This is a genomic window from Agromyces terreus, assembly GCF_009749465.1.
GTDB classification, from domain to species: Bacteria; Actinomycetota; Actinomycetes; order Actinomycetales; family Microbacteriaceae; genus Agromyces; species Agromyces terreus.
The window spans coordinates 113,853-225,017 of sequence record NZ_WBIS01000002.1 but is presented as its reverse complement, the minus strand read 5'-3'; the positions used below and the strand labels follow the sequence as shown (position 1 = coordinate 225,017).

The window sequence follows — 111,165 nt, the reverse complement described above, 5'->3', positions numbered from 1 at the left end:
TCGACCTGACCGAACGGGGCGGGCGAGCGGTCGACGCGAGCGGATGCCGCGTGCCCGCCGCGCCTGTGGACCCGGCGTGCCCGCTGGTGCCATGCTGATCCCGAATCGCCGCGCACCGGACCGCGCGGCCGCGAGAGTGGAGCAGCTGTGACTCGAACCATGGAGACACCGGAGGAATCGGCGTCGATCCGGAGGGTGGTGCAACGACCCGCGGCGAACGTCTCGTCGCTCGAGTCCGCCGCGCTGCTCGTCGGCGGCGCGTTCTTCGTGATCGGTGCCCTCATCGGACTGATCGCGTTCTGGGGGCAGGACCTGCCGATCTCGGGCCGCGGCTCGCTCGGTGCGTTCGCCGGCATCGGCGGCGCGGTCGCCGCGCTCCTCGGGTTCCTGCTGGGGCGCTATCTCGCCGTTCGCACGCCGAATCCCGTGCTCCGCCGTGAGATCGGCCAGGGGCTGTCGGTCGAGGGCGCGCGCCTGCACTGGTTCGACGTGGCGTTCCTCTCGATCGCGCACGGGATCATCGCGCTGCTCGGCTGGCTCGCGCTTTCGACCGTGCTCGAGCAGAGCTTCCAGGACGCCGTCGTCTTCGCCCTGCCCGCTGCGGCGCTCGCCGGCGTGGCGCTCGCACTCTCCGCCTACGTCAGCTTCCTCTCGGCCGCGCGGATGACGCCCATGCTGCTGTCGCTCGTGCTCGCCGTCTTCCTCGTCGTCGGCGCACTGGCGAGCATGCTCTCGGCGAGCGACCCGCACTGGTGGCAGGAGAACCTCTCGGCCCTCGGCATGACCGACGACATCTCGGCGCGGGCGTTCAACCTCACGCTGATCATCGCCGGGGCGATCGTCACGATCGTGGCGCGGTACGCGACGGCCACCCTGCCCTCCTCGACGCCGCCCGACCGTCGCGGACGCAACTTCGTGCGCGTCGGACTGATCCTGATCGGCATCTTCCTGGCCTGCGTCGGCATCTTCCCGGTCGACGAGTTCTTCCTCGTGCACAACTCGGTCGCGACCGGCATGGCCGTCTGCTACGCGGTGATCGTGATCGGCCTGCCGAAGTTCATCCGCACCGTTCCGAAGGTGTTCGTCGGGCTCGGCTACGTCTACGTCGTCGTCATCATCGTGGTGGCCGTGTTCTTCGCGACGGGGTACTACAACCTCACCGCGGTGGAGCTCGTGGCCGGTTGCCTCATCTTCAGCTGGATCATCGTGTTCCTGCGCACGGCGGGCGCCTCGGGTGCAGCCGCGTCCGACGAGGTCGAGGCGACGGGAACGGATGCCGCCGCCGCTCCCGCGGTGATCGCGGAGCCGACGACGACGGACTGATCCCGAGGCCCGGCGCCGGCGTCAGCGGGCCTCCCGTCGTCCCGCGCGTTGCGCGAACCGGTCGATGGCGGCGAGGACTTCGTCGCTGCGCCAGAACGGACCGCGTCGGTGCTCGGCTTTCGACTTCAGAATGCCGGCGTCGACGAGCGCGGTGAGCGGTGGATAGATGTTCGGTTGTTGAACCCCGAGCTCGGCCGCAGCCGCTGCAGACGTCAGAACCGGGCGCCGGATGAGCACGTCCAACAGTTTCCAAGCGTTGCTCGATCGGCGGACCGTGAGCCGCCGGTCCCAGTCCGTGCGGATCTCATCCAGTTCGCCGACGAGTTCGCGGGTGTTTCCGATCGCGCGCGCCGCAGCATCCGCGAATGCCGACACGATGGGCGAGACGTCGCCGTCGCGATACGCGGTGAGCGCGCGATGGTATCCCTCGACATCGGCGAGCAGGCCGGCCGACACGGGCACGGCGACGTTCAGCGTCACCCCGCGGTACCGCAGGAGCGACTGCGCCAGAGCACGGCCGGTGCGGCCGTTGCCGTCGGTGAACGGGTGGATCGTCTCGAACTGGGCGTGCGCGACCGCCACTTGGGTCAGCGGGGCGATGTCCGCGCGTCGCGCGAACGCGGTCACGTCCTCGATGAGCGCTTCGATCCGCGAGTGGTGCGGTGCTACGAACTCGGCGCCGATCGGGCTGTCGCTGCGTGTGCCGATCCACACCGCTTCGTCACGCCAGCGGCCCGGCGTGTGGTGTGGCTGCCCGGCCATCAGGACTTCGTGCATCCGAGCGATCGTCTCGGGAGTGACGTCATCGGCGAGTTCGATCGCCGCGGTCATCGCGCGGGTATTGGCGGCGATCATCTCCGCGTTGCGGCTCGTCTTGGCTCCGAGTTCGGCGCTGAAGATCGCGCGAGCGGATGCGGTGATGTTCTCGATCTGCGACGACGACGCGGCCTCCGACCGCAGCAGCACAGGCGCGAATGCCGCGACGCGCCCGCCCAACTCCGCGTCGAGCCGGCTGAGCTCCCGAGCGGCGACATCTGCCGCGGCAGCCGCTTCGACAGAGGGAGCGGGCGTGAGTTGCGCGATCTCCGAGGGGACGGCCGACCGGTAGGTCGTCCCCCGAGCGGCTCGTTCGGCATCCGCTCCCCAGATCGTGCTCGGCACCCAAGTCTGCGGTTCCCAGCCCAGCGGGGGCCAATTGGCCGCACTCGAGGGCGTCGTCATCATCGCCCTCCCAGATCTTATGAACAACATCCTTACTCATAATTCCATGATCAAGCGTTCTGAGCAACGACGGCGGCGTGCGGACCGGAAGCGGGGCCGGGCCCGGAGACGGCAAGAGGGCCGGATGCGATGCATCCGGCCCTCTCGTGTGTCGCGAAGCGATTAAGCGCCCTGCAGCGCCTTCGCCTTGAGGCCGTCGAACTCGGCCTGCGTGATGGCCCCCGAGTCGAGCAGGCCCTTGGCCTTGGCGATCTCGTCGGACGCGCTCGGCGCGCTGCCGGCGGTCTGGCGGATGTAGTCGTCGGTCGCCGCCTGCATCTGGCGAGCCTCGCGCTGCGAGCGCTCGGCCATGCCGTTGCCGCGGGCGATGAGGTAGACCAGCGCGGTGAGGAACGGCACGAAGATCAGGAAGATGATCCAGACGGCCTTCCACCACCCGTTGAGCTTCGTGTCGCGGAAGAGGTCGCCGATGATCGAGAAGAGCATCATCAGGTAGGCGATGAAGACGAATGCCCACAGGAACCACCAGATGATGCTCCAGAAGTTTGACCAGAAGTCCATGTGCGTAGTTTCCGTTTCTCGAGTTTTCGCGCCCCCGTTGCGGGCGTTCACCAGCGAATCTATCCGTCGCACCCCCGCGAGTCCACTTTGCACGCGCCGTTTCGGGCGCAATCGGCCGAGAGCCGCTCGCTAGGGTGGCAGCGGAAGGGATGCACATGTCGATCGGAACCCGGCGCCTGATCGCCATCGCCGCCGCCGTGATCGCGCTCGTCGGCGTGTGGCTCGCGCGCGACGTGCTCGGTCCGATCGCCGTCGCGGCGGTCGTCGTGATCATCGCGCATCCCGTGCGGTTCCCGCTCGAACGGCGCGGCTGGCCGCGATGGCTCGCCACCTCCGTCGTCGTGGCGCTCGCCTGGGCGATCCTCGCGGTGCTCGCCGTGCTCCTCGTCGTGGCATCCGCCCAGTTCGTGTCGATGGTGCCCGACTACGCCGACGAGCTCGAGCAGACGGCGGCGAACCTCATCGCCCTCGCCCAGTCCTACGGCGCGACGCCCGACGCGGCGGCGAACGCGGCCGGGCTGCTCGACCCCGCCCAGCTCGTCGCGATCGCGGGCGACGTGGCGAGCTTCGTGCTCGGACTCGCGACCGCCTTCTTCTTCGTGCTCGCCTACGTCATCTTCATGGCCGCGGATGCCTCGCGCTTCGCGCACGCGCGCCCCGTGTTCGGCACCGCGGCCGGCGACGTGATCGGCGGACGCTACTTCTCGGGGGTCCGCCGCTACTACGTGGTGAACGCGACCTTCGGCCTCATCGTCGCGGTGCTCGACGGGCTCATCCTCTGGGGGCTCGGCATCCCGATCCCGCTCGTCTGGGCGATCCTCGCCTTCGTCACGAACTTCATCCCGAACATCGGCTTCGTGATCGGCCTCATCCCGCCCGCGGTGCTCGCCCTCGTCGTCGGCGGATGGCCGCTCGCGCTCGTGGTCGTGCTCGCGTACTGCGTGGTCAACGTGACGCTCCAGGTGCTCGTGCAGCCGAAGTTCGTGAGCGACGCCGTGTCGCTCAGCCTCACGCTCTCGTTCGTGTCGGTCGTGTTCTGGACGATGGTCATCGGGCCGATCGGCGCGATCCTCTCGATCCCGTTGACGCTGCTCGTGCGCGCCCTGTTCATCGAGCCCGATGAACGCCTGGCGACCCTCAGGAGACTGTCGGGTGATTCTGCGCCGGAGCAGGTGACAACCCCCGGAACGCGGGGATAGTCTGCAGGAACACTCATAGAGGGGGAACAATGGCGGACTTCGAGTACGGCCCGGTAGAGCTGTATGTCATCGGGTTCGAGGGGGCGCGACCCGACGGTCGCACGCTCGAGGCCATCGCCGACCTGGTCGAGGGCGGTGAGATCCGACTGCTCGACTTCCTGCTCGTCATGCGCGGCGAAGACGAGGTGACCGTCGTCGAGTTCGAGGACTTCGGCGACGAGGTCGAGGTCGACATCGACGTGCTCGAGTCCGGGCTCGTCGGCGATGAAGACATCGAGGAGCTCGTCGAGCTCATTCCCGTCGGCGGCGCGGCGGCCGTCGTCGCCATCGAACTCCTGTGGGCGAAGAAGCTCGCTTCGCGGTTCGCGGAGTCGGGCGCCGAGGTGCTGCAGGTCGAGCGCATCCCCGCGCCGATCGTCAACGCGGTCCTCGCCGAAGCAGAAGGAGCAGCATCATGATGGGACGCAGGATGGGCCGGCCCGGACTCATCGGCATGGCCGCGCGCACGGCCGTCGTCGCGGGCACCGCCACCGCGGTCAGCGGCAACGTGCAGCGCCGCCAGATGGGCCGGGCGCAGCAGCAGGCCGACGCCCAGGCCTACGAGCAGCAGCAGCAGCAGGCGCAGCTCGATGCCGCGGCGCAGCAGGCGGCCCAGCAGGCGTACGCCCAGCAGCAGGCGGCCGCCGCGCCGGCGGCCCCGGCCGCTCCCGCGGGCGGCGTCGACGTCGTCGCCGAGCTCCAGAAGCTCGCCGCCCTCAAGGACGCCGGCGTGCTCGACGACGCCGAGTTCGCGGCCGCGAAGGCCAAGCTGCTCGGCTGACGAGAGTTCACGAGAACGCCGGGGCCCGTCGAACGGGCGCCCGGCGTTCTCGCGTCGGGGCCGCCGCATCCGACCCGCATGTGAGTCCGCCGTGTGCTCGGGGCAACCCCTGTCGCGACATCCGCTCGCGTGCCTATGGTGAGGCATGGCCGTCACGCTGAGGGGTGTCTCGACCGTGGTTCCGTCCACGGTGCTCGTGCAAGACGAGGTGCGCGACGTGTTCGCGGCGCAACCCGGGCTGAACCGCCTCGGGCAGCGCATCGTCTCCACCTCGTTCAACGTGTCGGGCATCGAGCGGCGCCACAGCGTGCTCGAGGAGCTCACGCTCCGGCCGCGCGAGCAGACGCCCGTGTTCTTCGACCAGGCGAGCGGCGAACTCCTCCTGCCGGGCACGAAGGCGCGCAACGAGATCTACGCGCGGGAGGCGACCCGCCTCTACGTCGAGGCGGGGCGCGCGGCCATCGAGGCGACGCCCGGCATCGAGGCATCCGACGTCACCCACGTGATCACCGTGTCGTGCACCGGGTTCTACGCGCCCGGCCCCGACTTCATGGTCGCGCGCGACCTCGGCCTCGACGCGGGCGTCGAGCGCTACCACCTCGGGTTCATGGGCTGCTACGCGTCGATCCCCGCGCTGCGCGTCGCGCGCCAGCTGTGCTTGGCCGACGCTTCGGCCGTCGTGCTCGTCGTGAGCGTCGAGCTCTGCACGCTGCACCTGCGCTCCTCGAACGACCCGGACACGATCGTCGCGTCGTCGCTCTTCGCCGACGGCGCGGGCGCCGGCATCGTCACCGCGCGGGCGCCCGAGCCCGGCGAGCGGGCGTTCGAGCTCGACCGGTTCGCGACCCGCATCACGCCCGTCGGCGAGGGCGACATGGCGTGGAAGATCGGCGACCACGGCTTCGAGATGGTGCTCTCCAACGCGGTGCCCGCGATCATCGACGAGCACATCACGGGCGCCCTCGAGCCGCTCTTCGCGCACGACGACGCGCTCGCCGCGGCGCTCGCGGACGACACCTCGTCGGACGCGATCGAGCACTGGGCGATCCACCCCGGCGGGCGCAGCATCCTCGACAAGGTCGAGGCGCGGCTCGTGCTCACCGAGGAGCAGCTCGTGCCCGCCCGCGAGACGCTGCGCGACTTCGGCAACATGTCGAGCGCGACGGTGCTGTTCGTGCTGCGCAACATCCTCGATTCGGATGCCGCCGACGGCGAGCGGGTCGCGGCCATGGCCTTCGGGCCGGGCCTCACGGTCGAGTCGGCGCTCATGACGGTGCGCGGCTGACATGTCCCGCGTGGTGCTGGGGTCCGCGTGAGATCCCTCGGCCGGCGCGACGACACCGCGCAGGAGCTCATGGACTCGCCCGACTGCGATCCGGCGATGCTCGAGCGCACGTACGAGCAGTTCGGGCGCGTGAACGCCGTGGTGTCGAACGGGCGGGCCGTCTACCGCCGCTGGATCCGGCCGAGGCTGTCGGCGACCGAGACCCGGCGCGTGCTCGACGTCGGCACGGGCGGCGCCGACGTGCCCCTGGCGCTGCTGCGGTGGGCGCGTGCCGACGGGCTGCGGCTCGAGGTCACCGCCATCGACCCCGACCCGCGGTCGTACGAGTTCGCGTCACGGCGGCCGCCCCAGCCCGGCCTCGTGCTGCGGCGCGCGTCGAGCGCCGAGCTCGCGGACGCGGGCGAGCGCTTCGCGGTCGTGATGTCCAACCACGTGCTGCACCACCTCGACGGGCGGCAGCTCGGCGGGCTGCTCGCCGATTCCGAGCGGCTCGCGGCCGGCGGCGGCATCGCCGTGCACGGCGACATCGAGCGCAGCCGGTGGGGGTACGCCGGGTTCGCGCTCGGCACGCTGCCGTTCACCGGGAACCTGCTCGCGGGGTCGTACATCCGGGCCGACGGGCTCACCTCGATCCGCCGCAGCCACACCGCCGCCGAGCTCGCCGCGTCGCTGCCGCCCGGATGGCGCGTGCGCCGCGGCATCCCCTCGCGGCTCGAGGCCGTGTGGGGGCCCGACACGAGGGGGCCGGATGCCTGAGGCGGATGCCGCGGGCGAACCGCGGCACGACGTGGTCGTCGTCGGCGCGGGCGCGGTCGGCCTGCTGCTCGGCTGCCTCCTCGCCCAGCGGGGCCTCGACGTGGTCGTGCTCGAGCGCCGCGCGGCCCGCACGGGTCGGTCGCGGGCCATCGGCATCCACCCGCCCGGGCTCCGGGCGCTCGCCAGGGCCGGCATCGAGGCCGAGGTGCTCGCCGCGGCCGCGCCCATCCGCGACGGTCGGGCGACGTGCGCGGGCCGCACGCTCGGGACCATGTCGTTCGAGCGGGGCGGGCCCGTGCTCTCGCTGCCGCAGCTCGAGGTCGAGGCGATGCTCGAACGCCGTCTCGAGGCGCTGCGTCCCGGAGCCGTGCGCCGCGGCATCGAGGTGGTCGAGGTCGACGATCGCGGCGTCGACGTGCGTCTCGTCGGCGTGCCGGTCGCGGCGGGGGCGGGAGCTGCGGGGGAAGGGCCGGCGGAGGCTGGGTGGCCCGAGCTGCGCCGGGTCGAGACGACCACGAGGTACGCGGTCGGAGCCGACGGGGTGCGCAGCGGCATCCGCGAGTCCCTCGGCCTCGGATGGCGGGGGCGGTCCGGCCGTGCCCACTACGTGATGTGCGACACGAGCGACGAGACGGGCGAGCCGTCGACGGCGCTGCTGCACTTCGAGCCGGCGGGCGTCGTGGAGTCCTTCCCGATGCCGGGGAGAACGCGCAGGTGGGTGGCCAGGGTGCGCCGTCCGCCGGCGCGGCTCACGGCCGAGACGGTCGCGGCCATCGTGCGCTCGCGCGTGGACGGCGGCAGGTTCGACGTCGCCGCCGCGGGCGAGCCGAGCGCGTTCGAGGCACGGCAGCACCTCGCCGAGCGGATGTCGGTCGGACGGATCGCCCTCGCGGGCGACGCCGCCCACGAGATCAGCCCGATCGGCGGTCAGGGCATGAACCTCGGCTGGCTCGACGCCGTGCGGCTCGATCACGAGCTCGCCGCCGCGCTCGCGGTGGGGGCGCCGTTCGAGGCGTTCGAGGTCTACGACCGGGTGCGCCGGGCCGCCGCGCGTCGCGCGGTGCGTCGGGCGACGTTCAACATGTCGGTCGGGGCACCCGCCTCGGGCCTGCGGTTGCGACTGCGCAACACCGGGGTGCGGATGCTCGACGTGCCGCCCCTGCGCGCCGTGCTCGCGCGGGCGTTCACGATGCGGGGGCTCTGAGCCCGGGCCCGACCGGGCCGGGCCTCCGACGCGCGCGGGCGTCCGACCGGGCCGGGCCTCCGACCGGCGAACCGGTCGGGCTACAGCACGACGCGCGTGAGCAGGAACACCGGGATGACCCGCTCGGTCTTCGTCTGGTAGGAGGCGTAGTCGGGCCACGCCTCGACGGCACGGGCCCACCATTGCTCGCGCTCCTCGCCCTCGAGTTCGCGGGCGACGTAGTCGTGCTTCTCGGCGCCGTCCTGCAGCTCGGCGTTCGGGTGCGCGAGCAGGTTCCAGTACCAGACCGGATGCTTCGGAGCGCCGCCGAGCGACGCGACCACGGCGTACTCGCCGTCGTGCTCGACGCGCATGAGGGCGGTCTTGCGGAGCTTGCCGCTCTTCGCGCCGATCGTGGTGAGCACGATGACCGGCTTGCCGCGGAGCAGGTTCGCCTCCTGTCCGTCGCTGGCCTCGTAGGCCTCGGCCTGCTTGCGCGCCCAGTCGGCCGTGCTCGGTGCGTATTCGCCCTCGAGAGGCATCCGCTCTCCTTCGTCTCGTGCGGGTTCGTGCGGGTTCGTGCGGGTTCGCCCGTCGTGCGGGCTGTTCCGAGGCTACGCGCGCTCGAGCTCGAGCGACAGTTCGACGAACCCGTCGGGCTCGACCGAGACGAAGCCGAGGTTCGGGGCCTCGACGCCGAAGTCGGCGAACGTGATCGGGATGCTGCCGGCCACCTGCCCGGTGTCGCCGTTCAGCACGGCCTGGAGGTCGACCGTGACGCTCTGCGTGACCCCGGCGAGCGTGAGGTCCCCGGTCGCCTGCACGGTCTGCACCTCGCCCACGGCGGGGGCCTCGTCGACCGTGACCGGCTCGGTCAGCACGAAGTTCGCGGTCGGGTGCTCGGCGGCGTTCATCGCCGAGGTGCGGAAGTAGTCGTCGCGGTTGGCCGAGTCGGTGGCGATCGATGCCACGTCGACCTCGAAGGCCGCATCGGTGAGGGTGAGGCCGTCGACGGTGATCTCGCCGGTGACCTGGTCGGTGCGGCCGACGACGGTGACGTCGGTGCCGTTCAGCACCTCGTCGACGCGGTAGCCGGCGAACGAGCCGTCGGCCACGGTCCATTCGCCGGTCGGGTCGGATGCCTCGGCATCGCCCGTGCCGGCCTCGGGGTTCGGCGTGACCGTGACGGTCGGCGCGTCGGCGGCGGGGCCGACGATGAGGTCGCGGTAGATGATGGGCCCGGCGATCGCGGCCGTCGCGCCGAGCACGAGCACTCCGGCGACGATCGAGGCGGTGATGATCTTCGTGCGCTTCTGCATGGCGGGCCCCCGGGGGTACGTCGTGGTGGAGTTCCAGCCTCTCGCACGATCGTATGAGATTGCATTGAATCCGCCGTGAGTGCGTGCGCATGGTCGCGTGGGCGGGGCTGTCGCTCGGGCGACGGATGCCGCAGAATGGCGGCATGTCCGATGCATCCGCCCCACTCGGCGACGCCGCCCGCGACCCGCACGTGCTCGGACCCGGCCTGCTGCCGACGCCGTTCACGGCCGACGAGATCCGTGCGGCGACGGGGGAGGGCAAGACGATCGTGCTCCTCGTGGAGGCGCCGGACGGCAGCCGGTTCGAGCGCGTCAACCGCTTCGGCGACTGCGACGCCGAGGGTGCGACGCTCGAGCAGTGGCGGCTCGACGCCGCGGGCGGGATCGACGGCGAGGCGACGAGCGAACGGGTCGCGTGGCGCGAACTGCAGGAGCACGCCTCGTTCCCGGCGGAGTCGACGCGGCGCACGACGGTCACGATCGAGACGCCGCTCGGCCGCATCGAGTGCCTGCGCTACGAGGTCGGCGCCGCCGCCGGCGAGTCGGATGCCGACGAACCCGTGGCGACGTTCTGGTTCTCGCCCGAGCACCCGGGCATGCCCGTGCGCTACGAGATCCCGACCCCGGCCGGGACAATGCGCACCACGGCCATCGCGATCGAGCGCTGAGCGCTACGCCGCCGGCCCGTCCTCGCTCGGGTCGGGGCCGGCGTTCGCGGGGATCCACCCGAGGCTCGGCGCCACGTGCTCGGCGAACGCCGTGACCAGCCGCAGGTTGAACGCGACGCCCAGCTGGCTCGGGATGGTCAGCATGAGCGTGTCGGCCTCGCGGATCGCGGCGTCGCGCTGCAACTGCGAGACGAGCTGCTCGGGCGTGCCCGCATACGTCTTGCCGAACGTCGAGCGGATGCCGTCGATCACGCCGACCTGATCGCCATCGTCGCGGCCGCCGAAGTACAGCTCGTCTTCAGCCGTCGTGATCGGGAAGATCGAGCGGCTCACCGAGGTGCGCGGCTCGCCGGGGTGCCCCGCATCGCGCCACGCGGCCCGGAACGCACGGATCTGCTCGGCCTGCAGCTCATCGAACGGGAGGCCGCGGTCTTCGGTGAGCAGCGTCGACGACATCAGGTTGACGCCCTCGCGGCCCGCCCACTCGGCCGAGTCGCGGTTGCCGGCGCCCCACCAGATGCGCGAGCGGAGTCCGGGCGAGTACGGCTCGATGCGCTGCATGCCGCTGCCGCCGCCGAACGGCGAGCTCGCGTCGCGCTCGGCCAGGCCCTCGCCCTCGACGGCGCGCAGGAACCGGGCGAAGTGCTCGCGCGCGACATCCGCCCCTCTGGGGTCCGTCGAGCCGGTGTAGCCGAACGCCTCGTAGCCGCGCACGACCGACTCGGGTGACCCGCGGCTCACGCCGAGCGCGAGTCGCCCGCCCGAGATGAGGTCGACGGCGGCGGCCTCCTCGGCGAGGTGCAGCGGGTTCTCGTAGCGCATGTCGATGACGCCCGTGCCGACCTCGATGTGCCGGGTGCGCGCCGCGATCGCCGCGAGCAGCGGCATGGGCGACGCCTGCTGGCGGGCGAAGTGGTGCACGCGGAAGTAGGCGCCGTTGACGCCGAGCTCGTCCATGCCCTGCGCGAGGTCGATGGCCTGGAGCATCGAGTCCGCGGCCGAGAGCGTGCGCCCGCCGCCGAGCGGTCCGTAGTGGCCGAATGAGAGGGTTCCGAATCGTTGCACGTGTGCGGCAACCGTGGGGGCACGGCGGCTATTCCGGAATACCCGCTCGCATCCTGAAGTTGAGTTGAGTACACTCAAGTTTGTGGACCGAAGGGAGTACTGAGTGGCGAACATGCAGGGCGCGCCCAGCTCGCAGGAGGAGCAGAAGTCGGCGCTCGAACAGTACGGCGTCAACCTCACCGAGATCGCGAAGGCCGGCAAGCTCGACCCGGTCATCGGCCGTGACGCCGAGATCCGGCGCGTCAGCCAGGTGCTCACGCGCCGCACCAAGAACAACCCCGTGCTCATCGGCGAGCCCGGCGTCGGCAAGACCGCCGTCGTCGAGGGCCTCGCGCAGCGCATCGTCGCGGGCGACGTGGCCGAATCGCTGAAGGACAAGCAGCTCATCGCGCTCGACATCTCGGCGCTCGTCGCCGGCGCGATGTACCGCGGCCAGTTCGAGGAGCGGCTCAAGGCCGTGCTGAAAGAGATCGACGAGGCCGAGGGCGAGGTCATCACCTTCGTCGACGAACTGCACCTGCTCATGGGCGCCGGCGGCGGCGAGGGCTCCGTCGCGGCATCCAACATGCTGAAGCCCATGCTCGCGCGCGGCGAACTGCGCCTCATCGGCGCCACCACGCTCGACGAGTACCGCGAGTACATCGAGAAGGACGCCGCGCTCGAACGCCGCTTCCAGCAGGTGTACGTCGGCGAGCCGAGCGTCGAGGACACCGTCGCCATCCTGCGCGGGCTCAAGGGCCGCTACGAGGCCCACCACGGGGTCACCATCACCGACGCCGCGCTCGTCGCCGCGGCATCCCTCAGCAACCGCTACATCTCGTCGCGCCAACTCCCCGACAAGGCGATCGACCTCGTCGACGAGGCCATGTCGCGCCTCAAGATGGAGATCGACTCGAGCCCAATGGAGATCGACCAGGTCAAGCGCGAGGTCGACCGCATGCGGCTCGAGGAGCTCGCGCTCAAGAAGGAGAAGGACGACGCGTCGAAGGAGCGGCTCGCGAAACTGCGCGAGACGCTCGTCGGCAAGGAACGCGACCTCGCCGCGCTGGAGGAACGATGGGCGCGCGAGCGGATGTCGCTGAACCGCGTCGGCGACCTGAAGAAGCAGCTCGACGAGGCCGCCACCGCCCGCGACCGCGCCATGCGCGAGGCCGACTACGCCACCGCGTCGCGGCTCGAGTACGAGACCATCGCCCGGCTCCAGCGCGACCTCGCCGAGGCCGAGCGGGCGGATGCCGCCGGCGCCGCCGCCGACGAACCCCGCATGGTCAACGAGCAGGTCACCGACGAAGACATCGCCGCCGTGATCGCCGCGTGGACGGGCATCCCCGTCGGGCGGCTGCTGCAGGGCGAGACCGAGAAGCTGCTGCACCTCGAAGCCGAGCTCGGCAAGCGGCTCATCGGCCAGAAGCGCGCCGTCGCGGCCGTCGCCGACGCGGTGCGCCGCTCGCGCGCCGGCATCAGCGACCCGAACCGGCCCACCGGCTCGTTCCTGTTCCTCGGGCCGACGGGCGTCGGCAAGACCGAGCTCGCCCGCGCGCTCGCCGAGTTCCTCTTCGATGACGAGCGCGCCATGGTGCGCATCGACATGTCGGAGTACGGCGAGAAGTTCTCGGTCTCGCGCCTCGTGGGCGCCCCGCCCGGATACGTCGGCTACGACCAGGGCGGCCAGCTCACCGAGGCCGTGCGCCGCCGCCCCTACTCGGTCGTGCTGTTCGACGAGGTCGAGAAGGCGCACCCCGAGGTCTTCGACGTGCTGCTCCAGGTGCTCGACGACGGCCGGCTGACCGACGGGCAGGGTCGCACGGTCGACTTCCGCAACACGATCCTGATCCTCACCTCGAACCTCGGGTCGCAGTACCTCATCGACCCGACCCTCTCGTGGGACGACAAGGAGCAGGCCGTCATGCAGACCGTGCGGCAGTCGTTCAAGCCCGAGTTCGTGAACCGGCTCGACGACCTCGTGGTGTTCTCGGCGCTGTCCGAGAGCGAGCTCGCCGAGATCGTGAACCTCTACGTCGACCGGCTCTCGGTGCGCCTGCACGAGCGCCGGCTCGAGCTCGGCGTCACGCCCGACGCCCGCGCCTGGCTCGCCGAGCGCGGCTACGACCCGCTGTACGGCGCCCGGCCGCTGCGCCGCCTCATGCAGCGCGAGATCGACGACCGGCTCGCGCGGGCGTTGCTCGCCGGCGACATCCGCGACGGCGACGCCGTGGTGGTGGGGCTCGACGCCGGCGGCGAGGGGTTGTCGGTCGGGCGCGCCGCGCGCGAGTAGCGCCCGGGTTCGCAGGAAGAATCGGCGACGCACCGGCATCCGCCAATGGTCACATCGGCGTGTCGACCCGAAGTTCCTGCAATCGCGGCACGATGGAGAGGAATTCCGCCGGCGATGTCGATCGGGCCGATCCCCGTTCGACGCATGAGTGAGGCGGGCACTCCGGCCCCCTTCCGAACAAGGAGAACACCGTGAAGTACATGCTGATCATGCGCTCGGACGATGCGGCCGTCGAGGCCTACGAGCAGCTCGATTTCAACGAGGTCATCGCCGCGATGGGCGCCTACAACGAGTCGCTCATCAAGGCGGGCGTGCTGCTCGGCGGCGAGGGCCTGACCGACGCGAAGGAGGGATTCGTCGTCGACTTCGACAGCACGCCGCCGGTCGTGACCGACGGCCCCTACGGTGAGACGAAGGAGCTCTTCAACGGCTTCTGGATCATCCAGGCATCCGGCCCCGAGGAGGCCGCCGAGTGGGCCAAGCGCTGCCCGCTCGGGCCCGGCTCGAAGCTCGAGGTTCGGCGCGTGACCGAGCTCGAGGACTTCCCGCAGGACAACGAGTGGATCCAGAAGGAGGCCGGCTGGCGCGAGGAACTCGAGGGCAAGGCGCGCTGAGATGCCCGAGGCGGATGCCGCGGGGCCGGCCGTGACCGCGGCATCCGGGCCGCCCGACGAGGCCGCGGCGGAGCGCGCCCGCCGAGCCGTCGCCGCCGTCTGGCGCATCGAGTCGGCCCGCGTCGTCGCGGCCCTCACCCGGTTCGTGGGCGACGTGGGCCAGGCGGAGGACCTCGCGCAGGAGGCCGTCGTCGAGGCGCTGCGGCAGTGGCCCGCCGAGGGGGTGCCCGCGAATCCGGGGGCATGGCTCACCACGGTCGCGAAGCGCCGCGCGATCGACGGATGGCGGCGACGCGACCGGCTCGACGAGCGCTACGCCGCCATGGCCCGCGACCTCGAGGAGCGCGGCGGCGCGGCATCCGACGGCCTTCCCGACCCCGACGCCGTCGACGACGACGTGCTGCGCCTCATCTTCGTCGCGTGCCACCCCGTGCTCTCGCGCGAGGCGCAGATCGCGCTGACGCTGCGCGTCGTCGGCGGCCTCGGCTCCGACGAGATCGCGCGGGCGTTCCTCGTGCCCACGGCGACGGTGCAGCAGCGCATCGTGCGTGCGAAGAAGACGCTCGCCGCCGCGAAGGTGCCCTTCGAGGTGCCCGAGCCGAACGAGTACGCCGCGCGGCTCGCCGCCGTGCTGCAGGTGCTCTACCTCGTGTTCAACGAGGGTCACCTGCCCGCGTCGGGCGCCGAATGGGTGCGAGCGGATGTCTCGAACGAGGCGTTGCGGCTCGCGCGAATGGTCGCCGGGCTCATGCCCCGCGAACCCGAGGCATTGTCGCTCGTCGCACTCATGGAGCTCACGGCCGCGCGCTTCCCGGCGCGCACCGCGCCTGACGGGACGGCGATCCCCCTCGACGCGCAGGATCGCACCCGATGGGATCGCGCGCAGATCGGCCGGGGCCGGGCGGCCCTGCTCAAGGCCGACGGCTTGGGCCGCGGCCGCGGCGCCTACGGCCTGCAGGCCGGCATCGCGGAGTGCCACGCGACCGCACCAACCGTCGATGAAACCGATTGGGCCCAGATCGTGCTGCTCTACGAGGCGCTCGGGCGCATCGCGCCGTCGCCCGTCGTCGAGCTGAACCGCGCCGCCGCGATCTCGATGGCGACCGGACCCGCCTCAGCGCTCGCCGTGGTCGACGGCCTCGTCGCCGGCGGCGCCCTCGCGCGGTACCCCGCGTTGCCCGCCGTGCGCGGGGAGCTGCTCGCCCGGCTCGGCCGCACCGACGAGGCGCGCGCCGAGCTCGAGGCCGCCGCCCGCCTCACGGGCAACGATCGGGAACGGGAGAGCCTGCTCGCCAAGGCCGCGAAGCTGTAGCGCGCGCCAGCCCGGCTAGTGCGGTTGCCGTTGCCGTTGCCGACTCAGCCGTGCCCCGACCCCTTCCCGACCCTTTCCCCGCCTCACACCGTCCCGTCCCCTTGCCAATTCAGGCTGGCGCTCGGCGTGTCGTCCCCGCCATCCGCGACGGAGCCCCCGACACGCGGTGCGAGCCTGAATTGCGAAAGGGGGGTGAGGGGGTGAGGGGCGCGAAGAGGTGAGAAGGGTGTGCGCTGGGTGCAGGGGGCGTGCGGGGTAGGCGGGTGCGCGCGGGGCGCACCGGGCGGGCGGCGTCAGTCGGCTGCGGGCTGGGGCTCGGGCACGCCGTTGGCGGTGGCCGGGATGCGCTTCTCGAGCGCGAGCGCCATGACGCCGATGCCGAGGCAGCAGACCACCATGAGCCCGATGAACACGCCGCCGAGGCCGTTGCCGAGCAGCACGCCCGCGGCGATCGGGCCCGCGATCGCGCCGCCCTGGAACGCGGCCGAGTTGACGGCGTTGTACCGGCCGCGGTTGTGGTCGGACGCGAGGTCGTTGTAGACGGCGGGCACCGTGGGCTGCAGCAGCGTCTCTCCGAATGCGAAGACGCCCATGAACGAGATGACGCCGATCGCCGCGGCGAGGGTGTCCGGCAGCAGCCCGGTGGCCCCGAGCAGCAGCCACGAGGCAGCCCAGACGACGGCCATGACGCCCATGACGCGCGTGCGCCGGTGCCCCTTGATCCAGCGCAGGGTCGCGAACTGGAAGAGCACGATGACGAGCGTGTTCACCGCGAACGCGAAGCCGACCGTGCGCGTGGAGACCTCGGCGACCTGCCGCGCGAACGCGGGGAAGCCCGCCTCCATCTGGCCGTAGCCGACGAACATCGCCACGAAGGTGAGCAAGGAGACCCAGATGACCGCGGGACGGCGGAGGATCTGGCGGTAGCTGCCGCCGGTCGCGTCGTCGGTCGTGGGCTCGGACTGCGTGCGCACGTGACGGAGCGGGCCGAGCAGGAGCGCGACCGGGATCAGGCAGCTCGCCGCGTCGACGAGGAAGATCACCGTGAACGTCGCGGGCTCGGCGACGTTCACGTAGAACCCGCCGATGACGCCGCCCACGCCGATGCCGAGGTTCAGCAGGGCGAAGTTCACGCCGAAGTACTGCTGGCGCAGCTCGCCCGTGACGACGCTCGCGACGAGCGCGTTGAACCCCGGCCAGGAGACGCCGAAGTTGACGCCGATGAGCACGAGCCCGAGGGCGGCGACCGCGGGGTGCGTCGCGAACGCGAGCAGCGTGCAGCCGGCGATCATGGCCGCGAGGCCGACGATCAGCACCCGACGGGCGCCGTACCGGTCGATGAGGGTGCCGCCGGGGCCGGTGACCACGAGCCCCACGACGGCGATGAGTCCCATGAGGGTGCCCGAGAGCGCGAGGTCGAACCCTCGCACCTCGTGCAGGTAGATGATCGTGAACGGCAGGGTGAGCCCGCGCCCGAGCGTCTGGATGGCGACCGTCGACAGCAGCCATCGCCCCTCGGTGGGCAGCGCTCGCCAGAAGCCGCGGATTCCGTTCACCAGAGCATCATTCCGCATGCCGCCGACATCCCGATCACTTTTCAGGAAGGGGTGTGGGCAGCGCGGGGCAGCGCGACGCATTTCGCGCCCGAACGCTCCTCCGCGCCCATACCCCTTCCTGAAAAGTGATCGAACGACGAGGGTGCCCCGAGCGTTCACCGTCGGCGGGTAGGCTCCCCGCATGCTCGTGGGAGGCGTCCGCGCCGACGGACTGATCGTCGAGACCGACGGCGGCGCGGTGCGCGGCGTGCGCGAGCGCGGCATCCGGGCCTGGCGCGGCATCCCGTACGCGGCGGCGCCGGTCGGCCCGCTGCGGTTCCTGGCCCCGACGGCGGCGCCGGGGTGGGACGGGGTCCGCGATGCCGCCCGCTTCGGTCCGGTCGCCCCGCAGAACCGCCACGGCCAGTTCGTCGGCGCGGCATCCCACCTCCCCCGCAGCGAGGACTGCCTGAGCGTGAACGTCATCACCCCCGATCGAGCGGATGCCGCGACCGCGTCGAACGCCGACGGTCCGCGTCGCCCGGGCGTCGGGGGGCTGCCCGTCATGGTCTTCATCCACGGCGGCGCGTACAGCGTCGGTTCCGCCCGGGAGTACCCGCGGCAGGGCGAGCGCCTCGTGCGGCGCCACGGGGTGGTGTACGTGAGCCTCAACTATCGGCTCGGCGCGCTCGGCTGGCTCGACTTCCGGGCGTACGCGGGGCCGCGGCATCCGTTCGACGTGAACGTCGGCCTCCGCGACCAGGTCGCCGCGCTCGAGTGGGTTCGGCGCAACATCGCGGCGTTCGGCGGGGACCCCGACCGGGTCACCCTGTTCGGCGAGTCGGCCGGGGGCAACTCGGTGACGACGCTCATGGCGGTGCCGAGCGCCGGGGGGCTGTTCTCGCGCGCGATCGCGCAGAGCTCTCCCGCGAACGCGGTCTACCTGCCCGAGACCGCCGCGACCTGGGCGGGCGAGTACGTGTCGATCCTCAGCCGCCTGGTCGACGACCACGACCTCGAGAGCGAGGGGCGAGAGGATGCCGCGGCCATGCTCCGTTCGGCGGATCCGGCCGTGATGGCGAGGGCGACCACCGAGCTCACCGTGCGCACGCCCGACGAGAAGCCGGGCACGATCAGCCTCGCGCCCGTGATCGACGGGGAGTTCCTGCCGCGTCGGCCGCTCGACGCGTTCCGCGACGGCGAGGCGCACCGGGTGCCGCTCATCATCGGCACGAACGACCGGGAGGGGTCGCTGTTCGAGGGGCGCATCGACATCCTGCCCACGACGAAGCCGCGGATCCGGGCGATCTTCGCGAACACGCGCAAGAAGGCGCGCAAGGCGATCAAGCGGCAGTATCCGGGCCTGCCCGAGCGGCGGCCGGCGGCCGACTTCGCCGGCGACTTCACGTTCTGGTACCCGAGCGTCAAGGCGGGCGAACGCCATTCCCGCCACGCGCCGACGTGGTTCTACCGGTTCGACGCCGCCCCTCGCACCGCCCGCCTGCTCGGGCTCGACGCCACGCACGGGCTCGAGCTGTTCGCCCTGTTCGAGAAGTTCGACACGCCGGTGGGCGCGGCGCTCACCCTGCTGGGCGGCCGCCGCATGTTCCGTGCGGCCGGGCGGCGGATGCAGGAGCACTGGGCCGCGCTCGCGGCATCCGGAGCCCCGCTCGAACACTGGCCGCCGTACGAGGAACGGATGCGGCGGACCCTCGTCTTCGACGACGTCGACCGGGTCGAACCCGACCCGCGCCGTGACCGGCGATTGGCCTGGCAGGAGTTCGTGCCGCACGTGTGAGGTCTCGCCCGTGCCCGCGTGGCGCCCTTGCCGCGGCTCGCCGGCCGTCACTACGCTCGGAGCAACGAACGCGAGGGGGAGCGTCATGTCGGAACCGGTCGTCGAAGGGGTCGTGCTCACACGGGGTCAGGATCGGGGGCTGAGGCTCATCGGACTCGCCGGCATCCTCGGGGGCGCGCTGCTGATCATCGTCGCCGTGATCGCGTGGATGGGGGTCTCGGCGCAGTTGAGGGCCGAGAACATCATCATCTCCGACGACGCGCCGATCCTCGCGGGCCAGCAGGTCGACGGGCCGATCGACGCGTACGTGCAGGCGAGCGTCATCAACATGCACGCGCTCGAGATGGCCGACGGCAAGACGTACGCCGAGCTCGACATGGACGACCCCGTGCGTGCGACCGTCATGGACGCGTCGTTCCTGCGGGCCTCGCTCTTCACCTCGGTCGTGTCGTTCGGCGTCGCGCTGTTCGCCGCCGGCGTCGGGGTGCTCTTCATCCTGTTCGGGTGGGCGATCCGCATCATGGTGCCGGCGCTCGGCAAGGCGCAGACGGCCGGCGGGCACGGGCACGTCGGGCACGGGCACGCAGGGCCTGCGGCCCCCGCCGGGCAGTAGTCCGCGGGCGGGCGTAGGCTCGGCTGCATGCTCGCCACCGTGATCCATGCAGCCCGCGACATCCGCGTCGAGACCGTGCCCGACCCCGTGCTCTCGACCGGCGGCGACGCCATCGTGCGGGTCGTCGCCGCGTGCGTCTGCGGCTCCGACCTCTGGCCGTATCGCGGCATCACGCCGACCGACCAGCCGCATCGCATCGGGCACGAGTTCGTCGGGGTCGTCGAGGCCGTGGGCGACGACGTCGAGTCGATCGAGGTCGGCGACTTCGTCATCGCCCCCTTCTACGTGTGCGACGGCACGTGCGTGAACTGCCGCAACGGGGTGAGCACGTCGTGCCTGAACGGCGGATGGTGGGGCGGCGACGACCGGCTCGGCGGCTTCGCCGACGGCGGTCAGGGCGAGCGCGTGCGGGTGCCCCTCGCCGACGGCACGCTCGTGCCGGTGCCCGTCGAGGTCGAACCCGACATGGTGCCGGGCCTGCTCACCCTGAGCGATGTGATGGGCACGGGCCACCACGCGGCCGTGTCGGCCGGGGTGCAGCCGGGCGAGTCGGTCGTGGTCGTGGGCGACGGCGCCGTCGGCCTGTGCGCGGTCATCGCCGCCAAGCGGCTCGGCGCCACCACGATCATCGCGATGTCGCGGCACGCCGACCGGCAGGCGCTCGCACGTCGGTTCGGGGCGACGCACGTCGTCGCCGAGCGCGGAGATGAGGGCGTCGCGGCCGTGCGCGAGCTCACCGGCGGCATCGGCGCCGACCGCGTGCTCGAGTGCGTGGGCACGAAGGAGTCGATGGACCAGGCGATCCGCTCGGCGCGCCCCGGCGGCATGGTCGGCTACGTCGGCGTGCCCAACGGGGGGCCCGAGCTGCCCGTGCGTCCGCTGTTCAACCGCAACGTCGGCGTGAACGGCGGGGTCGCGCCCGTGCGCGGCTACATCGAGGAACTGCTGCCCGACGTGCTCTCGGGCGAGATCGAGCCCGGCCTCGTGTTCGACCTGACGCTGCCCCTCGCCGAGGCGGCCGAGGCCTACGCGGCCATGGACGAGCGCCGCGCGATCAAGGTGATGCTGCAGCCGTAGCCCGCGGCCGAGCCGCGGCCTCAGTAGCCCGAGATCTCGGTGACCGCCTGGACCGAGGCGAAGATCACCCACACGGACCAGATCATCGCGATGACCACCACGGCGACGTTGATCCCGATCGCGGTCCACATCGGCGCGAGCCCGCGGCCCGCCTGCCGTCGCACGACGACCGATCGGCCGATCACGTAGACGAACGAACTGAGGAACGCCCACGCCCAGTGGAACCGCGAGGCGTAGCCGAGGCGCGCGAGTTCGGCGTGATCGCGCGAGGCCGACCAGACGGTGACCCCGTAGAGCACGAACGACAGCGCGATCGTGGCGAGGTACCACGGGTCGAAGAAGATCGCGTACGGGGCGAGCGGATCGACGAGGTCGGTCGCTGCGGTGACGTATCTCGTGGGGTCGAAGGTCGCCAGCGAGACGAGGCCGAGCAGCGGCAGCAGCACGACGGCCCAGATCCACGGGGTCGAGGTGGGCGTCCCGTCGGGCACGCGCTCGGCCGGCATCCGCTCGGCGGGCGCGGGGCCGGCTGCGTACGGCGCGGGAGCGGGCGCGGGCGCGGGCGCGGGCGCGACGTGCGTCGTCCAGGTCGCGCCGTTCCACCACCGCTGCGACGGCGCCCCGGTCGGATCGGGGTACCAGCCGGCGGGCGTGGGGCGGGCGGGATCGTTCGTCATCGGGCCTCCTGATCGGTCCCGGGCCATGCTAGCCGCGGGCGTCGGCCGGGGCGGACTCCGTGACTGCGGGGTTCGTGTCGGCGGGGGCCTCCGTGGCGGCGGACGAGACAGGGGCGGATGCTGCGGGGTCGGATGCCGCGGGGTCGGATGCTTCGGGACCGGATGCTTCGGGGTCGGATGCCGCGAGCCGCCGCCCGGCCACGGCGGCGACCACCGCGGCCGCGACGCCCACGATGAGCCCGACCGCCGCGCCGAACAGGGCGGAGACCGCGATGTTCGCGGCGGTCGTGCCGAGGTACGTGCCGAAGTCCATGTGCACCGCGAACGAGCTGAAGACGCCCCGCACGAGGTTGCCCGCGATGACGGCGAGCACGGTGACGCCGACGCCGCGACCGAACGCGCGGAGGATCGAGGGGTTCGGGCGGCGTCGATCGCCGGCGCGGAGCAGCACGAACGCGGCGGCGAGCATGACGAGCACGCCCGCGACATCCGCCGCCCAGAAGCCCCAGGTCGAGCCGCCGAGCGGGGTGAGCCGAAGCGGGGGGATGAGCGCGGGCAGCCCGGCCGCGGCGGGCACCGCGAGCACGGGGGCGTACGCCGTGAGGGGGGAGATCAGGGGCTCGAGGCCGACGAGGATCGAGCACACGAGCAGCGCGACGACGACCGCCCACGAGACGCGCGAGAAATGTGGGTCAACTGTCCTAGTCGGCATGCGAACGATGCTATCGTCGCGGTCACGCCAGTCAAGCGGCGGTTCGCGGAAGTCGAGGAGGACGCGTGAGGTTCGGTGCACGAACGGTGTTGGCGGCCGGTCTGGCGGCGGTGCTCGCGGTCGGCGGCATCGCGGCGGCCCTGCGCACTCCGGGGCCCGCGCATGCCGCGAGCACGATGACGGATGCCTCGGGGCGGGCCCTCGTCGGGCACGGGTTCAACACCGCGAGCAGCTCGAAGAGCGCCCCCGACGGCATGCCCGACTTCACCGAGGCGGACCTCGAGGCCGAGCAGGCCGACACCGGCACCGATTTCGTGCGGTTCCTCATCTCGTGGCGCAAGGTCGAGCCCGAGCCGGGCGTGTACGACCAGGGCTACCTCGACGACGTCGCCGAACGCGTCGGCTGGTACTCCGAGCGTGGCTACCACGTGATGCTCGACATGCATCAGGACCTCTGGGGCTCGGGCATCACCCCGAGCGGCGAGAACGGCAACGGGGCCCCGGTCTGGGCGACGTACATGGACGGCTACCCGGTCGCCGACCAGGACATGTGGGAGCTGTACTACCTCCAGCCCGGCGTGATCCGGGCGTTCGACAACTTCTGGAACACGACCGGCGAGCATCCCGAGCTCATGGAGCACTACGCGAACGCCTGGCGTGCCGTCGCCGAGCGGTTCGCGGGCGACGATGCGGTCGTCGCCTACGACCTCATGAACGAGCCGTACGGCGGCAGCCTCCAGGGCCCCGCATTCGAGGCCGGCCCGCTCACCGCGCTGTACCAGCGCAGTGCCGACGCGATCCGCGAGGTCGACTCCGACAGCTGGATCTGCCTCGAGCCGCAGGCGCTCGGCTTCAACTGGGGGCTCCCGTCGGGTCTCGGCCGCGTCGACGACGCCCGCGACGGCGACGCGCGCATCGCGTTCTGCCCGCACCTGTACCCGCTGCCCATGGACCTCGGCGACGGCTTCACGGGCACCTCGCGCGACCTCGTCGAGACGACGGTCGCCGCGTGGCGCTCGAACACGATGCGCACGGCGCAGGCGCTCGGCGACGTGCCCGTGATCCTCGGCGAGTTCGGGCTCGACACCACGTTGCCCGGAGCGCTCGACTACGTCGACCTCGTCTACGACATGGCGGATGCCTCGGCCATGGGCGTGACCTACTGGTCGCGCGACCCGGGCAGCTGGGGCCCGTACGACGCCGACGGCGAGCCGCGCAACCTCGTCGGCGCGCTCGACCGGCCGTATCCGCGGGCTGTGGCGGGCGCCGTCTCGTCCTGGAGCGCCGAGCCCGACGAGCTGACCCTCGCCTTCGTGCCCGACGCCTCGGCGACGGCGCCGACCGAGGTGTACCTTCCCGCGAGCGGGTTCCCCGACGGCGGCGTCGTCGAAGGCGGCGACATCGTCTCGTGGAACAGCCACACACGAGTGCTCGCCTTCACGGTCGAGGCTCAGGATGCCGCGGATGCCGCGGATGCCGCGGATGCCGCGGATGCCGCGGATGCTCCGGATGCCGCCGGCGCCGAGGTCGAGGTGCGCATCACGCCGAACTGAGGCCGGGCGCCGGGCGCTGAGCGGTCGGGCTACGCGTCGATGTCGTCGAGGCGGGCGATGACCACTTCGAGCAGGCGGGCGAGCTCGCCGCGCTCGTCGTCGCCGAGGTCCTGCAGCACGTCGGTCTCGACGACGTCGGAGCCGCGGATCGCCAGGCTGAACAGCTCCCATCCCTCGTGCGTGAGGCTGATGTAGGTGCGCGTGCGGTTCTCGGCGTCGGGCGTGCGCTCGATGAGGCCGCGATCGGCGAGCTTGTCGAGGCGGTGCGTCATCGACGACGGCGCGACGTTGGTGAGATCGGCGAGCTGGCTCGGCGTGAGCGCCTCGGCGGCCTTGGCGAGCGAGGTCACGACGGCCCATTCGCCCGCCGTCACGTCGAGGTCGGCGAGCTGCCTGGCGTACCACTGGTCGAGCTTCTTGGTGAGGCTCTGCACGGCGGTGATCACCCGCTGCACCGACTCCTCGCCGCCCGCCGCGACGTAGGTCGCGACCGCTCGACGGTGCAGTTCTGCGGCGCTCGGGGTTCGTCTGGGCATGCGGGAATTCTCGCACGCCTCGTTCGGTTGCTAATATTTCGATATCGAAATCTTCTGTCTCGAAGACTTCGAGGCGAAAGCACCGGATGCCGCGACCCCGCCGCGCACGTTCGAGGCGCCCGAGCGCGCGCCCCGAGGCATCCGCCCCCGAGACATCCGCCCCCCAACGCACCAGCCTCAGAACACCGAGCCCCAGAACACGGAGGACCACCCATGCGCGCGAAACTGCTCGTGCTCGCATCGTCGATCGGCATGCTCGGCTGGGGCGCCGTGCTGCCCTACCAGTACGCCTACGCCGCCGACACGCGCGGATGGGGTCCGCTCGTCGCCGCCGCGGCATCCTCCCTGTTCTCGGTCGGCGCCCTCGTGGCCGCCCCGCTCGCCGGACGCCTCGCCGACCGGTTCAACCCGGTGACCGTCGCGGTCCTCGCGCAGCTCTTCGCCGCCGCCGGGGTCGCGTCGCTCGTCTTCGCCGACGTGCCCGGAGTCTTCCTCGCGGGCATGCTCGTGTTCGGCCTCGGCCTGACCGCCGCGATGCCCGCCAAGCAGGTGCTCGCCCTCAACTGGTCGTCGGGCGACGACCGGCGCAAGGTGTTCGCCTACAAGTTCACGGGCGAATCGCTCGGCATGGCCCTCGGCTCGTTCCTCGCCGGGCAGATCATCGACCTCGACCGGGCCGACGGCCTCGACATCGGATTCGTGCTCGCCGCGGGCGGGTTCGCCCTGTCGTCGGCGATCATCGCGATCGCCGGCCGCGGCGCGCTGCGGCCCGCGGCGATCAGCGTCACGGCGGCCACCGGGGCCGTCGGCACGATCGGCGGCGTCGGCGGTGCGGCCGGATCCGGTGCGGCCGGGCCCGGTGCCGACGCCTCGGCCGCCGCGCACCGGGGCGGCGTGCTGCGCGCCATCGCGACCACGCCCGCCCTGCGCTGGACCGCCGTCGTCACCGTCGCCCTCGCGCTCGGCTTCTACGCCCAGTTCGAGTCGGGGCTGCCGGCCTACGGCATCACGGTCCTCGACATCGACCCCGCCTCGATCGGCATCGCCGCGGCCGTCAACTGCATCGTCATCGTCGCGCTGCAGGTGGTCATGGTGCGCGCGACCGCGAAGCGCGGAGCCCCCGCCCTGCTCATGGCCGTCGGCGGCATCTGGGTGCTCGCCTGGCTCGTGCTCTCGAGCGCGCTGCTCGCGCCCGGCATCGCATCGGCCCTGTTCGTCATGACCTACGGCATCTTCGCCGTCGGCGAGACGATGTACAGCCCCGTGCTGAACCCGCTCACCGCGCAGCTCGCGCCCGCCGGCATGGTCGGGCAGACCCTCGGCACCATCGCCGCGCTGCAGACGGCGTTCTCCGCGGCGGGCCCGCTCATCGCCGGCGTGCTGCTCGGCGCCGGGCTCACCGACGTGTTCCTCGGCATGCACCTCGCCGTCAGCCTGCTCGCCGTCTTCGCGGCGTGGCGCATCAAGCGCGCGATGGCCGCGCCACCCGTCGATCGCGTCGCCGAGCCGCGCGTGCGCGAGGAGCCGCGCGTGCGCGAGGAGCCGCCCGTGCGTGAGGAGCCGCCCGTGCGCGAGGAGCCGCCGACGACCCCGATCGACCTCGTCCGGGCCTGAGCGTCGTCAGGTCGTGAGCGTCGTCACGTGGTGAGCGTCGGGCCCTGAGCGTCGGGGTCCGGCGTCGGGGACGAGCCTTCCGGCGCTGAGCCGGATCGCGAGCCCGGAACGACGAGGGCGGATGCCGCAGCGCTGTGCCGCGGCATCCGCCCTCGTCGTGCCATCGGGTCGAGCCCGACCCGACCGACTACTCGCCCGCGAGGACGAGCTCGTCGAGCGGCTTGCGCTGACGGGGAGCGACCTCGCGCTCGCGCAGCACGTCGGGCAGGGCGTCGACGTCGCCGAGCACGCCGATCGTGGTGATCGAGACGATCTCGAGGTTGTCGGCCAGCGCGAACGCGGTGTGCAGTGCGGCGGCGTCGAACCCGCCCATCTGGTGCGTGTGCAGGCCCTCGTGCTGCGCCTGCACCGTGAGGTGGGCGACCGCCTGGCCGAGGTCGTAGTGCGCCCACGGACGGGGCCTGCCCTCGGCGTCGGCGACCTCGGCGATGTTGATGACGAGCGCGGCGGCGGACTCGGCCCAGACCTGGTTGAAGCCGGCCATCGCGTCGTGCGCGGCGGTGAAGGCGGCGGTTCCACGGCGCGCGACGATGAACCGCCACGGCTGGGAGTTGTTGGCCGACGGCGCCCAGCGGGCGGCTTCGAGCACGGTGCGCAGCGCCTCGTCGTCGACGACGGCGTTCGGGTCGAACGCGCGCGGGCTCCAGCGGTCGACGAGCGGGTCGATGAGCTGAGCGGTGGTGTCGGCGCGGCGGGAGGTGAGTTCGGTGACGAGCGTCATGATGCGGCTTTCACGGGAGGGGACGGTTGCCGGGGCGCCGTTGTCCCAGTCCATTGCAACGCATGAATCTGTGAAACATTCCCGAGTGCCGAGGTTCGGCGGGGCGGGGCGGGGCGGGGCGGGGCGCCCGAGTCGCCCATGTTTGTACAGAGTTGGGCGACTCGGGGGTCTGCCGCGCGCGAGCAGCGTCGAGTCGCCCATGTTTGTGCAGAGGTGGGCAACTCGGGGGTCTGCCGCGCGCGAGCTCGCGTCGAGTCGCCCATGTTTGGACGGAGTTGGGCAACTCGGGTCGGTCCCGCGCGAGCAGCGTCGGTCGCGAGCGCGCGCGCGAGCGACCCGCGGATCAGCCGCGCGCGAGCTCCTCGCGGATGCCCGCGACGAACGCGTCGATGTCGGCCTCGGTCGTGTCGAACGAGCACATCCAGCGCACCTCGCCCTTGGCGGCATCCCAGTCGTAGAACTTGAAGCCGCGGTCGCGGAGGCGGTCGGCGACGCCGAGGGGCAGCACGGCGAACACGCCGTTGGACTCGGTCGGCTGGCTGAAGCCGAGGCCGGGCAGTTCGCCCGCGGCGATGCCGGCGTCGAGCGCGTCGCGCAGGCGTCGGGCCATGGCGTTCGCGTGCGACGCGCTCTCGAGCCAGAGATCGCCCTCGAGCAGGGCGATGAGCTGCGCCGAGACGAAGCGCATCTTCGACGCGAGCTGCATGTTGAGCTTGCGCAGGTACTTCAGGCCGTCGGATGCCGCGGGGTTCAGCACCACGATCGCCTCGGCGCCGAGCGCGCCGTTCTTCGTGCCGCCGAAGCTGAGCACGTCGACGCCGGCGTCGCGCGTGAAGGCGCGAAGCGGCAGTTCGAGCGAGGCGGCCGCGTTGGAGATGCGGGCGCCGTCCATATGCAGCAGCATGCCGTGGTCGTGCGCGTGGTCGGCGATCGCGCGCACCTCGTCGGGCGTGTAGAGGGTGCCGAGCTCGGTGGTCTGCGTGATCGAGACGACGAGCGGCTGGGCGCGGTGCTCGTCGCCCCACCCCCAGGCCTCCTGGTCGATGAGCTCGGGGGTGAGCTTGCCGTCGGGCGCGACGACGGTGAGCAGCTTCATGCCGCCGACGCGCTCGGGCGCGCCGCCCTCGTCGGAGTTGATGTGCGCGGTCTTCGCGGAGATCACGGCTCCCCAGCGGGGCAGCATCGACTGGAGCCCGGTCACGTTCGCGCCGGTGCCGTTGAACACGGGGAACGCCTCGACGCCCTCGCCGAAGTGCGACGCGAACACGCGCTGCAGGCGGTCGGTGTAGGCGTCCTCGCCGTAGGCGACCTGGTGGCCGCCGTTGGCCGCCGCGATCGCGGCGAGCACTTCGGGGTGCACGCCGGAGTAGTTGTCGGACGCGAAACCACGGACGGTGGCGTCGTGGAGGGGGGAGGGCTCGTGGGTCACCGAACCATCCTCCCATTCCGAGTCTGACGGGATCTTGAGCGCGGGCGCACGGAACCTGCGTCGACCGCCGCCACGCGCACGGATGCCGCGGGGCCGGCCCCGCGGCATCCGCTCGTCGGCACGTCCGCCCGTCCGCTCGTGGGCACGTCCGACCCGCGCAGACTCAGCCGCGCAGCGCCTCGCCGAGCTTCACGCGCGCGCCCGTCTTCAGGAGCGAGTTGCGGTACATGCGCTCGCCGACGAAGACGGCGGCGGCGGCGGTCGCCAGCAGGATCGCGAGCGACACGAACGGCTCCCACCACTCGGTCGTGCCGAGGAAGACCCGCATCGGCATGCCGACGGGCGCCGAGAACGGGATGTAGCTCATGATCGCGAGCACGGTCGGGTTGTCGTTGAAGACGATGATGAGCACGTACGGGATCATCACGAGCATCGTCACGGGCGTGGTCACCGATCCGACGTCCTCGGCGCGGGAGACGAGTGCCGACGAGGCCGCGAAGAGGGCGGCGAGCATCACGAAGCCGATCGCGAAGAACACCACGAACCAGATGACGGATGCCCCGAGCCCGCCGAGCAGCACCCGTTGGCCGGTCAGCATGAGGCCGAGCAGGGCGAGCACCGCGATCGCGAGGATCTGGCCGAACGCGAGCACGCTGTTGCCGATGACCTTGCCCGTGAGCAGGGCGCGGGCCGAGACCGTCGAGAGCAGGATCTCGACGACGCGGGTCTGCTTCTCCTCGACGACGGACTGCGAGATCGTCGAGCCGAACGTGATCGCCGACATGAAGAACACGATGCCGAAGCCGAAGGCGACGAGGTACGCGAGGGTCGGGTCCACGGCCGCGGGTTCGAGCAGCTCGACGCTCGGGGTGACCGCGAGGGCCCGTGCGACGCCGTTCGGCGGTTCGTCGAGCCCGATCACGACCACGCCGAGCGGGTCGGATGCCGCGGGTGCGACGACCGCGTCGACCTCGCCGTCGCGCAGCAGCTGCTCGCCCGCGGCGCGGTCGTCGACCGGCACGCCCTCGAGCTCGGCGTTGCCCTCGACGGCCGACGCGGCGCTGCCGACCACCGCGACCTTCGTCGCCTCGGACTGCCCGCCGAGCAGCGACCCGAGCACGACCGACGCGAGCACGGCGAGCATGAGGATGCCCGTCGAGATGAGGAACGCCTTGCTGCGCAGCCGCATGGTGATCTCGCGGCCGGCGATGAGGCTCACGCTCTCGACGAACCGGGGGGCGGCGGGGCGTGTCTCCGTCGCCGGCCGAGGCGGCGCTCCGGCGCCGTTTCGAGTTCCGGTGTGCTGCGTGCTCATCGCACGACCTCCTTGAAGATCTGGGCGAGCGAGGTGCGCTCGCGGGCGAAGCTGGTGAGGCCGCCACGGGCGACGGCGGCGGCGAGGGCGGCCTCGCGCGCGGCATCCGACTCGGCCTCGAAGACGGCCCAACCGCCGTCGAACTCGATGACGCGGATGCCCGGCTGCTGCCGCAGCCACCCGGCGTCGCCGCTCGCGAGCAGCTCCCAGCGGTCGGTGCCGTACTCGGCGCGCAGGGTCTCGCCGGTGCCCGAGGCGACGATGCGCCCGCCCGAGATGATGACGAGGTCGTCGCAGAGCCGCTCGACGATGTCGAGCTGGTGCGACGAGAAGAGCACGGGCGTGCCCGTCGCCGCGACATCCGCCAGCACGCCCTGCACGGTCTCGACCGCCATCGGGTCGAGGCCCGAGAACGGCTCGTCGAGCACGAGCAGCTCGGGCTGGTGCACGAGGGCCGCCGCGATCTGCGCGCGCTGCTGGTTGCCGAGCGAGAGCGACTCGATGGTGTCGTTCGTGCGCTCCCCGAGGCCGAGCCGCTCGAGCAGGTCGAGCGCGTTGCGCCGGGCGCCCTCGGCCGACCAGCCGTGCAGGCGGGCGAGGTAGACGATCTGCTCGAGCACCTTCATCTTGGGGTAGAGCCCGCGCTCCTCGGGCATGTAGCCGAACCGCCGTCGGTCGGCCGCGGTGAGCGGCGTGCCGTCGATCGTGACGGATCCGCCGTCTGAGGAGAGCACGCCCAGGATGATGCGCATCGTCGTGGTCTTGCCGGCGCCGTTGCCGCCGACGAACCCGGTGAGGCGGCCGTCGCCGACCGCGAAGCCCACGTGGTCGAGGGCGAGGCGCTCGCCGTAGCGTTTGGTGACATCGTCGAGTTCGAGCATGCCTCCAAGCTACGGATGCCGCGTGGCCGGGGCATCCCCCGTGCGGATGGATGTACGGGCTCCGGGCTCGCCCCGCGCTCCGCCCTGAGGGGGAGGGCTACCGGATGTCGCAGGCTCTGGTTACCCTCGCAGGGTGAGCGAGGCGGGGCGGGTCGAGCCGGCGCAGGTCGAGCCGGCGGGGGCCGAGCCGGCGGAGGGCGAGGCGCAGGTCGTGCCCCCGCCCGGCGGCATGCGCACGTTCCTGCAGGTGCTCGTGAACACGGCGTTCGCGAACGTGACCACGAGCTTCCTCTGGTTCGCCCTCACGTTCTGGGTGTACCTCGAGACGCGGTCGGTGCTCGCGACGGGCATCGTCGGCGGCGCGTACATGCTGCTCATCGCGTTCTTCGCGATGCTCTTCGGCTCGATCGTCGACCGGCACCGCAAGCTGCAGGTCATGATCTTCTCGAGCCTCGTCACGCTCGGGGCGTTCGCCGTCGCCGGTGTGCTCTACCTGCTGCAGCCCGAGTCCGCGCTCGTCGATCTCGGCGGCCCGTGGTTCTGGGCGTTCTCGGGCGTCATCCTGTTCGGCGCGGTCATCGAGCACATGCGCAACATCGCGCTGTCGACGACGGTCACCCTGCTCGTGCCCGTCGAACGGCACGCCAACGCCAACGGCCTCGTCGGCACGGTCCAGGGCCTCGCCTTCATCGTCACGAGCGTGTTCAGCGGGCTCTCGATCGGGCTGCTCGGCATGGGATGGACCCTCGTCATCGCGATCGCGATGACCCTCGTGGCGCTCGTGCACCTGCTGTTCCTGCGGGTGCCCGAGGCCAGGCCGGTGCCCGCCGAGGGCGAGCGGGCCTCGACGATCGACATCCGCGGCAGCATCACCGCCATCCGCTCGGCGCCCGGACTGTTCGCCCTCATCATCTTCTCGACGTTCAACAACCTCATCGGCGGCGTCTACATGGCGCTCATGGACCCGTACGGCCTCACCCTGTTCCCCGTCGAGGCGTGGGGCATCGTGCTCGGCGTCACGGCCACCGGATTCGTCATCGGCGGGCTCGTGATCGCGAAGTTCGGACTCGGCCGGAACCCCATCCGCACGATGCTGCTCGTCGTCGTGGGCATGGGCGTGCTCGGGGCGCTCTTCACCATTCGCGAGTCGTGGGTGCTCTACGGCGTCGGCATCTGGGTGTACATGGCGCTCATCCCGGTGGTCGAGGCCGCCGAGCAGACCGTGATCCAGAAGGTCGTGACCTTCCGGCGCCAGGGGCGCGTCTTCGGATTCGCCGCCGCGGTGGAGTCGGCCGCCGCCCCGATCACGGCGTTCCTCATCGCGCCCATCGCCGAATTCGCGATCATCCCCTACATGAACGGCGAAGCCGGGCAGCAGACGTGGGGCTGGCTCCTCGGCGAGGGCGAGGCCCGCGGCATCGCCCTCGTGTTCCTCGTCTCGGGCCTCGCCATGGTCGTGCTCGCGCTGCTCGCGTTCACGACCCGCTCGTACCGTCTGCTCTCGGCCGAGTACGAGGGCGGCGCGGGCTCGGTGCCGGCGGCGGATGCCGGTGCGGCGGGCGCCGGCGCGGCGGGTGCGGCCTCGGGGGCAGCCGCGCCCGAGCCGCCCGAGCGGTAGTCGGGGCGGGCGGCGCTCACGCCGAGGGGCGCACCACCCCGTGCTCGTAGGCGTAGACCACGGCGTGCACGCGGTCGCGCAGGCCGAGCTTCATGAGCACCTTCGACACGTGCGACTTCACGGTCGCCTCGCCGACCCACATGCGCCGGGCGATCTCGGCGTTCGAGATGCCCTCGGCCAGGAGTTCGAGCACCTCGCGCTCGCGCTCGGTGAGGGTGGCGAGCTCGGGTGCGGCCGGCTCCTGTGCGGCGGAATCCGGCGCGGCGAGGCCGGATGCGGCGGAATCCGGCCTGGCGAGCTCCGGTGCGGCGAGCTCGGGCGCGGAGGTTGCAGGAAGAATCGGCTCGGTGCCGGTGTGTCGGCCGCTCTGGGACGGCGTTTCGTCGATTCTTCCTGCATTCGGGGCGTTCGGGGTGTTCGGGTCGTGCGGAGCCGCCGAGGCGGCCGGAGCGTTCAGTGCCGCCGGGTGGCGGCCGGCCACAGCCTCGATCACGCGCCGGGTCACGTCGGGCGAGAGCAGCGCATCGCCGCGGGCGACGACCTGCACCGCCTCGATCAACTGCTCGGGACTGGAGTTCTTCAGCAGGAACCCGCTCGCGCCGGCGGCGAGCGCCTCGAAGAGGTAGTCCTCGCGGTTGAAGGTCGTGAGCACGAGCACGGCGGCCGTCGATGCCGGGTCGCCGGTGATGCGGCGGGTCGCCTCGAGTCCGTCGACGCCGGGCATCTGCACGTCCATGCAGACGACGTCGGGTGCGAGCGCCGCCGCCTGCGCGACGGCCGCCGCGCCGTCGGCGGCCTCGCCGACCACCTCGATGCCGTCCTCGGAGTCGAGGATGGTGCGGAATCCGGCCCGCACGAGTCCCTGGTCGTCGACGACGAGCACCCGGATGCTCACGGGCGCACCGCCTCGCGGCGCAGCGGGAACCGGGCGCGCACGAGGTATCCGCCCCGTGCGCGGGGTCCGGTCTCGAGCGTGCCCCCAGCGGCCGCGACGCGCTCGCGCATGCCGCGCAGCCCGAGGCCGTCGCCCGCCCGCTCGCCCCCGCTGCCGCGGCCGCCGGCGCGCACACCGCCGCCAACACCTCCGCCGGCGCCGACACCGCCGACACCGCCGACACCGCCGCCAGCGCCCACCCCGCCGACACCGCCGCCAGCGCCCACACCTCCGACATCCCCGGCACCCCCGACGCCCGAACCCCCGCCGACGCCCCCGCGCCCCGCCGCCGACCTCGTCGCGGTGCCCGTGTTCGTGACCTCGACCTCGACGGCGTCCTCGTCCCACCGCACGCGCACCTCGGCGGTCGCCGACGACCCGGCGTGCTTGCGCACGTTCGTGAGGGCCTCCTGCACGATGCGGTAGGCGCTGAGGTCGACGACCGAGGAGACGGTCCGCGGCTCGCCGATGACCGCGAGGGACACGGGCAGCCCGGTCGACGCGCTCTCGGCGACGAGGTCTTCGATCCTGGCGATGGTGCACGTCGACGTGCTGGTGGCCGCACCGCTGCCTCCGAGCGCGGGCGAGAGGTCGATGGAGCCCGTGTCGGCGTCGCCGCGCAGCGTGCCGAGCAGCCCGTGGAGTTCGTCGACGGCGTCGCGCGCGCTCGCTTCGATCGACGAGAGGGCGGATGCCGCGGCATCCGGATCCTTCGCGAGCACGCGCCGCGCGGCTCCGGCCTGGACGCCGATGACCGAGACGTGGTGGGCGACGACGTCGTGCAGTTCGCGCGCGATGCGCAGCCGCTCGAGGGCGACCGCCTGCACGCGGGTGCGCTCCCGCTCGGCCGCGAGTTCGGCCGTGCGCTGCTCGAGCTCGGCCTTGGCCCGCGCCGATCGGTAGGCGGCGTCGCCGAAGTACCAGGCGCCGCCGAAGTAGAGCAGGTTCGTCAGCACGTTGATGAGGCCGAAGGCCACGTAGGGCGAGAGCAGGCCCTCGCGGTCGAGTTCGGGCAGGTAGTCCTGCATCGCCGAGGAGGTCACGAGGCCCCAGAACAGCCAACCGAACATGCCGATGACGATGGCGCCGCGCACGAGGTTCGCGCGTCGACGGCTGCGGCCCCACGCGCCGACCGTGTAGATCGCGATGAACAGCGCGATGTTCGAGAAGAGCAGCTCGATGGTCTCGGTCAGCGAGCCGACCACGAAGGCGGCGGATGCCACGACGGCGACGATCTCGGGCCACCGGCGTCGGGCGGCGAGCGGCAGGGTCATGGCGAGCGCCCAGAGCGCCGAGGCCCACCACGGGGTGTCCTCGCCGAGCCCGGTGACCCGGTACAGGACGATGCTCGCCGAGGTCGCCGCCGCGAGCACGACGGCGAGCACGGCGTCGCGGCGCAGCGCCCGGGGGCCGGGCCGCGGCCGGACCCACTCGACGCCGTCGATGACGGGTGGCGCGACGCTGGTCATCCCTCCACGCTAGCGAGCGGATGCCTCGCGCGGATCCGCCGTGCGACGGAGTTCGCCGTACGGCGGAGATCGCGGGGCGTCGGGGCGCTCACCCGCCGAGGCGCGCCTCGAGCTCCTCGAACGCTTCCGACCAGCCGTCGTAGACGCCGGCATCGCCGGGCTGCCCGGCGATGCCGGCGAGGTGGAACGTCATGAGCGTCTGCTCGCCCGCCTCGCCGTGCTCGTCGAGATCGATGGTGAGCACGGGCACGTCGCCTTCGGCGTCGCCGGGTTTGCCCCAGGTCATCACGAGTCGCGACGGCGGGACGACCTCGCGGTAGACGCCGACCGTCGGGTACTCGGTGCCGTCGGACGAGATCATCGTGTAGCGGTAGGCGCCCCCGGGTCGCACGTCGTAGTCGACGTGCTCGCGCGGGGTCGAGACCCGGTGCGGGTGCAGCCAGTGCGGGGCCTCGTCGGGGTCGGTCCACGCGCGCCAGACGGTCTCGCGCGGCGCGTCGAGGACGCGGGTGATCGTGAACTGCTTCGTTTCGGTCGCGGTGCGCTCAGGCATCGGTCGTTCCCTTCAGGTCGCGGAGTCGTCGGTCGAGCAGGTCGAATCGCTCGTTCCACTCGTCGCGGTGGCGTTCGACCCAGTCGGATGCCGCGTCGAGCGGTTCGGTGCGCAGGGTGCAGGTGCGCCATTGCGCGGTGGCGGTGCGTTCGATGAGGCCCGCCCGCTCGAGCACCTTCAGGTGCTGCGAGATCGCGGGTCGGCTGATCTCGAACGGCTCGGCCAGTTCTCCGACCGTCGCCGCGCCGTCGCGCAGGTGCGAGAGCATCGCACGCCGCGTGGGGTCGGCGAGGGCCTGGAACACGAGGCTGAGCTCGTCCCTCGCATCCACTATGTTAGCAACTCCTTAATTAATGATTTGCTTACCTTACGTCGATCGCTCGACAGCGTCAAGGGCTCACCCGATTCCCGTCGGATGTCGCGGCGGGCGCAGAATGGACGGTGCCGTCGAACGAGGAGCACGCCGTGAGCGCAGAACCAGCCGAGACCGAGGGCGCCTTCGCGCACCGCGCGGAGGTGGTCGCCCGTCTCCGGGCGCTGCTGCCTCCCGACCAGGTGCTCACGGATGCCCCGACGCTCGCCGAGTACGCCCACGACGACGCGGAGTGGGCGCCGTTCGAGACCCCCATCGCCGTGGTGCTCGCCGAACACGAGCGCGACGTGGTCGCCGTGGTGCGGCTCGCCGCGGCATCCGGAGTGCACGTCGTCCCGCGCGGCGCCGGCACGGGCCTCTCGGGCGGCGCGAACGCCGTCGCGAACAGCATCGTGCTCTCCCTCGAGCGCATGACGCGCATCGTCGAGATCGACGCGGCGGAGCGGTACGCGGTGGCCGAGGCGGGCGTCATCAACGACACCCTGCGCGCGGCGGTCGCCGAGCACGGGCTCTGGTATCCGCCCGACCCGGCGAGCTATCGCATCTCGACGATCGGCGGCAACGCGGCCACGAACGCCGGCGGCATCTGCTGCGTGAAGTACGGGGTGACCCGTGACTACGTGCTCGGCCTGCGCGTCGTGCTCGCCGACGGCGAGATCGTCGATCTCGGGCGCCGCACCGCCAAGGGCGTCACCGGGTACGACCTCACGGGCCTGATGGTCGGCTCCGAGGGCACGCTGGGCGTCATCACACGGGTCACCGTCAAGCTGCTGCCGCTCGCCGGACGCGAGGAGCGGGCGATCGTGGGCGCCTTCGGTTCGCTGCGCGCGGCCGGCGACGCCGTCGCGGCGATCGGCGCGTCGGGCATCGTGCCGGCCGCGCTCGAGATCCTCGACCGCACCTGCATCGAGGCCGTCGACGCCTGGCAGGCGCTCGGCCTCCCGCACGGGGTCGACACGTTGCTGCTCGCCAAGGTCGACGAGGTCGGTGCGCTCGGCGAGCGGCACGCGGCATCCGTCGCATCCCTCATGTCGGCGGCCGGTGCGCTCGGCGTCGAGCAGGCCTTCGAGGCCGACGAGGTCGATCGACTGTTCCTCGCGCGCCGTCTCGCCTACCCCGCGCTCGAGCGGCTCGGACCGGTGCTGACCGAGGACATCTGCGTGCCGCGCGGTGCGGTGCCCGAGATGCTCACGCGCATCCAGGCGGCGGCCGCCGAGCACGACGTCGTGATCGCGAACATCGCGCACGCCGGCGACGGCAATCTGCACCCGCTGATCATCGCGCCCGAGGGCGACGAGGCCGCGAAGGGCAGGGCGAAGCTCGCATTCGACCGCATCGTCGACGAGTGCCGGGAACTCGGCGGCACGGTCACCGGCGAGCACGGCGTCGGACTGCTGAAGATACCCGGCGCCGAGCTCGAGCTCGGACCCCGTGTCATCGCGATGCACGCCGCCGTCAAGCAGGCGCTGGACCCGCACGGCACCCTGAATCCCGGCAAGGCGTTCCCGGGCTGAGTCCCGGCGCATCGGTTCGCGGTCAGCGTGCGAGGAACGCCAGCAGCTCCTCGTTGAACCGCGCGGGCTGCTCGATGTTCGTCGCGTGGCCGTCGCGTTCGATGACCGTCGAGCTCGCGAGCGGGTTCAGGGCCGCGGATGCCGCAGCGTGGGCCGAGGGCCAGAACTCGCTCTCGGCGCCGGCGATGAAGAACGTCGGGATGTCGGCGGCGGCGATCGCGGGACGCCAATCGCGTTTCGCGTGGTCGTTCAGGAGGGCGAGCTCGGCCGCGGTGAAGCTCGGCCTGCCGCCCTTCGGCAGGTCCATGGCCGTCAGCACGCGGGCGATGCGCACGAGACCCTTCGACTTCGCCGGGAACCGCCCGGGGTCGGGGATGCCGGTCGCGAACATGGTGTCCGCGTTCGACGCGTCGTAGTCGTAGAAGCCGAAGGCCCAGTCGTCGGTGTTCAGCATCTTCGGCGTCTGGTCGACGATGACGACGTCGCGGATGTCTCGGACGCCGGCCCTCCCGGCGGACGCGGTCGCCGCGGCCGCCGCCTGCGAACCCTGCGAGCCCTGCGACTCGCCCGACCCGCCCGCCCCGCCGCGACCCGCGGTGCTCGCGGCATCCGCGCTGAGGTGGGCCCAGATCGCGTTGCCGCCCATCGACTGGCCGACGAGCGTGGCGTCGCGCAGCCCGAGGTGCGCGACGAGGTCGCCGATGTCGGCGCCGTGCCGGTCCATCGTGGCGCTCGAGGCCGCGTCGGGCCCCACCTCGGAGGCGCCGTGTCCGCGGCGGTCGAACGCGATGACGCGGTACCCGGCCCGGGTGAGGGGCTTGACCTGGTAGCGCCAGCTCGACGCCGACGCCTTGAACCCGGCGATGAGCACGATCGGTCGCGCCCCGGCGTCGCCGGACTCGACGTAGTGCAGGCGCGTGCCGTCGGAGGCCGTGAAACGGGGCACGCGATCAGAGCCTGACGGGGTAGGTCAGGAGGATGACGAGGCCGGCGACGGTGGCGACGATCGCGAGCCCGAGCAGGGTGCGCACGACCCACGGCTGCAGCTCGCGCTGCGACATCGCGGTGAGGAAGAGCACGAGGGCGAAGAGCACCGTCAGGATCGAGTAGTTGTCGCCGCGCTGGTTGTTGTCGAGCGCGGCCTGGAACTTCGCGTCGGCGCGGGCGTTGTAGTCGGCCGCCTCCTCGGTGCCGGGCGGCACGTAGGACTCGAGCACGAACGGGCCCTGCGCCTCGCGGCCGCCGGCGTCCCACTCGTCGAAGGCCACGCGGAACTCGGGCGAGAAGCGCTCCTCGATGTACGACGCGAGCTCCGCGTCGCTCTGCGCGGTGGCGAGCACCCACTGCACCCAGATCGACTGGTCGCTGCCCCGGGCGTCGCGCGCCTCGCTGGCGAAGTTCGTCGCCTGCACGCGCGCGCTCGACGCCTGGCTGAAGGCGATCGACATCTCGCCGCCCCACTTCGAGGACTGGAACCCGCACCACGCCGTGAGCACGGCGACCGTGGAGAGGAGGAACACGGCGACCGCGTCGACCACGCGCTTCTTGATCACCTCGCGGCGTTCGGCGCTCTGCTCGGCGCTCTGCGCGGCGCGCTCCTCGGCGTCGAGGTCGGTGCCGCGCGCGGCGCTCGGGTCGGCGTGCTCGCCGCTGGACGTGTCGGTCATCTGCTGATTCTGCACCGAGCGACGGCCATCAGTCGAGCGGCTCGGCGGTGAGGTCTCGCACATGGTAGAACTCGTGGTCCCAGAGCAGGTAGATGAGCCACGTCGGCAGGACGTACGACTCGGGCATGAAGTTCGCCTGCGACGCGTGGATGGTCCATCCCTCGTGCTTCTTGCCGGTCTCGGCGGGCATGGCGTACTCGGGGTCGGGCTGGTTGGCGACGACGAACGTGCCGACCTCGCCGCCGAACATCGACAGGGCCTTGGTGGGGCTGATCGTGTACACGAGGTACTCCGGTCCGGCGTAGGAGCCGCCCTCGGCCTCGAGCTGCGCGACGGCCTTCTCGGTGACCTCGCCCATGCGCATGTGGTCGGCGTGGCCGGTCGCGCCGCTCGCGGGCCAGAACCCGACGACGACGTCGGGGCGCACGCGCTTCATCTCGGCGACGACCCGGTCGACGAGCTCGTCCTCGTCGACGTCGGGGACGCCGCCGTCGGGGTAGTCCCACACGACGTGACGGTCGACGCCGAGGTTGAAGCTGTTCTTCAGCGCCTCGGCCCTGCGGATGTCTCCCAGATCCTCCTGGCGGGCGACGACGGGGGTCTGGTGCCCGGCCTCGCCCTCGGTCGCCGTGATCATCGCGGTGTACGCGCCGTCGACCTCCTTCGCGCGGAAGAACAGGCCGTTGACGGTCTGCTCGTCGTCGGGGTGCGCGAACACGCCGAGCACGCGGGTGCCGCCGAGCTCGCCGACGATCGAGTCGACGCCCTTCGCGGTGGGTTCGTGGAACAGGTCGCGTCCGGCCCAGAAGAGCCCGCCGACGAGGGCGAGGACGACGGCCGAGACGGTGATGAGCGCGACGGTGCGCTTGCGCATGGCGGTGCTTTCGGGTCGAGCGGATGCCTCGCGGCGGCGTGGGTGGCGCCGGGTGCCGCGGGCCTGGGGGTGGCAGCATGCTACCCCGCGGCATCCGCCTTCCCGAATCGTGCTCGGGATCGGTGGCGGCGCGCTCGCCGCGGGCGCATGATGGGCGGGTGAGCGGTGCGACGACGCCCGAGACGACGCCGACCTCCACGCCGGGGCGCGTGCAGGCGGTCTACTTCACCCTGCTCGTCGGCAACACGCTCGCGGCATCCTTCATCTGGGGCATCAACACGCTGTTCCTGCTCGATGCGGGGCTCACGAACCTCGAGGCGTTCGCCGCGAACGCGTTCTTCTCGATCGGGATGGTCGTGTTCGAGGTGCCGACGGGCGTGATCGCCGACACGCTCGGGCGCCGGGTGTCGTACCTGCTCGGCACGGTCACCCTCGCGACGACGACGGCGCTCTACTACCTGCTGTGGGTGTGGCATTCGCCGTTCTGGGCGTGGGCGCTCGTCTCGGTGCTGCTCGGCCTCGGGTTCACGTTCTTCTCGGGAGCCGTCGAGGCGTGGCTCGTCGACGCGCTCACCGCCACCGGGTACCGGGGCAGCCTCGAGCAGGTCTTCGGCCGCGGGGTCTCGATCGCGGGCATCGCGATGCTGCTCGGCTCGACGCTCGGCGGCGTCGTCGCCCAGGCCACGGACCTCGGGGTGCCGTTCCTCATGCGGGCGGGCGTGCTCGTGCTCATGTTCGTGCTCGCGGCGCTGCTCATGCGCGACCTCGGGTTCACCCCGGCGGGTCGGACGAACCCGATCGCGGCGACGAGGCAGGTGCTCGTGGCATCCGTGAAGTACGGGCTCGGACGGCCGGGGGTGCGCTACATGATGCTCTCCGCGATGTTCACCACCGGCGTCGGCTTCTACGTGTTCTACGCCCTGCAGCCCTACCTGCTCGAGCTCTGGGGCGATGACGGCGCGTACTCGGTCGCGGGCCTCGCGGCCGGCATCGTCGCGGGGTCGCAGATCATCGGCGGGCTCGTGGCGCCCTGGCTGAGGCGCCGGTTCCGGAAGCGGACGACGTCGATCATCCTCTCGATCTCGGTGAGCGCCGGGATCCTCGTCGTGCTCGGCGTGAACCGGAGCTTCTGGGTCGCGCTCGCGCTGCTCGTGCTGTGGGCGCTCATCGACGCCGCCGCGGGGCCGGTGCGGCAGGCGTACCTCAACGACATGATCCCGTCGAGTCAGCGTGCCACGGTGCTCTCGTTCGACTCGCTCGTCGGCAGTTCGGGGGCGGCGGTGATCCAGCCGGTGCTCGGACGGTCTGCGGATGTCTGGGGCTACCCGTTCTCGCTCGCGCTCGGCGGTCTCGTGCAGGCACTCGCGGTGCCGTTCCTCTGGCTGAGCCGGCGCAGCGGGGAGGCGGCGGATGTCGCGACGACGGCGGATTCCGCGCCGGAACCGCCCGCGTAGCCCCGCGCCCCCGCCGGCGCCGGTCGAGGAGGCGCGCCAGCGCCGTCTCGAGACCGCGCCGATCCCGTCCCCGCCGGTCGAGGAGGCGCGCCAGCGCCGTCTCGAGACCGCCCTGCCGCCTCGACCCCGCTCAGCGCTTGCCCGTGCGCCCCTTGTCGAATCGCGGGGTGATGAACCGGCCGGCGATCCAGCCGAGGACGGCGGCGATGACCCAGACGACCACGGTCGCGAGGATCCAGGCGGCGATACCGTCGAAGCCGACCCCGCCGAAGAGCGAGGCGACGAGCAGCGCGAGGAACGTCGAGATGAGGCCCGCGATGCCCGCGATCGTCGGTGCGGCGCGGTGGAAGAGGCTGCGCACGAGCCATTCGATGAGCGCCTGCACGACAGCGAACACGAGGATCGCGACGATGAAGCCGCCCGGATGCACGTGGAACCCCGGCACCAGCAGGGAGGTCAGGAGCAGCGCGATCGCGGCCGTCGCGAGGAAGACCGCCAGGTTCAGGAGGGTGCGCACCATGCCGTGAGCGTACCGTGCGGTCGAGGTGGTCCGCGGGTGGGCGGCGGCCTGCTCTGGGGATCCTCTGGGAGGGCCTGTACCCCGAACGGGGGGTGGGTTACGCTCGGTTGATGTCCCTGCGCCGAGGATCGACCCGCGCTCGTCCCTCCGCCGCCTCCCCGAACTCCTCCGGGTCGAGGCGCGGTCCGGGCCGCCTCGCGGTGGGCCTCGGCACCGTCGGCGTGCTCGCGCTCTGCTCGCTCGGCGCCGCCGCCGGGGTGCACGCCGCGGGCGGCGACGAGGCGGCACCGGCGTCGATCATCGCGAAGATCCTCGGCACGTACGAGACCGACGACGGCGAGATCGGCACGGATGCCTCGGGCGTGCAGCCGATCCCCGACGGCGGCTCGGGCGACGGGCGCGACGACGGATCGGGTCGCGACCCCGACCCCGACGCTCCCGCGACCGATGCCCCTGCGACCCCGGAGCCGACCCCCGGCGACGATGCAGACCCCGACGACGGCGACCCCGACGACGCGACGCCCGAGCCCGACGGCACGCCCTCGCCCGACCCCGATCAGGGTTCGCCGGCGCCCGTCGACCCGTCCGACCCGATGTCGCCCGAGTACAACCCGTACACGACCCAGGGCGATCCGGCGTACGTCACCGACGCCGAGAAGTCAGCCTGGCTCGGCCGCGAGGCCGTGGTGCGCACGTGCATGGCCGATGCGGGGTTCGAGTACCTCGACTGGCAGTGGTGGCTCGGCGGGAGCCCGCAGCCGGCCGGGCAGTCGCCCGATGACGCCGCGGCCTGGTCGACGGCGCTGCGCGGCGACGGCTCGACGAGCGGATGCCGCGCCGCGGGGCAGCAGGCCGCCGCCGACGCCGAGGCCGCCGGCACGCCCCTGAGCGCCCCGGTGCCGCCGCTGCCCGGGCCCGAGGTGCCGACCGAGCGCGAGAACTGGCTCGAGTTCCAGTCGGCGGTGCGCTCGTGCATGGCCGAGCACGGCCTCGCCTACCGCTACTGGGAGTACTGGAACCCCGCGTACGACTCCTCGGAGGGTTCCGCGGCGATGCCCGAGGGCCTCGACGATGCCGGGCGTGCGGCGTGGAACCTCGCCGCGTTCGGCGACGCCGACGCCGTGGGCGGCGCCCCGAACGACGGCGGAGGGTGCTGGGCGACCGGTCTCGGCGCGAGCGGCTACCGCACGTTCGAGTGAGGCGGTCAGGCCGAGAGCTCGACGACGCTGCCGTTGCGTTCGGCGTCGGTCGAGGCATCCGCTCGCCAGAGCTCGACGACGGATGCCGCGAGCCGGCCCTCGAGGCCCGCCAGCGATTGCACGCGGAACGTGACCGCCGCCGCCGGGGCCCCCGCCTTGGCGAAGCCCTGGGCGAGCGAGCGCATCCACGACTCGGATGCCGCCTTCACGGCCGTGTAGTTCGCGCCGCCCGCGGTCGGCCGCTCGACGGTCGTCGACGAGACGATCGCGATGCGCCCCGCGCGGGAGGCGAGCAGATCGTCCCAGAATGCGCGGCTGACGTGTCGGAGCGCGGTGAACGAGCGTTCGAGCACGCGGTAGTCCTCGTCGGTCTGCCCCGGGATGCCGCCCCCGCCGCGCCAGCCCCCCACGAGGTGCACGATGCCGTCGACGTCGCCGAGGTGGGCGTGCACCCGCATCGCGAGTTCGAGCACCTCGTCGCCGTCGGCGAGGTCGGCGCGCTCGCCGTGGACGCCCGGGATCTCCGCGACGAGCTCGTCGATGCGGCCCTGGTCGCTGCCGACGGCGATCACGGTGGCGCCGGCGTCGACGAGCGCCCGCGCGACGGTGCGGCCCGAGGCGCTCGTCGCCCCCGCGATGAGCACGGTGCGGCCGGCGATGCCGTTGCTCGCGCCGTTGGCCTGATCGGCCATGTCGCCTCCTCCTCCTCGAGCTTTCTCGGAATCAGGTCGAAACGCCGAGATCAGGACGGAATCGGGGATTCCGTCCTGATCAGCGTACGTCGTCCTGATTCCGCGTCGTCGGGCGTCGGCCCGAGTCGTCGGGCGTCGGCCCGAGCGCGGTGCCGGTCGTCAGGCGCCGGCGGCGGTGATGCCGACCGTCGACTCGATGACGGGCTTCATCTTCTTGTCGAGCGCCTCGAAGAACATCGACAGCGGGAACTCATCGTCCATCACGAGGTCGGTGTAGCCCTTCGGCGGTCCGGCGAGCACCTCGCGGGGCAGCCCCTCCGCCCACACCGATGCCGGGTTCGGCGTCACGACGCTCGTGACGAGGTCGTAGGCGGCCAGCCAGTGCACCGTCTTCGGGCGGTCGATCGACTTCCAGTAGAGCTCGTCGATCGCGTCGCCGAGCTCGACGACCGCGTCGGGCACGGCGTCCCAGTCGAAAGTGAGCTTCACGTCGGTCCAGTCGAGCACGTGCTTGCGGTGCAGCCAGGCGAACAGCAGCTGACCGCCGAGCCCGTCGTAGTTGCGCACGCGCGAACCCGTGATCGCGAAGCGGAAGATGCGATCGAAGATCACCGCGTACTGCACGAGCTTGCCGGTCGTGCGCATCTGCTCCTCGACGTCGGTGAGCTCCTCGCCCGCGGCGGCCCGGGCGTCGAGCGCGCGCTGGATCTTCACCGACTCGCGGAACGCGGTGAGGTCGCAGCGCAGCTCTTCGAGGGAGTACAGGAAGAACGGCATGCGCTGCTTGATCATGAACGGGTCGAACGGCAGGTCGCCGCGCATGTGGGTGCGGTCGTGGATGATGTCCCACATCACGAACGTGCGCTCGGCGAGCTCCTGATCGTCGAGCAGGCGGGCTGCGTCGTCGGGCAGGTCGAGCTTCGTGATCTCGGATGCCGCGCGCACGACCCTGCGGTACCTGGCCGCCTCGCGGTCCTGGAAGATCGCGCCCCACGTGAACGTCGGGATCTCGCGCATCGCGACGGTCTCGGGGAAGAGCACGGCCGAGTTCGTGTCGTATCCGGGCGTGAAGTCGACGAGGCGCAGGCTCACGAAGAGCTTGTTGCCGTAGTCGCCCGCCTCGAGCGCGGCGATGAACTCGGGCCAGATCGTCTCGACCACGAGCGCCTCGACGTGACGGTCGGGCGAGCCGTTCTGCGTGACCATCGGGAACACGACGAGGTGGCGGATGCCGTCGACACGATGCTGCTGCGGCTGGAACTCGACGAGCGAGTCGAGGAAGTCGGGCACGCCGAACCCCTCGGCCCGCCAGCGGCGGAAGTCGGCGACGGATGCCGCGAGGTAGCGCTCCTCGTGCGGGAACCGCGGTGCGAGCTGCTCGATCGAGGCGACGATCGTGTCGACGAGTTCGCCGGCCCTGGCGTGCTCGGATGCCTCGGGCACCGAGCCGTCCTTCACCTGGAGGCCCTGCAGTTCGGTGGCGGCGGCCTTCAGCGCGAGCCACGCGGCATCCGTCTCGACGTCGGCGGCCAGCGCGAGGTCGGCGGCCGTGAGCTCGACGGTGCGCTCGTCTTCGAGGACCTCGGGTTCGCCGATGATGGCGTCGACAGCAGTGCTCGACATGTTGAACCTCCGTTCCTCGGGATGCGTGCCGGTCGGCACTCGGATGCGCGGCCGGAATCGTCGCGCACAACAAGGCTACGAGGCATCCGTGTGCGATTGATTGAGCATCGGCGCACGTTTCACGCGTCGAAGCGGCGTCTCACCGCACGAATCGCCAACCGGCGATCGATGTGTGCGTCGGTGGCTCGGCGTAGCATCCGCAGCATGACGGATGCCGCCTCGCCTGCCGGGTTCGCCCCGCGGGCGCTCACCGCCGGCGCCCTCGCCGCCGCGATCGACTCGGCCGGCAACCCGGTCGACGCCGAGTTCCTCCAGCGCTTCTTCAAGACGGGTCCCGGGCAGTACGGCGAGGGCGACGTGTTCGTCGGCGTGCGCGTTCCGGTCACCCGTGCCATCGTGAAGCGCTTCGAGGGGATGCCGCTCGCCGAGGCATCCGCCCTGCTCGAGAGCCCCGTGCACGAGCACCGGCTCGCGGCGCTGCTCCTCATGGTGCGTGCGTTCGAGACGGCCGGTCGGGCGCGTACGCGAGACGACGCGGCACGAGCGGACCTGCACGCCGCCTACCTCGCGGCCGTGCGCGCCGGGCACGTCGACAACTGGGATCTCGTCGACACGTCGGCGCCGACGCTCGTGGGCGAGTTCCTGCGCCGTGCGGGCGGCGACCTGGGGCTGCTCGACGAGCTCGCGGCGTCCGATGCGCTCTGGGAACGCCGGGTGGCGGTGCTCGCGACGTTCGCGTTCATCAAGGCGGGCGACGCCGGGCCGATCCTGCGCCTCGCGCCGCGGCTGCTCGACGACCGTGAAGACCTCATGCACAAGGCCGTCGGCTGGATGCTGCGCGAGACCGGCAAACGCGTCGGCCGCGGCGTGCTCACGGGGTTCCTCGACGAGTACGCACCGCGGATGCCGCGCACGATGCTGTCGTACGCGACCGAGCACCTCTCGCCCGAGGAGCGCGCGTTCTACCGCTCGCTGCGCTGAGCGGTTCGCCCGCCGGTCGAGGGGCGCCGGTCGAGGAGCGAAGCGTCTCGAGACCGCTTCGGGGTCTCGAGACGGCGCTGGCGCGCCACCTCGACCAACGGCTGAGCCGCCCGCCGGTCGAGGAGCGAAGCGTCTCGAGACCGCCACGGGGTCTCGAGACGGCGCTGGCGCGCCTCCTCGACCGGCGACCGGCGCCGGCGGTCACCAGGGTTCGTCGGCCGTCGGCAGCAGAGCCCGCACCTTCTCGATCGCGTCGGGGAAGCACTCGTCGAGCACCTCGGTGGCGTTGACGCCCGTGCCGTAGTCGTCGGTCAGCCGCAGGCCGACGACGGCGTTGATGAGCATGCCGATGGCGAAGAAGGTGCGCGTCTCCTCGGTCGGGAATCCGGCCTCGACGCGGATGAAGTGCCAGAGCGCGCCGAAGCCGTCGCGGGCGACCTGGCCGATCTCGGGCTCGCCGCCCATCTGCGTGGAACCGGCGATCACGGGCAGCATGCCGCGCTCGGCGAGGAGTCCGGTGTAGGCGGCGCCGAGGCGCTTGTCGAGCCCCTCGGGCGGCCCGGGCAGCGCGCGGCGGAACTCGTCGAGCAGGCGGTCGTAGGCCCGGCGGATGACCTCGATGTACAGCTTCTGCTTCGTGCCGAACAGGCGCACGACGTAGGGCTGGCTGACGCCGGCGGCGCGGGCGATCTCGTCGGTGGTGGTGCCCACGTAGGTCTTCGATCCGAACACCGCGGTGGCCGCGGCGAGGATCTGCTCCCGCCGATCGGCGGCGCTCATCCGCCCGCTCTGTGCGGCTGATTCGAGGACGTCGGCGACTTCGGGGGTCATGCTTGACATGTTATCAGTCGATTACTACAGTGCAACGAGACCTAAGTAATCATCCGATAACAACATAGGAGATCGACATGTCCACCACGGTCGAAGACCACCCCGGCGCGGCAGACGCGACGACGGATGCCTCGGGCCGCGCGCCCCTCGCCGGCGCCGAAGGCTCGAAGCGGCGCCGCGGGCCCAGAGCGCTCTGGCTCGTGCTGCTCGCCTCCGCACTGCCGATGTTCATGGCCACGCTCGACAACCTCGTCATGACGAACGCCCTCCCCGTGCTGCACGCCGAGTTCGGGGCGTCCGTCGAAGAGCTGCAGTGGTTCATGAATGCCTACACCCTGGCGTTCGCCAGCACGATCCTCATGGCCGTCGCGCTCGGCGACCGCTACGGGCGGCGCACGGTCTTCGTGCTCGGCATCGTCGTGTTCACGCTGAGCTCGGCGTTCGCAGCGCTCGCCACCGACCCCGGTCAGCTGATCGCAGCGCGCGCCCTGCAGGGCTTCGGCGCCGCCGCGATCATGCCGCTGTCGCTCACGTTGCTCGCCGGCTCCGTCTCGCTCGCGCGGCGTCCGCTCGCCATCGGCATCTGGGGCGGCGTCGCCGGGCTCGGCGTCGCCGTCGGCCCGCTCATCGGCGGTGCCGTGATCGAGGGCATGTCGTGGCAGGCGATCTTCTGGATCAACGTGCCCGTCGGCGTGATCTCGGTCGCGCTGGCCCTGCTCGCGCTCCCGAACAGCTTCGGCGCGAGGCTCCGCGCCGACGTCGTCGGACTCCTGCTCTCGGGCATCGGACTGCTCGCCCTCGTGTACGGCATCGTCAGGGGCAACGACGCGGGTTGGGACAGCGGCGAGGTGCTCGCGGGGCTCATCGGCGGCGGCATCCTGCTGCTCGCATTCCTCGCGTGGGAACGCCGTGCGAAGGCGCCGCTGCTGCCGCTGCGCCTCTTCCGCGACCGGAGCTTCTCCATCGCGAACGTCGTGGGTTTCGGGTTCAGCTTCGGAGCCTTCGGGTCGATCTTCATCCTGATCCAGTTCCTCCAGGTCGTGCAGGGCGCGAGCCCGTTCGAGGCGGCGGTGCAGACCTCGCCCTGGACCCTCGCGCCCATGGTCGTCGCCCCGCTCGCCGGCATCTTCGCCTCGCGCATCGGCACGCGCACGCTCATCGTCGCCGGGCTCGTCATGCTCGGCGGAGCCCTGCTCTGGCTCACGCCGCTGCTCGAGGCCGACGTCGCGTACGCGTCCTACGTGGCGCCGTTCCTCATCGCCGGCGCCGGCATGGGGCTCGTCTTCGCCCCCTCGGCGACCGCCGTGCTCGCGACCATGGCGCCCGACGACCACGCCAAGGCGAGCGGCACCAACTCCATGGTGCGCGAGGTCGGCGTCGCACTCGGCATCGCCGTCTCGACCGCCGTGTTCACGGGCGCCGGCGGGCAGCTCGTGCCCGATCTCTACACGATCGGCGCGCAGCCAGCGGTCGTCGTGGGCGGCGCGGTCGTGCTCGCGACGGCCATCGCGGCGATGCTGCTCCCCGCTGGGCGCAGCCGCTCGGCTGCGCACTGAGGCCGGGACTGCGCTCGCGCTCGCTCGGCGCGGGCTCGTCGAGGCGCGGGCTCGTCGATCGGATGCCGTGCGAGATGCAGGAAACGAGGCGGTATCCCCCGTGTGAGGAGGGGATGCCGCCTCGTTTCCTGCACCGCGAACCTGCCGGGCCGCGAAACGACGAATCCCCCGCCCGGAAGGGGCAGGGGATTCGCGGCGCAGGGCGCGGCTCGGTGAGGACTCGCGGCGCGGCGCGGCGCGTCGGGCGGTGCCGCTCAGCACGCGGCGCGGCGCAACGCCGCGCGGCTCAGCGGGGGCGCGGCCCGCCGGGAGGCTCAGTACGAGGTGGTGCTGATCGAACCGGCGGCGGCGACGAGCGAGATCGAGACCACGATGAGGATGATGATGATCGCGATCGACACGAAGCCGATGATCACGGCGGCGAGGGCCAGGCCGTGGCCGCGCTCGCCGGTCTTCTTGACCTGGTTGAGCCCGATGAAGCCGAGCACGATCGCGATGACGTTGAAGCCGAGCAGCGACAGCACGAAGCCGACGATCGACAGCACGTTCCACTTCTCGGTCGGCGCGGCGGGCTGTGCGGCGGGAACGGGGGCGGCGGGAGGCAGATCAGACATGCGAGGTTCCTTCGGATTCGGGCACTGATGGGGTGCAGGTTGCAGCGTGGCAGGCCGGAGGCGAACCGTCAATGGGCACCGGTCACCGTGGGTCATGCGGGGCGCGGCTGTTACCGTGAAGCGGTCCGCTCGGGGGAGCGGCGATTCAAGGGGGAAGCATGAAGCTCAAGCATCGAATCACGACGTTCGCCGTTTCGGTCGCGCTGCTCGCCGGCGCATCCGTCGGCGTGGCCGCGCCCGCCCAGGCGGCGCAGATGTACAAGGAGTTCACCACCGTCGGGGCGTGCTATTCGGCGCTCAGCGCGAACGTCACGAGGATCAAGAAGACGACGAAGGTGCTCTACGCGGCGTGCACCTACAGCTCCACGCGCGGTGTGTGGATGCACATCCTGACGTTCCAGAGCTGAGCCACGACGATCGCGGCGGCGCGAACGGGCTCAGCCCGCGAGCACCGCCGCGATCGCGCCGGGCACCCGGTCGTCCTGCAGCGAGGTCGTGTCGCCGAGCGCGCGACCCTCGGAGAGGTCGACGAGCAGGCGCCGCATGATCTTGCCCGAGCGGGTCTTCGGCAGGTCGGCGACGAACACGATGTCGCGCGGCTTCGCGATCGGGCCGATGGCCGTGCCGATGTGGGCGCGCAGTGACGCGGCGCGCTCGGCCGCGGCATCCGATCGGCCGGCGATGCCGGTGAGGGCGTCGGATGCCACGACGAACGCCACGATCGCCTCGCCCGTCGTGGCATCCGAGACGCCGACGACTCCGGCTTCGCCGACGGACGGATGCGCGACGAGCGCCGACTCGATCTCGATCGTGGAGAGTCGGTGTCCTGAGACGTTGATCACGTCGTCGACGCGGCCGAGGAGCCAGATGTCGCCGTCGGCGTCGATCTTCGCCCCGTCGCCCGAGAAGAAGTACCCGCGGTCGGCGAAGCGGGCCCAGTACGAGTCGCGGTACCGCTCGGGGTCGCCCCAGACGGTGCGCGCCATGCCCGGCCAGGTGCCGTCGACGACGAGGTAACCGCCATGGCCGGGTGCGACATCCGCTCCCTGCTCGTCGACGACGCGCGTCGTGAGCCCCGGCAGGGCGCCGAGCGAGGACCCCGGCTTCAGTGTCGAGACACCGGGAAGCGGCGCCATCACGGCCGCGCCGGTCTCGGACTGCCACCACGTGTCGACGATGGGCGCGGCATCCGCCCCGATCTGCGACCGGAACCAGATCCACGCCTCGGGGTTGATCGCCTCGCCCACCGAGCCGAGCAGCCGGATCGACGACAGGTCGTACCCGCCCGGGGCGGAGGCGCCGGGCACGCCCTCGGGGAACCACGTCATGAGCGAGCGGATGAGCGTGGGCGCCGTGTAGTACGTCGTCACCCCGTAGCGCTCGATGATCTCGAAATGCCGGCCGGGGTGCGGCGTGTTCGGCGTGCCCTCGTAGAGCACGCTCGTGGTGCCGGTGAGCAGCGGGCCGTAGTGCACGTAGCTGTGCGCGGTGACCCAGGCTAGGTCGGCCGTGCACCAGTAGACGTCGTCGGGCTTCGCGTCGAACACGGCCCAGTAGCTGTACGCGACGTGCGTGAGGTAGCCGCCCGTGGTGTGCACGAGGCCCTTCGGCTTTCCGGTCGTGCCGCTGGTGTAGATGATGAAGAGCGGATGCTCCGCGTCGAAGCTCTGCGCGTCGTGCACGTCGGGCTGGCGGTCGACGATCTCGTGCCACCACACGTCGCGCCCGGGGGTCCACGGCAGGTCGGGCGTCTCGTCGCCCGTGCGCCGGATCACGAGCACGTGCTCGACGGATGCCACGCCCGCGACGGCCTCGTCGACCGCGGCCTTCACCGGCACGGCCGTGCCCCGGCGGAACTGCCCGTCGGTCGTGATGACGAGCTTCGCGCGGGTGTCTTCGACGCGGAAGCGCAGCGCCTCGGCCGAGAACCCGCCGAACACGAGCGAGTGCACGGCGCCGATGCGCGTGATCGCGAGGGTCGCGATGACCGTCTCGAGGAGCACCGGCAGGTAGACGACGACCCGGTCGCCCGCGACGACGCCGAGCTCGGTGAGCGCGTGCGCCGCCTTCGCGACCTCGCGCTGGAGTTCGGCGTAGGTGAGCGTGCGGCGGTCGCCGCGCTCGCCCTCGAAGAAGAACGCGACCTTGTCGCCCCGGCCGGCCGCCACGTGCCGGTCGACGGCGTTGACGCTCGCGTTCAGGCGCCCGCCCGCGAACCACTCGGCCTGCGGGACAGTGAGCTCGCCCGTCGCCTCGTCGGGGAGCGCCGGATGCCACGTGTGCGCGGTGTGCCATGGCTCCGCCCAGTCGAGGCGCGCCGCCTGCCGCTCCCAGAACGCGACCGGGTCGGCCGTCGCCTCCGCGCGCAGGGCGGCGGCGTCGGCGGCCGTGACGTTCGCCCGCGCGGCGAAGACGTCGGGGGCCGGGAACCGCCGGTGCTCCTCGAGCAGGCCCGAGATGGTCGGATGCGCCGGCTCCGCGGCATCCGTTCGCGGGTTGCCGTTCACGCCCATCTGCGCACGGCCCAGCGCTCGAAGATGCCGACCAGCGAGTCGGAGAGCTTGCCGACGACCGCGAGCAGCACGATGGCGAGGAAGGTGCGGTCGAGGCGCCCGGTGTTCGTCGAATCGGTGAGCAGGAAGCCGAGGCCCATCGACGCGCCGAGCAGTTCGGCGGCGACGAGGAACAGCCAGGCCTGCGCGAGTCCGAGCCGGAGGCCCGAGACGGTGGCCGGGATGACGGCGGGGAGCTGCACGGTCGTGAAGAGGCGCACGCCGTCGAGCCCGAAGGCGCGGCCCGCCTCGACGAGCTGGCGGTCGACGTGCCGCAGGGCGCCGGCGACCACCGTGTACACCGGGAAGAACGAGCCGATCACGATGAGCGTGATCTTGGACTCCTCGCCGAGCTTCAGCCAGAGGATGAGCAGCGGCAGCCACGCGAGCGAGGGCACCGCGCGGAGGGCGCCGAGCGTCGGCGAGAGGAGGATGTCGCCGAGCTTCGAGAGCCCGACGATCGCGCCGACCAGCAGGCCGAGGGCGGCGCCGATGCTGAAGCCGATGACGACGCGCTGCGTCGAGATGGCGATGTGGTGCCAGAAGATGCCGCGCTGCATCAGGTCGATCATCGCGGTCCACACCATCTCGGGCGAGGGCAGCTGCGAGACCGGCACGATGCCGTTCGTCGAGACGAACTGCCAGGTCGCGAGGATCGCGACCGGGATGAGCGCGCCGCCGACGAACACGAACCACCGGCGGCTCGTGAGCTTCGTGCGCTCGCGAACCGGGGCGACGAGGGTGCTCGTGGGCGACGCGCTCATGGTCAGGAACCGAACCGGGCGGAGTCGGCCTGCTCGGCGTACGACGGGTCGAGCAGGGTGTCGAGCGCCTCGTCGACCTGCTCCTGCGAGGCCACGTCGCCGAGCTCGACGAAGATCGGGCCGATCGTGGTGAGCACGTCGAGCTGCGCCTGGCCGGGCACGCCCGAGACGTCGAGGTTCGAGCGCTCGGTGATGACCTTGGTGGCGACGGCCTCGTCGAGACCGGCGACCTCGGCGAGGATCGCCGCCGTCTCCTCGGGGTTCGCCGCGGCCCACACGCGGGCCGACTCGTAGGCGTCGACCACGGCCTGCGCGACCTCGGGCTTCTCGGCGAGGAAGGACTCGGTCGCGTTCAGGAACCCGTAGGAGTTGAAGTCGACGTTGCGGTAGAAGAGCTCGGCGCCGTCCTCCTCGGCACCCGCCATGATCGGGTCGAGGCCCGCCCATGCGTCGACGGAACCGTTCTGCAGCGCTGCCCAGCCGTCGGCGTGCTGCACGTTCTCGACGGTGATGTCGTCGACCGAGACGCCCTCGGCGTCGAGCGACTGCAGCAGGAAGAAGTACGGGTCGGTGCCCTTGGTGGCGGCGACCTTCTTGCCGACGAGGTCGGAGACCTCGGTGATGCCGGTGTCGGGGAGGGTGACCAGCGCCGACCACTCGGGCTGCGAGTAGATGTCGATCGTCGTGATGGGCGACCCGTTCGAGCGCGCGAGGAGCGCGGCCGAGCCGGCCGTCGAGCCCACGTCGATGGCCTCGGCGCGGAGGGCCTCGTTGGCCTTGTTCGAGCCGGCGGACTGGATCCAGTTGACCTCGAGCCCCTCGGCCTCGAGCCAGCCCTGGTCCTTGATGATGAGGCTCAGCGGGTTGTAGGTCGCGAAGTCGATGTTCAGCGTCTGGCCCTCGAGCGAGGTCGCCTCGCCGGATGCCTCGGTGCCGGCCTCTGCCGACTGGCCCTCGCCGGCGACGCAGCCCGAGAGCAGCAGGGCGGATGCGGCGGCGCCCGCGACGAGCGCGGATCGCAGGAACGGGGTGCGTGACATGGGTTCTCCTCTGGTGGTCGTCGCGGGCCGGCGGTGCTGTGGGGCCGGGGCCGCGAGCGATGGGGTCGTGCGGGATGCGGGATGCGGGATGCGGGTGGGGAAGCTGTGGGCGGTGCTGCTGGGGTGGTGCTGCTGGGGGTGGTGCGGTGCGGTCGTGCGTCAGTACGGGTAGTGGGGAATCGTCGTGGTCGTCTCGATGCCGCGCGCCGACCCGTGGCGGTCGATGCCGAGGCCGTCGAGCAGGCGGCCGCGGAGCTCGGCGAGCTCGGCGGAGCCGCGGTCGCGGGGGCGGTGGCCGGGCACGACGATCGTCTGCGTGACGACGGCGCCGGGGGTGTCGCCCTCGTGCCCGAGCAGGATGACGCGGTCGGCGAGCTGGAGCGCCTCGTCGACGTCGTGCGTGACGAGGAGCACGGTCGCGGGCTCGGCCGCGTGCACGTCGAGCAGCAGATCTTGCATCTTCAGCCGGGTCAGCGCGTCGAGTGCGCCGAAGGGCTCGTCGAGCAGGAGCACGGCCGGGTTGCGCGCGAGCGCGCGGGCGAGGGAGGTGCGCTGCGCCATGCCGCCCGAGACCTCGCGCGGGCGGTGCCCGGCGAAGTCGGCGAGCCCGACGAGGTCGAGCAGGCGCGCGACCTGCTCGCGCCCGGCCGCCTTCGCGGTGCCCCGCGGCAGCCCGAGCGCGACGTTGTTCTCGATGGTGCGCCACGGGAGCAGCCGTGGTTCCTGGAACCCGACGGCCGATCGCGGGTCGAAGGGGCGCACGGCCTCGCCGTCGATGAGCGCCGTGCCCTGCGTGGGTTGGTCGAGACCGCCCGCGATGCGCAGCAGCGTCGACTTGCCGCATCCGCTCGGGCCGAGGATCGCGACGATCTCGCCGGCGGCGATCTCGAGGTCGATGTCGCGCAGCACCTGCCGGGCGCCGGACTGCGAGGCGAAGGCCCGCCCGATGCCGCGGAGCGAGACGGGCGCCGCGGCGGCCGTCGCCCCGGCCGGGGCCGCGCCGCTCGAGACCGTGCCGCTCGCCTGCGCGCCGGCCGCGGGCGTGCCGGGCGTGCTCGACGAACTCGCGCGAGCGGTGGCGGATGCCGCGGTCATGGCGTCTCCTCGGCTGACGGGCGTGTTCGGGGGTCGCCTCGACGGTACGCGCGACGGAGGGCCCTGTCAGGCGCGGGCGACCCGCGGCGTAACACGGGGATCCGCGCCGAGGCCCCGGATCGCTCGAACATCCTTCGAATCGGGCGCGCCGGGACGGGGTCCGGGGTGAAGGGTCTTCGAAGGCGCCCGACCGGGCGACCGGCGGATGCGAGGGGTCCGAGGGTGCCGGACGCCGACCGCGTTCAGCCGGCCGAGGCGGATGCCGCGGCGACCGCGCGCCGGGGGCGCGAGGCATCCGTCGCTCCGAGGCGTCGCACCTGCTCGAGCCAGGCCGCGCGCTTCTCGGGGGTCGAGAACCGCACGGGCGTCAGGCGCGTGATGCCGACGGTGCGCACGCCGCAGTAGGCGAGCGTCGCGCGCTTGAGCGAGGTCTCGGCGGCGTTGCGGTAGACGAACCGGTTCCAAGCGATGGGCGAGTCCATCGTCATGACGATGCGGGCTGTGCGGCCCTCGAGCAGTCGCGTCGAGATCTGCCCGCGGCCGTACCTGAACGCCGTGCCCGAGAGGATGGCCCGGTCGAGGAACGCCTTGAGCACGGCCGGATACGTCCCCCACCACTGCGGGAAGAAGAAGACGAGGTGGTCGGCCCACGCGACGTCGTCGATGAAGGCGCGGATGCGGGGCTCGAGGTGCGAGGTGTCGCCGTCGGGGGCGCGCAGGTCGCCGCGCGTGGTCGGCAGCAGTTCGAACTCCCGCTCGGCGAGGTCGATGACCCGCACCTCGGAGGCGTCGACGGATGCCGCGCGCAGGCCGGTCGCGTACTGCTCGGCCAGCGCGTGGTTGAAGCTGCCGGCGTTGGGGTGGCCGATGATCACGAGGGTGTTCGCCATGGTTCAGTGCTCCTTGGAATCGAGGTGGCGGATGACCGTCTTGAGGTCGTCGTGCAGGCGGGTGAGGTCCACCCCGTCGAGGTCGTCGAAGGTCTCGGTGAACGAGCGTTCGAGCACCGGCAGCGCCTCGTCGAGCAGGCGCCCTGCGGCGGGGGTGATCTCGAGGAGCACCCGTCTGGCGTTGGCCGGGTCGGCCCGGGTCGCGACCCAGCCCGCTTCGACGAACGACGGGACGCGCTTGCTCACTGCGGCCTTGCTGACGCCGAGGCAGGTCGCGAGCGTCGTGATGTCGGGCGGCGGCGCGAGGTCCGCGAGCACGGCGATGAACATGAACTGGCTGTAGCTCATGCCGAAGCGCTCCTGCAGCAACTGGTCGGCGTAGCGGTCCATGCGGTCGACCAGGTAGTGCAGCGTCACCGTGATGCGGTCGCCGAGTGGGCTCGGCCGCGGCATCCGTTCGAGGTCTTCCATGCCATGAGTCAACCTGTTGACACCTTGAATGTCAACAGGTTGACCAAATTTCGTCGCCGGGACGACGACCGGCCGCCGTGCGGGAGAATGGACGGATGACGAGAACGGTGCGCGACGCGAACCTGCTGATCACGGGGGCGGCGGGCGGCATGGGCCGCATGTACGCGCAGCGAGCGGTGGCCGAGCACGCGGCATCCGTCACCCTGTGGGATCGCGACGCGGCCGCCCTCGCCCGAACCGTCGACGAGTTGGGCGCCGTCTCGAACGGGCGCACCCGCCTCCACTCCCACGTCGTCGACCTCGCCGACCTGGGCTCGATCGCGAAGCACGCGCAGAAGGTGCGCCGCGAGGTGGGCAACCCCGACGTGCTCATCAACAACGCGGGCATCGTGCGCGGCAACCGCTACTTCTGGCAGACCGACAACGGCGAGGACACGCGCCCGACCATGCAGGTCAACGCGCTCGCGCCCATGTACGTGACGCGCGAGTTCCTGCCCGGCATGCTCGCGAACGCGTACCGACCGGCCCGCATCGTCAACATCGCCTCCGCCGCGGGCACGCTCGCCAACCCGCGCATGGCGACCTACGCCGCCTCCAAGGCGGCCCTCATCGGCTGGAGCGACTCCCTGCGCCTCGAGCTCGAGCAGGCCGACCACGGCAACGTGAAGGTCACGACCGTCACCCCGAGCTACATCTCGACGGGCATGTTCGCGGGCGCGCGCGGGCCGCTGCTCGCGCCGATCCTCGAGCCCGAGGTCGTCGTCGACCGGGTCTGGCGCGCGATGCTCAAGGGCCGGCCCCTGCTCGAACTGCCGTGGAGCGTCGGGGTCTCCCGGGCGCTCCGAGGCATCCTGCCGACGCGCGTGTTCGACCGCCTCGTCGGCGACGGCTTCGGCGTCTACCGCTCGATGGAGCGGTTCACCGGCCGCTGACCGCGCGGGTTCAGAGGGTCTTGCGCATGTGCAGCGAGGTCGTGAGGTAACCGAGGCTCTGGTAGAGCGTGATCGCCGGCAGGTTGACCGCGAAGGCGTTCAGGCCGAGGCTCTTCGCGCCGGCCCCGCGTGCGATCTCGTCGGCGCGCTGCATGACGATGCGGGCGATGCCGCGGCGCTGGAACTCTTCGTAGACGCGGATGTCGTAGATCCACCAGTCTTCGGTGCCCGTGCCGTTCCACGGGCCGAGCCAGAACCAGCCGACCTCCTCGCCCGCGAGGCGGATCGTGAACAGCAGGTGCCCCTCGATGAGCCGCCCGCCCGGGAAGAAGCGCTGCTCCGACTCGGCCCGCGCGGCGTCGGCCCCCTCGGCGCTGTCGCCGGCCTCGAGCCGCGACTCCTCGTACTCGCGCATCGCGACGGGCAGCCACGCGACCACCTCGTCGGGGCTCTTCGGATCGAGCGAGATCTCGTCGGGGCTCACCTGCGTCATGGATCCATGTTGGCGGATGTCGCGGCGGATGTCGCGAGCGGATGCCTCACTGGTACGAGACGAGGTCGGGTGCGGGCGAGACCTCGCGCATCGTCTGCTCGGGCGTCAGCATGGGGGCGTCTTCGTCGATGAAGTTCTTCCAGCCCCAGGCGGCCGGCGGCGCGCCCTCGCGGAGCGTGTTCCAGGTCGCCTGCTTCGCGGGCTGGGTGCCGTTGCCGTCGACGTGGAAGAGCACGTCGACCTCGGGCCGGCCGACGTCGATCTGCTCGCGGTGCAGGATCATGTCGTTGCGGAACTGGTGCAGCACGAGCAGCTTCGGCGGCAGGTCGTGCTCGTCGCAGATGGCGGCGAGCCGGTCGATCACCTCGTTGACCTCGCTCGCCTCGACCTGGCCGATGTCGACGAGGTGCCGCTGCCCCGGGTCGAGGCGCCACTCGGGGTCGAGGGCCAGCCCGACCCACGGGTAGGCGAGCAGCGAGCGGTACTCGTCGAGCTGCTGCGGGAACGTGTCGTGCCCCGGCTGCAGGTCGAGCACGACGTACTGCCCTGCCGCGCCGGCGGCCTCGATCCACGGCACGAGGTCTTCGGGCTCGGACTCGCCCGAGTAGTCGCCGTCGGGCGTCGGAGCGCCGGAGGCCACGGTGGTGATGATCTCGAGGGCCGGCAGGACGGTGCGGTCGGTGAGGTCGTCGTACGTGGCCGCGAGCGCGGCAGCACGGGTGATCGTCGCATCGAGGGGCTGTTCGCCGAGGATGCCGAGCGAGGGCGAGTCGGGCCGGCCGTAGGCCGCCACGAGCATGCGATCGGGGAACAGCACCTGCCCGCCGCCCGGGAGTTGCGCACCGGTGCGTGCGGTGCGCACCTGCCAGTCGAGGGCGTCGGATGCCGCGAACTCGGGCCCGATCGCGAGCGCCGGCGCCCCGTCGGCCGCGTGGAGCGCCTCGATCGCGTCGGGCGAGTGCTGCGGGTTCGGGTCGTCGGCCGGCAGCGCCTCGACGATCGCGCGGGCCGCCCTCGCCGTCGCGGCCGGAGCGCTGTCGTCGTCGGTCACGAGCACGACGGCTGCGGCCGGGGTGGTCGCCGCGTCGAAGTCGGGGAGGGCGTCGACGGCGTCGGCCGGGGCGTCGTCGCCGGCGACGCGCACGACGTCGCGTTCGCCGTAGCCGGCGTCGTCGGATGCCGAGCCGGTGTGGTCGTCGGGGCCGATCGCGACGACCCGGGTGACGCCGAGACGGTCGAGTTCGTCGGCGAGCGCGTCGGCGGCGTCGTCAGCGGCGTCGCCCGCCGACGACGGTTCCAGCAGCAGCGGCACCCCGAGCTCGGTCGCGACCTTCGAGCCGGCCGCGAGCTCCGCCTCGGCATCGGGCGCGACGACGGCGACGGGCGAAGCGTCGAACATCGCCGCGCTGGTCGCGATGGCGGCCGCCGCAGCGTCGGCCTCGTCGATGACGGTGAGCGGACGTTCGGGCACCCGCACCTCGACCGCGGGCATCTCGGTGGGCTCCGGTGCAGCCGGGCTGCACCCGACGACGGCGAGCACCGCCGTGACCGCGACCGCGACCGCGACGGCGGTCGCGCGGGCCGTGCCCTTCGATGCGATGCCCGACCCCTAGAAGATCATGGGGCGATCGTCGTCGTCGCCCCCGAGGTCGAGGTCGACGAGCACCGGCACGTGGTCGCTCGGGGCGGTGCCCTTGCGCTCGTTGCGGTGGATGGAGGCGCCGGTCACGGCGTCGGCGAAGGCCGCCGACCCGAGGATGAAGTCGATGCGGAGGCCCTCGTTGCGGGGGAACCGCAGTTGCTTGTAGTCCCAGTACGTGAAGCCCTCGGGCACGAGCGGGCGCACGACGTCGGCGACGCCGGCGGACTCGAAACCGAAGAACGCCTCGCGCTCGGCCGGCGAGACGTGCGTGGTCACCCCCTCGATGACGGTGGGGTCGCCGTTGTCGTGGTCGAACGGCACGATGTTGAAGTCGCCCATGAGTGCGAACGGCCGAGCGGGGTGCGCCGTCGTCTCGGCGCGCGTGTACGCGGTGAGGGCGGCGAGCCAGTCGAGTTTGTAGGTGTAGTGCGGGTCGTCGAGCGAGCGGCCGTTGGGCACGTAGAGGCTCCAGACGCGCACGCCGTCGATCGTGGCGCCGAGCGCCCGCGCCTCTTTCGGCAGGTCGGGGCCCTCGTGGCCCTTGAGGAACCCGGGCATGTCGGGGAACTCGATCGCCACGTCTTCGATGGGCGAACGGCTCGCGATGGCGACGCCGTTCCACTGGTTGAGGCCGTGGATCGCGACCTCGTAGCCGGCGGCCTCGAACGCGTCGAGCGGGAACTGCTCGGGCTTGCACTTGATCTCCTGCATCGCCAGCACGTCGACGTCTTCGCGCACCATCCAGTCGACCGTGCGGTCGACGCGGGTGCGGATCGAGTTGACGTTCCAGGTGGCGATGCGCATGGGTTCAAGCCTACGGTCGGCCTGCGACACCGACGAACGCCGACCCTCAGGCCGAGGCGTGCGCGCCGTGGGCGGCGGCATCCGCCTCGCGATCGGCGGCGGCCCGCATGCGCGGCATCACGATCCAGGCGACGACGACCACGGCGGCCCCGATGCCGAGCGCCCACCATCCGGCGGGGCGGGAGACGGCCACGTCGAACACGAGCGAGGTGACGCCCACGAGCAGCAGGCCGACCACGGTGAGGTGGGCCACGAGCAGCCGGTTGCCGGTCGTCACGAGCCGCTCCTTGACCTGCCGGCGGAACAGCGCACGGTGCAGGGTCACGGGAGCCAGGCCGATGACGGTCGCGAGCCCCGCGAGGGCGACGAGCACGAGGTAGAGCGTGAGCTGGTAGTCGTCGAGGTCGTCGAACCGCGGTTGGAACGCGACGGCGATGAGGAAGCCGCCGATGAGCTGGGTGCCGGTCAGGGCGACGCGCAGCTCCTGGAGGATCTCGTTCCAGTTGCGGTCGCTGCGCTGGTTGGCGGTCTCGTCGCGGCCATCGCCGGGTGCGACGTCGGGGTGGGCGTCCATGCTCGATGGTAGGGCGATCGGATGCCCCGGAATCAACCCCTTGCGAAGTCGGCCGGGCGCCACTGGCCCGGACGGCCGTGGAACTGCGAAGATCGAGTCACGAGATCGGGGGAACCGTGGCATTCAGCGTCGAGGGCATCGAAGGCCTGCCGGAGATCGGCGAGGGCGACGACCTGGCCGCCGTCATCACGGGCGCCACGAGCCTCGAAGACGGCGACATCATCGTGGTCACGTCGAAGATCGTGTCCAAAGCCGAGGGCCGCGCGGTCGCGGCGGCCGATCGCGAGCAGGCGATCACCGACGAGACGGTGCGGGTCGTCGCCACGCGCGCGTACGAGGGCGGGGTCACGCGCATCGTCGAGAACCGCCAGGGCATCATCGGCGCGGCGGCCGGCGTCGACGCGTCGAACGCCCCCGACGGCATGGTGCTGCTGCTGCCGGTCGACCCCGACGCGTCCGCCCGGGCGCTGGCCGCCGGCATCCGCTCGCTCACCGGGTGCAGCGTCGGCGTGATCCTCTCCGACACGCTCGGCCGGCCCTGGCGCGACGGGCAGACCGACGTCGCGATCGGCGCTGCCGGCGTGCACGTGTTCGACGACCTGAGGGGCGGGGCGGATGCCTCGGGCAAGCCGCTCTCGGTCACGATGCCGTGCGTGGCCGACGAGATCGCCGCGGCGGCGGAGCTCGTCAAGGGCAAGGCCTCCGGCATCCCGGTGGCGGTCGTGCGCGGACTCGGCCGTTACGTCGGCGCGCTCGACCTGCCGGGGGCGCGGAGCATCCAGCGGCCGCTCGACCGGGATCTCTTCCGCGTCGGCGCCGACGAGGCGTACGACGACGGCTACCGCGACGGGTTCGACGAGTCGCAGAGCGAGGGGTCGCTGCGGCGCGACTCCTGACGCACCACGGAGTCGTCGCGTGACCTGAGTTCGTGAATTCTGGATCCAGAATGGGGTGCGACGGCGGGTTTTCCGCTACGTTCGGGATCCATGAGCGCGCAGAACGCAGCCCCTTCCGTCGGCGACGGCGGCGCCGCAGCCCTCCAGCAGCTCGCCGGCCGCCACGCGACCGGCTACCGCTCGGTGGGGGTGATGGTCTACGACATCCTCAAGGACGCGATCCTGAGCGGCGCCCTGCTGCCGGGGCAGAAACTGCGCCAGGAGACCCTCGCCGAGCTGATCGGCGTGTCGCGGCTCCCGGTGCGCTCGGCGCTCATCCAGCTCGAGGCCGACGGGCTCGTCGAGTTCCACGAGCGACGCGGCGCCGTCGTGAAGTCGCTGTCGCCCGCGCAGGCCGCGGAGGTCTACGACATCCGCCTGCTGCTCGAGGTCGAGGCGCTGCGGCTGACGATGGCGGAACTCACCGACGAGCGCGTCGCACGCCTGCGCGAACTCGGCAAGGCCGCCGACCGGCAGCAGGAGGGCGCCGACTTCGTCGACGCCAGAACCGAGTTCTACTCCGAGCTCTACGACGCCGCGAACCGGCCGGTGCTGTGGGAGATGATCGAGCAGCTGCGCCTCAAGGTCGGCCGCTACGTGCTCGGCTGGCGCCTGGTCGGCGACGCCGAGCACAGCCACACGCACGAGCAGCTCATCGAGGCCGTGGCCTCCCGCGACGTCGAGCGCGCGGTCGGCGTGCTGCGCGATCACCTCGTGGGCGTGCGCGAGGCGGTGCTCGAACTGCTCGAGGCCGAGGCGGCGGATGCCGGGGGGCCGGCGCCGCGCGTGCGTTCCCCGCGCTGAGTCGGCGTCCGCGACATCCGATCGCCCGCGCCTGCGACATCCGATCGCCTCTTGCATTTTGGATCCAGAATCCGGAATGATGGTCAGCGGAGGGTCGCAACCGGCGACCTTCGCCGATTCGGGCCCGGTGCCCGCGCCGGAGCGCGAGGATGGAGGGGTGTCAGTGCACATCGGATACGCCGCCATGCTCGAGCAGTTCCCGCCCGCCGAGGCGGTGGCGCTCGCCGCGCTCGCCGAGCAGCACGGGTTCACGGGGGTCATGGCCTCCGACCACTTCCAGCCCTGGCTGCCGCAGCAGGGCGAGTCGTCGTTCGTCTGGAGCGTGCTGGCCGCGCTCGGCGAGCGCACCACGGGCGACCTCGGGCCGGGCGTGACCACGCCGACGTTCCGCTGGCACCCGGCGATGGTCGCCCAGGCCAGCGCGACCCTCGCCTCGATGTACCCGGGCCGGCACTGGCTCGGCATCGGCTCGGGCGAGGCCCTCAACGAGCACGTCGTCGGCACCTACTGGCCTGAGGCGCACGAGCGCATCAACCGCATGTTCGAGGCCGTCGACGTCATCAAGAAGCTCTTCAGCGCCTCCATCGCGGGCCGCGAGGTGCGCCACGCCGGCCCCCACTTCCGTCTCGAGACCACCCGGCTCTGGACCATGCCGCCCGTCGCGCCCGAGATCTACGTCGCGACGCAGGGTCCGGTCACTGCCAAGCGGGCGGGCCGGCAGGTCGACGGCATCATCACGACCGGCGCCGACGACGAGCGCCTCCGCGTGCTGCTCGCGAAGTTCGACGAGGGCGCCCGCGAGGGCGGCCGCGACCGGTCGAAGCTCACCCGCGTGCTGCAGCTGCACCTCTCGTGGGCGCCCACCGATGAAGAGGCGATGGCGAACGCGCTGACCGAGTGGCCCATCGCGGGCATGCGCTTCGCCCGCGGAGACATCCGCTCGCCCTTCGAGTTCGAGCAGCTCGCGCGCTCGGTGCGGCCCGAGGACTTCGCCGGCCGCCTCACGGTCTCGAGCGATCCCGACGTGCACCGCGCGCACATCCAGCGCTGCATCGACCTCGGGTTCGACCGCATCTACCTGCACAACGTCGGGCGCAACCAGCGCGAGTGGCTCGAGGTCTTCGGGCGCGAGGTGCTGCCGAGGCTCGCGCGATGAACACGGCGAGCCCGACGACCATGACGCCCGGTTCCGACCGGAGGCCGACGGATGCCTCGGCCGTCGCCGTGCGCGCCCTGCCCGGCATCGGCGAGATCCGCCCCGGCGACGACCTCGTCGACCTCATCGTCGTGGCCGCCGACCGCGCCGGCGGGCTGCGCGACGGTGACATCCTGATCGTCACCTCGAAGATCGTGTCGAAGGCCGAGGGCCGCATCGTGCGCGCCGCCGACCGCGAGCAGGCCATCACCGACGAGACCGTGCGCATCGTCGCGACCCGCGCCCACGAGGGCGGCGTCACGCGCATCGTCGAGAACCGGCAGGGCATGGTCGCCGCGGCGGCCGGCGTCGACGCGTCGAACACGCCCGACGGCACCGTGCTGCTGCTGCCCGTCGACCCCGACGCCTCCGCGCGGGCGCTGGCCCGCGGCATCCGCTCGCGCACGGGGCTCTCGATCGGCGTGATCCTGTCCGACACGCTCGGCCGCCCCTGGCGCGAGGGCCAGACCGATGTCGCGATCGGCGCAGCGGGCGTGCATGTGGTCGACGACCTGCGCGGCGGCGTCGACGCCCTCGGGCGCCCGCTCACCGTCACCATGGCCTGCCTCGCCGACGAGCTCGCCGGCGCCGGAGACCTGGTCAAGGGCAAGGCGAGCGGATGCCCCGTGGCCGTCGTCTCGGGCCTCGCCCGCGCCGTCGGGCCCCTCGACCTGCCGGGCGCGGCCTCGATCGCACGGCCCTCCGACCGCGACCTGTTCCGGCTCGGCACCGACGAGGCGATCGCCCTCGGACGCCGGACGGGGCATGAGCAGGGCTTCGCGAGCGGACGCGCCGTCGGGCACGCCGAGGGATTCGCCGCCGGATACGCCGAGGGCGCCGCCGCCGCCCGTGCGGAGGTGCTCATGGCGAGGGCGGCGCGCCGGAATGCACGCGCGGCGCTCGTCGGGGCCGGCGCGGATGCCGCGGGTGCGGGCGGCGGCGGCACCGCGGTCGCGGTCGCTGGTGCGGGTGCCGGTGCGGGTGCGGCTGCGGTCGGCGGCTTCGGCCGCGAGCGGGCGGAGACGGCATGCTGACCTACGACGTGGTCGTGCCCGTGAAGCTCCTCGCCGAGGCGAAGACGCGACTCGCGCCGTCGGTCGGCAGCGCCGCCCGCGCCGAACTCGCGCGCGCCTTCGTGCTCGACACCCTCGACGCGGCCCTCGCGGCCGAACGCGTCGCGCACGTGATCGTCGTGGGCGACCTCAGCGCGCACGGCGACGACCTGCCCGCCGGCGTCGCCGTCGTCGCCGAACCCGAGCCCCGCTCGCTCGGCACCGCGATCCGCCACGGCATCGCGGAGGCGCGTCGCGCGGCCCTCGACGAGCGCACGGCCGCCGAGGCCTCGGCCCACCGGCTCCCTCGCAGCCACCGCGGCATCGCCGTGCTGCTCGGCGACCTGCCCGCGCTCACCCCGCAGGCGCTGGATGCGACGCTCGGCGCCGCGTCGCGGCATCCGCTCGCCTTCATGCCCGACGCCGACGGCACCGGCACGACGCTCGCGGCCGCAGCCGCCCACACGCGCTTCGAACCCGCGTTCGGCGCGGACTCGGCGCTGCTGCACCGCGCACTCGGGTACCACGACCTGTCGCACGAGGTGCCCGCCGCGCTCGCCGCACCCATGCGCCGCGACGTCGACACGGTCGACGCGCTCGCCGCCGCCGTCGACCTCGGCGTCGGCCCGCGCACCGCCGCCGCGCTCGGCGGATCGGCGACCCGGCCAGACTCCGGCGCAGGACCGCGCCGCACCGACTCCACCAGAAAGGGAGCAGCATGACCCTCACCCTCGGATACAAGGCCAGCGCCGAGCAGTTCGACCCCCGCGAGCTCGTCGAGATCGCCGTCGCCGCCGAAGCGCACGGCATGGAGTCGGTCTTCACGAGCGACCACTTCCAGCCGTGGCGGCACACGGGCGGCCACGCGCCGTTCTCGCTCGCGTGGATGGCCGCGGTCGGCGAGCGCACCTCGACCGTGAAGATCGGCACGAGCGTCATGACGCCCACGTTCCGCTACAACCCGGCCGTGCTCGCGCAGGCGTTCGCGTCGCTCGGCGTGCTCTACCCCGACCGCATCATCGCCGGCTTCGGCTCGGGCGAGGCGCTCAACGAGATCGCCACCGGATTCCAGGGCGCGGGCGAGCAGAACTGGCCCGAGTTCCGCGAGCGTTACGCGCGCCTCCGCGAATCGGTGCGCCTCATGCGCGCCCTCTGGAGCGACGAGGACCAGGTCAGCTTCGAGGGCGAGTACTACTCCACCCACGACGCGTCCATCTACGACCGCCCCGCGGGCGGCGTGCCGATCTACATCGCCGCGGGCGGCCCCCAGGTCGCCAAGTACGCCGGACGCGCCGGCGACGGGTTCATCTGCACCTCGGGCAAGGGTGCCGAGCTCTACGCCGACCAGCTCATGCCCGCCGTGCGCGAAGGCCTCGCCGCGCGCGACGACGGCCGAACGTTCGACGCCTACGACCGCATGATCGAGATCAAGCTCTCCTACGAGGAGGACCTCGACACCGCCCTCGACAACACCCGGTTCTGGTCGCCGCTGTCGCTCTCGAAGGAGCAGAAGCACGACATCACCGACCCCGTCGAGATGGAGAAGGCCGCCGACGCGCTGCCCATCGAGACCATCGCCAAGCGGTGGATCGTCGGCACCGACCCCGACGAGGTCACCGAGCAGATCGGCCAGTACATGGACTGGGGCTTCAACCACCTCGTGTTCCACGCGCCCGGGCACGACCAGCGCCGGTTCCTCGAGCTGTTCGAGCGCGACCTCGCGCCGCGCCTGCGGGCTCGCGCGGCGGGGTAGGCGCGGAGGCGGTGTGGGCTCGGCGCCGGTTTGGCGCCGGGTCGGTGCCGGAGCTGCTGCGGGCCTGCGCCGGGCCTGCGCGGGGCCTGCGCGGGTTGGCGCCGGGCCTGCCGGGCGGGCGCTCGCCCGCCACGACCCAACGGACCCAGGGCGCCCCGGTTCGACGACCGGGGCGCTCTGCCGTTCCCGCACCGACAACGCCGACCGGACCGGCCCCGGTGGGATGTCTCGACGGGCCGGTTCTGACGGGCCGGTTCCGACGGGGTGGTACTGACGGGGTGGTTCTGACGGGGTGGTTCTGGCCGTCCGTTCTGGCGGTCGGTCCTCCCGGCCCCACCCCCGATCCTCGATTCCCGACCCCGGATCCCCGATCCCGGGTCCTCGATTCCCGACCCCGGATCCCCGATCCCGGATCCTCGATTCCGGATCCTCGATTCCCGATCCTCGATCCCCGATCCTCGACTCCCGACCCCGGATTCCCGATTCCCGACCCCGGATCCCCGATCCCGGATACTCGATGGCTTCTCCTCTTCCCGGACGTGTCAGTGTGGGCTGACGTTTGTGCGACACGCCGCGAGAATCGAATGGGCGGGCGGCGTGTCGGCCGGGGGATCAGCCGCGGCGTACGGGGTCGGCCGGTGCGGGAGTCCAGGCGGCGGACGCGGCGGGCGCGGCGGCCGGAACCGGTGCGGCAGGTCCGGCAGGTGCGGCGCCGACGCCCGGCGACGCCACGGCGATGAGCGGCCGGCCCGTGAGGGGGTGCACGAGCACCTCGGCCCGCACGCCGTAGACCTCGTGCACGAGTTCGGCCGTGAGCACGTCGGCGGGTGCTCCGGCGGCGACCACGCGCCCGGCGGCGAGCACGACGACGTGGTCGGCGTAGGCGGCGGCGTGCGAGAGGTCGTGCAGGGCGGCGACGACCGTGAGTCCGTCGCGGGCGAGTCCGGCGAGCAGGTCGAGGGCGACGAACTGCGAGCCGAGGTCGAGGTGGTTCGTGGGCTCGTCGACGAGCAGCAGGGTCGGCTCCTGTGCGATCGCGCGGGCGAGGGTGACGCGCTGGCGTTCGCCGCCCGAGAGCGAGTCGAGCGGGCGACGCGCGAACGAGGCGGCGCCGACCGCGGCCAGCGCGTCGTCGACGATCGCGCGGTCCCGTGGGCCCGCGACGCCGAATGCGCCGAGGTGCGGGGTGCGTCCGAGGGCGACGGATGCCTCGACGGTGAGCCGGCCGTCGACCTCGGCCTGCGGCTCGGCGAGGGCGACGACCTTGGCCCGCTCGCGTCGGCGCATGGCGTCGAGCGGCCGATCGCCGAGCCGCAGCTCGCCGGCATCGGCGCGTTCGACGGCCGCGATGAGGTGCAGCAGGGTCGACTTGCCCGCGCCGTTCGGCCCGATCAGCGCGGTCAGCGCGCCGGCGGGCAGCGTCGCGTCGACGTCGTCGATGATCGTGCGTCCGGCGCGGTCGAAGCGCACGCGCGACAGGTCGAGGCTCATGCGGTCCTCCTCGTGCGGAGCAGCAGCCAGGCGAAGACGGGTCCGCCGACCAGTGCGGTGATGACGCCGACCGGCAGTTCGCGCGGGTCGAACAGGGTGCGGGCCGCGGTGTCGGCCCAGACGAGGAAGATCGCGCCCGCGAGGGCCGACAGCGGCAGCAGCGCGCGGTGGCCGGGGCCGGTCACCAGCCGCACGGCGTGGGGGAGCACGAGCCCGACGAAGCCGATCGACCCGCTCACCGCGACGAGCGCGCCGGTGAGCAGCGCCGTGCCGCCGAGCAGCAGCATGCGGGAGCGTGCCACGTGCACGCCGAGTGCCGCGGCACCGGCCTCGCCGAGCCCGAACGCGTCGAGCGTGCGCGCGCTCGCGAGCAGCGGCACGCCGACCGCGACGAGGGCGACGCCGCTGATCGCGACCGAGCTCCAGTCGGTGCCCGCGAGGGAGCCGAGCAGCCAGTTGAGGATCTCGCGGTAGCTGTCGCCGGTCGCGCTCCAGAAGATCACGAGGCTCGTGATCGCGCCGAACACGCTCGAGACGGCGACGCCCGCGAGCACCGTCGTGGTCGGGTCGAGCCGCGAGCCGCGACCCGATCGCGCCGACGCGGACATCGCCAGCGCGAGGGTCGCGACGAGGGCGGCGAGCGCGCCCGCGAACGCGGCGAGCGGCAGCAGCAGCCCGATGCCGAGCACGATGACGACGACCGCGCCGACCGAGGCGCCCGACGAGAGGCCGAGCAGGTACGGGTCCGCGAGGGAGTTGCGGGTGACCGCCTGCATGACGGCGCCGCACAGCGCGAGCCCGGCCCCGACCGCCGCGGCGGTGAGCACGCGGGGCATCCGGAGCTCCCAGACGATGCCGTCGCGGATCGTGGTGAGGGTCGGATCGCCGAACCCCAGGTGCGCGGCGATGCTCGCGAACACGTCGGCCGGTGCGATCGGCGCGGGTCCGATCGTGACCGCGACGATGACGGATGCCGCGAGCACCGCCGCGAGGAGCAGGCCCCATGCGACGGGGCGCCCGACACCCGCCGGTCGAGTAGGCGCCCCGGCGCCGTATCGAGACCCTGCATCCGGGGATGCTGCGTCTGGTCTCGAGACGCTCGCTGCGCTCGCTCCTCGACCGGCGACGCGCATCAGAAGCCCAGGGCCCCGAGTTGCTCGACCGTCGAGGCCACGGCGCCGACGTTGCGCACGCCGGCCTCGGTCGACGGGAAGTCGAGCACGACGTACCGCTGCTCCTTCACGGCCGGCAGTTCCGCGGTCGCGGGGTTCGACTCGAGGTGCGCGATCTTCTGGTCGGCCGTGTTCCACGCGGCATCCACCAGCACGATGACGTCGGGGTTCGCGTCGACGATCGCCTCCCAGCTCATCGAGGTCCACGTGTCGTGCACGTCCTTCGCGATGTTGTCGAGCCCGGCGGCGCCCATGATCATCTGCGGCGCTCCGATGCCGGCCCCTACGTAGGGCGTGTCGTCTCCCGAGCTGTACCAGAGGGCGGTGAGGCCGTCGTCGTTCGGCTCGATCGCGTCGAGGTCGGCGCGCTGCTCGGCGACCAGGTCGGCCGCGGCATCCGGAACACCGAAGAGGTCGCCTGCCTCGCCGAACTCGCGGAAGACCTCGTCGAACGTGAGCGGATCGGGCATGTAGCCCTCCTCCTTGCACGCCGCGGGGGCGACGTAGCTCGCGACGCCGAGCTTCGCGAGGGCGTCGCGCTCGCCGGCGCCCTCGGCCGAGAGGTTCGACTCCCAGCCGGCGAAGACGAGGTCGGGCTCGAGGGCGAGCGTGGCCTCCTGCGAGGGCACTTTGTCGGAGACGACGTCGATGCCGGATGCCGCGTCGGCGTACTCGTCGGGCACGGGGCCGTCGCTGAAGGCCGAGCCGATGACCCGGTCGGCGAGACCGAGGGCGAGCATGAGCTCGAGCGTCGAGGACTTGACGGTGAGCACCCGCTCGGGGGCGGCCTCGAGGGTGACCTCCGTGCCGCAGTTGTCGACCGTGATGGGGTAGCCGGATGCCGCGGCCGAGGCGTCGTCGGCGACGGGCGTGGCGGCGGGCGAGGCGGCGGTGGGGCTCGCGCAGCCGGTGAGGATGACGGCGCCCACGAGCAGTGCGGCGCCGACGGCCGGGCGGCGGAGGGGGGCGGGGCGGGGGTCGGCGGGTCTCGAGACGGCGCTGGCGCGCCTCCTCGACCGGCGGGTGGTGTCGGCGGGGCTGCTCGACCGGGGGGCGGACTCGGCGGGTCTCGAGACGGCGCTGGCGCGCCTCCTCGACCGGCGTTCGGCGCTGGCGCGCCTCCTCGACCGGCGGGTTGTGTCGGCGGGGCTGCTCGACCGGGGGGCGGCGTGACGGGAGATGGGCATGATTCCTCCGGGACGGTTCGGTGCGGACTTCGACAGATGTCGACGACTCACGGCCCAATCCCGGGCCATCACAACCGATCAGAGCGGATCGGCGGTCGGGTTCATCCTACGACTGGCGTCGATTCTGAATCAATACTGGATTCTGGATCCAATTTACGTCATGATGACAGCGCGGGCCGAATCGGAGCATCCGATCCGGACCACCGGGCGGCGAATCGCCCGACCGCGTCCCGGGTCCCGCGCACTGCACCTCCGCCGCTCCGCAGCGACGAGATCCGAGAGGACCAGCACCACATGAAGACCACGAACGTCGAGTTCACCAGCGAAGGCGACCGGCTCGCCGCCATCTGGCGCACCCCAGAGACCCCCGGCCCCCACCGCGCGATCGTGCAGGGCCCGGGCTGGCTCGGCCTGAAGGACGCCAAGCTCTACGTGCGCTACCACGAGGCGCTCGTCGCCGCCGGCTTCGCCGTGCTCATCTTCGACTACCGCGGCTTCGGCGACTCCGAGGGCGACCGCGGCATCCTCTCGCCCGCCCGCCAGCTCCAGGACCTCGTCAACGCCGTGACCTACCTCACGACCCGCGACGACGTGATCGCCGACGCGATCGGCGTGTTCGGCACGGGCGGCACCGGCGGCGGCAACGCCGTGCTCCTCGCGGGCGCCGACCCCCGCGTCCGTGCGGCCGTCAGCCAGGTGCCCGTCGCCGACGGCGCCGACTGGCTGCACCGCATGCGCCAGGAGCACGAGTGGCTGGCCTTCCTCGCGAGCCTCGACGAGGACCGCAGGCTCCGCGTCGCCACCGGGGCGGGGCGGCTCGTGCACCCGCGCGAGGAGATCATGGTGCCGACGCCCGAGCGCCGGGCCACGACCATCAAGGCCGACGTCGACGACCGCATCCCGAGCGCCATCCCGCTCTCGTGCGCCGAGGAGATCCTCGCCTACCGCCCGATCGACGCCGCCGAGCGTCTCACCACGCCGCTCCTCGTGATCGGCGTCGAGGGCGACGCGACGACGCCCACCGACCACGCCGAGGCGCTCTACACCGCGGCCAAGGGGCCGAAGCAGCTCATCATGCAGCGGCACACCACCCACTACGCGGCATACGACCGCTACTGGGAGCAGACCACCCCGCGCATCGTCGACTGGTTCGACCGCCACGTGCGGCCGAGCGACGTCGACATCCGCACCACCGACTCGCCGCAGTCCGGCGAGTCCATCGAACACCTGGAGGCACCACGCATGGAGGCAGGACAGTGAGCATCGACCTCAGAATCACCGGCGGCACCGTCGTCACCCCGAGCGGCCCCGTCGCGGGCGACCTGCTCGTGCACGGCGGCAAGGTGGCCGGCGTCGTCGCCCGAGACGTCGCCGTCGACGCCAGGCGCACCATCGACGCATCCGGCCGGCTCGTGCTGCCCGGCATGGTCGACGTGCACGTGCACACCCGCGAGCCCGGCTACGAGCACAAGGACGACGTGCTCACCACCAGCCGGCAGGCCGCGGCCGGCGGCGTGACCACGATGTTCGGGATGCCGAACCTGAAGCCCCCGACCGTCGACGTCGCGACCCTCACCGACGTGTTCGAGCGCTACGCGACCTCGTCGATCGTCGACTGGAACCACAACCCGGCGCCGACGAAGTTCGACGACATCGTGCCCATGGCCGAGATGGGCATCAACGCCTACAAGATCTACATGGTCGTCGACACGGGCCGCGACTACCCGCACCCGTCGGGCACCGGCATCCACGACCACGGCCACCTGCTGCAGATCATGGATCGGATCGCCCCCACCGGCAAGCGGTTCATCATCCACCCGCACGACCAGAAGCTCATGGACTACATCGAGGGCGCGGTGCTCGCGAGCGGCGACAACACGCCCGAGGGCTACGCCTCGGCGTACGCCGCGCGCGAGGGCGTCATCTGGGACACCGCGATCGACGTCGTGCTGCGGCTGGCCGAGGCATCCGGATGCCCCGTCCACATCGCGCACATCCAGACGCGCCGATCCATCGAGGCCGTGCGCCGCGCCAAGGCCGCCGGCGTCGACGTGACCTGCGAGGTCAACCACTGGGCGCCGTTCCTCTCCACGTGGGACGACGTGCAGACGCTCGGGCCGTACGCGCTGTCGTACTGGGTGCCCGACGAGAACCGCGCCGCGATCTGGGAGGGCATGCGCGACGGCACCATCGACATCGCGAGCTCCGACCACGCCCCGCACACGCGCGAGGAGAAGGAGATCGGCTGGACGCAGATGTGGAGCGCCCACACGGGCACCCCCGGCATCCAGTACTACTACGAGCTCTTCCTCGACGCCGTGAACCAGGGCCGCCTCGAACTCGACCGCGTCGTCGAGATGGTCGCCGAGATCCCGGCCGACAAGTTCGGCCTGGCGGGCATCAAGGGCGCGCTCACCGTCGGCGCCGACGCCGACATCGTGATCGCCGACATGAACCACGAGTGGACCATCACCGACGACGACGTGCTGTCGAAGACGGGCTGGACGCCGTACAACGGCCGCACCATCAGCGCGCGCATCGAGCGCACGATCGTCCGCGGCCAGGACGTGTACGCCGACGGCGTCGTCGTCGGCGAGCCCGGTTTCGGGAAGCTCGCGGCCGCTCCGGCCGCACGACCGGCCGAACTGGCCGCAACGGAAGGGAACTGACCATGAAATTCGGTCTGCTGCTGCCGCACTTCGGCGAACAGGCGAGCAAGGAGAAGCTCCTCGAGGGCTCCAAGCGCGCCGAGGAGCTCGGCTTCGACTCCGTGTGGGTCCGCGACCACCTCGTCTTCGAGCCCCACGGCGAGATGGAGAAGCCGAACCGCACGTTCTACGACGCGCTCACCACGCTCACCGCGATCGGCGCCGTCACCGAGAAGCTCGAGCTCGGCACCGGCTCGCTCATCCCGTTCCGCCACCCGCTCGTGACGGCGCTCATGGCCGGCACCATGACGCAGCTGCTCGGCCCGCGCCTCATCCTCGGCTTCGGCGCCGGCACCTTCGACCACGAGTTCGACGCCATCGGCTGGGGCGACATGGACCGCGTCGAGATGGTGCGCTCGAACGCCGAGATCCTGAAGCGCGTCTTCACCGAGAACGACGTCACCTACGACGACGGCATCTTCTCCTTCGAGAACGTCACCATCGAGCCCAAGCCCGTCGGCGGCCGCGTGCCGTTCTGGTACTGCGGCGCCACCCCGCGGTCGGCCCGCCTCGCGGCCGAGTACGCCGACGGCTGGATGCCCGGCCGCATCTCGCTGGCCTCCATCGAGAAGCGCATGGGCGTCATGAAGGAGATGACGGATGCCTCGGGCCGGCCCATGCCGACCGTCGGCGTGATCCCGCCGACCTCGATCGAGGAGACCCGCGAGGAGGCGCTGAAGGATGTCAACGTCCCCGGCCTGCTCGCCTGGGCGAACAAGGCGAAGTTCGCGGTCAAGCCGCCGTCGGGCGTCTTCGAGACCGTCGAGGACCTCGAGGGCCAGCTCATCGTCGGCAACCCCGACGAGGCCGTCGAGGAGATCAAGAAGTTCCAGGCGACCGGCGTCGACCACCTCGTGTTCGACTTCCGGTTCAAGTTCGACCGCTTCTTCGAGCAGATCGAACTGCTGGGCAACGAGGTGCTGCCGAAGCTGCGCTGAGGCGCGGCATCCGCCCCGCCCTGTGAGACGACGAGGTACCCGCGAGTGCGAGAGAGAGAAGGACGATGACGATGACGACCCCGACCGCCGAACGGGACGAGCCCGCGGCATCCGCCCCCCTGATCTCGGTACGCGACCTCACGGTCAGCTACCACGTCGCGCGCACGGGGGCCACGCTCACGGCCGTCGAGGGGGTGAACCTCGACGTGCACGAGGGCGAGTTCGTCACCGTGCTCGGCCCGTCGGGGTGCGGCAAGACCACGGTGATGAACGTCGTCGCCGGTCTCGTCGCACCCACGTCGGGCGAGGTGCTCGTCGACGGCCGACCCGTGACGGGCCCCGGCCCCGACCGGGCGGTCGTCTTCCAGGACTACGCGCTGCTGCCGTGGCGCACGGTCTTCGACAACGTGAAGTTCGGCCTCGAGATGCAGAAGCACCTCAAGGGCGACGGATGGCGCGACCGCGTGCAGGAGGCCATCGAGCTCGTCGGGCTCTCGGGCTTCGAGAACTCGTACCCGAAGGAGCTCTCCGGCGGCATGCAGCAGCGCGTCGGGCTCGCCCGCGCGATCGTCGCCGAGCCGCGGATCCTGCTCATGGACGAGCCGCTCGGCGCCGTCGACGCGCTCACCCGCGAGGTCATGCGCGACGAGATCGAGAAGCTCATCGCCGCGACCGGCAAGACGGTGCTCTTCATCACGCACTCGATCGAGGAGGCGATCCTGCTCGGCGACCGCATCGTCGTGTTCAAGAGCCACCCCGGCGCGATCAAGGAGGTCATCGAGACGAAGCTCGCCCGGCCCCGTTCCGAGCGCAGCGTGCAGAGCGACCCGAGGTTCCTCGAACTGCGCGACCACCTGTGGGACGCGCTCCAGGCCGAGGCGACCGAGGCCGCGGTGGCGGGCGGCTCATGAGCGTGCTCTTCGCCACCGGCGGCCCCAGGGTCGCCCGCGGCGGCCTCGCGGGGTGGCTCGCCGGGCTCTCCACCGGCGGCAGGGCCGCGGTCATCGCCGTCGAGGTCTTCGTGGTGCTGCTGCTCTGGCAGCTCATCGTGGGCTACTGGGGCATCATCAACCCGGTGTTCTTCCCGCCGCCGCTCGCGATCGCGCAGGGGTTCGCCGAGATCGTCGCGAACGGGTCGCTCGCGGCCAACGCCGCGGTCTCGGCCCAGGCGTGGCTCACGGGCTTCACGATCGCGGTGATCGTGGGCATCCCGGTGGGGCTGCTGATGGGCGCCTCACTGCCCGTCGACAAGGTCGTCGGACCGATCGCGTGGACCATCTACGCGACGCCGGCCATCGCCTACCAGCCGCTCGCGAAGGCGTGGTTCGGCTTCGGCATCGGGCCCGTCATCTTCCTCGTCGTGATCAGCGCACTGTTCCCGATCATGCTCAACATCGCGGCCGGCATGCGCACGACGAGCCCGTCGCTCCTGCGTGCGGCGCGCGTCTACGGCGGGTCCCAGCTCGACCTCTACCGTCGCGTCTTCCTGCCCTCGACGGTGCCGTTCCTCTTCGCGGGGCTGCGGCAGGCCGTGGTGCTCGCGACCATCGGCATGGTCGTCGCCGAGCTCTCGGGCTCCTCGAGCGGCATGGGCGCCCTCATCATCCGGGCCGCGAACACGTACCAGACCGATCAGGCGTTCGCCGCGATCGGCGTCGTCGTCTGCTGGAGCGTCGGCATGACCGGGCTCGTGACGCTCATCGAGCGCCGCGTCGCCCCCTGGACCAGGAAGGCACGACGATGACCGCCACGGTCTCCATCGAGACGCTGAACGCCCCGCCGCCGCGCCGCCGCCGAACGGGGCCCGGCAAGTGGACGTGGCTCCTGCTCGCGGTGATCGCCGGGATCCTGCTCGTCTGGGAGGCTGCCGTCTCGTGGCTGCACCTCGTGCCCGCGGCGTTCCTGCCTCCGCCCACCGCGGTGCTCGCGTCCTTCCTGGAACTGCTCGTCGACCCCGAGTTCTGGCAGGCGTTCGCGTTCAGCATGCAGAACCTGTTGATCGGGCTCGTGCTCGCCGTCGTCGTCGGCGTGGCGGTCGGGCTCGCGGTCGGCTGGTCGCCGGTGCTGCGGTTCACCGTCGCACCGTTCCTGTGGCTGCTCTACTCGACGCCGAAGGTCGCCCTCGCGCCGCTGTTCATCCTCGTGCTCGGGCTCGGCAACGAGTCGAAGATCGCGCTCGTGTTCCTGCTCGCCGTCTTCCCGATCATCCTGAACACGATGGAGGGCGCCGTCACGGTGCCCGCCTCGCTCGTGAACGCCTCGCGCGTGTACGGCGTGAACGGGCTCGCGCTCGGCTGGAAGGTCATCCTGCCGGCGACGCTGCCGTACAGCCTGGCCGGCATCCAGCGCGGCGCCGCCCTCGGCTTCACCGGCGAGGTGCTCGGCGAGTTCCTCGGCGGCACCGGCGGGCTCGGCCACATGCTCGAGTTCGCGGCCTACCAGTTCCAGATGGACGAGGCGATCGCCATGGTCATCGTGATGGTCATCATCGCGAACCTGACGCTCACCCTGATCTCGGTGCTGCGCAAGCGTCTCGCGCCCTGGTACGACGACCGGCAGATCATGGGGCGCAGCTAGCCCCGCCCGAGGCGGCGGACGCCGCGTCGCGTCGCCCGGGCTCCGACCGCCGGCCCCCGTGTCATGCGCGGCACGGGGGCCGGCTCCCGTGCCGAGGTCGGCGGCCGACCTGCCAACCCGCCGGGAACGAGCGGCGCGAACGATGCGACCGCGTAGGGTTGCGCGCACGGGGCCGCTCGAGCTCCCGATCGAAGGTCGTCATCATGTCCGACAAGTCCCCCAAGAAATCCTCCTCGAAGACCGCAGCCACCCGCACGCTCAAGGAGAAGCGCGCCGACAAGAAGTCGAAGGTCGCCGGTCGTTCGACCGGAAGCGACATCACCGAGGCGACGCACCGCAAGAAGTAGCGGCCTGATCGGCGAGAGCCGTCGTCGCGCGTGTTCCGACGACGGCTCTTCGCACTCAGCCGGTGAACTGGGCGAGCTGGAGCAGGTTGCCGCAGGTGTCGTCGAGTACGGCGATGATCACCGGGCCCAGGTCGGTCGGCGGCTGCGTGAAGTCGACGCCGAGGCCCGTGAGCCGGTCGTACTCGGCCTGCACGTCGTCGACGCCGAGCACGCAGAACGGGATGCCGTCTGCCACGAGCGCCTCCGTGAAGGGAGCCGCCGCGGGATGGCCCTTCGGCTCGAGCGAGATCTGAGTGCCGTCCGGGCGGCCGTGTTCGACGACGGTGAGCCACCGGTGCTCGCCCATCGGCACGTCTGCGGCGATCTCGAAGCCGAGCTTGGTCGTGTAGAAGTCGGCGGCTCGTTGCTGGTCGTCGACGAAGATGCTGACGGTCTGCAGTTTCACCGTGGTGCCTCTCGTTGGGGCCATCGTTCGGAGATCTGCGCCAGCGGCGCGGTGTCGATGGTGTGGAGTCGGTAGCGTCCCCGACGCTCGGCGCGCACGAGGCCCGCCTGCTCGAGCACGCTCAGGTGCTGCGACACGGCCTGTCGCGTGGGCGTGAGGCCGTGTCGCATCGCGAGTTTCGAGCAGAGCTCGAACAGGGTCTGCTCGTCGCGCTCGAGGAGTTCGTCGAGGAGGAGTCGCCTCGTCTCGTCGGCGATCGCCTTGAAGACGTCGGTCACGACATCCACAATAGGCAAGTGGTTGCTTGCCTGTCAAGCGAGGCATCCGCACCGCGCCGGAACGGCGAGGCATCCGCACAGCGCCGGAACGGCGAGGAGCCCCCGCCGGCATGCGCTCCGGCGGGGGCTCCTCGATGTCGCGTCGGCCGGGGGCCGAGGGCGCGCCGATCAGGGGTAGGGCAGGGTCTCGGGTCCAGAGTTGTCGATGCCGAGCAGCTCCTGCGCCTTCTCGAGGTAGACGAGCTGCGACTCGTCGAACTCGATCGGTTCGAGCGACTGGGTCTCGACCGTGGTGTCCCACGCCTCGGTCCCGAAGTACAGGTTCGAGCAGGCGAGGTGCCCGTCGAGCACCCAGACGCTGTCGGAGCCGCGGAGGTCGCTGACGTCGAAGTCGTTGGCCTCGTAGATGTCGAGCGCCTCGTCGACGTTCTCGGGGAACTGGCCGGGCGCCGGCGCGGTCATGAAGTCGGTCGCCTTCAGCGTCGCCCGCAGGAACCGCACCAGCGTGTTCGGGTTCTCGTCGACCCAGCCGTTGCCGGCCACCTGCACGTCGTTCGCCCAGTTGCGCAGCGACTCGACGATGACGTTCGCGCCGTGCTCCTCGAGTGCGGGCAGGTCGTCCGCGTAGAACGGCTGCATCGAGATGCGGTCGTTGACGAAGAACTCGGTCCAGGACTCCGAACCGGGGCCGGGGTAGACGATCTCGGTGTTCACGGTATCGAGATCCCAGCCCTCCTCCTTCAGCACGAGCTTGCGCTGGAACTCGGCGGGGTCCCCGGGCGTGCCGGCGAGCACGATCGAGGTGCCCTCGAGGTCCGCGACCTCCGTGATGCCGTTCTGGGCGGCGAAGTCGAAGTTCTGCCGGCAGTAGTGACCGCCGACGAGGTCGATCTCGACCCCGCCGCGGATGGCCTCGATGACGGTGCCCGTCGACTCGACGCCGATGTCGGCGCTGCCGCTCGCGACGGCGGCCGTGACGTTGTCGGCCGTGATGACCTCGACGGTGAGACCCTCCTCCTCGTAGTAGCCGAGGTCGGTCGCGAGCACGTACATCGAGTACATCGTGATGTCGGGGAACGGGATCGCCACCGTGATCTCGGTGTCTTCGGGAGCCCTTGGTTCGCCGTCCTCGAGGGTGACCTGTTCGGCCTCGGCCTTCTCGTCGGTCGCGGCGCAGCCGGCCAGCAGCGTGAAGGCTGCGATGCCGGCGGCGGCCGCGAGGCTGTGTCGTCGGATGGATCTGCGCATGACGCTCCGTTCTGGTGTGGGTGGTCGAACGGGGCGTGCCGCAGAGTGCGGATGCCTCGTGCGAATTGGGGGATACTGTATCCAGAATCCTTGACCGTGTCCATGGTCTCTTCGCTGCTCGCTCTCACCGCCTGGCAGGTGCTCGTCGAGCGCGGAGCGGTGAAGCCCGGGCAGCGCGTGCTCATCCACGCCGGTGCCGGCGGTGTCGGTTCGATCGCCATCCAGCTCGCGAAGCACCTCGGCGCGCACGTCGCGACCACCGTCGGCGCCGCGAACGTCGAGTTCGTGCAGGCGCTGGGCGCCGACGAGGTCATCGACTACCGCTCGCAGGACTTCGAGGCCGAGCTCTCGGGCTTCGACCTCGTGCTCGACAGCCTCGGTGGCGAGAACCTCGAGAAGTCGTTGCGCGTGCTGAAACCCGGCGGCATCGCGATCGGCATCGCGGGCCCTCCTGACCCCGAGTTCGCCCGCGCCCAGGGTGCCAAGGCGATCGCCCGCATTGCGGTCGGCGCCATGAGCCGGCGCGTCCGTCGGCAGGCGAAGCGCCTCGGCGTCCGCTACGAGTTCCTGTTCATGCACGCCGACGGCGAGCAACTGCGCGAGGTCGCACGACTCGTCGATCAGGGCGTGATCCGCCCGATCGTCGCGGAGGTCGTCTCGTTCGACGAGATCCCGGCCAGCCTCGTCGCGATGAAGGCATCCGGCGGCCGTCGCGGCAAGATCGTCGCGACCGGAGCAGAGGCGGGAGGATCATGACGGACTCGGCGGCGGGCTCGGCACCGCTGGGGCGTCGCGAGCGCAACAAGCTCGAGAAGCTCGAACGGATCACAGCGGCGGCCCGTGAGCTCTTCGAGAAGCACGGGTTCACCGCGGTCACGACCCAGCAGGTCGCCGAGCGGGCGGATGTCGCGACCGGCACGCTCTTCCTGTACGCGGCGAACAAGGCGGAGCTGCTCCTGCTCGCGCAGAACGCCGACTACGTCGAGGCCCTCGAGCGGAGTCGGGCCGCGGCCGCGGCGGCATCGACCCGACTCGACGGCGTCATCGGCATCATCCGCCCGGTCGTCGAGTGCAACCGCAAGCGTCCCGAGAACGGCCGCGCCTACCTGCGCGAACTCGTGTTCGGCGACCCGGTCGAACCGCACCACGTCGCCGCCCGGGAGTTGAGCGCGCGGACCGAGGCGCTGATCGCCGAGACGCTGACCGGCGCGATCGGTCGCGGCGCGGCAACCGCACCGGTCGAAGGGGCGGCGGATATCGCCCGCATCGCCTCGGCGATCATGCTCCTCGCGATGGCCGGCGCCGAGCCCGATGCATCCGTCGACACAGTCATGGCCGGCATTCGCGATCAGCTCGCGAGGGTCGTTGTCGACTGAGCCGCGTATGCGTCGTCCGGTTTGCGTCGGCCGAGTCGGCGACGCGGTTCAATCGCCGGTGAGCGCTTGCGCGATCACCTGACGCGCTTCCATGACGTTCAGCCGCGGAAGTTGGCGACGAACTCCTCTGCCAGATCAAAGTCGCCGCTGACCAGCCACTGCGACTGCAGGCCGTCCCACAGGGCGAGCCGCGGCGCGCGACCGGCTCTCAGGATCGAGCTCGGGGCGCACAGGCCCCGATGCTGACGGTGTCGCAGCAGGTGGGGGCCGACCGTGGACACTCGCGGCAAAACTGGATACAGTATCCGAAAGCGCGGCGACGGACGCCGCCGCGGAGTCGGGAGCGAGGTGCGCATGCGAGCAGCCCTCCTGCGCACGAACGGCCTCGACGGCCTGGGCGTCGAGGCCGCGCCGCGCCCCGAACCGGGCACCGGCGAGGTGCTCGTCGCGGTCGAGGCGGTGAGCCTCAACCAGCTCGACCTCAACGTCATCGCCGGACTCGGCCCCGGGCGGGCGGCGCGACTGCCGCGCGTGCTCGGGCTCGACCCGGCGGGCACGGTCGTGCAGCTCGGCGCCCACGTCGACGAGGGCCTGCTCGGCCGACGCGTCGTGGCCAAGCCGAACATCCCGTGCGGAGGCTGCGCGAACTGCGCCCGCGGCCGCGAGGCCGACTGCCCCGCCCAGACCGTGCTCGGCGTGCACCGCGACGGCGGCGCCGCCGAGTTCGTGGCCGTGCCCGCCCGCAACGTGTTCGACCGCCACGACGTCGACGCCGCCACCGCGAGTGCGATCGTGCACAGCCTCCCCATCGTCATCAACGCCGTCGACGCGGCATCCGTCACCGCCGCCGACCGGGTGCTCGTCACCGGAGCCGGCGGCACCCTCGGGCACGTCGCCGTCGCCTACCTGCGCCACCTGGGTGCCACCGTCGTCGCCGCATCCCGCGCCGAGCTCGAGGCGAGCGACGGCGTCGAGCGCGTCGTCGCCCATGACGCCGCCGAGCTCGCGCAGGCGCTCAGCGCGTTCGAGCCCTTCGACGTCGCCCTCGACGTGAGCGGTCACGGCGGCATCATCGCCGCCGGCGTCGCCGCACTCGGCTGGGGCGGACGCGCGGTGTTCTGCTCCGCCTCGGTCGACGCCCGGCTCGAGCTCGACGCCCGCGACCTCTACCTCAACCGCAAGCAGGTGCGCGGCGTCGCGAGCGCCGACTTCGAACACGTGCGCCGGGCGCTCCGACTCGTGCAGCACGGCGACATCGCGCCGATCATCGGCTCGCGGCATCCGCTCGACGGCATCGTCGAGGCTTACCGTGGGTTCGGGGCATCGCCGCGCGGAAAGGTCGTCATCGATGTCGCCTGAGCCCGAAGGCCGGTCCGCCGCCAGCATCCGACCCCGAGAGGAACCCTCCCGATGAACGCCACCTCACCCGACCGGGTCGGCGCGGTGAACGATGCGCCGAGCGGCCCCGCTGCCGGCCCGCTCGCCGGCATCCGCGTGATCGAGCTCGGCCAGTACATCTCGGGGCCGTACGCCGCGAAGCTGCTCGCCGACCTCGGCGCCGACGTCGTCAAGGTCGAGTCGCCCGACGGCGACCCGATGCGGAGGTGGGAGGGCGCGGGCGCCATGAGCCCCCAGTTCGCCGCGTACAACCGCGGCAAGCGGGCCGTCACGCTCGACCTGAAGTCCGCCGAGGGGCTGGCCGAGCTTCTCGAGCTCGCCCGCACCGCCGACGTGCTCATCGAGAACTTCCGCCCGGGCGTCGCGGCCCGCCTCGGGTTCGGCCCCGACGTGCTGCGCGAGCTCAACCCGGCGCTCGTCTCCTGCTCGATCACCGGGTTCGGCGCAGATGGGCCCTACGCGAAGCGGCCCGCCTACGACACCGTCATCTCGGCCGTCGGCGCCATGTACAGCCAGGTCGTTCCCGTCGACACCCTGCGGCCGCTCGGCCCCGCGTTCTCCGACCTGCTCTCGGGCATGTCGGCCTCGCAGGCCGTGCTCGCCGCGCTGCACGCGCGCAACGCACGTGCCGGGGGCGAGGGCGAGCACCTCGAGGTGTCGATGGTCGGCTCCCTCATCGACTTCCTCACCGAGGCCGCCTCCACCTACCTCGAGACCGGTCAGGTCGCGGGCCCCGACTCCCGCCCGCGCCGCGCGCAGGCCTACGCGTGCGTCGGATCCGACGAGCGCGCCTTCGTGATCCACATGTCGGTGCCCGAGAAGTTCTGGACCGGCCTCGTCGCCGTGCTCGAGACGCCCGAACTGGCATCCGACCCGCGCTTCTCGACCCGCGAGGCGCGGGTCCGCAACTACGACGCCCTCGACGTCGAGCTCAAGGAGATCACGAGCCGGATGCCGCGGCAGCACTGGCTCGACCGGCTCGCGGCGGCCGACATCCCGCACGGTCCGCTGAACACCGTCGCCGACCTGTTCGACGACCCCCAGATCGCCTCGATGGGGCTCGTGGAGGAGATCGTCGGGCACGACGGCACGCCGCTGCGGGTTCCGGCGCCGAGCACCCGATTCCACCGCAGCGGGCGCGCCGAGCTGCGCGCGGCCCCGAGGCTCGGCGCCGACAACGGCGAGGTGCTCGGCGGCCCCGCCGAGGCATCCGCCGCGCCCGCGACATCCGCCGCGCCCGCGACATCCGCCGCCGCGACCGCCGCCGCGACATCCGCCGCCGTCACCGAAGGAGCCAGCGCATGAGCCGCATCGACGACCTCGTCGCGATCGACGTGCACACGCACCCGCAGACCGAGGAGTTCCTCGCGGCGATGGGGCAGCGGCACCAGCAGATGGCGAAGCACTTCGGGCGCGAACGCCCGGTCGTCAGCTTCGCCGAGCAGGCCGACCAGTACCGCGACCGCAGGATGATGGCCGTCATCGTGAACTCCGACTCCGAGACGACCTCGGGCATCAAGGGCGCGCCCAACGACCTGCTCGGGCAGGCCCAGGTCGATCACCCCGACGTGTTCCTCTCGTTCGCGGGCATCGACCCCTGGAAGGGCGAGGCCGCGATCGCCGAGATCCGCCGCATGCACGCCGAGTACGGCATCAAGGGCATCGGGGAACTCAACCCGTCGCGGCAGAAGTTCCTCGCGAACGACCGCCGCTTCTTCCCGATCTGGGAGACCTGCGCCGAGCTCGGCCTCGTGGTGATGTTCCACTCCGGGTTCCCGGGCGCCGGCGCGGGCACGCCCGGCGGCGGCGGCTACCGCCTCGAGAACGCGAAACCCGTGCCCTACATCGACGACGTCGCCGCGGAGTTCCCCGAGCTCAAGATCATCAGCGCGCACCCCGCCTGGCCGTGGCACCTCGAGAACCTCGCCATGGTGTGGCACAAGTCGAACGTGTACCTCGACCTCTCGGGCTGGGCGCCGAAGTACCTGCCGCCCGAGGTCGTGCGCTACGCCGACTCGCTCATCACCGACCGCGTGCTGTTCGGATCCGACTGGCCCGTGATGACCGCCGACCGGTGGATGCGCGAGTTCGACGAGCTCCCGTTCAAACCCGAGTCGCGCCGCAAGATCCTGCTCGACAACGCGCGCACCCTCTTCGGGCTCTGACCCGCGGCATCCGCCCCCCGAACCGACCCCGAACGGAGAACGATGGCCGACCTCGTGCTCGCAGCGGCGACCCCGCACAATCCGCTGCTCTGGCGCGCCATGCGCGACCCCATGCCCGACGACCTCGCCGGCGTCGCGGCGAACTTCGACCGGTTCCGGCGGGCGTTCGCCGAACACGACGTCGACGTCGTCGTCGTGATCGGCACCGACCACCTGCGCCAGTTCTCGTACGACAACTCCCCCGCCTTCGCGATCGGCAAGGCCGACGCCTACCACGGCACGTGGGAGAACGAGGTGCGCACGTTCGGCATGGAGTACGTGGAGCTCACCGGCCATCGGCAACTGGCCGACCGGCTCGCCGGGAGGCAGGTGCAGCCCGAGGCGATCGACTTCTCGGTCAGCCTCGAGTGGCGGCTCGACCACAGCTTCGTGATCCCGCTCCAGTACGTGCGGCCCGAGCTCGACGTGCCGATCGTGCCGATCCACACGAACGCCTCGATGCCGCCCGTTCCGTCGGTTCGCCGGTTCATCGCCCTCGGCGAGCACGTGCGTGCCGCCGTCGAGGCCTGGGAATCCGACGCGCGCGTGGCGATCCTGACGTCGGGCCACATGGCCAACGACGTCGGCGGCCCACGCACGTTCGCCGGCTCGCCCGACCCGGCATTCGATGCGGCCGCCGCGGGCTGGATGCGCGACGGCGACCTCGAGGGCGCCATCGACGTGTGCAGCGACTTCGAGCGCATGACCGAGGCCGGATGCATGACCTACCAGTACCTCAACGCCGTCGCCGCGCTCGCCGCGATGGGGCGCGCCGCCGACTTCGCCGACGTCGCCGAGTCGCGGTTCGCGTCGAGCCCGTTCTTTCTCTGGACGACCCGATGAGGGCGACGGCCGATCAGCAGACGTCAGCGTTGAGCGGGGAGCACCGATGAGCCGGTACATGATCGACAAGTTCATGCGTCAGGTCGAGCTGAGCGATGCGCTCGTCGCGGCGTACGCCGCCGACCCGGGCGCCTTCGTCGACCGATGGCTGGGCGAGCCGGGCGGGCCGGATGCCGCGACCGACGACCGCGTGCTCACCGATGAGGAGCGGGCCGCCTTCGCGGCGCGCGACTTCGAGGCGCTCTACGCGCTCGGTGCCCACCCCTACCTGCTCTGGCACTTCACCGAGGCGGTGCACGCGCACGAGTTCACCGCCGAGTCGGGATGGCGCGAGCTCGTCGAGCGGTACCGGGCCGCGGTCGCGCCGCAGGGGGTCGTCGACTACATCCCGTGAGGGCGGGCCGCCGAACCGGCGAGCGGATGCCGCGTGGCGCGTGCCGCGTGCCGCGGAGCGTGTGCCCGATGTCGCGTGCTCAGCGCAGCTCGCCGACGCTCGGCGGCAGCGCGCAGTAGTCGTAGAAGAAGCGCTTCGGCGCGGACTCGAGCGTCGCGTCGACGATGACGTTGACGCCCGCGTGCGGCAGCTCTTCGCCTACGAGCACCCACACCGTGAAGTGCCAGATGCCGCGCACCCGCTCGTTCAGCAGGCGTCGCCCGTCGACGACGAGCACGGTGTCGGCGTCGTTCGCGCCGTCGAGGGTTCCGGCGCGGAACGGCTCGACCGTCTCGGACCGCAGGGACGCCTCGTCGACGTCGCCGAGCGAGCGTCGCGCCGTCTGCTGCCCGCGCTCGCCGAGTGCGCCCGCGAGCCCGTCGGCGAACCAGGCCGCGCGAGCGGCGTCGAGGCCCTCGACGGCGACCAGCCGACGACCGCGCGGGGTCAGGTGCAGGAACTCGGCCGCCACGCCGTCGAAGAGTTCGCGCGCGGCATCCGTCGTCTCGGTCATGACACCACGCTACGCCCGCGCGGAGCCCGGCGTGCCCGCGGGATCCGCCTCGAACCGGCCACGTGCGACGGGGAGCACTCCCCATCGCGTACCGGCATCCCCGGCCGATACCGTGACCCGCGTCGCACGATGGTCGTTGCGCTGAAAGGTCACCGATGAAGATCCGCACCAGACGCCACAAGCTCGCCCTCGCCTTCGCCGCCTTCGCGCTCGCCGCGGCCGGCACCGTGGGCACCGTGGGCGGCACGACGGCGGCGCCCGCCGAGGCCGCCACGAAGTGCGTGAACTACAACTACGGCTACGGCGGATACGCGACGTGCGTCGGCACCATCCAGCGCCTTCTCAATTACCACAAGATCTCGACGAAGATCAACACCAAGTACTCCCCGCTCGCGATCGACAACTCGTTCGGTACCAAGACGAGAGCGGGAGTGATCGCCTTCCAGGCCCGCTACGGCCTCGTGGCGGACGGCATCGTGGGGCCGAAGACCTGGTCGATCCTCTGCTCGCCCCAGAAGGGCCCGGGCCCCGTGCCCGGCTACCCGTATACGCAGGCGAACGCCGGAGGGTGCAACATCCCCATGCGCTGATCTGAACGGACTGAAGGCCGGCCGCGCCTCGCGCAGCCGGCCTTCGGCGTCTGCGGCTTCGGGCCGCATGGGCATCCGGTCGTGTTCGGGGACGGCCCGCGCCGTGGGCGGGTACGCCCGATTCAGACGAGCGTGCTGCGCCCCCGAGATTCGACGCCGAGATCGATCGCCGCGCCCGCGAGCGCGGCCGAGGTGTCGAGGTCGTGCATCCAGAGCGGGGCGGATGCCGCGTGCAGGCCTGCGGCGGAGAGTCCGGCGACGGCCGAGGCATCCGTCTCGTCGACCAGCCATGCGTCGAGCAGCCCGCCGTGGGCGCGCGACCCGTAGTGCCGGCCGACCGCCTCGGCGCTCGTCTCGACGCCGATCACGGGCAGGCACGCGTCGGCCATGCCGCGCACGACCCGGCCGCCGATGATGGGGGAGACGCCCACGACCGGTGCCGCCGTCGCAGCGAGCGCCTCGCGCAGGCCCGGCACGGCGAGGATCGTGCCGATCGACACGACCGGGTTCGACGGCGCGACGAGCACGAGGTCGGCGTCGGCGATCGCCTCGACGACGCCGGGCGCGGGCCGGGCCTCGTCGATCTGCTGCTGGCGGAAGGCCAGCGCCGGCAGGGTGGCGCGGTACCGGGTCCACCACTCCTGGAAGTGCATCTCGCGCTCGCCCCCGGCCTCGGACACGAGCACGTGCGTGTCGACCTCGGTGTCGGTCGCGGGCAGCAGGCGCACGCCGAGCGGCCAGCGCCGCTGCAGCCGCTCGCCGATCTGCGAGGGCGTGAGGCCTTCGCGCAGCCACGCGGTGCGGGCGAGGTGCGTGCCGAGGTCGAGGTCGCCGAGGGTGAACCACGGCCATCCGACGCCCCACTCGCGCAGTTCGGCGGCGACGCGCTCGGTCTCGCCCGCGCGGCCCCACCCGCGCTCGGTGTCGTTGACGCCCGCGAGCGAGTAGAGGAGCGAGTCGAAGTCGGGCATGAGCCGCACACCCGAGAGCCAGATGTCGTCGCCGGTGTTCACCACCACGGTGACGGATGCCGCGGTGTCGCCGTCGGGCCAGCGCCTGGCGCACTCCTCGCGCACGCCGCGCACGAAGCGCGACCCTCCGACTCCGCCCGCAAGCACCGTGATCCGCACCCCGCAACGCTACCGCCCGTGGCCCTGCGGCCCGCCGCGGCACCGATCACTTTTCACCGCGGCACCGATCACTTTTCAGGAGGGGGTGTGGGCAACGCGGGCCGTATTCGGTCGTGCACCCTCCCGAATGCCCGCGGATCCCACACCCCCTCCTGAAAAGTGATCAACAGCGGAAAGTGCAGTGCGGCACGGATGGCCCCCGTGCCGCGGTCGGCGCCGGTCGCTGATCGGAGTTGCCCGCGGGCTCAGTACCCGCCGGCGACGAGATGGGACGCGGCCGAGGCGAGGTCGTCCGCCACGGCCTCGACCTCGTCGCGTACGGCGCCGACGGTCACGCGCACGTAGTCGCCGCCGGCGCGCTGGCGCATGCCGTTCGCGGCATCCGTCGCATCGGATGCCGCGAGGAAGGGCGTGCCCGCGGCGACCCGGATGCCGGCGGCCGCGAGCTGCACGAGCGCGGAACGCTCCCCGAGCACCGGCATCCACAGGTTGATGCCGTCGGCGGGCGCGACCGCGACGCCGCGCTCGCGGAGGGCGTCGCCGAGGGAGCGCTGGCGCGTGTAGTAGGCGCGACGGGCCTCGGTGACGGCATCGATCGAGGCGCCGTCGACGAGGAGGTCGAGCAGGATCGTCTGCAGCATGCGCGAGGTCCATCCCGGTCCGAGCATGCGTCGGCCGGCGATGTGCTCGATGAGGTCGCGCGGGCCGCCGAGTGCGGCGATGCGCAGGTCGGGGCCGTGCGATTTCGAGAAGCTGCGCACGTGCACGACGCGGTCGGGGAGCCAGGTGCCGAGGGTCACGTCGGCCTCGATCGAGATGAGCCCCGAGTGGTCGTCCTCGATGACGATGAGGTCGTCGACCCGTTCGGCGGCCTCGATCGTGCGGGCGAGCGCCTCGGCGCGGGCGGGGGTCATCGACGCGCCGGTGGGGTTCTGCGCGCGCGGCTGCAGGAGCACGGCGACGGGTCGTCTGCGCAGCGCCGCGGCGAGGGAGTCGGGCCGCATGCCGTGCCCGTCGAGCCGCACCGGGACGGCGACGGCGCCGAGCACCTCGAGCAGGTCGAGGAACGGCGGGAATCCCGGGCTCTCGACGGCGACCCGGTCGCCGAAGCGCACGAGCTGCTCGAGGGTGCGCGAGATCGCGTCGAGCGCGCCGTCGACGACCATGATCTGCTCGGCGTCGCTCGGCCACGAATCCCGCAGCACGCGTGCGAGCGCCGGGATCACCGGCTCGGACTGGTAGCTGCCCGTCTCGGCGCGCACCGAGACGCGCGAGAGGGCGGGGCCGAGGGCGGGCAGCAGCATGGGGTCGGGGGTGCCGCGCGAGAGATCGAGCCGCACGGGGTCCTCGGGTGCCGCCATCCCGCGCATGCGGGGGGCGAGCCGAGCGGATGCCGCGCCGCGGACGAAGCTCCCGGCGCGGCCGCGGGCCTCGATGAGCCCGGCGCGGGCGAGCGCCTGCCAGGCCTGGCTGATCGTCGCGGGGCTCACGCCGAGCGCCGCGGCGAGATCGCGCACGGTGGGCAGTCGCTGCCCGGGGCCGAGCTCTCCGGCGTTCACGAGCCGCGCGACCTCGCTGGCGATGGTTCGGGGCGAGGCGTCGGCGAAGCCGGCGAGGGCGATCAGCTGTGCGGCATCCACACGTTCACCTGACACCACCATTGCCTCCACGTGGAGTAGGGGACAAGATAAGTAACCACAACGTCACAGAGTGAAACACAAGAGAAATGTTCACGCCGAAGAATAACAGAACGGGCCACAAGCCCCGTTCCCGGCGAGAACATCGGCAGTTCCAACGGCAGTTCCATCGGTACATCTCGGCGTCGCAGCGGCACCCGACGAGCACCTGACACGAGCAACACGCCAGGCGGTCCTCGAGTGAACGGCGACGATGCCGACCGACTCAGGAGAACATTCATGACGATCGTCCGAGCGGCCATCACGCAGACGACCTGGACCGGCGACAAGGACTCGATGCTCGACAAGCACGAGCAGTTCGCGAGGGACGCGGCGGCGCAGGGCTCCCAGGTGGTGTGCTTCCAGGAGCTGTTCTACGGCCCCTACTTCGGCATCACGCAGGACCAGAAGTACTACCGCTTCGCCGAATCGGCCGAGGGGCCCATCGTGCAGCGCTTCGCCGACCTCGCGAAGCAGCTCGGCACCGTCATGGTGCTGCCCATCTACGAAGAGGCGCAGACCGGCGTGTACTACAACACCTCGGTGCTCGTCGATGCCGACGGCACGATCCTCGGCAAGTACCGCAAGCACCACCTGCCGCACCTCGACCGATTCTGGGAGAAGTTCTACTTCCGCCCCGGCAACCTCGGCTACCCCGTCTTCGACTCCGCCGTCGGCCGCATCGGCATGTACATCTGCTACGACCGCCACTTCCCCGAGGGATGGCGCGAGCTCGGCCTGAACGACGCCCACATGGTGTTCAACCCGAACGCCACGAAGCCGGGACTCTCGAACCGGCTGTGGGAGGTCGAGGGGCCGTGCGCCGCGGTCGCCAACGGCTACTTCGTGCTGCAGCCCAACCGCGTCGGCCGTGAAGACAACGAGTACGGCGACCTCGCCGTCGACTTCTACGGCACGAGCCAGGTCATCGACCCGCGAGGCAACTTCGTCGGCGAACGCGGCTCGGGCGAGCACGAGGAGCTCCTCGTGCGCGACCTCGACCTCGACATGGTGCAGCAGATGCGCGACGACTGGCAGTTCTACCGCGACCGCCGGCCCGACTCGTACGCGCAGATCGCCAAGCCGTAGAACCCCACCGCCGACGCGAAGGAGCGAACATGACCACCACCCTCATCTCCGGCGGCACGGTCGTCTCGGCCACGGGCCGGGCGAACGCCGACGTGCTCATCGACGGCGAGACGATCCGCGCGGTGCTCGCACCCGGCAGCACCCTCCTCGGCACGGATGTCGCGGCATCCGTCGACCGGGTCATCGACGCCACGGGCAAGTACGTGATCCCGGGCGGCATCGACGCGCACACGCACATGCAGCTGCCGTTCGGCGGCACCGAGGCATCCGACACCTTCGAGACCGGCACGCGGGCGGCGGCGTACGGCGGAACGACGAGCATCGTCGACTTCGCCGTGCAGACCTACGGCCAGAAGATCCAGGACGGTCTGGCGTCGTGGCACGAGAAGGCGGCCGGCAACTGCGCGATCGACTACGGCTTCCACCAGATCGTCGGCGACGTCAACGACGACTCGCTCGCCGCGATGCGCACCCTGCCCGACGAGGGCATCTCGAGCTTCAAGCTGTTCATGGCCTACCCGGGCGTCTTCTACTCCGACGACGCGCAGATCCTGAAGGCCATGCAGCTCTCGCGCGACACCGGCCTGCTCACCATGATGCACGCCGAGAACGGTCCCGCGATCGACGTGCTCGCCGCCCAGCTCGTCGAGGCGCGCAAGACCGACCCGTTCTACCACGGCAAGGCGCGCGCCTGGGAGATGGAGGAGGAGGCCACGCACCGGGCGATCATGCTCGCCAAGCTCACCGGGGCGCCCCTGTACGTCGTGCACGTCAGCGCGAAGCAGGCCGTCGAGCAGGTGGCCTGGGCGCGCGACAAGGGTCAGAACGTGTTCGCCGAGACCTGCCCGCAGTACCTCTACCTCTCGCTCGAGGAGCAGCTCGGCGCGGTGAGCGAGAAGTGGGGCGCGTTCGAGGGTGCGAAGTGGGTGTGCTCGACGCCGCTCCGCTCCCGCGAGGAGGGGCACCAGCAGGCGATGTGGCAGTCGCTGCGCACGAACGACGTGCAGATGGTCTCGACCGACCACTGCCCGTTCTGCATGAAGGACCAGAAGGAGCTCGGGCTCGGCGACTTCCGCAAGATCCCGAACGGCATCGGCTCGATCGAGCACCGCATGGACCTCATGTACCAGGGCGTCGTCACCGGCGAGATCACCCTCGAGCGCTGGGTCGAGCTCACGAGCACGACGCCGGCGCGCATGTTCGGCATGTACGGGCAGAAGGGCGTCATCCAACCCGGCGCCGACGCCGACATCGTCGTCTACGACCCGAACGGGCACACCTCGATCGGCATGCCCGTCGACGAGGCCGGCAACCCCACCGGTCGCACCCACCACATGAACATGGACCACTCCGCGTGGGAGGGCTTCGAGGTCGACGGCCACGTCGACACCGTGGTCGCCAGGGGCAAGGTGATCGTCGACCACGACGAGTACCTCGGAGCCAAGGGCGACGGCCGGTTCATCCGCCGCGGCCTCAGCCAGTACCTCGTCTGACCCGGTCCGCCGGTCGAGTGGCGTGACGCGCAGCTCGAGACCTGCGGATGTCGCAACCGAACAGGTCTCGAGACGGCCTCCGGCCTCCTCGACCGGCATCACACAGAGCCTCCGGCCTCCTCGACCGGCATGACAAGAACGGAAACCGCATGGACTTCGGAGTCGTCCTCCAGACCAACCCGCCCGCCTCGCGCACCGTGCACCTCGCGAAGCTCGCCGAGCAGTACGGCTTCAGCACCGCCTGGACGTTCGACTCGCACCTGCTCTGGCAGGAGCCGTACGTCATCTACAGCAAGATCCTCTCCGAGACGCACCGCATCAAGGTGGGGCCGTTCGTCACGAACCCGGCCACGCGCGACTGGACCGTCACGGCCTCGATCTTCGCCACGCTCAACGAGATGTACGGCAACCGCACCATCTGCGGCATCGGCCGCGGCGACTCGGCGGTGCGGGTCACGAACGGCAAGCCCGTGACGATGAGCGAGCTGCGCGAGTCGATCCACGTGATCCGCGAGCTCGCGAACTCGCGCAGCGTCGAGTACAAGGGCTCGCAGCTGCAGTTCCCCTGGTCGAAGGGCTCCGAGCTCGAGATGTGGGTCGCCGCGTACGGCCCCATGGCGTTGAAGCTCACGGGCGAGGTCGGCGACGGATTCATCCTGCAGCTCGCCGACGTCGACATCGCGAAGTGGATGATCAAGACCGTCCGCGACGCCGCCGAGGCCGCCGGGCGCGACCCGATGTCGATCAAGTTCTGCGTGGCGGCGCCCATGTACATCGGCGACGACGTCGAGCACATGCGCGACCAGTGCCGGTGGTTCGGCGGCATGGTCGGCAACCACGTGGCCGACATCGTCGCGAAGTACGGCATGCACGGCGACGTGCCCGAGGCGCTGACCGATTACATCAAGGGGCGCGAGGGCTACGACTACAACGAGCACGGGCGTGCGGGCAACACCCACACGAGCTTCGTGCCCGACGAGATCGTCGACCGCTTCTGCATCCTCGGCACCGCCGAGGAGCACATCGCGAAGCTCGAGCAGCTGCGCGAACTCGGCGTCGACCAGTTCGCCGGGTACCTCCAGCACGACAACAAGGAGGAGACGCTGCGGGTCTACGGCGAGACCGTGATCCCCGCGCTCTCCGAGCACGTCACGGCCAAGGCATGACCGAGTCCGTCCCCGTGGATCGAGGAGCGCCGACGGAGTCGACTCGCCCCGTGGATCGAGGAGCGCCGACGGAGTCGACTCTCCCCGTGGATCGAGGAGCGCCGACGGAGTCGACGCCTCTCGAGATCCCGACCGCGGGGCTCGATGGAGGCGCTCCGCGCTCCGGATCCCGATCCGCGCGTCGCGCTTCCCGGTCGGCGGTGAGCCGCCGGTGGGCCGCGGTCGGCTGGGGCGTGTTCGGCGTGCTCCTGCTCGTCGCGCTGTGGGAGGGGTACAAGCTCGTCGCGCCCGCCGACGGCGTGCTCCTCGGCGAGACCCGCGTGCTGCCCCGCCCGACCGACATCGCGATGCCGCACGTGTGGGAGATGCTCGGGCGCCTCGGCGAACCGGTGACGCGCTCGCCGTCCGCGCAGATGCTCTGGGTCGTCATCGCCCTGGCCGCGCTCACGACGCTCGGCATCGCCGCCGCCGGATGGCTCGTGGGCGTCGTCGTCGGCGTCGGCCTCGCGCTCGTGATGCAGCGGTGGCGGCTCGCCGAGTGGGGCCTGTTGCCGTGGATCGTGCTCAGCCAGACCGTGCCGCTCATCGCCTTCGCCCCGATCGTGAAGAGCTGGGGCTCGAAGGTCGAGATCGGCTCGTTCGAGTGGCAGGACTGGATGTCGGTCGCCCTCATCGCGAGCTACCTCGCGTTCTTCCCCATCGCGATCGGCGCGCTGAAGGGCCTGCAGTCGCCCGACCGCATCCACGAGGAGCTCATGCAGACCTACGCGGCCGGCTACTGGGCCACGCTCGCGAAGCTGCGGTTCCCCGCCGCGGTGCCCTACCTGCTGCCCGCGCTCCGCCTCGGCGCGGCCAACGCCGTCGTCGGCGCGGTCGTCGCCGAGGTCTCCACGGGCCTGCAGGGCGGCATCGGGCGACTCCTCGTGCAGTTCGCCGGGCAGGCCTCCGGCGACCCGGCGAAGGCCTGGGCCCCCATCTTCGGCGCCGTGGTGCTCGGCCTCGTCGCCGCCGGCTCGGTCGCCCTGCTCGGCGTGATCCTCAAGAACTACCGACGAACGGAGGAAGCCGCGTGAGCGCTCCAGAGATCCCCGCCGGCCCCGCGGCATCCGCCGCCTCGCCGACCGCCCCCGCATCCGCGGTCGAGGTGCGCGCGGTCGACAAGGTCTTCGAGACCCGCGGCGGCCTCGTGCACGCGCTCGAGGGCATCGACCTCACGGTCGCGGCGGGCGAGTTCGTCTCGCTCATCGGCCCGAGCGGATGCGGCAAATCGACGCTCATGCGCCTCATCGCCGACCTCGACGAGCCGAGCGCCGGCGCGATCACCGTCTTCGGCAAGACGCCGACGCAGGCGCGGCTCGACCAGGAGTACGGCATCGCGTTCCAGCAGGCGGGCCTGCTGCCGTGGCGCACGGTCGCCGCGAACGTCGCGCTGCCGCTCGAACTGCACGGCGTGGCATCCGCGGCCCGTGCCGCGAAGGTCGGGGAGCTGCTCGACATGGTCGGGCTCGCCGACTTCGCCGACCGCTACCCCGACCAGCTCTCCGGAGGCATGCAGCAGCGCGTCGCGATCGCCCGGTCGCTCGCCGAGCAGCCGCGGCTGTTGCTCATGGACGAGCCGTTCGGCGCACTCGACGAGATGACGCGCGAGAAGATGCAGTCCGACCTGGTGCGCATCTCGGCCGAGACCGGGGCCGCGGTCGTCTTCGTCACACACTCGATCCCCGAGGCGGTGTTCCTCTCCGACCGGGTCGTGGTCATGTCGCCGCGGCCCGGCCGCATCCGCGAGATCGTGCCGATGCGGCTCGGCGGCGCCGTCGGCGGCGCGGTCGGCTCCGAAGCGGGTGCGCGAGCGGATGCCGCGACCCGCGCCGAACGCACCGACGACCTCCGCGAGGACCGCTCGTTCTTCGACATGGTCACCGCCGTGCGCGAGGCGCTGCACGGCGGAACCCCCGTCGCCACCGGCGCACGCGGAGTGGAGAACCGCTGATGACCGCGACCGTGCCGACGCGAGCCCTGCAGAGCGGGCGACCGGGTGCCCGGCGCCCATCGCGCATGGGCCCGCGCACCGAGGCGACCCTGCGCATCGTCGCGCCGATCACGGTCGGCGCCGTCGTGCTCGGGGTGTGGCAGTTCCTCGTCAGCGTCGTCGGCGTCTCCGACTACCTGCTGCCGAGCCCGGCGTCGATCCTCGAGGAGCTCGCGGCCTCGTGGGACTCGATCGTGTCGGCCACCCTCATCACGGGCACGAACGCGCTCGTCGGACTCGTCGCGGGCACCCTCCTCGGCATCGCCCTCGCCGCGCTCGCCGCGAGGTGGAACGCCGTCGACCGCATGAGCGCTCCCGTGATCGCCGCGCTCGCGGTCGTGCCGATCGTCGCCCTCGCGCCGGTGCTCAACTCGATGTTCGGCGCCGACAGCCAGTTCGGCCGCCAGGCGATCGCCGCGATCGCGTCGTTCGTGCCCGTCTTCGTGAACACCCTGCGCGGGTTCCGCCAGACGAAGCCCGTGCACCGCGAGCTCATGCGGGCCTACGCGGCCACCCCCGGGCAGGTGCTGCGCACCCTCACCCTGCCGACCGCGCGACCGTTCATCCTCACCGGCATCCGCATCGCCTCCTCGCTCGCGGTGATCTCCGCGCTCGTCGCCGAGTACTTCGGCGGGCCGCGCGGCGGCCTCGGCAGCCTCATCTCCACGTCGGCCGCCTCGAGCGCGTACGCCCGCGCTTGGGCCTACGTCGTGGCATCCATCGCGCTCGGCCTGCTCTTCTACCTCGCCACGCTCGCGCTCGAGCGCCTCGTGGTGCGCCGCGCGAACCCGGGAGGTCCGCGATGACGCGCACGGCCCGCACACACGTCCCACCCGATGGGCGATCCCTCACACGCACCACCCAGCCCCACCAGCACGACCATCCGCACCAGCACACGAAGGGACTGACATGAAGCACAGCACACGCCGCGGAATCGCGGCCGGAGCGTTCGCCGTCACGGCCGCGCTCCTCCTCGCCGCCTGCTCGTCCGGAGACGCCGACGGAGGCGGCGACGGAGGCGACGACGGCGCCCTCACCCCGGTGAAGCTCCAGCTCCAGTGGCTGCCCCAGGGGCAGTTCGCCGGCTACTTCGCCGCCGCCGACCAGGGCTTCTTCGAGGACGAGGGCCTCGATGTGGAGATCATCCCGTCGGGCGGCGACATCGTGCCGCAGGACGCCCTCGCCAACGGCGACGTCGACTACGCGATCGCGTGGGTCCCGAAGGTGCTCGGCTCGATCGAGCAGGGCGCGAACCTCACCGACATCGCGCAGATCTTCCAGCGCTCGGGCACCCTCCAGGTGTCGTGGGCCGACTCGGGCATCGACTCGGTCGCCGACTTCGAGGGCAAGAAGATCGGCTCGTGGGGCTTCGGCAACGAGTGGGAGATCTTCGCGGCCATGGCCGCGGAGGGCCTCGACGCGTCGACCGTGCAGATCATCACGCAGGACTTCAACATGAACGCGTTCCTGCAGGGCGACATCGACGCGGCTCAGGCGATGACCTACAACGAGTACGCGCAGCTGCTCGAGACGGTGAACCCCGACACGGGCGAGCAGTACACCGAGGACGACTTCAACGTCATCTCGTACGAGGACACCGAGGGCGCCATGCTCCAGGACGCGATCTGGGCCGACACCGAGCGCCTCGACGGCGACACCGAGTACCAGGAGACGACGGTCAAGTTCCTCAAGGCCGTCATCCGGGGCTGGGCGTTCGCCGCCGCGAACCCGCAGGACGCCGCCGACATCACGATCGCGGCGGGCTCCGGCTGGGGTCCGAGCCACGAGCTCTGGATGGTCAACGAGACGAACAAGCTCATCTGGCCGTCCGACAACGGCATCGGCATCATCGACGAGGCCGCGTGGGACAAGACGGTCGCCGGTGCCCTCGCCGCGGTGAACGAGTCCGGCGCGCACCTCATCACCGAGGAGCCGCCGGCCACCGCCTGGTCGAACGAGTACATCCAAAAGGCGCTCGACGAGCTCGAGGGCGAAGACCTCGACCTCACGGGGGCCGACTGGTCGCCCAACGACGTCACCCTCGAAGAGGGCGGCAACTAGCAGTGCCGCCGGTCGAGGAGCGCTCCGCTCCTCGACCGGCGACCCGATCGAAAGGCAGCGAAGCCATGAACGACTCCCTCGCCGGAGACCTCGACCGCATCGCGCGGGAGCTCGACCGAGCGCACGTGTTCCACTCGTGGTCGGCGCAGGGGCAGTCGCCTCAGCTCGTCGTCGCGAGCGGGCGCGGATGCCGCGTCTGGGATCACGCCGGGCGCGAATACCTGGACTTCTCGAGCCAGCTCGTGAACGTCAACATCGGCCACCAGCATCCGGTCGTCGTCGAGGCGATCCGCGAGCAGGCGGAGCTGCTCACCACCATCGCGCCGTCGACGGTGAACTTCGCCCGCGGCCAGGCCGCGAAACGCATCGTCGACCGCGCGCCCGGCGGCTTCGAGAAGGTGTTCTTCACGAACGGCGGCGCCGACGCGAACGAGAACGCGATCCGCATGGCGCGCCTGCACACGGGCCGCGACAAGATCCTCTCGACGTACCGGTCGTACCACGGCAACACCGGGTCGGCGATCGTGTCGACCGGCGACTGGCGCCGCATCCCGAACGAGTTCGCGCGCGGACACGTGCACTTCTTCGGGCCCTACCTCTACCGCTCCGAGTTCTGGGCGACCACGCCCGAGCAGGAATCGGAGCGGGCGCTGCAGCACCTGCGGCGTGTGATCGAGGCCGAGGGGCCCGCGTCGATCGCCGCGGTCCTGCTCGAGTCGATCCCGGGCACCGCGGGCATCATGATCCCGCCGCCCGGCTACCTGGCCGGGGTGCGCGAGCTCTGCGACCGGCACGGCATCCTGCTCATCCTCGACGAGGTCATGTGCGGGTTCGGGCGCAGCGGCCGGTGGTTCGCCTTCGACGGATACGACGTGCGTCCCGACCTCATCACGTTCGCGAAGGGCGTGAACTCCGGTTACGTGCCCGCGGGCGGGGTCGTCATCTCCGATGAGATCGCGGCGACGTTCGACGAGCGGGTCTTCCCGGGAGGGCTCACCTATTCGGGGCATCCGCTCGCGATGGCCTCGATCGTGGCGACGCTCGACGTCATGGAGTCCGAGGGGATCGTCGCCAACGCCGCGGCCATCGGCGAGACCGAGATCGGGCCGGCGCTCGCCGAGCTCGCCGAGAAGCACGAGGTCATCGGCGAGGTGCGCGGCGAAGGCGTGTTCTGGGCGATGGAACTCGTCGCCGACCGCGAAACCCGCGAGCCGCTGCCCGCCGCGGAGATGGGGCGGCTGAAGGGCGCGATGCTCGAACGCGGACTCCTGCCGTTCGTGCAGGACAACCGCATCCACGTGGTGCCGCCGTGCGTGGTCACCGCCGAAGAGGTCGCCGAGGCCGTCGCGATCTACGACGACGTGCTGGCCACTGCGTAGGCCGCCGGTCGAGGAGCGAAGCGTCACACCGCCGGTCGAGGAGCGAAGCGTCACACCGCCGGTCGAGGAGCGAAGCGTCACACCGCCGGTCGAGGAGCGAAGCGTCTCGAGACCGGCAACAACAACAGGGGAGAGAAGAGCATGACCGAGATCACGATGGTCGACCACTGGATCGACGGGGCGCCTGCCGCAGGCGCATCCGACCGCACCGGCCCGGTGTACAACCCGGCGCTCGGCGTCGAGCAGAAGCGCGTGCGGCTCGCGTCGACCGACGACGTCGACACTGCGGTGCAGTCCGCGGCGCGCGCCTTCCCCGGCTGGCGCGACACGTCGATCGCGAAGCGCCAGCAGGTCATGTTCGCGTTCCGCGAGCTGCTGAACTCGCGCAGCGACGAGCTCGCCGCGATCCTGACGAGCGAGCACGGCAAGGTGCTGTCCGACGCGGCGGGCGAGATCGCGCGCGGACTCGAGGTCGTCGAGCTGGCCTGCGCCATGCCCGGCTACACGAAGGGCGAGTACTCCGAGAACGTCTCGACGGGCGTCGACGTGTACACGCTGAAGCAGCCGGTGGGCGTGGTCGGCATCATCAGCCCGTTCAACTTCCCGGCCATGGTGCCGATGTGGTTCTTCCCGCTCGCGGTCGCGGCGGGCAACGCGGTCGTGCTGAAGCCGTCCGAGAAGGACCCGTCGGCCGCGGTCTGGATGGCCGGCATTCTCAAGGAGGCGGGCCTGCCCGACGGCGTCTTCAACGTCGTGCACGGCGACAAGGAGGCCGTCGACGCCCTGCTCGAGCACCCCGTGGTGCGCTCGATCTCGTTCGTCGGATCGACCCCGATCGCGCAGTACATCTACTCGACCGCGTCGGCCAACGGCAAGCGCGTGCAGGCCCTCGGCGGTGCGAAGAACCACATGCTCGTGCTGCCCGACGCCGATCTCGACCTCGCGGCCGACGCCGCCGTCAACGCCGGGTTCGGTTCGGCCGGCGAGCGCTGCATGGCCGTGTCGGTCGTGCTCGCCGTCGACTCGGTCGCCGACGAGCTCGTCGCGAAGGTGCGCGAGCGGATGTCGCGGCTCACCACCGGCGACGGCACTCGCGGCTGCGACATGGGCCCGCTCATCACGCGCGAGCACCGCGACAAGGTCGCCGGCTACCTCGACGTCGCGGTCGACGACGGCGCGACGCTCGTGGTCGACGGGCGCGACCCCGACGTCGACGGCGCGGCCGACGGCTTCTGGCTCGGCCCGACCCTCATCGATCACGTGCCGACCTCGTCGGTCGTGTACCGCGACGAGATCTTCGGCCCCGTGCTCTCGGTCGTGCGCGTCGACGGCTACGAGCAGGGCCTCGACATCATCAACGCGTCGCGGTACGGCAACGGCACGGCCATCTTCACGAACGACGGCGGGGCCGCCCGGCGCTTCCAGCGGGAAGTGACGGTCGGCATGGTCGGCATCAACGTGCCGATCCCCGTGCCGGTGGCGTACCACTCCTTCGGCGGATGGAAGGACTCGCTCTTCGGCGACGCCAAGGCGTACGGCCCGAAGGGCTTCGACTTCTTCCTGCAGGAGAAGGCGGTCACCTCGCGCTGGCTCGACCCGAGCCACGGCGGCCTGAACCTGGGCTTCCCGCAGCACGAGTAGCGTTCCCCGAATCAGGCCGAAGCGCCGGAATCAGGACGTTCTCTCGGATTCCGTCCTGATTCCGGCGCTTCGGCCTGATTTCGAGGTGAGGTTCAGCGCCGCACGAACGCGGCGACGCGAGCGGATGCCTCGGGGGTGTCGAACGCCGCCCCGATCGTGCGGGCCTCGTCGTCGAGCGCGGTCTGGAACTCGCGCGTCAACCCCGAGCGCACGAGGCGCTTCGCCTGGCCGTAAGCGGCGGATGCCCCCGACAGCCACGTCTCGGCGATCGCGCGGGCGCGCGCGGCGAGCTCGTCGGCGGCCACGACCTCGGTCACGAGACCCCAGTCGAGCGCCTCGGCCGCGCTGAGCGTGCGCGAGGTCAGCGTGAGCTCGAGGGCGCGCCGGGTGCCGACGGCCTCAGGCAGGAGCGTGCTCACGCCGCAGTCGGGCGTGAGCCCGATGTCCGCGTAGCGGCTCGCGAACGTCGCCCGGTCGGAGGCCACGACGAGGTCGGCCACGAGCATGAAGCCGAGGCCGCCGCCGGCGACGGGCCCCTGCACGGCGGCGACGATCGGCTTGGCGCTCTCGCGCAGCATCCGGTGCCCTGCATGGATCTCGTCGGCGAGTTCGGCGACGACCTGGCCCGCCGAGGTGCCGTCGCCGCCGAGTTCGGACATGGCGCGCACGTCGCCGCCGGCGCAGAACGCGCGGCCGTTGGCGTCGAAGAGCACGGCGCGGATGTCGTCGCGTTCGGCGATCTCGCCGGCGTATCGGCGCCAGAGCGCGATGGCGTCGGGCCCGACCGCGTTGAGGCGTTCGGGGCGGTTCAGCGTGAGATGCGCGAGTCCGTCGCGGACGTCGAACAGGAGGGCGTCGTCGCTCATGGTCTGGGAGTCTAGCCCGGTGCGGCGGCACGCAGGTGCCCGCCGCCGCACCGGGGAGGGGGCCCTACTGGCGGGCCATCGCGATGCGCATCCGCTCGTCGGGGTCGATGAAGTGGTCGTGGTCGTCGTCGCCGAGATCGATCTGCACCCACTCGATGCGCCCGGTGAAGCGGCTCGTGGCGGTGGTGTAGTCGGGGCTCACCGTGGTGCCGGACTCGTAGCCGATGTCCGTCGTCTCGTCGGCCGAGAACACCATCGCCTGGGTCGCCTCGATGCGTCCGGTGCCGGCCGCGTCGCCGTCGACGTAGAGGGTGACGCCGCCGCCCTTCGCGAGTCCGCCGCCGTCGTACGCGAATTCCATGCGCACCTGGTGCCGGCCAGCGGCCACGGGGTCGTCGGCGACGGTCTCGAACGAGTGGATGCCGAGCAGGTTGTAGGCGAACTTCGCCCGGCCCTCGTGCAGGTAGAAGCTCCACCCGCCGAAGCGGCCGCCCTGCGCGATGAGCACGCCGTTCGCCCCGCCCTCGGGCACGTCGACCTCGGCGGTCACCGACCACGACTTGTTCTTGATGCTGACGACGCTGTTCTCGGAGAGCCGGCCCATTCCGGGGAAGAACTGCTGCGAGGTCCCGCGGATGAGCGTGGGCCGGCCGGCGATCTCGGGGTTCAGCCGGTCGCCCGTGCGGTCGTCGATGGGGAGCACGTTGTACTTGACGGCCTCGATGAGCCACAGGCGCTGCAGTTCGTGCAGTCGTTCGGGCTGTTCGGCCGAGAGGTCCCTGGCCTGGCTGTAGTCGGTGCTGCCGTCGTAGAGCTCCCACACGTCGTCGTCGAAGGCCGGGACGGTGCCGCCCACGAGCTCCCACGGCGTGCGGTGCTTCGTGACCGCGCTCCACCCCTTGTGGTAGATGCCCCGGTTGCCGAACATCTCGAAGTACTGGAGATCGTGGCGCTCCGCGGCATCCGCGTCATCGAAGGTGTAGAGCATCGACGTGCCCTCCATCGGCGACTGCTGCACGCCGTTGACCATGGTGGGCTCGGGCAGCCCGGCCGCCTCGAGGATGGTCGGCGCCACGTCGATCACGTGGGTGAACTGCGAGCGCTGGCCGCCCTGCTCGGCGATGCCCTTCGGCCACGAGACGATCGTGCCGTTGCGGGTGCCGCCCCAGTGCGAGGCGACCTGCTTGGTCCACTGGAACGGGGTGTCCATCGACCAGGCCCATCCGACGGCGTAGTGGTTGTAGGAGCTCGGCGTGCCGAACTCGTCCATCTTGGCGTTCATGAACTCGGGCGTCTCGAGGGCGGCCATGCCGTTGAAGTTCGCCATCTCGTTGAAGGCGCCGTTGATCGTGCCCTCTGCGGATGCCCCGTTGTCGCCGATGATGTAGTAGATGAGCGTGTTCTCGAGCACGCCGAGGTCTTCGATGGCGTCGATGATGCGTCCGACGTGGTGGTCGGTGTGCTCGAGGAATCCCGCGTAGACCTCCATCTCGCGTTCGAGCACGGGCTTCAGCGCATCGGGCATGTCGTTCCACGCCGGGATCTCGTCGTGCCGAGGGGTGAGCTCGGCGTCGGCGGGGATGACGCCGAGCTCCTTCTGCTTGGCGAAGGTCTTCTCGCGCTGCGCGTCCCAGCCGTCGGCGAATTCGCCCTTGTACTTGTCGGCCCACTCGAGCGGAACGTGGTGCGGGGCGTGCGTGGCGCCGGGCGCGAAGTACACGAAGAAGGGCTTCTCGGGCATGAGCGCCTTCTGGGTGCGGATCCAGCCGACCGCGCGGTCGGCGAGGTCTTCGGTCAGGTGGTAGCCCTCCTCGGGCGTCTTGGGCGGCTCGACCGGGGTGGTGCCCTCGTACAGCGCGGGATCCCACTGGTTGTTCTCGCCGCCGATGAAGCCGTAGAAGGTCTCGAATCCGCCGCCGCCCGAGGGCCACGCGTCGAACGGGCCCATGGGCGAGGACTGCCAGACCGGGACCTCGTGGCACTTGCCGAACTGCGCGGTGGAGTAGCCGTTGAGCTTCAGCGTCATCGCGACCGGGGCCTTGGTGTTCGGCTTCAGGGAGCTGTTGCCTGGGGCGGATGTCGCGGTTTCGGTGATGCTGCCCATGCCGACGGAGTGGTGGTTGCGTCCGCTGAGCATCGCGGCGCGGGTGGGGGCGCACAGGGCGGTCGTGTGGAAGCGGTTGTACGTCAACCCCCGTGCGGCGAGCTTCTCGGCGTTCGGCGTCCGGCACGGGCCGCCGAACACGCTGGAGGCTCCGAAGCCCACGTCGTCGATCAGCACGATCAGCACGTTCGGCGCGCCCTCGGGCGGCAGCAGCGGGGTGATCGGCGGGTACGCGGTGTCGGGGTCCTTCGCGTCGTAGGTCGTGAGACCCGGCGCGGGCCGATCGGGGATCGGCAGCATGGTCCGTGCGTGGCGGTCGATGGTCATCGAGTTCCCCTCTGTGTGCCGGCCGCGGACCGGAGCCGCGACTCGTCGCGCTGAACCCTCGGTCGGTGGGGGAACGGGTTCGAGGGTTCCAGCAGGGCCAGTATGGCATCGAGGCGGATGCCGCGCCACGGCGTTTCAGCTGCCGGCGCCCGTTCCCCTCGACGGGTGGGCGTGCGCCTGCTCGAGGCGCGACGCCCGCGTCACGAGCACGTCGAGCACGGTGCGCACGGCGAGCCGTTCGGCGACGTCGGGGCGCACGAGGGCGACGATCTCGCGCATGGCGGTCACGCCGCGGATCGGCTTCAGCACGACGTCGGACCCGACCGTGCCCGAGGTGTACCGGGGCACGAACGCGACGCCCTGCCCGGCGGCGATGAACGCCTCGATGATGCGCATGTCGCTGAAGCGCTGGGCGATCCGGACGCGCTTGCCGCCCTGCTCCTCGATCGCGTGGAGGATGCGCTCGAAGGGGAATCCGGGCGGGACGCCGAGCCAGGTCTCGTCGACGAGGTCGGTGCTCGTCACGCTCGCACGCCCGGCCAGCCGGTGGCCCGTCGGAACGCCGACGTCGAGGGGTTCGGTGAGCAGGGGCACCACGGTGAGGCCGCGCCCGCCCCACGGCAGCACCCCCGGCATCGTGTGCGCGAGGACGATGTCGTACTCGGAGGTGAGGTCGGCGAAACCCGCCAGGTCGGGGTCGAGGTCGGTGCAGTGCACGACGAGCCCGGCGACCTGGGAGAGGTCGGCGAGCACGCCGGGCAGGAGCGTCGCGCCGACGGTCGGGAACGTGACGAGCCGGACCTCGCCGCTCGGGTGGTTGCGGAACTCGTCCCAGAGCGCGGTCGCGCGCTCGAGGGCGACGGCGACCTCGGCCGCGCTGCGCGCGAGCGCGTGCCCCGCGCTGGTGAGCACGAGGCCGCGCCCGCTGCGTTCGGTCAGGGGCATGCCCGCCTCGCGTTCGAGCACCTTGAGCTGTTGCGAGACGGCGGAGGGCGTGCGCCCGGTCGCCTCGGCGACGGCGGTGACGCTGCCGCGTTCGGAGAGTTCCCTGAGGAGGTCGAGCCGGTACACATCCATGTAGCCAAGCTACATGATCAGTGTAGTTCCGTGAGCTTGTGCTGAACGGTTTCGAGGAGGATCATGGAGGTATCGAAGGCATGCAATGGCGCATCATCCGTTCGGTCGCCGCCAATCATCTTTCGTGAAGGAGCCATCATGGCCACGCTCATCCTCGTCATCGCCGCATCCGTCGCCGGACTCGTCGGCACGTTCGTGCTCACCGCTCGCGACGGCTACCGTCGCCAGCCGCGGCAGAGCTTCGCGCGCAGCATCTAGTCGCGCGATCGCCCGGCTCGGCCGGGCTCAGGGCCGCCCGCGGAGAGGGACACTCCGCCGGGCGGCCCTTCGCCTTCCCCCGTCGCCGTTACTGTGGGCTCGACGTCGAGCCGCGCACGGGAACGGATGGTGCTCCCATGGGGAACGAAGCGAAGATCGTCGCCGCCGAAAGCGACGTGCTCCGCCGGTTCCTCCTCGGGCTCGCCGAGGGCATGAACGCCGCCTCGGAGTCCGTCGACCGCATCTCCGAGACCCTCCAGACCGTCTCCCGCGCCTACGGCGACGAGGACCCAGACATCGTCGTCCTGCCGACCGTCATCCTCATCGAGACCGGCGACCCCGACCAGGGCCGCGTCGCCATCCGATCCGCGGTGAACACCACGTTCCGCTTCGACCAGATCGCCGCCCTCTACCGCCTCATCGAGCAGGCCAAGCGCGCGGGCATCGCGCCCCGCGACGGCATCGTGAGGCTCAACGAGATCGGCGCCATGCGCCAGCGCTACTCGTGGGCGCTCCGGGTGTTCGGGCACGCCGTGCTCACCACGGGCCTCGCGCTGCTGCTCGCGCCCACCTGGCAGGGAGCGATCGTCGCGTTCGCGCTCGGAGCCCTCATCGGCCTGCTGAAGCTCGTGCGATCGCCGACCCTCCAGCTCGTCTTCCCGGTGTTCGCGGCCTTCGTCTGCGCCGTCGCGGTGTTCCTGCTCGCGCCGTACATCGAGATCGGCGATCCGATCAGGCTCCTCATCGCCCCGCTCGCGACGTTCCTCCCGGGCGGCGCGCTGACGACCGCGACCGTCGAGCTTGCGGCCGGGCAGATGGTCTCCGGCGCCTCGCGTCTCGTGTTCGGGCTCGTCCAGCTCTCGCTCCTCTCCTTCGGTATCCTCGCCGCCGGAACCGTCGTCGGCGTCGACGAGACGAGCTACGTGCCGCTCGAGGCATCCGACCTCCTGCCCTGGTGGGTGCCCGCGGTCGGCATCCTCCTCTTCGCGATCGGCAACTACCTGCACTTCTCGGCGCCACCGTCGACCTTCGGCTGGGTGCTGATCGCGCTGCTCGTCGCCTACACCGGGCAGACGGTCGGCGCGCTGCTGGTCAGCCAGACGGTGAGCGGATTCGTCGGCGCGCTCGCGATGACCCCGGTCGTGCTCTGGATCGCCACCCTGCGCAACGGCGCACCGTCGCAGCTGACCTTCCTCCCCGCCTTCTGGCTGCTCGTGCCGGGGGCGGCGGGCCTCGTCGGGCTCACCGAGGCCGTCGGCACCGGCGCCGGCCTCGAGAACTTCGCGTCGGCGCTCACCTCGGTCATGTCGATCGCGCTCGGCGTGCTCATCGGCACGGCCCTCTACCGCGTGGTGCACCACGGGGCCGAGGAGATCGCGCAGTTCCACATCGACGTCCCGGCCGCGCTCGCCGAGGTCGACGAGCCGCCGTTCTGGGCGAGGATCCTCCCCGGAACCCCGCGTTCGTTCTGGGGCGGCCGACACCGGGAACGACGAGCGGATGCCGCGGTGCAGCCGGCCCCGCGCGACACCGCCTGAGAATCCGCACCTTCCTCCCAGCCCGGCGCGTCGTAGAGTGTTCGGGTGACGCTCCCAGACCTCGACCGCGCAGACGTGCGCCGGCGACTCATCGACTTCATCTCGGCCGACGCGGTGTTCCACGGCGACTTCACGCTCACCAGCGGCAAGAAGGCGACCTACTACGTCGACCTCCGCAAGGTGAGCCTCGACCACCGGGTCGCTCCCCTCATCGGCCAGGTCATGCTCGACCTCATCGCCGACGTGCCCGACATCGCGGCCGTCGGCGGCCTCACGATGGGCGCCGACCCGATCGCCTCGGCGATCCTGCACCAGGGCGCCGCACGGGGGCTCGCCTACGACGCCTTCGTCGTGCGCAAGGAGCCGAAGGACCACGGCCGCGGCCGGCAGGTCGAGGGCCCCGACCTCGAGGGCAAGCGCGTCATCGTGCTCGAAGACACGTCGACCACGGGCGGGTCGCCCCTGAAGGCCATCGAGGCGCTGCGCAAGGTGGGCGCCGAGGTCGTCGCCGTCGCGGTGGTCGTCGACCGGGCGACCGGGGCGCGAGAGGTCATCGAGGCCGCGGGAGTCGACTACCTCGCGGCCATCGACCTGGACGACCTGGGTCTGGCCTGATGACGGCGGACCGACTGGGCGGCGACGACGCCGACTGGCTGTTGGCGCAGCTCGCCGCCGGGGACTCCCCGACGCCGACGCAACCCCTCCAGCAGGCCCAGCCGACTCCGCCTGCCACGCCCTCGTACGCACCGCCCGCCGCGGCGCCGCCCGCCGCGGCCCCGCCGCAGGGGCGCCGTGCCGCCCGCAGCGAGGAGTCGCTCGACTGGTTCTCCCTCGCCGAGGCTCCCGCGCCGGCCGCGCCGGCCGCATCCGCCCCGCCGACGCCCCCGGTTCAGCCGCGGTCGCACCAGCCCTGGGAGTCGACGCAGACCAGCGCGCTTCCCGTGGTGACGCCGCAGCCGCCGATGCGCCCGACGCCGCCGCTGACCGTGGAACCCCCGGTGGGCCGCAGCACGTCGGCCGCCGCGGGTCCGGCCGCGCCGACCGTTCCGGCCGCGCCGGTTGTTCCGGCCGCGCCGACCGTTCCCGGTCCGGCCACGCCGACCGCGCCGTTCGCGCTGACCTGGGGCGAGACGCAGGCCGCGGCCGCACCGCCGAGGTCCGAAGACGCGCTGCGCGATGCGTTCCGGCGTCTCTCCCAGCCCGAGGCCGCGGCTCCGGCCTGGCAGGCGCCGTCGGTCGAGCCCGCGCCGCAGGCGCCCGAGCCCGTCGCACCGGCGCCGCAGGCGTTCGAGCCGGCACCGCTGCTTCCGCCGTCCGAGCCCGACGACGTCGACCCGTTCGCCGGGTTCGCGCCGCCGCCCGTGGCCCGCAGATCGTTCACCCCGGTCACTCCGCCGTCGACGGACTTCGGCGCAGATCTCTGGTCGGCGCTGCAAGAACCCGATCCGGCGCCCGCCCCCGCGGCGGCGGCTCCCGAGCTGACGCGTCGCGAACGCAAGGCGCTCGAGCAGCAGGTCGCGAGCCAAGGCGTCGACGAGGGCCCCGAGCCGAGCGAAGCCAGTGGCGCGAGCGCCGCGAGCGCCGCGAGCGCCGCGAGCGCCGCGAGCGCCCCCGAGCCCGCGCCGGTCGCGCCGCGCACGCCGTTTCCCGCGTTCGCCGCGGCGTCCCCGCCGCAGCCTCCGGTCGCGCAGCGCGTCGAACCGGTCGACGACCTGCTCGCGGCGCTCGGCGGACCGCGCCTCCCCGAGGCGGCGGCGCCAGAGCATCCGACCTCGATCACGATGCCCGCGCCCGCACCCGCCCCTCAGCCCGCGGCGTTCGCCCCGGCGCCTCCGGCCGTCGCTCCGGTGCCCGCCGACGCCGATCCGGCGCATCGGCCCGACGACGGGCTGGCCGACCTCGGTCTCTCCTTCTCCGATCCCGCAGACGACCCCTGGGGCACCGAAGCCGAGGACGCACCCCGGTACACGCAGAACGCGCGGGCATGGTCCGCCGTGCCGCACGACGCGCTCGCCGAACCGTCCGAGCCGGCCGACGAGCCGGAGGAGCCCGTCTACGAGTGGGCCATCTCGCCCGACCCCATGGCCGAAGACCCGCGCGCCGACGCTCCCGTCGGCTCGGTGCTCGCCGCGCTCACGGCCTCCGCCGCTCCGGCAGCCCTCGGCGCGGGTCAGGACGCTCCGCTCGACCCGTCCGACGCCGCCGACGAGCCGTCCCCACGCACGCAGCTCCTCCCGGTCGTCGCCGCCGAAGACGAGCACGGCCCGTTCGCGACCGCAGCCGTCGAGAGCGATCCCTTCGGCGACGTCTCCCTCGATGAGCCGACCGCGCCGTTCGCGCAGCCGACCGCCGAGCTCTTCACCGAGCGGATGCCCCAGGCCGGCCAGTGGCCCGCCTCGAGCGACCAGTGGTCCGCCTCGAACGACCGCGACCACGACGACGACCCGTTCGCCTCGCTCTTCGAGCCCACCGGTCCGGTGGCCATGGTCGGCGCTCCCGCGCTCGCGATGGCGGGCGCCGGTTCGATGGGCGCGTACGCATCCGGAAGCGCCGGCGGGTTCGCGGCGGGCAACGGTTCGGGCATGGCGTTCAGCGCGGCATCCGGGACCCCGGCCGCGGGCGGCGCAGGCGCGGTCCGCGGCACCGGCAGCGGTTCCGGCGGGTTCGGGGGCAGCGGGAGCAGCAGCGGCAGTGGATCCGGCGGCAGCGGTAGTGCGCGCGGCGGCGGCTCGGGCAAGGGTCCGACCGGCGGCTCGGGCGGCTCCAAGGGCTCCGGCGACCGTCGCACCGTGAAGACGCTCATCTGGGTCGCCGGCGGCCTCGTCGCCGTGCTCGTCCTCGTCGGCCTGTTCTTCTTCGGCTCCAAGCTCGCCGGCGGCGGCGCGGCCGATGCCACGGCGTCCCAGTCGTCGAGCGCGAGCGCCTCCGAGTCGGCCCCGGTCGTCGAGCCGACGGCGCCGCAGCCCATGGGCATGCACGCGTGGGACACCCTCTACGGCGGCGAGTGCATCGACCCGTTCACCTCCGCCTGGGACGAGGAGTACACCGTCGTCGACTGCGGCGTCGCGCACGCGGCGCAGCTCGTCTACCGCGGAACGCTCCCCGGCGACGAGGCGGCGGCGTTCCCGGGCGAGGCCGAGCTCGGCGCGCAGATGAACACGCTCTGCACCGCGGCGGGCATCGTCGACGTCGCGGCGGCCGCGGGCATCCCCGACCTCCAGGTCCAGGGCAGCTATCCCGTGACCGAAGAGCAGTGGTCCGCGGGGGAGCGCACGTACTACTGCTTCGTCAACCGCTCGGGCGGCGAGCCGCTGACCGGTTCGCTCGCCGGGCCCGGACCCTCCGCGTGATGCGTCGCGCACGCGGCATCCGCTCGTCCGCATGGGCCGCGGATGCCGCGTGCCCGACCACGCCCCGAGGTGCGGCGTGAGCGTCCCGATCATCGTCGACTGCGACCCGGGTCATGACGACGCCCTGGCGCTCTGGCTCGCGGCCGGGCACCCGGCGCTCGATCTGCTCGCCGTCACCGCCGTCGGCGGCAACGTGCCGCTCGAGCACACGAGCCGCAACGCGCGCATCGTGCTCTCGGTCGCGGGCGTCGACGTGCCCGTCGCGGCGGGTGCCGCGGGGCCGCTGTCGCGCGAGCTCGTCACGGCGGAGTGGATCCACGGCGAGAACGGACTCGGCGGCCCCGACCTGCCGGAGCCGGCCCTGCCGCTCGACCCGCGCTCGGCGACCGAGCTCATGGCCGACACGCTCGAGGCGGCATCCGAACCGGTCGCGATCGTCGCCACGGGACCGCTCACGAACGTCGCCGTCCTGCTGCGCGACCGCCCCGACCTCGCGCCGCGCATCCGAGAGATCGTGTGGATGGGCGGCTCGACCGAGCGCGGCAACGCGACCCCGTACGCCGAGTTCAACGCGCTCGTCGACCCCGAGGCGCTCGCGCTCGTGCTCGGCAGCGGGGTCCGGTTCACGATGGTCGGCCTGAACGTGACGCATCGCGCGCTCGTGACCCCCGCGGTGCGCACCGCGCTCGCCGCCGCGGGCACCCGTACCGCCGCCTTCGGCGACGAGCTGCTGGAGTTCTTCTGCCGCACGAACGACGAGGTCTTCGGCATGCCCGACGGGCCGCTGCACGATCCGGTCGCGGTCGCCGTGCTGGCGGACCCCGGCTGCGTCGAACTGCGGCACACGCGGCTCGACGTCGAGCTCACCGGCACCGAGACGCTCGGCGCCACGAGCGTCGACTTCGACGGCATGCTCGGCCGCGAGCCGAATGCATGGGTCGCCGTCGGCCTCGACGTCGATCGGTTCTGGGCCGGCGTCGTCGACGCGGTCGCGCGCCTGGCCTGATCGCGCCCCGCGGGGTAGCCGCGAGGCGCCGCCCGCCGCTACAGCTCGGTCTCGACCGGCTCCTTGCGCACCAGCTCGTGCACGCCGTCGAGGATCTCGTCGGGGCGGAACGGGTACTTCTGGATCTCGGCCTGGTCGCTGATGCCCGTGAGCACGAGGATGGTGTGCAATCCGGCCTCGATGCCCGCGACGATGTCGGTGTCCATGCGGTCGCCGATCATCGCGGTGTTCTCGGAGTGCGCGCCGATCTTGTTGAGCGCCGAGCGGAACATCATCGGGTTCGGCTTGCCGACGACGTAGGGCTCCATGCCGGTCGCCTTCGTGATGAGCGCGGCGATCGCGCCCGTCGCCGGCATCGGGCCGTCCTTCGAGGGGCCGGTGGCATCGGGGTTCGTGACGATGAAGCGGGCCCCGTCGCCGATGAGGCGGATCGCCTTCGTGATGGCATCGAACGAGTAGTTGCGGGTCTCGCCGACGACGACGTAGTCGGGGTTCGTCTCGGTCATGATGAACCCGGCCTCGTGGAGTGCCGTCGTGATGCCGGCCTCGCCGATGACGAACGCCGTGCCGCCCGGCAACTGCGACTTCAGGAAGTCGGCGGTCGCGAGGGCCGAGGTCCAGATGCGGTCCTCCGGAACGTTGAGTCCGCTCGAGCGGAGCCGCGCCGAGAGGTCGCGCGCGGTGAAGATCGAGTTGTTCGTGAGCACGAGGTAGGGCGTGCCCGAGTCCTCCCACTGCTGCAGCAGGTCGGCGGCGCCGGGCAGCGCATGGTTCTCGTGCACGAGCACGCCGTCCATGTCGGTCAGCCAGCACTCGACCTCTTCGCGTCGTCCCATGCGCCCAGCCTAGGCGTCGCAGGTGACGGGCAGGCGACGGGCAGGCGATGTCAGCGCGCGGCGGTCGCGTCGAGCAGCTGCGAGAGGAGGTCGAGCTCACCGGGGACGAGCTTGTAGTACGCCCAGGTGCCGCGCTTGCTGCGCGTCAGGAAGCCCGCCTCCATCAGGATCTTGAGATGGTGCGACACGGTGGGCTGGCTGAGGCCGACGGGCTCGATGAGGTCGCAGACGCAGGCCTCAGCGCCCTCGGATGCCGCGACCATCGAGACGAGTCGGAGGCGAGTCGGATCGGCCAGGGCCTTGAGCTTCTTCGCGAGTTCGTCGGCGCGGTCGGCTTCGATGGCCTCGCTCGTGAGCGGCGTGCAGCAGACGGCGGAGTCGGGCTGGACGACGGGCAGCATCGTGGTGGGCATGCCCCCACTCTACCCCGAATATTGACAAACTTCGATGGATTCGCCAGACTGAATATCGAAGTTCATCGATGCCGAGGAGGCGCACGGACCATGACGCTGATCGATCTGACCGTTCCCCGACTGCAGCGGGGCCGCCTCTCGGAGTTGCCCGTCGCCATCATCGGCGCGGGGCCGGTCGGGCTGGCCGCCGCAGCGAATCTCGTCGAGCGCGGCATCGACTTCGTCGTCTACGAGTCCGGCGACGAGATCGCGGCCAGCATCCGTCAATGGGGGCACACCCGGCTCTTCTCGCCCTGGGACCTCGTGATCGATCCGGCATCGCGCCGGCTGCTCGACGCCGAGGGGTGGCAGGCGCCCGCGTCGAGGCGGCTGCCCACGGGCACCGAG

At 71.8% G+C, this 111,165-nt stretch carries 109 protein-coding genes and 1 pseudogene (2 of these 110 running past the window's edge); 61 read left to right on the top strand and 49 right to left on the bottom strand.

Annotation, left to right across the window (positions count from 1 at the left end; all coding sequences use genetic code 11):
* Nucleotides 1–9, top strand: the end of a protein-coding gene (locus GQQ92_RS06190; RefSeq protein WP_156998371.1) for a DUF2017 family protein. Its footprint begins 486 nt before the window's first position; only the last 9 of its 495 coding nucleotides appear in the window; its start codon lies off the left edge, out of view; it ends in the stop codon at nt 7–9.
* A gap of 186 nt (nt 10–195) precedes the next feature.
* Nucleotides 196–1,323 (top strand): DUF998 domain-containing protein, encoded by a 1,128-nt coding sequence (locus GQQ92_RS06185; protein WP_232057537.1) that lies wholly within the window; start codon nt 196–198, stop codon nt 1,321–1,323.
* Nucleotides 1,324–1,344: 21 nt separating this feature from the next.
* Here GQQ92_RS06185 and GQQ92_RS06180 read toward each other — a convergent pair whose 3' ends face one another.
* Entirely contained in the window at nt 1,345–2,544 is a 1,200-nt protein-coding gene (locus tag GQQ92_RS06180; RefSeq protein WP_156998369.1) for a Fic family protein, read from the bottom strand.
* Nucleotides 2,545–2,706: 162 nt separating this feature from the next.
* Nucleotides 2,707–3,105 carry an SHOCT domain-containing protein gene (locus tag GQQ92_RS06175; RefSeq protein WP_156998368.1) on the bottom strand — a complete coding sequence of 133 codons (399 nt, stop codon included), beginning with the start codon at nt 3,103–3,105 and terminating at the stop codon, nt 2,707–2,709.
* A 155-nt stretch (nt 3,106–3,260) separates the two neighbouring features.
* Here GQQ92_RS06175 and GQQ92_RS06170 point away from each other — a divergent pair, with 155 nt between their 5' ends.
* The 6 genes from GQQ92_RS06170 to GQQ92_RS06145 all read left to right on the top strand — a co-directional run bounded on the left by GQQ92_RS06170 (nt 3,261) and on the right by GQQ92_RS06145 (nt 8,369).
* Nucleotides 3,261–4,304 carry an AI-2E family transporter gene (locus GQQ92_RS06170; RefSeq protein ID WP_232057536.1) on the top strand — a complete coding sequence of 348 codons (1,044 nt, stop codon included), beginning with the start codon at nt 3,261–3,263 and terminating at the stop codon, nt 4,302–4,304.
* A 29-nt stretch (nt 4,305–4,333) separates the two neighbouring features.
* A complete protein-coding gene (locus GQQ92_RS06165) occupies nt 4,334–4,762 on the top strand; it encodes a DUF6325 family protein (protein ID WP_156998366.1) in 429 nt (142 codons plus the stop codon).
* Nucleotides 4,759–5,124: an SHOCT domain-containing protein gene (locus GQQ92_RS06160; protein ID WP_232057535.1), complete on the top strand. Its 366-nt coding sequence runs from the start codon at nt 4,759–4,761 to the stop codon at nt 5,122–5,124. Before GQQ92_RS06165 ends, GQQ92_RS06160 begins: the two co-directional genes overlap by 4 nt.
* A gap of 145 nt (nt 5,125–5,269) precedes the next feature.
* Nucleotides 5,270–6,409, top strand: coding sequence for a type III polyketide synthase (locus GQQ92_RS06155; protein WP_156998365.1), 1,140 nt, complete (start codon nt 5,270–5,272; stop codon nt 6,407–6,409).
* A 27-nt stretch (nt 6,410–6,436) separates the two neighbouring features.
* Entirely contained in the window at nt 6,437–7,165 is a 729-nt protein-coding gene (locus GQQ92_RS06150) for a methyltransferase domain-containing protein (RefSeq protein ID WP_232057534.1), read from the top strand.
* A complete protein-coding gene (locus GQQ92_RS06145) occupies nt 7,158–8,369 on the top strand; it encodes an FAD-dependent oxidoreductase (protein WP_156998364.1) in 1,212 nt (403 codons plus the stop codon). The genes GQQ92_RS06150 and GQQ92_RS06145 overlap by 8 nt, the downstream gene beginning before the upstream one ends.
* 80 nt (nt 8,370–8,449) lie before the next feature.
* Here the strand turns inward: GQQ92_RS06145 and GQQ92_RS06140 are convergent, their stop codons facing one another.
* Entirely contained in the window at nt 8,450–8,890 is a 441-nt protein-coding gene (locus GQQ92_RS06140; protein ID WP_156998363.1) for a nitroreductase family deazaflavin-dependent oxidoreductase, read from the bottom strand.
* A 72-nt stretch (nt 8,891–8,962) separates the two neighbouring features.
* Entirely contained in the window at nt 8,963–9,667 is a 705-nt protein-coding gene (locus tag GQQ92_RS06135; RefSeq protein WP_156998362.1) for a YceI family protein, read from the bottom strand.
* Nucleotides 9,668–9,810: 143 nt separating this feature from the next.
* Here GQQ92_RS06135 and GQQ92_RS06130 point away from each other — a divergent pair, with 143 nt between their 5' ends.
* Nucleotides 9,811–10,335 carry a DUF3108 domain-containing protein gene (locus GQQ92_RS06130; RefSeq protein WP_156998361.1) on the top strand — a complete coding sequence of 175 codons (525 nt, stop codon included), beginning with the start codon at nt 9,811–9,813 and terminating at the stop codon, nt 10,333–10,335.
* 3 nt (nt 10,336–10,338) lie between these two features.
* Here GQQ92_RS06130 and GQQ92_RS06125 read toward each other — a convergent pair whose 3' ends face one another.
* On the bottom strand, nt 10,339–11,400 hold the full coding sequence (locus tag GQQ92_RS06125) for an LLM class flavin-dependent oxidoreductase (protein ID WP_156998360.1): 1,062 nt from the start codon (nt 11,398–11,400) through the stop codon (nt 10,339–10,341).
* Nucleotides 11,401–11,503: 103 nt separating this feature from the next.
* On the opposite strand from GQQ92_RS06125, the gene GQQ92_RS06120 reads away from it, so the two are divergent.
* From GQQ92_RS06120 to GQQ92_RS06110, 3 genes are all read left to right on the top strand, one after another.
* Nucleotides 11,504–13,675 carry an ATP-dependent Clp protease ATP-binding subunit gene (locus tag GQQ92_RS06120; RefSeq protein WP_197738115.1) on the top strand — a complete coding sequence of 724 codons (2,172 nt, stop codon included), beginning with the start codon at nt 11,504–11,506 and terminating at the stop codon, nt 13,673–13,675.
* 191 nt (nt 13,676–13,866) lie between these two features.
* On the top strand, nt 13,867–14,289 hold the full coding sequence (locus GQQ92_RS06115) for a YciI family protein (RefSeq protein WP_156998359.1): 423 nt from the start codon (nt 13,867–13,869) through the stop codon (nt 14,287–14,289).
* A 1-nt stretch (nt 14,290) separates the two neighbouring features.
* Nucleotides 14,291–15,601, top strand: coding sequence for an RNA polymerase sigma factor (locus GQQ92_RS06110; RefSeq protein WP_156998358.1), 1,311 nt, complete (start codon nt 14,291–14,293; stop codon nt 15,599–15,601).
* A gap of 293 nt (nt 15,602–15,894) precedes the next feature.
* Here the strand turns inward: GQQ92_RS06110 and GQQ92_RS06105 are convergent, their stop codons facing one another.
* Nucleotides 15,895–17,157 carry an MFS transporter gene (locus GQQ92_RS06105; protein ID WP_308206756.1) on the bottom strand — a complete coding sequence of 421 codons (1,263 nt, stop codon included), beginning with the start codon at nt 17,155–17,157 and terminating at the stop codon, nt 15,895–15,897.
* A gap of 181 nt (nt 17,158–17,338) precedes the next feature.
* Here GQQ92_RS06105 and GQQ92_RS06100 point away from each other — a divergent pair, with 181 nt between their 5' ends.
* The 3 genes from GQQ92_RS06100 (at nt 17,339) to GQQ92_RS06090 (ending at nt 20,624) form a co-directional block, all read left to right on the top strand.
* Complete coding sequence (locus GQQ92_RS06100) at nt 17,339–18,934, top strand: carboxylesterase/lipase family protein (protein WP_156998356.1); 1,596 nt, start codon at nt 17,339–17,341, stop codon at nt 18,932–18,934.
* Between the two features lie 85 nt (nt 18,935–19,019).
* Nucleotides 19,020–19,547, top strand: a complete 528-nt coding sequence (locus tag GQQ92_RS06095) for an aromatic ring-opening dioxygenase LigA (RefSeq protein WP_232057533.1) — start codon at nt 19,020–19,022, stop codon at nt 19,545–19,547.
* Between the two features lie 27 nt (nt 19,548–19,574).
* On the top strand, nt 19,575–20,624 hold the full coding sequence (locus GQQ92_RS06090; RefSeq protein ID WP_156998355.1) for a zinc-dependent alcohol dehydrogenase family protein: 1,050 nt from the start codon (nt 19,575–19,577) through the stop codon (nt 20,622–20,624).
* Between the two features lie 20 nt (nt 20,625–20,644).
* Here GQQ92_RS06090 and GQQ92_RS16510 read toward each other — a convergent pair whose 3' ends face one another.
* Both GQQ92_RS16510 and GQQ92_RS16505 read right to left on the bottom strand, forming a co-directional pair.
* Nucleotides 20,645–21,301: a DUF2510 domain-containing protein gene (locus tag GQQ92_RS16510; RefSeq protein WP_197738113.1), complete on the bottom strand. Its 657-nt coding sequence runs from the start codon at nt 21,299–21,301 to the stop codon at nt 20,645–20,647.
* 28 nt (nt 21,302–21,329) lie between these two features.
* On the bottom strand, nt 21,330–22,013 hold the full coding sequence (locus GQQ92_RS16505) for a hypothetical protein (protein ID WP_197738112.1): 684 nt from the start codon (nt 22,011–22,013) through the stop codon (nt 21,330–21,332).
* A gap of 65 nt (nt 22,014–22,078) precedes the next feature.
* Between GQQ92_RS16505 and GQQ92_RS06080 the strand changes: the two genes are divergently transcribed.
* Entirely contained in the window at nt 22,079–23,566 is a 1,488-nt protein-coding gene (locus GQQ92_RS06080) for a cellulase family glycosylhydrolase (protein WP_197738111.1), read from the top strand.
* Nucleotides 23,567–23,595: 29 nt separating this feature from the next.
* On the opposite strand, the gene GQQ92_RS06075 is transcribed toward GQQ92_RS06080, so the two are convergent.
* Complete coding sequence (locus GQQ92_RS06075; RefSeq protein WP_156998353.1) at nt 23,596–24,102, bottom strand: MarR family winged helix-turn-helix transcriptional regulator; 507 nt, start codon at nt 24,100–24,102, stop codon at nt 23,596–23,598.
* Between the two features lie 213 nt (nt 24,103–24,315).
* Between GQQ92_RS06075 and GQQ92_RS06070 the strand changes: the two genes are divergently transcribed.
* The gene (locus GQQ92_RS06070; RefSeq protein WP_156998352.1) at nt 24,316–25,716 is read left to right on the top strand and encodes an MFS transporter; all 1,401 of its coding nucleotides are present in this window, start codon (nt 24,316–24,318) and stop codon (nt 25,714–25,716) included.
* Between the two features lie 187 nt (nt 25,717–25,903).
* Here the strand turns inward: GQQ92_RS06070 and GQQ92_RS06065 are convergent, their stop codons facing one another.
* From GQQ92_RS06065 to GQQ92_RS06050, 4 genes are all read right to left on the bottom strand, one after another.
* The gene (locus tag GQQ92_RS06065; RefSeq protein ID WP_156998351.1) at nt 25,904–26,497 is read right to left on the bottom strand and encodes a nitroreductase family protein; all 594 of its coding nucleotides are present in this window, start codon (nt 26,495–26,497) and stop codon (nt 25,904–25,906) included.
* A gap of 343 nt (nt 26,498–26,840) precedes the next feature.
* Complete coding sequence (locus GQQ92_RS06060; RefSeq protein ID WP_232057532.1) at nt 26,841–27,926, bottom strand: threonine aldolase family protein; 1,086 nt, start codon at nt 27,924–27,926, stop codon at nt 26,841–26,843.
* 163 nt (nt 27,927–28,089) lie between these two features.
* Entirely contained in the window at nt 28,090–29,241 is a 1,152-nt protein-coding gene (locus GQQ92_RS06055) for an ABC transporter permease (protein WP_156998349.1), read from the bottom strand.
* Nucleotides 29,238–30,122 (bottom strand): ABC transporter ATP-binding protein, encoded by an 885-nt coding sequence (locus GQQ92_RS06050; protein WP_156998348.1) that lies wholly within the window; start codon nt 30,120–30,122, stop codon nt 29,238–29,240. Before GQQ92_RS06050 ends, GQQ92_RS06055 begins: the two co-directional genes overlap by 4 nt.
* A gap of 229 nt (nt 30,123–30,351) precedes the next feature.
* On the opposite strand from GQQ92_RS06050, the gene GQQ92_RS06045 reads away from it, so the two are divergent.
* A complete protein-coding gene (locus tag GQQ92_RS06045) occupies nt 30,352–31,740 on the top strand; it encodes an MFS transporter (RefSeq protein ID WP_156998794.1) in 1,389 nt (462 codons plus the stop codon).
* 16 nt (nt 31,741–31,756) lie between these two features.
* Here the strand turns inward: GQQ92_RS06045 and GQQ92_RS06040 are convergent, their stop codons facing one another.
* The 4 genes from GQQ92_RS06040 to GQQ92_RS06025 all read right to left on the bottom strand — a co-directional run bounded on the left by GQQ92_RS06040 (nt 31,757) and on the right by GQQ92_RS06025 (nt 35,027).
* Complete coding sequence (locus tag GQQ92_RS06040) at nt 31,757–32,635, bottom strand: response regulator transcription factor (protein ID WP_156998347.1); 879 nt, start codon at nt 32,633–32,635, stop codon at nt 31,757–31,759.
* Nucleotides 32,632–34,143, bottom strand: a complete 1,512-nt coding sequence (locus GQQ92_RS06035; protein ID WP_156998346.1) for a sensor histidine kinase — start codon at nt 34,141–34,143, stop codon at nt 32,632–32,634. The genes GQQ92_RS06040 and GQQ92_RS06035 overlap by 4 nt, the downstream gene beginning before the upstream one ends.
* A gap of 88 nt (nt 34,144–34,231) precedes the next feature.
* Nucleotides 34,232–34,696, bottom strand: a complete 465-nt coding sequence (locus tag GQQ92_RS06030) for an SRPBCC family protein (protein WP_156998345.1) — start codon at nt 34,694–34,696, stop codon at nt 34,232–34,234.
* Nucleotides 34,689–35,027 carry an ArsR/SmtB family transcription factor gene (locus GQQ92_RS06025; protein WP_156998344.1) on the bottom strand — a complete coding sequence of 113 codons (339 nt, stop codon included), beginning with the start codon at nt 35,025–35,027 and terminating at the stop codon, nt 34,689–34,691. Before GQQ92_RS06025 ends, GQQ92_RS06030 begins: the two co-directional genes overlap by 8 nt.
* A gap of 134 nt (nt 35,028–35,161) precedes the next feature.
* On the opposite strand from GQQ92_RS06025, the gene GQQ92_RS06020 reads away from it, so the two are divergent.
* Complete coding sequence (locus GQQ92_RS06020; RefSeq protein ID WP_156998343.1) at nt 35,162–36,583, top strand: FAD-binding oxidoreductase; 1,422 nt, start codon at nt 35,162–35,164, stop codon at nt 36,581–36,583.
* 22 nt (nt 36,584–36,605) lie between these two features.
* Here GQQ92_RS06020 and GQQ92_RS06015 read toward each other — a convergent pair whose 3' ends face one another.
* Genes GQQ92_RS06015 through GQQ92_RS06005 form a run of 3 tightly spaced genes read right to left on the bottom strand, consistent with a single transcriptional unit; the run spans nt 36,606 to nt 39,124 of the window.
* Entirely contained in the window at nt 36,606–37,529 is a 924-nt protein-coding gene (locus tag GQQ92_RS06015; RefSeq protein WP_156998342.1) for an alpha/beta fold hydrolase, read from the bottom strand.
* Between the two features lie 4 nt (nt 37,530–37,533).
* A complete protein-coding gene (locus tag GQQ92_RS06010) occupies nt 37,534–38,250 on the bottom strand; it encodes a hypothetical protein (RefSeq protein WP_232057531.1) in 717 nt (238 codons plus the stop codon).
* Between the two features lie 28 nt (nt 38,251–38,278).
* Nucleotides 38,279–39,124, bottom strand: coding sequence for a PIG-L deacetylase family protein (locus tag GQQ92_RS06005; RefSeq protein ID WP_156998341.1), 846 nt, complete (start codon nt 39,122–39,124; stop codon nt 38,279–38,281).
* 158 nt (nt 39,125–39,282) lie between these two features.
* Here GQQ92_RS06005 and GQQ92_RS06000 point away from each other — a divergent pair, with 158 nt between their 5' ends.
* A complete protein-coding gene (locus GQQ92_RS06000) occupies nt 39,283–40,578 on the top strand; it encodes an MFS transporter (RefSeq protein ID WP_232057530.1) in 1,296 nt (431 codons plus the stop codon).
* A 130-nt stretch (nt 40,579–40,708) separates the two neighbouring features.
* On the opposite strand, the gene GQQ92_RS05995 is transcribed toward GQQ92_RS06000, so the two are convergent.
* The gene (locus tag GQQ92_RS05995; protein ID WP_156998339.1) at nt 40,709–41,098 is read right to left on the bottom strand and encodes a phage holin family protein; all 390 of its coding nucleotides are present in this window, start codon (nt 41,096–41,098) and stop codon (nt 40,709–40,711) included.
* Between the two features lie 110 nt (nt 41,099–41,208).
* Here GQQ92_RS05995 and GQQ92_RS05990 point away from each other — a divergent pair, with 110 nt between their 5' ends.
* Entirely contained in the window at nt 41,209–42,297 is a 1,089-nt protein-coding gene (locus GQQ92_RS05990; protein WP_156998338.1) for a hypothetical protein, read from the top strand.
* A 5-nt stretch (nt 42,298–42,302) separates the two neighbouring features.
* Here the strand turns inward: GQQ92_RS05990 and GQQ92_RS05985 are convergent, their stop codons facing one another.
* Both GQQ92_RS05985 and GQQ92_RS05980 read right to left on the bottom strand, forming a co-directional pair.
* Complete coding sequence (locus GQQ92_RS05985; RefSeq protein WP_156998337.1) at nt 42,303–42,989, bottom strand: SDR family NAD(P)-dependent oxidoreductase; 687 nt, start codon at nt 42,987–42,989, stop codon at nt 42,303–42,305.
* A gap of 159 nt (nt 42,990–43,148) precedes the next feature.
* Nucleotides 43,149–44,612, bottom strand: coding sequence for a DUF6421 family protein (locus GQQ92_RS05980; protein WP_156998336.1), 1,464 nt, complete (start codon nt 44,610–44,612; stop codon nt 43,149–43,151).
* Nucleotides 44,613–44,816: 204 nt separating this feature from the next.
* Here GQQ92_RS05980 and GQQ92_RS05975 point away from each other — a divergent pair, with 204 nt between their 5' ends.
* Complete coding sequence (locus GQQ92_RS05975) at nt 44,817–45,593, top strand: DNA alkylation repair protein (RefSeq protein ID WP_156998335.1); 777 nt, start codon at nt 44,817–44,819, stop codon at nt 45,591–45,593.
* 201 nt (nt 45,594–45,794) lie between these two features.
* On the opposite strand, the gene GQQ92_RS05970 is transcribed toward GQQ92_RS05975, so the two are convergent.
* Complete coding sequence (locus GQQ92_RS05970; protein WP_197738110.1) at nt 45,795–46,424, bottom strand: TetR/AcrR family transcriptional regulator; 630 nt, start codon at nt 46,422–46,424, stop codon at nt 45,795–45,797.
* Between the two features lie 77 nt (nt 46,425–46,501).
* On the opposite strand from GQQ92_RS05970, the gene GQQ92_RS05965 reads away from it, so the two are divergent.
* A complete protein-coding gene (locus GQQ92_RS05965) occupies nt 46,502–47,980 on the top strand; it encodes an MFS transporter (RefSeq protein WP_156998333.1) in 1,479 nt (492 codons plus the stop codon).
* 314 nt (nt 47,981–48,294) lie between these two features.
* On the opposite strand, the gene GQQ92_RS05960 is transcribed toward GQQ92_RS05965, so the two are convergent.
* Nucleotides 48,295–48,594 (bottom strand): DUF4190 domain-containing protein, encoded by a 300-nt coding sequence (locus GQQ92_RS05960; protein ID WP_197738109.1) that lies wholly within the window; start codon nt 48,592–48,594, stop codon nt 48,295–48,297.
* Nucleotides 48,595–48,752: 158 nt separating this feature from the next.
* On the opposite strand from GQQ92_RS05960, the gene GQQ92_RS05955 reads away from it, so the two are divergent.
* Nucleotides 48,753–49,001, top strand: a complete 249-nt coding sequence (locus tag GQQ92_RS05955) for a hypothetical protein (RefSeq protein WP_156998331.1) — start codon at nt 48,753–48,755, stop codon at nt 48,999–49,001.
* A gap of 30 nt (nt 49,002–49,031) precedes the next feature.
* Here the strand turns inward: GQQ92_RS05955 and acs are convergent, their stop codons facing one another.
* From acs to GQQ92_RS05925, 6 genes are all read right to left on the bottom strand, one after another.
* The gene (gene acs / locus GQQ92_RS05950; RefSeq protein ID WP_156998330.1) at nt 49,032–51,107 is read right to left on the bottom strand and encodes an acetate--CoA ligase; all 2,076 of its coding nucleotides are present in this window, start codon (nt 51,105–51,107) and stop codon (nt 49,032–49,034) included.
* Entirely contained in the window at nt 51,098–51,910 is an 813-nt protein-coding gene (locus GQQ92_RS05945) for an ABC transporter permease (RefSeq protein ID WP_156998329.1), read from the bottom strand. The genes acs and GQQ92_RS05945 overlap by 10 nt, the downstream gene beginning before the upstream one ends.
* A 2-nt stretch (nt 51,911–51,912) precedes the next feature.
* On the bottom strand, nt 51,913–52,950 hold the full coding sequence (locus GQQ92_RS05940; protein WP_156998328.1) for an aliphatic sulfonate ABC transporter substrate-binding protein: 1,038 nt from the start codon (nt 52,948–52,950) through the stop codon (nt 51,913–51,915).
* Between the two features lie 159 nt (nt 52,951–53,109).
* Nucleotides 53,110–54,045, bottom strand: a complete 936-nt coding sequence (locus tag GQQ92_RS05935; RefSeq protein WP_156998327.1) for an ABC transporter ATP-binding protein — start codon at nt 54,043–54,045, stop codon at nt 53,110–53,112.
* Between the two features lie 242 nt (nt 54,046–54,287).
* Nucleotides 54,288–54,935 (bottom strand): NAD(P)H-dependent oxidoreductase, encoded by a 648-nt coding sequence (locus GQQ92_RS05930; RefSeq protein WP_156998326.1) that lies wholly within the window; start codon nt 54,933–54,935, stop codon nt 54,288–54,290.
* Between the two features lie 3 nt (nt 54,936–54,938).
* Nucleotides 54,939–55,406, bottom strand: coding sequence for a MarR family winged helix-turn-helix transcriptional regulator (locus tag GQQ92_RS05925; RefSeq protein ID WP_156998325.1), 468 nt, complete (start codon nt 55,404–55,406; stop codon nt 54,939–54,941).
* Nucleotides 55,407–55,501: 95 nt separating this feature from the next.
* Here GQQ92_RS05925 and GQQ92_RS05920 point away from each other — a divergent pair, with 95 nt between their 5' ends.
* Complete coding sequence (locus tag GQQ92_RS05920) at nt 55,502–56,338, top strand: SDR family oxidoreductase (protein WP_156998324.1); 837 nt, start codon at nt 55,502–55,504, stop codon at nt 56,336–56,338.
* Nucleotides 56,339–56,348: 10 nt separating this feature from the next.
* Here the strand turns inward: GQQ92_RS05920 and GQQ92_RS05915 are convergent, their stop codons facing one another.
* Together GQQ92_RS05915 and GQQ92_RS05910 are read right to left on the bottom strand one after the other, a co-directional pair.
* A complete protein-coding gene (locus GQQ92_RS05915) occupies nt 56,349–56,831 on the bottom strand; it encodes a GNAT family N-acetyltransferase (RefSeq protein WP_156998323.1) in 483 nt (160 codons plus the stop codon).
* Between the two features lie 46 nt (nt 56,832–56,877).
* On the bottom strand, nt 56,878–58,302 hold the full coding sequence (locus GQQ92_RS05910) for a hypothetical protein (RefSeq protein ID WP_232057529.1): 1,425 nt from the start codon (nt 58,300–58,302) through the stop codon (nt 56,878–56,880).
* On the opposite strand from GQQ92_RS05910, the gene GQQ92_RS16775 reads away from it, so the two are divergent.
* Nucleotides 58,283–58,444, top strand: coding sequence for a hypothetical protein (locus tag GQQ92_RS16775; RefSeq protein ID WP_232057528.1), 162 nt, complete (start codon nt 58,283–58,285; stop codon nt 58,442–58,444). The genes GQQ92_RS05910 and GQQ92_RS16775 overlap by 20 nt on opposite strands.
* Here GQQ92_RS16775 and GQQ92_RS05905 read toward each other — a convergent pair.
* Together GQQ92_RS05905 and GQQ92_RS05900 are read right to left on the bottom strand one after the other, a co-directional pair.
* Nucleotides 58,441–59,277 carry an exodeoxyribonuclease III gene (locus GQQ92_RS05905; RefSeq protein ID WP_156998321.1) on the bottom strand — a complete coding sequence of 279 codons (837 nt, stop codon included), beginning with the start codon at nt 59,275–59,277 and terminating at the stop codon, nt 58,441–58,443. The genes GQQ92_RS16775 and GQQ92_RS05905 overlap by 4 nt on opposite strands.
* A 46-nt stretch (nt 59,278–59,323) precedes the next feature.
* On the bottom strand, nt 59,324–59,851 hold the full coding sequence (locus GQQ92_RS05900; protein ID WP_156998320.1) for a DUF6328 family protein: 528 nt from the start codon (nt 59,849–59,851) through the stop codon (nt 59,324–59,326).
* Between the two features lie 116 nt (nt 59,852–59,967).
* Between GQQ92_RS05900 and cofE (GQQ92_RS05895) the strand changes: the two genes are divergently transcribed.
* The 6 genes from cofE (GQQ92_RS05895) to fgd all read left to right on the top strand — a co-directional run bounded on the left by cofE (GQQ92_RS05895) (nt 59,968) and on the right by fgd (nt 65,590).
* Nucleotides 59,968–60,747, top strand: coding sequence for a coenzyme F420-0:L-glutamate ligase (cofE, locus tag GQQ92_RS05895; RefSeq protein WP_232057527.1), 780 nt, complete (start codon nt 59,968–59,970; stop codon nt 60,745–60,747).
* 90 nt (nt 60,748–60,837) lie between these two features.
* Nucleotides 60,838–61,590, top strand: coding sequence for a GntR family transcriptional regulator (locus GQQ92_RS05890; protein WP_156998318.1), 753 nt, complete (start codon nt 60,838–60,840; stop codon nt 61,588–61,590).
* 157 nt (nt 61,591–61,747) lie between these two features.
* A complete protein-coding gene (locus tag GQQ92_RS05885; RefSeq protein WP_232057526.1) occupies nt 61,748–62,746 on the top strand; it encodes a TIGR03557 family F420-dependent LLM class oxidoreductase in 999 nt (332 codons plus the stop codon).
* The gene (cofE, locus tag GQQ92_RS05880) at nt 62,743–63,819 is read left to right on the top strand and encodes a coenzyme F420-0:L-glutamate ligase (protein ID WP_308206757.1); all 1,077 of its coding nucleotides are present in this window, start codon (nt 62,743–62,745) and stop codon (nt 63,817–63,819) included. Before GQQ92_RS05885 ends, cofE (GQQ92_RS05880) begins: the two co-directional genes overlap by 4 nt.
* Entirely contained in the window at nt 63,813–64,559 is a 747-nt protein-coding gene (cofC, locus tag GQQ92_RS05875; RefSeq protein WP_156998317.1) for a 2-phospho-L-lactate guanylyltransferase, read from the top strand. Before cofE (GQQ92_RS05880) ends, cofC begins: the two co-directional genes overlap by 7 nt.
* Entirely contained in the window at nt 64,556–65,590 is a 1,035-nt protein-coding gene (gene fgd, locus GQQ92_RS05870) for a glucose-6-phosphate dehydrogenase (coenzyme-F420) (protein WP_156998316.1), read from the top strand. The genes cofC and fgd overlap by 4 nt, the downstream gene beginning before the upstream one ends.
* 612 nt (nt 65,591–66,202) lie before the next feature.
* Here the strand turns inward: fgd and GQQ92_RS05865 are convergent.
* The 3 genes from GQQ92_RS05865 to GQQ92_RS05855 all read right to left on the bottom strand — a co-directional run bounded on the left by GQQ92_RS05865 (nt 66,203) and on the right by GQQ92_RS05855 (nt 69,182).
* On the bottom strand, nt 66,203–67,081 hold the full coding sequence (locus GQQ92_RS05865) for an ABC transporter ATP-binding protein (RefSeq protein ID WP_156998315.1): 879 nt from the start codon (nt 67,079–67,081) through the stop codon (nt 66,203–66,205).
* The gene (locus GQQ92_RS05860) at nt 67,078–68,064 is read right to left on the bottom strand and encodes a putative F420-0 ABC transporter permease subunit (RefSeq protein ID WP_372493377.1); all 987 of its coding nucleotides are present in this window, start codon (nt 68,062–68,064) and stop codon (nt 67,078–67,080) included. Before GQQ92_RS05860 ends, GQQ92_RS05865 begins: the two co-directional genes overlap by 4 nt.
* A gap of 149 nt (nt 68,065–68,213) precedes the next feature.
* Complete coding sequence (locus tag GQQ92_RS05855; RefSeq protein ID WP_232057525.1) at nt 68,214–69,182, bottom strand: putative F420-0 ABC transporter substrate-binding protein; 969 nt, start codon at nt 69,180–69,182, stop codon at nt 68,214–68,216.
* Nucleotides 69,183–69,734: 552 nt separating this feature from the next.
* On the opposite strand from GQQ92_RS05855, the gene GQQ92_RS05850 reads away from it, so the two are divergent.
* From GQQ92_RS05850 to GQQ92_RS05820, 7 genes are all read left to right on the top strand, one after another.
* Entirely contained in the window at nt 69,735–70,700 is a 966-nt protein-coding gene (locus tag GQQ92_RS05850; protein WP_156998312.1) for an alpha/beta hydrolase, read from the top strand.
* The gene (locus tag GQQ92_RS05845; protein WP_156998311.1) at nt 70,697–72,109 is read left to right on the top strand and encodes a dihydroorotase; all 1,413 of its coding nucleotides are present in this window, start codon (nt 70,697–70,699) and stop codon (nt 72,107–72,109) included. The genes GQQ92_RS05850 and GQQ92_RS05845 overlap by 4 nt, the downstream gene beginning before the upstream one ends.
* A 2-nt stretch (nt 72,110–72,111) precedes the next feature.
* Nucleotides 72,112–73,086: an LLM class flavin-dependent oxidoreductase gene (locus tag GQQ92_RS05840; RefSeq protein ID WP_156998310.1), complete on the top strand. Its 975-nt coding sequence runs from the start codon at nt 72,112–72,114 to the stop codon at nt 73,084–73,086.
* 71 nt (nt 73,087–73,157) lie between these two features.
* Nucleotides 73,158–73,997, top strand: a complete 840-nt coding sequence (locus GQQ92_RS05835) for an ABC transporter ATP-binding protein (RefSeq protein ID WP_156998309.1) — start codon at nt 73,158–73,160, stop codon at nt 73,995–73,997.
* The gene (locus GQQ92_RS05830; protein ID WP_156998308.1) at nt 73,994–74,830 is read left to right on the top strand and encodes an ABC transporter permease; all 837 of its coding nucleotides are present in this window, start codon (nt 73,994–73,996) and stop codon (nt 74,828–74,830) included. The genes GQQ92_RS05835 and GQQ92_RS05830 overlap by 4 nt, the downstream gene beginning before the upstream one ends.
* Nucleotides 74,827–75,663: an ABC transporter permease gene (locus tag GQQ92_RS05825; RefSeq protein WP_156998307.1), complete on the top strand. Its 837-nt coding sequence runs from the start codon at nt 74,827–74,829 to the stop codon at nt 75,661–75,663. Before GQQ92_RS05830 ends, GQQ92_RS05825 begins: the two co-directional genes overlap by 4 nt.
* Nucleotides 75,664–75,866: 203 nt before the next feature.
* On the top strand, nt 75,867–76,010 hold the full coding sequence (locus tag GQQ92_RS05820; RefSeq protein ID WP_156998306.1) for a hypothetical protein: 144 nt from the start codon (nt 75,867–75,869) through the stop codon (nt 76,008–76,010).
* Between the two features lie 55 nt (nt 76,011–76,065).
* Here GQQ92_RS05820 and GQQ92_RS05815 read toward each other — a convergent pair whose 3' ends face one another.
* The 3 genes from GQQ92_RS05815 to GQQ92_RS05805 all read right to left on the bottom strand — a co-directional run bounded on the left by GQQ92_RS05815 (nt 76,066) and on the right by GQQ92_RS05805 (nt 77,981).
* Complete coding sequence (locus GQQ92_RS05815; protein ID WP_156998305.1) at nt 76,066–76,455, bottom strand: VOC family protein; 390 nt, start codon at nt 76,453–76,455, stop codon at nt 76,066–76,068.
* A complete protein-coding gene (locus tag GQQ92_RS05810; RefSeq protein ID WP_156998304.1) occupies nt 76,452–76,733 on the bottom strand; it encodes an ArsR/SmtB family transcription factor in 282 nt (93 codons plus the stop codon). The genes GQQ92_RS05815 and GQQ92_RS05810 overlap by 4 nt, the downstream gene beginning before the upstream one ends.
* 168 nt (nt 76,734–76,901) lie before the next feature.
* Complete coding sequence (locus tag GQQ92_RS05805; protein WP_156998303.1) at nt 76,902–77,981, bottom strand: ABC transporter substrate-binding protein; 1,080 nt, start codon at nt 77,979–77,981, stop codon at nt 76,902–76,904.
* An 81-nt stretch (nt 77,982–78,062) separates the two neighbouring features.
* On the opposite strand from GQQ92_RS05805, the pseudogene GQQ92_RS05800 reads away from it, so the two are divergent.
* From GQQ92_RS05800 to GQQ92_RS05770, 7 genes and pseudogenes are all read left to right on the top strand, one after another.
* Nucleotides 78,063–78,737, top strand: a pseudogene (locus tag GQQ92_RS05800) (NADP-dependent oxidoreductase); the annotation flags it as partial.
* The gene (locus GQQ92_RS05795; RefSeq protein WP_156998301.1) at nt 78,734–79,357 is read left to right on the top strand and encodes a TetR/AcrR family transcriptional regulator; all 624 of its coding nucleotides are present in this window, start codon (nt 78,734–78,736) and stop codon (nt 79,355–79,357) included. The pseudogene GQQ92_RS05800 and the gene GQQ92_RS05795, both read left to right, overlap by 4 nt.
* A 354-nt stretch (nt 79,358–79,711) precedes the next feature.
* A complete protein-coding gene (locus GQQ92_RS05790) occupies nt 79,712–80,716 on the top strand; it encodes an alcohol dehydrogenase catalytic domain-containing protein (protein WP_156998300.1) in 1,005 nt (334 codons plus the stop codon).
* A 51-nt stretch (nt 80,717–80,767) separates the two neighbouring features.
* Nucleotides 80,768–82,060 carry a CaiB/BaiF CoA transferase family protein gene (locus GQQ92_RS05785; RefSeq protein WP_156998299.1) on the top strand — a complete coding sequence of 431 codons (1,293 nt, stop codon included), beginning with the start codon at nt 80,768–80,770 and terminating at the stop codon, nt 82,058–82,060.
* On the top strand, nt 82,057–82,920 hold the full coding sequence (locus tag GQQ92_RS05780) for an amidohydrolase family protein (protein WP_156998298.1): 864 nt from the start codon (nt 82,057–82,059) through the stop codon (nt 82,918–82,920). The genes GQQ92_RS05785 and GQQ92_RS05780 overlap by 4 nt, the downstream gene beginning before the upstream one ends.
* 42 nt (nt 82,921–82,962) lie before the next feature.
* Complete coding sequence (locus tag GQQ92_RS05775) at nt 82,963–83,802, top strand: DODA-type extradiol aromatic ring-opening family dioxygenase (protein WP_156998297.1); 840 nt, start codon at nt 82,963–82,965, stop codon at nt 83,800–83,802.
* 46 nt (nt 83,803–83,848) lie between these two features.
* Nucleotides 83,849–84,196 carry a hypothetical protein gene (locus tag GQQ92_RS05770; RefSeq protein WP_156998296.1) on the top strand — a complete coding sequence of 116 codons (348 nt, stop codon included), beginning with the start codon at nt 83,849–83,851 and terminating at the stop codon, nt 84,194–84,196.
* 79 nt (nt 84,197–84,275) lie between these two features.
* Here GQQ92_RS05770 and GQQ92_RS05765 read toward each other — a convergent pair whose 3' ends face one another.
* Nucleotides 84,276–84,749: a nucleoside/nucleotide kinase family protein gene (locus tag GQQ92_RS05765; protein ID WP_156998295.1), complete on the bottom strand. Its 474-nt coding sequence runs from the start codon at nt 84,747–84,749 to the stop codon at nt 84,276–84,278.
* A gap of 155 nt (nt 84,750–84,904) precedes the next feature.
* On the opposite strand from GQQ92_RS05765, the gene GQQ92_RS05760 reads away from it, so the two are divergent.
* Nucleotides 84,905–85,339: a peptidoglycan-binding domain-containing protein gene (locus GQQ92_RS05760; protein WP_156998294.1), complete on the top strand. Its 435-nt coding sequence runs from the start codon at nt 84,905–84,907 to the stop codon at nt 85,337–85,339.
* Between the two features lie 122 nt (nt 85,340–85,461).
* Here the strand turns inward: GQQ92_RS05760 and cofD are convergent, their stop codons facing one another.
* Nucleotides 85,462–86,469 carry a 2-phospho-L-lactate transferase gene (cofD, locus tag GQQ92_RS05755; RefSeq protein ID WP_156998293.1) on the bottom strand — a complete coding sequence of 336 codons (1,008 nt, stop codon included), beginning with the start codon at nt 86,467–86,469 and terminating at the stop codon, nt 85,462–85,464.
* Between the two features lie 245 nt (nt 86,470–86,714).
* Nucleotides 86,715–88,124 (bottom strand): aminotransferase-like domain-containing protein, encoded by a 1,410-nt coding sequence (locus GQQ92_RS05750; RefSeq protein WP_232057524.1) that lies wholly within the window; start codon nt 88,122–88,124, stop codon nt 86,715–86,717.
* A 261-nt stretch (nt 88,125–88,385) separates the two neighbouring features.
* Here GQQ92_RS05750 and GQQ92_RS05745 point away from each other — a divergent pair, with 261 nt between their 5' ends.
* The 9 genes from GQQ92_RS05745 (at nt 88,386) to GQQ92_RS05705 (ending at nt 99,003) form a co-directional block, all read left to right on the top strand.
* Entirely contained in the window at nt 88,386–89,234 is an 849-nt protein-coding gene (locus GQQ92_RS05745) for a nitrilase-related carbon-nitrogen hydrolase (protein WP_156998291.1), read from the top strand.
* A 29-nt stretch (nt 89,235–89,263) separates the two neighbouring features.
* Nucleotides 89,264–90,727, top strand: coding sequence for a dihydropyrimidinase (gene hydA, locus GQQ92_RS05740; protein WP_156998290.1), 1,464 nt, complete (start codon nt 89,264–89,266; stop codon nt 90,725–90,727).
* A gap of 149 nt (nt 90,728–90,876) precedes the next feature.
* Nucleotides 90,877–91,893: a TIGR03842 family LLM class F420-dependent oxidoreductase gene (locus GQQ92_RS05735; protein WP_156998289.1), complete on the top strand. Its 1,017-nt coding sequence runs from the start codon at nt 90,877–90,879 to the stop codon at nt 91,891–91,893.
* A gap of 200 nt (nt 91,894–92,093) precedes the next feature.
* A complete protein-coding gene (locus GQQ92_RS05730; RefSeq protein ID WP_156998288.1) occupies nt 92,094–92,966 on the top strand; it encodes an ABC transporter permease in 873 nt (290 codons plus the stop codon).
* Complete coding sequence (locus tag GQQ92_RS05725; RefSeq protein WP_156998287.1) at nt 92,963–93,883, top strand: ABC transporter ATP-binding protein; 921 nt, start codon at nt 92,963–92,965, stop codon at nt 93,881–93,883. Before GQQ92_RS05730 ends, GQQ92_RS05725 begins: the two co-directional genes overlap by 4 nt.
* Nucleotides 93,883–94,728: an ABC transporter permease gene (locus tag GQQ92_RS05720; protein WP_156998286.1), complete on the top strand. Its 846-nt coding sequence runs from the start codon at nt 93,883–93,885 to the stop codon at nt 94,726–94,728. Before GQQ92_RS05725 ends, GQQ92_RS05720 begins: the two co-directional genes overlap by 1 nt.
* 103 nt (nt 94,729–94,831) lie before the next feature.
* A complete protein-coding gene (locus GQQ92_RS05715; RefSeq protein WP_156998285.1) occupies nt 94,832–95,983 on the top strand; it encodes an ABC transporter substrate-binding protein in 1,152 nt (383 codons plus the stop codon).
* 65 nt (nt 95,984–96,048) lie between these two features.
* Nucleotides 96,049–97,362 (top strand): aspartate aminotransferase family protein, encoded by a 1,314-nt coding sequence (locus GQQ92_RS05710; RefSeq protein WP_156998284.1) that lies wholly within the window; start codon nt 96,049–96,051, stop codon nt 97,360–97,362.
* Nucleotides 97,363–97,503: 141 nt separating this feature from the next.
* Nucleotides 97,504–99,003, top strand: a complete 1,500-nt coding sequence (locus GQQ92_RS05705) for a CoA-acylating methylmalonate-semialdehyde dehydrogenase (RefSeq protein WP_156998283.1) — start codon at nt 97,504–97,506, stop codon at nt 99,001–99,003.
* A gap of 92 nt (nt 99,004–99,095) precedes the next feature.
* On the opposite strand, the gene GQQ92_RS05700 is transcribed toward GQQ92_RS05705, so the two are convergent.
* From GQQ92_RS05700 to GQQ92_RS05690, 3 genes are all read right to left on the bottom strand, one after another.
* Complete coding sequence (locus tag GQQ92_RS05700; RefSeq protein WP_156998282.1) at nt 99,096–99,869, bottom strand: enoyl-CoA hydratase/isomerase family protein; 774 nt, start codon at nt 99,867–99,869, stop codon at nt 99,096–99,098.
* Nucleotides 99,870–99,933: 64 nt separating this feature from the next.
* Entirely contained in the window at nt 99,934–102,300 is a 2,367-nt protein-coding gene (locus GQQ92_RS05695) for an arylsulfatase (RefSeq protein WP_156998281.1), read from the bottom strand.
* Between the two features lie 135 nt (nt 102,301–102,435).
* On the bottom strand, nt 102,436–103,377 hold the full coding sequence (locus tag GQQ92_RS05690; RefSeq protein ID WP_156998280.1) for a LysR family transcriptional regulator: 942 nt from the start codon (nt 103,375–103,377) through the stop codon (nt 102,436–102,438).
* 395 nt (nt 103,378–103,772) lie between these two features.
* Between GQQ92_RS05690 and GQQ92_RS05685 the strand changes: the two genes are divergently transcribed.
* From GQQ92_RS05685 to GQQ92_RS05670, 4 genes are all read left to right on the top strand, one after another.
* Nucleotides 103,773–105,173 carry a threonine/serine exporter family protein gene (locus GQQ92_RS05685; protein WP_156998279.1) on the top strand — a complete coding sequence of 467 codons (1,401 nt, stop codon included), beginning with the start codon at nt 103,773–103,775 and terminating at the stop codon, nt 105,171–105,173.
* 45 nt (nt 105,174–105,218) lie between these two features.
* Entirely contained in the window at nt 105,219–105,788 is a 570-nt protein-coding gene (gene pyrE, locus GQQ92_RS05680; RefSeq protein WP_156998278.1) for an orotate phosphoribosyltransferase, read from the top strand.
* A complete protein-coding gene (locus GQQ92_RS05675) occupies nt 105,788–108,523 on the top strand; it encodes a hypothetical protein (protein WP_156998277.1) in 2,736 nt (911 codons plus the stop codon). Before pyrE ends, GQQ92_RS05675 begins: the two co-directional genes overlap by 1 nt.
* 76 nt (nt 108,524–108,599) lie before the next feature.
* The gene (locus tag GQQ92_RS05670; RefSeq protein WP_156998276.1) at nt 108,600–109,529 is read left to right on the top strand and encodes a nucleoside hydrolase; all 930 of its coding nucleotides are present in this window, start codon (nt 108,600–108,602) and stop codon (nt 109,527–109,529) included.
* Between the two features lie 38 nt (nt 109,530–109,567).
* Here the strand turns inward: GQQ92_RS05670 and GQQ92_RS05665 are convergent, their stop codons facing one another.
* Both GQQ92_RS05665 and GQQ92_RS05660 read right to left on the bottom strand, forming a co-directional pair.
* The gene (locus tag GQQ92_RS05665; RefSeq protein ID WP_156998275.1) at nt 109,568–110,365 is read right to left on the bottom strand and encodes an HAD-IIA family hydrolase; all 798 of its coding nucleotides are present in this window, start codon (nt 110,363–110,365) and stop codon (nt 109,568–109,570) included.
* Nucleotides 110,366–110,415: 50 nt separating this feature from the next.
* Nucleotides 110,416–110,778, bottom strand: coding sequence for an ArsR/SmtB family transcription factor (locus GQQ92_RS05660; RefSeq protein ID WP_156998274.1), 363 nt, complete (start codon nt 110,776–110,778; stop codon nt 110,416–110,418).
* A 90-nt stretch (nt 110,779–110,868) separates the two neighbouring features.
* Here GQQ92_RS05660 and GQQ92_RS05655 point away from each other — a divergent pair, with 90 nt between their 5' ends.
* Nucleotides 110,869–111,165: the 5' end (the start) of an NAD(P)-binding domain-containing protein gene (locus GQQ92_RS05655; RefSeq protein ID WP_156998273.1), read on the top strand. The gene runs 1,071 nt beyond the window's last position; 297 of the gene's 1,368 nt are visible here — the first part of the coding sequence; it begins with the start codon at nt 110,869–110,871; its stop codon lies off the right edge, out of view.

Bases quoted from the DNA above. Each gene is read 5' to 3' on its own strand.
- GQQ92_RS05985 (WP_156998337.1), bottom strand. From the start codon at position 42,989: ATGGCCGATCAGGCCAACGGCGCGAGCAACGGCATCGCCGGCCGCACC.
- GQQ92_RS05745 (WP_156998291.1), top strand. From the start codon at position 88,386: ATGACGATCGTCCGAGCGGCCATCACGCAGACGACCTGGACCGGCGAC.
- GQQ92_RS06005 (WP_156998341.1), bottom strand. From the start codon at position 39,124: ATGCGCAAGCGCACCGTCGCGCTCATCACCGTCTCGGCCGTCGTCCTC.
- GQQ92_RS05915 (WP_156998323.1), bottom strand. From the start codon at position 56,831: ATGACGCAGGTGAGCCCCGACGAGATCTCGCTCGATCCGAAGAGCCCC.
- GQQ92_RS05905 (WP_156998321.1), bottom strand. From the start codon at position 59,277: ATGCGCATCGCCACCTGGAACGTCAACTCGATCCGCACCCGCGTCGAC.
- acs (WP_156998330.1), bottom strand. From the start codon at position 51,107: ATGGGCGTGAACGGCAACCCGCGAACGGATGCCGCGGAGCCGGCGCAT.
- GQQ92_RS05690 (WP_156998280.1), bottom strand. From the start codon at position 103,377: ATGGATGTGTACCGGCTCGACCTCCTCAGGGAACTCTCCGAACGCGGC.
- GQQ92_RS05835 (WP_156998309.1), top strand. From the start codon at position 73,158: ATGACGACCCCGACCGCCGAACGGGACGAGCCCGCGGCATCCGCCCCC.
- GQQ92_RS05695 (WP_156998281.1), bottom strand. From the start codon at position 102,300: ATGACCATCGACCGCCACGCACGGACCATGCTGCCGATCCCCGATCGG.
- GQQ92_RS06135 (WP_156998362.1), bottom strand. From the start codon at position 9,667: ATGCAGAAGCGCACGAAGATCATCACCGCCTCGATCGTCGCCGGAGTG.
- GQQ92_RS06160 (WP_232057535.1), top strand. From the start codon at position 4,759: ATGATGGGACGCAGGATGGGCCGGCCCGGACTCATCGGCATGGCCGCG.
- GQQ92_RS05900 (WP_156998320.1), bottom strand. From the start codon at position 59,851: ATGGACGCCCACCCCGACGTCGCACCCGGCGATGGCCGCGACGAGACC.
- GQQ92_RS05960 (WP_197738109.1), bottom strand. From the start codon at position 48,594: ATGTCTGATCTGCCTCCCGCCGCCCCCGTTCCCGCCGCACAGCCCGCC.
- GQQ92_RS06010 (WP_232057531.1), bottom strand. From the start codon at position 38,250: ATGACCGACACGTCCAGCGGCGAGCACGCCGACCCGAGCGCCGCGCGC.
- GQQ92_RS06070 (WP_156998352.1), top strand. From the start codon at position 24,316: ATGCGCGCGAAACTGCTCGTGCTCGCATCGTCGATCGGCATGCTCGGC.
- GQQ92_RS06170 (WP_232057536.1), top strand. From the start codon at position 3,261: ATGTCGATCGGAACCCGGCGCCTGATCGCCATCGCCGCCGCCGTGATC.
- GQQ92_RS05940 (WP_156998328.1), bottom strand. From the start codon at position 52,950: ATGTCACGCACCCCGTTCCTGCGATCCGCGCTCGTCGCGGGCGCCGCC.
- GQQ92_RS05660 (WP_156998274.1), bottom strand. From the start codon at position 110,778: ATGCCCACCACGATGCTGCCCGTCGTCCAGCCCGACTCCGCCGTCTGC.
- GQQ92_RS06035 (WP_156998346.1), bottom strand. From the start codon at position 34,143: ATGACCAGCGTCGCGCCACCCGTCATCGACGGCGTCGAGTGGGTCCGG.
- GQQ92_RS05720 (WP_156998286.1), top strand. From the start codon at position 93,883: ATGACCGCGACCGTGCCGACGCGAGCCCTGCAGAGCGGGCGACCGGGT.
- GQQ92_RS05830 (WP_156998308.1), top strand. From the start codon at position 73,994: ATGAGCGTGCTCTTCGCCACCGGCGGCCCCAGGGTCGCCCGCGGCGGC.
- GQQ92_RS06140 (WP_156998363.1), bottom strand. From the start codon at position 8,890: ATGCCTCTCGAGGGCGAATACGCACCGAGCACGGCCGACTGGGCGCGC.
- GQQ92_RS05965 (WP_156998333.1), top strand. From the start codon at position 46,502: ATGTCCACCACGGTCGAAGACCACCCCGGCGCGGCAGACGCGACGACG.
- GQQ92_RS06055 (WP_156998349.1), bottom strand. From the start codon at position 29,241: ATGAGCACGCAGCACACCGGAACTCGAAACGGCGCCGGAGCGCCGCCT.
- GQQ92_RS06075 (WP_156998353.1), bottom strand. From the start codon at position 24,102: ATGCCCAGACGAACCCCGAGCGCCGCAGAACTGCACCGTCGAGCGGTC.
- GQQ92_RS05675 (WP_156998277.1), top strand. From the start codon at position 105,788: ATGACGGCGGACCGACTGGGCGGCGACGACGCCGACTGGCTGTTGGCG.
- fgd (WP_156998316.1), top strand. From the start codon at position 64,556: ATGACCCTCACCCTCGGATACAAGGCCAGCGCCGAGCAGTTCGACCCC.
- GQQ92_RS16505 (WP_197738112.1), bottom strand. From the start codon at position 22,013: ATGCCGACTAGGACAGTTGACCCACATTTCTCGCGCGTCTCGTGGGCG.
- GQQ92_RS06090 (WP_156998355.1), top strand. From the start codon at position 19,575: ATGCTCGCCACCGTGATCCATGCAGCCCGCGACATCCGCGTCGAGACC.
- GQQ92_RS05890 (WP_156998318.1), top strand. From the start codon at position 60,838: ATGAGCGCGCAGAACGCAGCCCCTTCCGTCGGCGACGGCGGCGCCGCA.
- GQQ92_RS05995 (WP_156998339.1), bottom strand. From the start codon at position 41,098: ATGGTGCGCACCCTCCTGAACCTGGCGGTCTTCCTCGCGACGGCCGCG.
- GQQ92_RS05920 (WP_156998324.1), top strand. From the start codon at position 55,502: ATGACGAGAACGGTGCGCGACGCGAACCTGCTGATCACGGGGGCGGCG.
- GQQ92_RS05715 (WP_156998285.1), top strand. From the start codon at position 94,832: ATGAAGCACAGCACACGCCGCGGAATCGCGGCCGGAGCGTTCGCCGTC.
- GQQ92_RS05935 (WP_156998327.1), bottom strand. From the start codon at position 54,045: ATGACCGCGGCATCCGCCACCGCTCGCGCGAGTTCGTCGAGCACGCCC.
- GQQ92_RS05705 (WP_156998283.1), top strand. From the start codon at position 97,504: ATGACCGAGATCACGATGGTCGACCACTGGATCGACGGGGCGCCTGCC.
- GQQ92_RS05765 (WP_156998295.1), bottom strand. From the start codon at position 84,749: ATGACCGAGACGACGGATGCCGCGCGCGAACTCTTCGACGGCGTGGCG.
- GQQ92_RS05840 (WP_156998310.1), top strand. From the start codon at position 72,112: ATGAAATTCGGTCTGCTGCTGCCGCACTTCGGCGAACAGGCGAGCAAG.
- GQQ92_RS05925 (WP_156998325.1), bottom strand. From the start codon at position 55,406: ATGGAAGACCTCGAACGGATGCCGCGGCCGAGCCCACTCGGCGACCGC.
- GQQ92_RS05970 (WP_197738110.1), bottom strand. From the start codon at position 46,424: ATGACCCCCGAAGTCGCCGACGTCCTCGAATCAGCCGCACAGAGCGGG.
- GQQ92_RS06045 (WP_156998794.1), top strand. From the start codon at position 30,352: ATGCGCACGTTCCTGCAGGTGCTCGTGAACACGGCGTTCGCGAACGTG.
- hydA (WP_156998290.1), top strand. From the start codon at position 89,264: ATGACCACCACCCTCATCTCCGGCGGCACGGTCGTCTCGGCCACGGGC.
- GQQ92_RS05945 (WP_156998329.1), bottom strand. From the start codon at position 51,910: ATGAGCGCGTCGCCCACGAGCACCCTCGTCGCCCCGGTTCGCGAGCGC.
- GQQ92_RS05685 (WP_156998279.1), top strand. From the start codon at position 103,773: ATGGGGAACGAAGCGAAGATCGTCGCCGCCGAAAGCGACGTGCTCCGC.
- GQQ92_RS05780 (WP_156998298.1), top strand. From the start codon at position 82,057: ATGAGCCGCATCGACGACCTCGTCGCGATCGACGTGCACACGCACCCG.
- GQQ92_RS06065 (WP_156998351.1), bottom strand. From the start codon at position 26,497: ATGACGCTCGTCACCGAACTCACCTCCCGCCGCGCCGACACCACCGCT.
- GQQ92_RS06050 (WP_156998348.1), bottom strand. From the start codon at position 30,122: ATGCTCGAACTCGACGATGTCACCAAACGCTACGGCGAGCGCCTCGCC.
- GQQ92_RS05735 (WP_156998289.1), top strand. From the start codon at position 90,877: ATGGACTTCGGAGTCGTCCTCCAGACCAACCCGCCCGCCTCGCGCACC.
- GQQ92_RS05820 (WP_156998306.1), top strand. From the start codon at position 75,867: ATGTCCGACAAGTCCCCCAAGAAATCCTCCTCGAAGACCGCAGCCACC.
- GQQ92_RS05795 (WP_156998301.1), top strand. From the start codon at position 78,734: ATGACGGACTCGGCGGCGGGCTCGGCACCGCTGGGGCGTCGCGAGCGC.
- GQQ92_RS05805 (WP_156998303.1), bottom strand. From the start codon at position 77,981: ATGCGCAGATCCATCCGACGACACAGCCTCGCGGCCGCCGCCGGCATC.
- GQQ92_RS06175 (WP_156998368.1), bottom strand. From the start codon at position 3,105: ATGGACTTCTGGTCAAACTTCTGGAGCATCATCTGGTGGTTCCTGTGG.
- cofE (WP_308206757.1), top strand. From the start codon at position 62,743: ATGAACACGGCGAGCCCGACGACCATGACGCCCGGTTCCGACCGGAGG.
- cofC (WP_156998317.1), top strand. From the start codon at position 63,813: ATGCTGACCTACGACGTGGTCGTGCCCGTGAAGCTCCTCGCCGAGGCG.
- GQQ92_RS06100 (WP_156998356.1), top strand. From the start codon at position 17,339: ATGCTCGTGGGAGGCGTCCGCGCCGACGGACTGATCGTCGAGACCGAC.
- GQQ92_RS05790 (WP_156998300.1), top strand. From the start codon at position 79,712: ATGCGAGCAGCCCTCCTGCGCACGAACGGCCTCGACGGCCTGGGCGTC.
- GQQ92_RS06110 (WP_156998358.1), top strand. From the start codon at position 14,291: ATGCCCGAGGCGGATGCCGCGGGGCCGGCCGTGACCGCGGCATCCGGG.
- GQQ92_RS05775 (WP_156998297.1), top strand. From the start codon at position 82,963: ATGGCCGACCTCGTGCTCGCAGCGGCGACCCCGCACAATCCGCTGCTC.
- GQQ92_RS06095 (WP_232057533.1), top strand. From the start codon at position 19,020: ATGTCGGAACCGGTCGTCGAAGGGGTCGTGCTCACACGGGGTCAGGAT.
- GQQ92_RS05825 (WP_156998307.1), top strand. From the start codon at position 74,827: ATGACCGCCACGGTCTCCATCGAGACGCTGAACGCCCCGCCGCCGCGC.
- GQQ92_RS05785 (WP_156998299.1), top strand. From the start codon at position 80,768: ATGAACGCCACCTCACCCGACCGGGTCGGCGCGGTGAACGATGCGCCG.
- GQQ92_RS05975 (WP_156998335.1), top strand. From the start codon at position 44,817: ATGACGGATGCCGCCTCGCCTGCCGGGTTCGCCCCGCGGGCGCTCACC.
- GQQ92_RS06155 (WP_156998365.1), top strand. From the start codon at position 5,270: ATGGCCGTCACGCTGAGGGGTGTCTCGACCGTGGTTCCGTCCACGGTG.
- GQQ92_RS06030 (WP_156998345.1), bottom strand. From the start codon at position 34,696: ATGCCTGAGCGCACCGCGACCGAAACGAAGCAGTTCACGATCACCCGC.
- GQQ92_RS05710 (WP_156998284.1), top strand. From the start codon at position 96,049: ATGAACGACTCCCTCGCCGGAGACCTCGACCGCATCGCGCGGGAGCTC.
- GQQ92_RS05665 (WP_156998275.1), bottom strand. From the start codon at position 110,365: ATGGGACGACGCGAAGAGGTCGAGTGCTGGCTGACCGACATGGACGGC.
- GQQ92_RS05955 (WP_156998331.1), top strand. From the start codon at position 48,753: ATGAAGCTCAAGCATCGAATCACGACGTTCGCCGTTTCGGTCGCGCTG.
- GQQ92_RS05980 (WP_156998336.1), bottom strand. From the start codon at position 44,612: ATGTCGAGCACTGCTGTCGACGCCATCATCGGCGAACCCGAGGTCCTC.
- GQQ92_RS06130 (WP_156998361.1), top strand. From the start codon at position 9,811: ATGTCCGATGCATCCGCCCCACTCGGCGACGCCGCCCGCGACCCGCAC.
- GQQ92_RS05700 (WP_156998282.1), bottom strand. From the start codon at position 99,869: ATGAGCGACGACGCCCTCCTGTTCGACGTCCGCGACGGACTCGCGCAT.
- GQQ92_RS05850 (WP_156998312.1), top strand. From the start codon at position 69,735: ATGAAGACCACGAACGTCGAGTTCACCAGCGAAGGCGACCGGCTCGCC.
- GQQ92_RS05930 (WP_156998326.1), bottom strand. From the start codon at position 54,935: ATGGCGAACACCCTCGTGATCATCGGCCACCCCAACGCCGGCAGCTTC.
- GQQ92_RS16510 (WP_197738113.1), bottom strand. From the start codon at position 21,301: ATGACGAACGATCCCGCCCGCCCCACGCCCGCCGGCTGGTACCCCGAT.
- GQQ92_RS06145 (WP_156998364.1), top strand. From the start codon at position 7,158: ATGCCTGAGGCGGATGCCGCGGGCGAACCGCGGCACGACGTGGTCGTC.
- GQQ92_RS05865 (WP_156998315.1), bottom strand. From the start codon at position 67,081: ATGAGCCTCGACCTGTCGCGCGTGCGCTTCGACCGCGCCGGACGCACG.
- GQQ92_RS05770 (WP_156998296.1), top strand. From the start codon at position 83,849: ATGAGCCGGTACATGATCGACAAGTTCATGCGTCAGGTCGAGCTGAGC.
- GQQ92_RS06180 (WP_156998369.1), bottom strand. From the start codon at position 2,544: ATGACGACGCCCTCGAGTGCGGCCAATTGGCCCCCGCTGGGCTGGGAA.
- GQQ92_RS05990 (WP_156998338.1), top strand. From the start codon at position 41,209: ATGTCCCTGCGCCGAGGATCGACCCGCGCTCGTCCCTCCGCCGCCTCC.
- GQQ92_RS05760 (WP_156998294.1), top strand. From the start codon at position 84,905: ATGAAGATCCGCACCAGACGCCACAAGCTCGCCCTCGCCTTCGCCGCC.
- GQQ92_RS06165 (WP_156998366.1), top strand. From the start codon at position 4,334: ATGGCGGACTTCGAGTACGGCCCGGTAGAGCTGTATGTCATCGGGTTC.